Origin of the sequence: Floridaenema aerugineum BLCC-F46, assembly GCF_041929345.1 — a bacterium.
Lineage (GTDB): Bacteria > Cyanobacteriota > Cyanobacteriia > Cyanobacteriales > Aerosakkonemataceae > Floridanema > Floridanema aerugineum.
In genome coordinates this window covers 57,672-173,014 of record NZ_JBHFNQ010000206.1, presented here as the reverse complement: position 1 = coordinate 173,014, position 115,343 = coordinate 57,672, and the positions used below count along the sequence as shown (strand labels likewise).

Here is a 115,343-nt window from a genome sequence, read left to right as displayed (position 1 = left end):
CCTGATTTTATGAGCTTCTTGCACGGTTTATCGGAAAAAATGTTTGTCAGACCAGGCTGGGGAGTATGTGCCAGTATTACTCAAAGAGAATACTACAGTAAAATTGTTGAAGAAGCTGGTCAACTCCAAGAAGGTCGGTTTGATTTTCATATTATTGAGCCTTTATCACCACTCGAAGTTCGAGAATATATAGAGAAAAAAAATAGTAGTTTAACTAACCGAGTAAAAGAGCGTGGATATCCTTTTGATGAAGAAGTGATAGGTTTCATTACCACTGTTTCAGGTGGAATTCCCAGATATATAGAAACTGTTTGTGAATTAATTTGGTCTGAAGCTGAAGCAAAGCATGAACCAGAGCAATTGATTAAAATAGAAACAGCCAGAAGAATCTTTAGTAATAAGTATTTGTCTAGGGCTAATAAATATTTTGCTGAGTTATGTAGAAGCTTTTCTGTTTCTGACCAAGCTGAGGCTTTCCTCAAATTATTGTTTTATAGTGGAGGTTGGAGAAAGACAACTCAAGACCTTTTAGCCTTAAAAGATTCTAGTCCCATTTCCTATTTTCATGGCTTATCAGAATCTCAAGCTAAATATCGCTTAGATGAAGCAGGGCGAGAACTTAGAAATAATCAAGAGTTGACCACATTCTTGGAAGTATTTGGAAAAAGACCCTTTAAATATACTCTAAAAAATCTGGTCTTTAAAAGTATTTTCGATTTTCGCTAACACCATACTCAATGATTATCTATGGAAGATGATAGAAAAAAAGCCAACCACTCCTCTCAATCAAAAAGCGATCGTATCAAAAAGTATATTCATTCTTTGCAGATATCTTTGTCGGATATAACTCAGCCTTATAGCCGTCCTCTTTCTTCGATTTTGCCAGAAGAAAGACAGGTAGAAACTTCTTTGTTATTTGACGATATAGAAATTGAGGGTTGCCGTGAAAGGTTTTCTAGTTGGACGAGTCTTATATCCACGAAAAAAATTCGCGATTGGCTGAATCAGTTTGAAACGATTCTAGAACAAAATATCGCCTATTTACTCCTGAGTAAGTTACAGTTTTTCTCGAAAAGCGATATTGAATCAGCCGCTCGCAGCTTACAAATAAAATTACTTAATTTACTTGTTGAACAGGAAAACCTACGACAAGCATTTCGTTCCGACCCAAAAGCTACTATCAAAGATGAAGCGGAAATGCAAAAATGGCTGCGTAACAAAGTTATTTACTACGCCAGATTACCCGAACCTCCAGATACATCCATTGAAAGTCAGGACATTCTATGGAGCGTTTATGAAAGGTCGGCTCTTACTAAAACTAGCGTTCCTAACGCAAAAAAGTTCAAACCCTTGGAAGAACACTTTAAAGGTAGTTCAAACCAACCTGAAACCTCTGTTTTCGTGTTTATGGACTATACTAACGGTTCTGGTAATCAACTGGCGAAATGTATTCGGGAAATCAATAAGTTACTCGAACAATATCCTGCATATCAACAGTCATTATTTATCTTTATGTATGTGGTTCAGGCTACATCATTTAACTTAGCTAGTATAGAATTTGCTCCTGAGAACAGCGAAACTATCTATTATGAACCGATGCTTGGCTATAAAAGTCAAGAAATTATGGATATTCTCGCTAGCCACCAAATATCTGAATCAGAATATGATGATTTTATAGAAAAATATTGTCTGCGTGCTTCTGGAAAGAGTGCTGCTGGATATCGAGACTCTGGTGCTTTAACCTGTCATCACTATAGTTGTCCCAACAATACATTACCTTTTTTCCATAAACCTGGTGAACACTGGGAAGAGCTTTTTAGAAACAGCCAAACGCCAAGCGCCACTCGCTATAGGCAAAAATGATTTTTTAGATCAAAATCTACAGACAATCCCCCGGTCGTCGCAGCACCATAAACGGGTTGGCAGACTCGACCTGATAATTAGGATACTGCGTTTGTGCATTTGCTACCGCCGCCATCCACTCTGGATGGTCATCGTTCCATAAAGGATGGCGCAAAATGCGGATAGTCCGGCGCTGCTGATTTTGGTGAACGTAACCAGAGAGGGTTCCAAACCGCACCGGGGAGCCATAGCCTAAGCGGTTAAGTGCGGCTGCAATTGGGTTTTGGACTAAGTTTAGCCAAGGATTTTGGAAATTTCCCCAAGAAGTGTTGAGATCGACTACAGATGAAGAATTAGATACTAACCGTGCCATATCTAGAGCCAATCGCCAGTCTAATAACCCGTGATAGGCAAGGTTTTGATAGTCGCGCAAACAAATATTGCAGGAAGCGTCGCACTCACTTCCATGTCCGTGCGGATTTATCCACCGACTGGCAATGCTGTTTGGAATTGTTGGATCTGTTTGAGTTATTAGTTGTTGAAACTCGTTCGACCGAGCCAAAAAGCGACAGTATCCTGCTCCATTTTCCAGTTGGTCGCACAAAAAAGCTTGACCGATTATGGCTCCATTTTGTTCTAGCGATCGAAAACCTGCCTGCAACTCCTGTGCATCCACATCAAGGTGAGCCGCTGCTGCTATCCGCAGCCAAAATGCAAAGGAATACCAAGCGGCACGACCTTCAACTGTTCTGGGGTCTGCAAATACGCCACTAGGCCATTGCTCGATATTTACCAGCAAAATATCAGTTTTTCGGCGAGACAATAACGCCACTCGGTAAGCTGCCCCAGATGTACCTACTTGACTATTACCATCTGGAGATACAGCATACGCACCAGGTCTTGGTCTTCCAAAAACAGTTGCGTGTCGGAAATCAAATCCTCCGTTACCGCCATTATCATTAACTGAAACGATGCTGTCATTAAATGCAGAGACAGAAACATTGAGAATAGATGAAGGCGTGCCAATATTTGCACCGATACTCAAAGAAGGTCGAGTCGATCGTGGTTGCCATTCAAACTGTCCATCAAAATCTTCTGGCTGTAAATCTGTAAAGAATCCTTTGGGTTCCCTGGCATCTACAGTACGCATCGCATCGACCGCGCAAACTGGGCATTGAACGGTTGGTGGGGCTTGACCCCCAGGTAATGGTTGATTTAATACTGTGTGGGGGTAAACAACTGCTTGACAGTTACTACAAAGTCCAAGAGATTGGTTACTATTTGGAAGTGCCGGAAACAAACCTGGATGAGAAGTAATTGTGTTACCTTGAGGACGCAATTCAACTACACCACAAGCTGTATGAACTGCTTTATCTTTAACAGTTTGTGACCCAGGAGCAAATTGACTGATAGCGACATCCAGATTACGGTCTACAATCCCTGTTTCTGGGGGCCATTGAGGGCCTGGTGAAGGCCAGCGCGTATAAAGCAACCGCACCCGCGTGGGAAAACCAAACATCGGCAATAAACCCGCATTAGCCAAACGTTCGCTCAGTTTATCTTGGGTGTAGGTGGGGTCATTCACAATCTTTTGAATGTCGGGTATCAGAGTATTGCGGAGATAACTCAATATTGCGGAATTGTTGGCATTAGATAATGTTGTTTGTTCCCGCAAAATATCCAAAACTGATAAAATCGCTGGTTCATTTGCTGGGTCATTCAACCAATCTGCAATTAACGGTTCGCAATTCCCCCAATTTTCAACATCACCGAATTCGCCGTGTACGTTATCAGTTCCACCTAATGATGCACTGATGCCTGTGTCTACAAAGGCTTGCCGTAAAACTTCCTTGATGAGGACGCGCTGAAAAATTTCTTGACTTCTCATATCAACATAAGGTGATGGCGGTGGATCGCCCGTGATGCTCTCTGGACGTTGGAAGTAAAAATCATCGTGACTTCTACCGCGACAGAAAGTAACGGCCAATGAAACTCCTGCCGAACGTCTGCCTGCACGACCTACTCGCTGTTGATAATTGAAGCGTCGGGGTGGCATATTTGCCATCATTACTGCTAGCAATGCACCGATATCAACCCCTGCTTCCATTGTTGTTGTGACACTCAGTAAATCGATACCTTGGACTCTAGCAATTTCATTTGGGATAAAGATATCTTGGAACCATCGCTGGCGTTTAGTACGATCGCCTTTATCAGTTTGACCCGTCAATTCTTCAGCATTCAGGCGGAAAGGCTGACCCGATTGTTCTGATAGATAGAGATAGTAATCAAAGTCAGGAGTTGTCTGCCCTGGTATCAGTTGAATTGTGGTAAAATTCGGATTGTCAGAACGGCGATCGCTGTTACATTCTGGACAAACCCCAGCAGCAGGTTGAAGAAAAAAAGCGTTGCATTGCGGACAACGGTATCCTGGGCGAGAGCCATTGATGGAGTTGGGCGGCAAAACGAGATAAAGTCGATCTGGATCGAGTGCAAGTCCGCTACTACTTGATATGCAAGCTTGCGATTGGATTAACTGCTGCTGTACGTCAGCTGGTGCTAAACCTGTTCTATTAATGTACCTTTCAGCAAATTTAAGTAAATTTGAATCACTCCCAAGACGGAAATAAGGGAAATAGCGATGTAATTTCCGAGTCCCTAATTGCCGAATAACCCCTTCTGTTGCTTCTATTAGCCTTGGTGATGGATTCCCTTGCGGTTGATAACTAACCCAACCCTGTGCAAGTCCTTCAAGCGTTCGGGCAATGTGGGGAAAAAGGGCATACATTAATTCATCAGTTAAAAACGCTTCCAGTAGATCGGCATGATTTCTCTGTGTTTGTGATCCCGGAATAACTCGTGCGATTGGGTTGCTATTCCAGTTGTAGCAATCAAACCAAGGAAACCTTTGTAGTCCACTTCCTTGACCTACTTTATAGTTTTTAGCTTCAAAACTCGACCCCCCTGGACAAATGCCATAAGTTAATAAAGCATCTTGTACCTTATCCCGTAAATTTAACAGGGGAATTCGCTCTGGGTAACGTTGAAGTAAGCCAAGCCATTCATCACGAGCCTGCTGATTACTTGAGGGCAAATCATCAATCCAGTCTCGCGCTTCATTGCTTAAAGCTTGATTGGCGTTGCGAAATCTGTTACGCCGAACCATATCGTCAGGCTGCTGACTTGCAATAACAGCATCGTGAAGATTGAGATTCAAGGCTTGCAACCTAGCTAGTGCTACTTGATTATTCCCACAACTAATGCGAAGGAAGGCTACCAAGTCATTCCAGTAATCTTGGAATGACTGGATCAGCAGCATCCGCGCCATGTCACGATAATGATCGCGCTCCATCCCTGCTGCTAACTTGGCAGCATCCTGTCGGCTGTCGGAAAATATGACCAGCTTGCGAGATGATCGACTTGTAGGAGTTGGTGGCGCTGGCATTTCTCTTAACAGTCCACTGGCTAGCACTTGACAAGCTTTCTGAAATCCCGTGCGGTGGAAGCGCAGAGGCGTGGGAAATTTATCTCGCCTGCCGTAGTCGGCATCGCATCGAGCACATTTACTAGGCAGCGCTCGTTGACTGTCGGCAGAGTTGCCTACAACCTGATATAGCCACCCCGGTACTTCACCTGGTTGAGGTTGAGCGTTATTCTGTATTAGTGCTCCTGTAGTCCGGTTGAGCTTGGCGCGAACCCATTTGCGTTTTATTTTGTCAAGTTCCCATTCCAAGTCTTGAGGCTGCGTACTCCAAGCTTGTATGTCGTTAGGCAAAGGCCAAAATACACGGTAGTTTCCATAGCTTTGATTGAGAACTATTAGGTCAGGAATTCCTTCTAAATTGGGTTGATCGGGTGTCAAAATATCGACGTTGGTGTTACCTATCTTACGAGTTGTTTTGTAGCCACCAAGAAACACATCTCCACAAACTTCACACACTAGCAAGTCAAGAACGCGGGAGCCACAAGAGCAGGTTAAGCTGTGAGTAGCATGGATAGCACCAACGGTTGGCGGAGTTGGATCGCTTTGGCGACCCTGAGGATTTACGGCTGAGTCAGTACAAGCAGGATTGCAGCAAGCCCAAAGATTTTGTAGGTTGTGGAAGAATAAATGACCGCGCACGGGTTGGGGCGATCGCCCTGCTCGTTGAGACATTCCTACTGCTAACAGCAGTCCCCGCATGGCATCAGATACAAAATTGCTACCCCTTGCACCTGGAAAAAGTTGATTATCCAAATCTTGCACGTTGGTTGCACGAATGCTGCCATTGACAGCTTGACAAGCATCCCGTAAGGCATTAGCTACAACAATGTCTTGTGGGTTATTGGTAGCACTACCTAAAGTAGCTAAAGCTTCTCCTAGATGTTGCTCTGCACTTAACCCAGATGTGGCAGGCTGCCCCAGTTGTAAAGCCAAATCAGACATTGCATTCCGCACCTGGTTTGAGTTTGGTTCGGGCGGTTGCATTGGCTGGAAAGGATCTGCCTGCACTGTCTGGGTGAACTGAGCAAATACACTTTGATAGGCAGAAAGATTGAACCGCGCACCTGAAGTGGGTGGTGTTTGTTGCCCAGAGATAAATTCAAAATTATCCCGCCCAAAAAATTGCCGCAGAAAGTCTCTACCTTGTTGATTTGGTTCGAGACTGGCTGTAGTCGTCAAAATTCTTAACTGCGGTGAATTTGGTGTCAACCCTAGACGCGAGTACAGCAACCGCAAAATATAAGCTACTTCTGTCCCAGGCGTGCCGCGATAGGCGTGCAGTTCGTCAATAATTAGGAAAAATTGATTTTTGGGATTTTCAGCCAGCCAGTCACGAGTAGCATCAAAAATACTGTTTTCGATGCTCCGCATCATCATAATGTTGAGCATCGAGTAGTTGCTAATTAAAATATCCGGCGGACTTTCTTGCATATCCCAGCGAGACCACATTTCACCACCATCAAGTCGGGGGAAATAGTAAGGCAAATCTGGCATATCCTGAAGTAGGGACGGATTAATTTGGATAATCGTATTTATTTGCTGTTGCTGCTGTTCGAGTTCCCTTAATTCATTTTTCAGTCGTCTGATACTATCGTCTTTTTGTATGCCTGAAACTGGCGTTTGTCCGGTGTAGCGTCCAAAGGTAATTCGGTTTCCGCCTCTAGTTTGATTTAACCACTGGTGTACCGATGCTGCTTCTAGTGCTTTTCTCAGCCGTCGCAACTGGTCTTCAACTAAAGCGTTTAGGGGATACAGAATCAAGGCGCGGAGGGCTTTTGGTCGGGATGCGTGATCCCATTGCGATACGCGATCGCCATTAGGATTTACATTTGTATCCCACCAGCGATGATTGGTAGGTGGTGGCGGACAGGCAGGCCAATTTTGGGGGCGCGAATCTCGCGCTAACTGTGCGAGGAGCGGCAGGAGAAAGCATTCAGTTTTACCAGAACCAGTACCAGTAGTGACAACTATATCGCGGTGATTAACTACAACTTCCCGCAAGCTTTCCCACTGGTGTTGGTAAAGTTGAATTCCTGGCTCAAATATCATTTGCCCCAATTGTGCCAAATCCTGATATTCAGCAGGCAGTTGATTGGCGGCAGCTGATAAATTCATTCCCGATGAAGGATAAATTGGAACTGGTTCAATTAATGGAGGCTGACTCAAGATGCCTGGTTGTCGTAGCAGAATATCCCGTTCATCAGCTAAAGCTCGGTAACGTAATGGAAAAGCACTTTTGATATATAGCTGATAGATTCTATTAAGTCTTTGATAAGCTCCAACTAGATCATGCACGAGTAGATACCTCCTCGCATTTAATGTTAAGTTTATCACTTAGTTGAGCCACTAATTCTAGTCCTACGTTTTCATATAACAGCCATGAGTCTTGGTACTTTGGGAGGAGTCCAGAAGCCAGCACTAAGGCACGTTCGTAAATTTCCGGCCATCGTTGACACACAGGTATTGCTAAACGTTTTGTAGCGGTGCTATAACGTGCAATACACTCTTTTTCATTGTGTTGCAACGCAAGAAATCGCAAACCATACCAGTCACCTTGTAACCAGCGATCGCTCTCTTTGTCATAAAAGATCGTGTAGTTATAAGCAGTCATTTCCTTAGACTGCATCCGGTACATCCCTGTCTCTTTAGGAAAGATACAGCTAACGAAGTCATTAACATTACAGTCAAAATGTTGCCATTCGTATAAACTTGGTACAATTCCCTGTAAGCTCCTGAGAGTATACTTCCAGTTTGCCAAGTTAGGTAGGATGGTAGCCAGTTGCAGCGATACTTCACCAACATTAGCGATCGCAAATTGACAACCTATTTGTTTAATTAGCTCAAACAGTTGTTCAGAATTAGTTGTGCTTACACGAGTACGAGGTGGAGCCTCTCCGCTCGTCTGGTTTATCACATCTACCTGTGCATAATTTTTCAGTTCGCTAATCAAATTCAAGCTGCGTTGACCGCATAATATAAACTCTTGAGAATTAAATTGTGAATCAACTTTGACAAGAGTAGTAGGAGCAGTAGACCATCGTGAACCATTCTGAGAAGACTCAATATGTCCCAGCAATTTCAACCGTCGTAAAATGCGTTTTGGTTCTTCAAGTTTCAGAGCGTCACAAGCTTTTTTGAAAGATTCCCAAGTGCCACAAGCTTGAGCAGATAGCCAGTATAAAAGTTGTTCATAGCGACCGGAAAAAACCTCAATATTCAGTGATGAATGATTAATAAATGGCAAATTTATAAAATCAAATGCGTTATCATAGCCTTTTTTATATACGGGTTGATCGGGAATACGGTGCGTAAACTCGTAAATATCAAGTTCAGAGCCAATCCAATCTCGAACTTGGTCATAGTAGCTGAAGTTTTCTGGTACTTCTTCCATGATTAAACGACGATTCCGAAGAGGTACTATCAAATTAAAGTCAACTTCTTTCGGCACATAATTCAATCTTTCACTCTGGATTGCGAAAAAAAGATAAAATTCATCTTTAGTAGATATTTCTTTTATGTATATTAATGGCAAAAATTTAGATAAAGCATATTTATGGATTATAGAGATAATCAAATTCCCAATTTTTTGGCGATTACCCTTGCAACGAAATCCTTTATACCACCGTAGTATCAGGCGTTGATCTTCACGTCTTACTTCTAGAATAACTGGTTTCAACATAAGTTAAAATTACTTAAAAAAGTTACATAATACTCCAACTAAACTCTGTTATTTAATCTCATTAACTGGCTGGATTACACTACCACAAATATAATGCCTAGAACCGATAGGAATTTTTTCGTAATGTGAATGTTTTTTTAGAGGCAGTTTTATCCAATCAACAATCTTGACAAAACCCTGGCTTAATTCCCCTCCACAAGTAGTTTTTGCCTCTACGAGGTACTCGCCAGGACTGGGAAAGTTTACTGAAATTGCAGTATTTGTATCCTCCGTCCTATCTAAAATTTTGGAATCATTCGATAATCTAGTATTCGATAATCTAGTAATTTGTAACTGTACTTTTGGAAAGAAACCAATGACAGTAACTTGAGGACTGTGACCAACTAGCCACGCGCCTAGTTGGGGGATTCTTAAACCACCAGAAAAGCTAATTGATAAGCCGACACTGGGTTGTAAAGCATCTTTAAGTTCTTTATTTTCGATAACAACTCCATCCCAAGCTGGAGAAACAACCCTACACTGGTAAAGTTCTACCCAGTTGGAATTATTAAAAACTGGCTGTGGTTCTCCGTACCACTCTAATAAACGCTCATCTCGCAAACGTTGGATGTCTGGGAGTAATTGTTTTTTACACAGCAGGATAAACTGAGAGCCAAGTGATGGCTGTCCCCAAGAAGCATAAGCTCCTGCATCGGGGTTATCGGGATCGGGAATCAATATCCAAAAGTCGCGATTGGGTAAAATTAAGAAATCGAGGTCAGCAGGGGAAATAATCTGGTATCTAGCACCGCGATCTAATTCACTTAGGTTGATCGGACAATCTAAATGAACATACCATCCACGGCGTTCATCCCAAAGCTTATATACATTGTTTTTGTACTGAACTTGTACCGATTCTAGCTGCCGTCCCCGTAGCTGTTTTGGGTAGAGATAGTAATCAATCTGACCCAGGAATGGGTCTTCAGTGCGATATAATCCAGCAAATATGTGACGAACAAATGTGCTTACTCCTACCTTGAGTCCTGCTGGCTTTCCGTCATCTTGCCACTGTTCATAAACTTCGTGAATCGCTTCCGCAACAGCTTCATACCGTTGCCTGTTCTTAGTGACTAACTCTTTTAAATGTTTAGGAAGTCCATACACTTGGAGTCGAATCCGAGCAAACAGAGTCATAGCATCCCACTGCGCTGTCCATTGCTGCTCGTAAAACAACTGTTGAAGTTTCTCTTTATCAGTGCGTCGGAGTAAGGATTGCGAAATTGGATAATTAATATAAGTTATTGGTCCCCCAGAACCTCGCTGTGCTGTCCAGAGAAAACCTTGTTGCATTAGCCACTGATTCCAGTCCTTCCAAAGAGGTTCTTCAGCTTCGTGACCACAATTCATTCCTATTGGACGACCAGATCCAGATAGACCTAAAATTTCCCGCAAACGTTTGAAATAATCCCTTTCTGATATTCTGTCTTCATCTGCCATCTGATATGCTGCCAGAACAGTTGCACCGAGAAAGGCAACACCTTGGGGTAATTTAGAACCATACCAACGCAAGTTGTCCAAATTAACCTGTCCGTCAACAATCACTTTTTCCCTCACAGCGGCACGGAAGTCGTTGCCCCAGTTATCTCCTGTCGGCTTTCCGTTAAAGTCTCGGCCAATACGCTCCAATACATCATCGTCAACGCTTAAATAGATCTTGGTACCTCGTGGTACACCACTAGTAAAGTAAGACACTAACGCTTGGTTCCAATCTTTGTAACTTGCCATCTGAGCCGTTTTTATAAACTCTTTTTAGTATGTACGCCTCTAGTAGCTAATATGACCTACGTTTAATCTAAATCGCTACTAACCTATAACCTGGCATCAGGTTAACAGCTTTTGTGATAGGTACAAATGTACTAACATAAAGGTTTTGTAAAAGCTTTGAACTAATAGTTCAAAGCTAACACTCCTTAATGTTTTCTTCCTATAGTGTTTTTACGGGTATTAGTACACACTTACAGTCGAAAATTTTTAACGTAAAAACAACTCCTTTATTGTTGACAACTTCATGCAGACTCATCACTGTCAACATACTGATGCTGACTATTGTTAACTCTTGAGAAAGAAGCTCTTGCAGTGATGATATCCTTCATTGGTATTGACAGAGTTATTTACATCGTTTAATGTAAACAATCAAGAATGTAAATCTCTAGCCGATTAAATTCATGCACTTCGAGGATGTTCGTCAATGGCAGGGAACTGCTGATGACCTAGCAAGAGAGCTAAAACGACAAATTGAGCAGCTTGGGTTATCTGTAGAACCTCCATCTGTGCGAACTGTCCGGTTGTGGAGATCGAAACAGCTTTTATCGCAACCCAAAGGGCAAGAATTTAAGTTTCGTCAGATTTTAGAAGGATTAGCAACAGCCGTACTGTTGAAGCGAGGTTGGACATTGGCAGCAATTGGTCAAGTATTGCCTTCTTTCTCAGATACTGACCTAGAAAGGCAAATTATTGCAGAAAGCGATGGTCAAGACTCTACATGGGCAACAGTAATTCAAACAAATTCTTTGCCATTACCCGTAGGACATCGCCACGCACTCGATCTAGCAGAAGATGCTGCGATGCTATTAGCACAAGGAATTATTCGCCAATATAATCGAGTGTTACCGGGTCAAGAGATTGTTCGCCAAGATGATAGTATGCCACCCGAACTTTATCGGGCAATGTGCAAATTAGGTCGCTTATATATCGAAGAAGGGTTAGCAGATTCAGCTGCTTGCGTTCATACTATTTTGGAGCGATCGCGCTATCCGTTAAGTAGTGAAGAATGGAATTTAAAGATTTTTCGCCAAACTGAGTTTCCTTTCTCTGGAGTGACTTTAATCGAGCCAGATTTGCGCGTACCGACTTCAGACTGTTCAGTAATTGCTAATAAAAGTGGTGCTTTTGGCGAGGACAATGTAATAGAACATCGCCTGTACAGTCAGCTACGAGAAGCTACAGAGCGTTTAGGTGCTCGCCGTAAACACAAAGCGTATACTGCTGTGAGAAAGTTAGTTGGTAAATACTCCCTAATTGGAGAACGTCAATTACTTGATTACCTAATTGAAAACGACCTTACTCCTTTACAAAGGACAGTTGTAGATTTCTTTGATCGAGTTTCAGATACTTGGTTAATTGAGGGATTTGTTCATCGCTGCACTCACTGTGGTACATTGATGCGACCCCATCCTAACAAAAACCGTTTTCCTGATGGCTGTTGTCCGATTCGCCAGTGCTACAGCCATAATTCGGGTCAGTTATGTGAAAAGCTTAATCCAGATGGCTTACTAATTGCTAAACCGCAAATTTTAACTTTTTGGACAGGACCAGCTATTGATGAATTAGCAATTTTTGAAGCAGCACAACAGAAAGGACTAAATGCAGAATTATACCCGGAATCTGATTTGTGTGACATATCAATTAACAACCGTGCTATTGGTATTGATGCCAAATCTTACACCAGTCCTGTTACCTTAGCTTTGCGACTGAATCGCCGTATTGGTGGATTGGCACACTATCGTCGTCGCATTATTGCTATTAGCGATCGACTTATTGAAGAAAACCCCAACTATCTTTCTAGTCTCAGATCTACACTCGATAAAAAAGGCGACCCTGCCACATTAGAAGTTTTATCAGTGACCTCAGTAATTGAATTAATAAAGAGTATGTAATATGCGAAGCAAACCTGACTTTTGGAAAGGCCCAGACAGAATTTGCTGGCTGTGCGTGTTAATGGAAGAATTTATCGGAACTAATTCACTGAAGAATGCACCAGTGGTCATGTCAGGTATGGCTAGCGTTGTGAATGCGCCTAATTTCGGTTCAGCACGCCAAGCTATTTTTAATCTACGACAGATGTCATTGGAATATGTTACTGAACCATTAGTTAAGCACGCAGTAGCAATTTACAACGACCATCACTATCGCCACCAAACTCAAGGAACTTATGAAATTGACTCAGAAACTCTGGAATTTAAAAGAAAAGATCGTCTTGAAGATTCATTAATTGCTAAGGCGCGTCAAATTTTAAGTGCGCCAATCGCATACAAATCTCACACTATTTCGGTTGCAGATTCACATCAACCAATGGTGGTTTCTCTAGGTGAAGAAAGCAACGCTGAAAAAATCCAAATTAATTTGCGAGACCTCCCCTTAGCAGAACGTCGGAGGCATTCACTTTCACGTTTACCAAGAGGTACTATTCGCATTCCTTTAAAAGAATTAAGGAGTTTAGCTGAACAAATGGATATTCGTGAAGCTCAACATCCAGAAAAACGACCTGGTAACTGGTTAAAACGTTTTGAACGTTTCTCCCTGATGATGCCAGAGATGGGTAAGGGGCTTCGAGAAGAAACAGAAATACTTGAATTAGAGGGAATTAAACACCTAATTGGGCTGCCAGGATCTGGCAAAACAACTATTTTAATTTTGATAGCTGTCTGGCTAGGAAAAAACGGTTATAAAGGGATGTTTGTATTTCCTTCCATTGAAGTTGCCAGACAGTACATGGTTGAACTGGAATTTCATCAAATTAAGGTAGGAATGTTAGTTGGTCAAAGCAAGGAAACTCGCCGACGACACGCAGATAATATTGCTGAAGCAATCGCCGCAGCTGGTGGTAATGGTGGCTTTGCTCATACTTTACCAGGTGCCGATCTTTTTGCGCTCAATTGTGTTCTGCCAGCTTTTTCATCAGCCGATACCTCAATGTGGGGTTTTGCTGATGCTCCCTGTCAAGAGATTTGGCAAAGCGGAGGTAAAAAAGGGAAGATGAAAAAATGCCTTTGTCCGTTGTGGACAATGTGTGGACGAAACAAAGCAGCACGAGATTTAGTAGAAGCTGATATTTGGGTAGGGCACGTATACTCAATGGACACTCAAATATCACCTCATGCAATACAAGAAGAAATTCGGTATTTTGAATTGATTGCCCGTACTTTTGATGTGGTTGTTTTCGATGAAGCAGATATGGTGCAATCTGTTTTGGATAAATATGGAGCAGCTACGCTCAGTATTTCTGGTTCAGAAGAATCTATTCATCGCGTCATTCAAGAGCAAATTCATAACCGTTTTGCTCGTGGTGAAAACCATCGACTATTAGACAGAGATGTAGAACTTTATAGTCGGGAACTATCAGAATTTGGTAATCACAATACTTCTTTAATGACTGCTGTACAAAATATGCCTTCGTCACGGGTAGGGGAGCGATATCAAAATCAGTTACTAACTCCTTTAAGAATTATCAGCGATCTATTGGATGGTTTAGAAAAGAAATCATTACGCGATGAACTAGACGAGCGAGAAGTTAAATTAGGTTTTAAAAGAAGCCGAGTTTTAAAGAATTTTTGGGAAAGAGCAGCTTATCAAGCTTTTTACGATCGCACAGGTATGGAAGCAATTGATTTATCTCAAACCGAGCATTGGGCTGAAACTTTATGTATAGACTGTGGCAAACTAAAGCAAGATTGGCAGACTCTAATTAAGCATTTCCGTCGCTATTTAGCTGAGAATTTAACTCAGCGTCGAGACAATATTGTAAGAGAGATTGGAGAATTATTTCTCCAACTTTGCTTCCCAGACCGTCTGCTACCAAAAGATGCAGATGACATTATCACATTGCTTGTCTGTATTACATTTGTGATGCTTGGCTATCAACGAATTGTACCCGGAACAAGGTCAATGGTAGCAGAAGGATTGATTCGAGAACCAATAGTTGAATCTACTAACTCACCAGCACTTCGTAGGGTTATACCAGAAAATATTTTAGGCTCATTTTCTGGAGTGAAATACAGTTTTTCTCAAGCACTAACAACTCGTACTAGCGCACGCAATGTAGAGTTATCTTACATTACTTTTATTGGTGCCCCTCGAATGCTAATGCACCGTTTCGATCGTTTATTTGAAGCTGATAACGAGCACCCCGGGCCAGCTATTCTAATGACTTCAGCAACTTCATTTCTAGAGGCGAGTCCAGCTTATCATATTAACGCTGGCCCTCACTATTTACTCAAACCACGTCAAGCTGAACACGATCCGAGCCAGAGTATATATTCTTTCAAATGGTTGCCCGATCGTCAACGTGGAGATGAACCTTTACGATATAGCGGTGCTGGCGATCTTCGGGAACGTAATCTAAAGCTAATGGTAGATGCTTTAGCCCGAGGAGGAGCTAATTCTGAGATTTACAAGTCGATTCGCAATTTCGATGTTAAACATGGTATCCATCGCAAAGCAGCATTAATTGTTAATAGTTACGAACAAGCTCGTACTATTAAAAAATACATCAATGATTACTATCCAGAAGTTGGTCGCCGTACCAAAGCAGTTGTTCACTCTCTAAGAGATGGAGAACAACCATCTGATTTTGTTACTACTGCTCAATGCGAAGCATTAGGAGATGATGAAAACTGCGACATTATCCTTTTTCCCATGCTGGCGATCGGTCGAGGAGTGAATATTGTTTTTACTAAAGGATTGAGGGAACTTGATGCTGCTATTGGTTCAATTTATTTTCTCACTCGCCCCCATCCTTCAACGGATGATATGCAGCTTTTGTATAGTTTAGCTGGACGAAAAACTCAAGAATTCGACAGTACAGTTTTTACTCAAACAGATAATTTAAATGTAATTGCTGAGAGTTTAAAGCAATCTAGAAAAGAACTTTGGCGGACGGCGAATCGGTTATTACGAGAACCTTTAATGGCCAGTCGTTTAGGTGCAGATTTATTTCAACCATTTACAGCCAATCAAATGGTAGCTATTTTACAAACAATTGGGAGAGGAATGCGGAATGGTTGCCCAGTGAAAGTTTACTTTATCGATGCAGCTTGGGCTACTCAGTCAACTAAAGATAAACCTGACTCTGTACGAGACAGTATGTTAGTGCAGATGCGAGTCATTTTGGAGGAGTGTATCAACCATTCCGAGCCTGTGATTCGAGAAATTAATCAAGAACTTTACGGGGCATTTCTGGCACCATTACAGCGTATTCAAGGAGTAATTTACCCCGAAGAGCTACGATTTACCAACGAGTTGGATGAAGAAGATTTTGATGATTTTTCACCATTATTGGAGATGTAACCATGAGTAACTATTTTGATGAAGATTGCGAATTCAATGAAGATTCATCCGAAGTGGAAGAAGAATTTATTGAAGCAAATCTGGCTTCAGAAGACCTTTATATTCCAATAGGTCAACGTAAAATTCTCAAACCTGTACCTCTAGTCTTTACCATTCCAGATAATTTGGAGCCACTGATAGTAGAAGGTTATACACTAGCTTGGACAAAGACAGCATTGGATATTTTATCTACAATTCAAAAAGCTAGTGGTAGTAATGAAAAATCGTCTGTTAAAAATTTACCTTATGCTTCATTACGCGGATCTCTAGAAGTAGCATTAAAAAATATAGCTCGAATTAAATCGAATTTAGGACTTAGTAAATTCGACTTAAATAATAATGCAGATGAGTCAGAACCGTTTGCATATTTAACTGATGGTAGTCAAGAAGAGATCGATAAAGCTATTTATACAATTCTTGACGACTGGATGACTAATGTTGTCAAACCTTGGGTTAATGTAGATAAGATTTCACTAGAAGATTTTGACCGTTGGGAAGAGCTTAGAGAAAGAAGAGAGTTATTAAAAATGTCTTCTTTCAAATCCCATATTTTACCTTGGAAGCATTCTGAAGAAACAGGAACGACTCAAGCAAGAGATAAATATGCTTTTCCAATGCTAGCAGATTACTTGGCTCGTCAAATTGCTGGATATGAGATTTTTAAAGATTTAGGTTCAATCAAACGAATTATTTCTAGCAGTGGAACATTTACTTCTGGTGTAGCAGAATTAATTACTAATCCGATTAATTTGGACAATGCCAAAGGAAAATTCAGTTTAGTGGTGCGGATAGAAGTTGTAACTTATCCTTCTCTACATCAGCCTTTAGTGAAAATAGATGTTTCTAAGCGGCGTTGGCTAAGTCAATTAAAATCTCCTCAGTTCGATCGCTACAATATTAGTGGTTTTGTGTTTTCTCAGAAGTATTCAGATCGTGCTTTTAGTTACAAAGTTATCTGCCAGTCAGAGCAAAAGAATAGTCAGGATAAAAAGAGAATTTGGCGTTGGCTTCCAGATAAAGATTTTGCCGTTCTTCAACGAGAATTAAGCTTACCTTTACAACCATTCGATGGGCAACAAATTGCATTAGGTCAAGCATCAACTGAGCAATGTCAAGTAATTCTAACTTACCGGAATGGATTGCAAGATAATTTAGAAGATGAGAATAGTTGGGAAGAATTTGGCATTGAAACAGGTGTACCCGAAATTGATAAGTTGGAAGCTTTTGAAGCGATCGCTAAAATACTTGAACCCAAAGGAATAAAAGCATTCGATAGTTACACACAAGTAAAACATAGGCGAAATGAAGGTCATAAAGTGGATGATACAGCCTCACGAGAAATTAATATCTTTACCCTACTTGGAGCCTATTTTGAGATGAGTAACACTGAAGTTTGCTCGGATTTTACTCCAAAATACTTAAACCAATTAATGGATGATGAACTGGAAACCTTACTGAATCAAAACTTCAATATTGGTTTAAAAGATATTAATCGAGGTAGGAAAGGTCTTGAATTTAATGAAAAAGGTAAGCGGTTGTTAGAGCAAACAAAAGAACTAAAAGCGTTAATTCATGCTAACCAAACGGCTATGCGGAGACTATACCCCAACGAGCGTCCCGCACTGTGGATATTTTATGAAGATGTATTGCAAAAAGAGGTGAAACTATTACAAGCAATCGTTCGCGTTTTGTGGGGGAATGCAATCAAACTTGAAGTTAACCGTCTGCCAACAAATACTCACGGAGCAAGAGAGTTTTTACCTGGTAAAGAGTTAAAAGCTAAAGAGCGAACCAGCGAACGAATAAAAGCATGGGAACACACAGCAAAACAAATTGCAGATCTTAAACAGCCAACCTTCTGTCTAATTTTAGCCCGAAGATTTTACTCAGATTCTAACGATAAGAGAACTGTTTTACTTGATGATAAAGTGAACAAACCTTCAACTCGTAAAGCGTTAGCTACAAAAGCTCGTGCTTGCGTACAGTTTCTTGAGCCAATTAAAACTAATCAGACAACAAACTGTCTCAAATTAGATGAATTTTTCCATCGAATGCAATCTGCTCTCAAAGATTTACTTTCTGCTCATGCTGGTCGTATTGATGATGTGCAAGAGAAAGTTAACAAGTACCTCAAAGATACTCCGCCGGAAGCTAGACCTAAAGAAATTTTGGCATTTACTATCGTTCGTAAACAAAAGGGACGCGCACGCGGTCGAATTGAAAATACATTTTTACCAGTAGCAATGCGTCTAAAAGTGGATACAGGAAAGTGCGAGCTTTGCTGCGCTTACCAGAACAAGGAAGTTAATCGTTTAGAAATTAGTCGATGGAGTAACTTTCCTGATGCCCTTGCTTTCATTGCTGAACTTTCTCCGATAAAACTAGCAGATAACCAGGTTACTAAATTAGATCGCTTCATGGAATTTGTGAAGCAAATCATCTCCAACGCAGTGGACGAAGGAGTAAATCCTTTAGTAATTATTGATTCTTCTAACTGTGTCCAACTGTGGTCTTGGCTTGCAGATGTCAGAATGAATGCAACCAAAATAACTTTTGAGCGACGGTCTGGTTCTCCCCTGTACGAACCAATAGATAAAGAGTGGGATGGCGCACGTCTGATTCGTATTCGTCAAGACCTTGCCCCTGGAATTATCGATAAAAAAATCAGACAATTAGTTAAAACTTCTTTAGAAGATACAAGGACTAAAAAGGAACTAAAGAAATTAACTCCTACTATTGAAATTCCTTCGGCATCCAGTTCAACAGGGATGTTTAAACTTACTGCAAGTCACTCAACTGGATGTGTTGCTTATTTGTCTGTAGGCCATAAAACACTTCATCAAAAATCACGGGGTCAAAGTTGCTATCACCCAACCCAAACGAATACACCTGTTAAAGTTAAAAAGGATGATGGTTCTCAGGAAAAACTTTATAACAAAGCTGGATTACAGATGGATAAACTCCTAGAACGTCCCCCTTTTGTAGATCGGTGGCCTACTCCAAATCCTCTTGAGATTGTAGTCACTTTAAAACAAGAGAAGGATAATCCGGATCAATTAGCTACTCTGGTAGAATCGTTGCGCTACAGTTTTGGTCACTATAGCGAATGGACATCATTACCTGCTCCTCTCTTTTTTGAACGAGTTGTACGTGACTATATTAGTGAGTTTGCAATTGAGGATGAGGATAGTGAAACAGAACAAGATTTAGAGGAAAGGTAGATATTGAAGTTCGTTCATTGATTAGGACAACGCTACGTCAAAAGTAAATTACTACTGGCATAGCGTTATCCAAAAATCCAATGGAAAATTTTCCATTGACAAACAAGCACCTAACCAAATACTAAGGCGCACGCCAACACCGCCGTCAACATCAAATCCCCCTTCCGTCCCCCTTTAAGCGCCACCTCCAACTCCAACAACATCGACATCGCTTGAATTAAAGACCTCAAACCCACACCAGCCACCTCTTGTTTCAAAAAATACACCCGCTTGGGATTAGCAACTTGACAAACTCTGGCAATTTCAGCATCCTGCTTCACCCCACCCACCAGCGCCGCCTTCACCCACATCCAAGTTCTAAACTGAGTAATCAACGTGGCACAAATAGCCAATGGAAAAGTCTCCTTATCTAGCAACTCTTGCAATAAATTGACAGCTTTTGTTGCATTACTTTCTCGAATTGCAGAAGCTAATTGCAGACTATTCTGAGTAGTTGAAGGAACCAGCACTCGCACTTCCTCAACACTAAGCTTTTTCCCATTACTGTAACTCGCCAGCTTTTGTAGTTCCACTTCAGCACGCGCCGAATCATTACCAATAGCATCCGCCAAATACTCAATAATCTTTCTATCAAGCGACAAACCCATTGCTTTTGCTTCAGTTCCTATCGACCGAGCAATTAAATCCGTTCTCCAAGGCGCAATTAAATTGAATTCAAACAGTTTACCTTGAGAAAGCAGAAACTTTACCACTTTCAATCGCTTATCAATCGCTGGTGCGACAAATACCAAATGTGTTGTTTCCGGCACTTGCGATAACAACTGAAGACTTTTCATTGTTTCTTCCGTAAACTGTTTAAAATTGCACTCCTCAACCACCACTAACTTTCCTTTTCCTTTCCCTAATGCACGAGTTAAAGCACAATCAATAGCCTCCTCAATTACACCAGCCGAAAATCGATGATAGTTGAAACTTATCCAATCCGGGTCAAGACATTTTTTGAACTCCAAAAGCTTCTTGTTAATCGCGTACACATCATCACCAACTAACAAACTAATCATCAACCCTTCTCCTGAATCAACAATTGATAGTTAACACCAGTCACTCCAAACAGCATCTTTTGTACCTTAGCCGTATTCCGATTAAACCTATCTAAATACTTAGCAGGCACAGCCAATACAGCTTTTTTCCCTTTAAGTTCTACTAAAGAAGCAACCTCAAGCAAAACTCGATTATTTTCGGAAGTTTTGTCCAGCACCTTTTCCCAAATAGCTGTTAGTTGAACAGGCTGCTTTTCTTTAGAACATTGACTCGACTTCGAGGAATCATTACCCTGCACTAATCCCAGCAAACAAACCTCTAACCACAAACTCGGTTGTACGCTTTTACTTAACTGCCATTCCGAAGCACGTAGCTGTTCAATACCAGCATTAATTACCCTGTAATCCCAATCTGCCACAATCTTCAGCAATGTCGAATGCGAAATCCCGCTAGTTAATAAATGCGAACTATCGCGTACATTCGCTACTAACAGTAAATCTCGATAACAAGCAAGTAGCGACATCAATAACACTTTTGCTGTCTTCCCGCTATCAATCAACTCACGCGATAATTGCAACAACTTCAACGTATCGCCACTACGAATTGATTGCAGAATTGTTATCAAATCAGACTCCGATATTCGACCCGATAATTCCAAAACGTGAGAACTAGTAATTTCCTCCCCTAACAAACTTAACTGGTCAAGTAACTGCAAAGCATCCCTAAGTCCACCTTCTGCAATTCGAGCAATAGCCACCTTCGCCTCATCCGAAATGGCGATAGATTCGCTATCAGCTATCATCGTTAACTGCTGCACGATTGCATGAATAGCTAACACCCGAAAATGGAATACTTGACACCTACTACTAATCGTCGCTAATAGCTTATGTGCTTCTGTTGTACAAAGAATAAAAACCACATTAGCCGGAGGTTCTTCGATACATTTGAGCAGTGCATTTTGCGCCTGAGAAGTTAATTGATGACATTCATCTAAAACGAAAATCCGATAACGACTCATCGCTGGTGCAAAATGCGCTCGTTCGATTAATGTTCGAGCATCTTCTACTCCATTATGAGAAGCCGCATCAATTTCAACTACATCTAAACTATTCCCTTTTTCAATGGAACGACAGGACTGACATTTACCACATGGCGTAACAGTTGGTTTATCTGTAGCATTACAATTAAGCGATTTAGCAAAAATACGAGCCGTTGAAGTTTTACCAACACCTCGTTCCCCTGCAAATAGATAAGCAGGAGCTATTTTATTTGCCTTAATTGCATTAGCCAGCGTTCTTTGAATATATTCCTGTCCGGCTAATTCTGATAGCGTGCGCGGACGATATTTTTGAGGTAATGCTGCGTACATAATTTATTTCCTTTCATTACTCTTTGAAAATTGGCATTAACAAGTATTGAGCATCCATCAGAATATTTGGTTGCTCTCGATTGCCAAACGGTACTAAAATAGCAGGGCCATCTTTTTGAGTAAGTTGCATCTGAATTTCCGCACTAGCAATAACTTTTACTCCTTCCAACAAGTATTTAATGTTAAAAGAAACTGACATATCGCTATCCGAATTAATGCAAGCCGTCATCTCTTCCCGACCATTTCCAAATTCCCTAAACAATGACAAACAAACTTGTTGAGCTTCACTATTAAGACGAATGCTGACACTCTTTTCCTTCTTATCAGCCAACACCGCAATTCTCTCTAAAGCCTTAATCAAAGGTGCTTTCTCCAACGTTACCTGTTGTTTAAAATCCTGCTTCAATAACTCTTGATACGCTGGATATGCACCTTCTAAACAACGGCTAACTAATCGTTGCGTTCCCCAGCGAAATTCTATAAGTCCCTTTGATTCCTCATAGAATAATTCCACTGGCTCGACTGATGTTCGACTAGATAAAATTCGCTCTAATTCCACCAAAGCCTTAGCTGGTACTGTAAATTCTAAAGGCTCTGTAATTTCAGTTTGTTTCTTCTTTTTGAACCCGGAAAGCGAAGTATTAATAACAGCTAATCGATGTCCATCCGTCGCAGCAAATTCGATGCCATTTGACTCTATTTTGAAGTGAATGCCTGTTAAAATGCGCTTAGTTTCATCACTAGTTGTAGCGATTAAGGTTCCTTTAATTCCGGCTTGCAAAGCTTCCACTGGCACCCGAACTTTTAGCATTGAATTAACTTCAGGAATTGGCGGAAATTCCTCAGTTGGTAATCCCCGCACTTGATAGCGTCCAGTAGTAGCGATTAATGTCATAATTTGATTTTGACCTGCCTCTACTTTTTCTGGATGATTATCTTCAGTTTCCTCCGTATTCAAAGGCGATTGATTGACCAAAGTAATATCCCCGCGAGACAGTTTCGCTACAATATCACTCAAGATTCCCACGGGAATAGTCAGTTCGCCAGACGCTTGAACTTTAGCATCAAATGATGTTTGAATACCTAAATTAAGGTCAAAAACACTCAGTTGAACCTTTTGAGTTTCGTGATTAGCAATCAACAAAACATTTCCTAATATTGGATGTGTAGGTTTAGTAGGTACGGCATGACTAACTAAATCGAGGTGAGTTGCTAAGTTCTCCTGCGTGCAAATTAATCGCATTCCGCTCGCTAAACTAGGAGTTTCTTCATCAGTTTGTGCAGGCGTAACATCAACTTTAGCTTTAGACGAGTTGTTTTGTTTAACTCGATTCTTGGTTTTACTAGGACGAGTTTTTGTAAGCATATTCCAATTGAAAATAGCTGTCATGCCGAGGCAGCGTTAGCTGCGTAGAGAATATAAGTCTTCAATCATGAATAATAAGCAGATAAAAAAACAGCCTTTATCGTATTACTTGAATCTTCACTATTCAGTCACACTTTACCTTTCTCTAAAAGAGCGACATTTGGCACAAAAAATCCCCTGGTTAAGATACCAGGGGTTATTTTTTGAATAATTTAATGTTTATAGTTCCAAGTTTTCCCTGAACTCTTCCCAAGTTACTTCTGCCTGTTTTAGGATACGGCGAAGGGTCACACTTGTTAGCTCAGGATGGAGTAGCACCACACAACCTACCTTTCCTTTTCTTGTCCACCTTGTAAGTAGAACATGATTTTCCTCAGAGTCAACTTCTGTAAAGCCTAGACGTTTCAATGAAGACACAACTTTAGCTCCTGAGATCCGATCTAACTGAGGCTTTAGAAAGTTAGTCATTTGGCTGTTCCAAAGATTACTTCTTTATCTTAGTTTATACTGAGATGAACAGCTACAAGTCTCAGAGTTCCAACCCCTGATTACGTGAGAAGTATTCTGTATTAGTATTAATTGCCGCGAAAACTAAGGGATTGGGTAGATAGCGGAAATTCTTTTAGATAAATTTCTGTAGCTTCTCGTAAGTTAGCTAAAGCCTCTTCACGAGTACTTCCTTGACTGACTGTACCCACCTCACGGCATTCAGCAATGTAAATGTTTTCCTCTTGTTCGACAAGAGCATTTAGTTGATGTCCTTGTACAATAAAGCGTTCACCAGTCATTGGACAACCTCCTTGAGTTTCCTTGACTTGAGCAAATCGATCTTCTTCTTCTTCTAGAAGCAATTCATCCTCTTCAAACTCATCATCTCCTGTATTTTCAAAGTAAAGACGATCCTCCAATTCTATATCGCTAATACCGAGCATTTCTGCAACTGTTCGCAAAGATAGCTTGTCTTCCTCAACAGCGCGGTAGGCAAGTTCAATAAAAATTCGAGGGAATCGTTCTTCTATTGAATGAAAACGTTGCTGAAGCTCATAATGAACAGGACTGTAACCAAGTTGGCGTGCTAAAACCGCAGCTTGTACATTCGGAAAATTATCTTTATAACCAACTATTTTGTTTTCCTGTTCCAATCGATATAGCATTGTTTCATAGCTGACTCCAAAGTAGCGAGATAAATGCACAACTTCTATCGGACGGGTAACAACTCTCACCTTCAAACTGAGCAAACGCTCTTGTAATGCTTCAGAGGGAATCAGAAAATAACAGGCAAATTTTTCTGCAAAAATTTGTGAAGAAGTTCGCTCTCCTTGACGGTAAACTATTGCCATTCGCTCGTGCAGGAAAAGGCTGTATGCTAAACCCTGAGTCAAACTAAATGAGCGACAAGTATCTGCATTATCCTGATTAATAGCAATAATTTGTCCTAATTGTGGATGCAGGAAAAACAACCCAGAAATTGCATTTTCCTCCTGACCAAAGGGAATCGCAAAGATGAGTAAACCTTGCGCTTGTAAGAAGCTTTGTAAATCACCAAGAGGTGCTATTCCTAAATTGTAGTGGCTTCTCGCTCTTTGGGCTGCCAATATCGCCGTTCCATCTTCCTTTAAAACGCGATCGCTAAACGGTGCAAAAGGTGGATGAGGAAGCTCAGGAAAAGGAGTATCAGTCTGCTTATAAAGCTCTAATAGAGCATCAACCTTTTCAATTAAGCGTCCTATCCCGACTTTACTAGAAGCTGAAATATTTGCTGCACAAAGACGTAAGGCTTCTTCCCAGTCTGTTTTGACTGTTTCTTCGCCAAACAGGAACCGTAGTGGCACTCCATAAAGCCGAGCTAGACGCTCCAAACTCAAAGCATCCACTCGCCGCTTACCGCTCTCATACTGATTTAGAGCCGCCGAAGTGACATCAATAAATTGTGCAGCTTCAGTTTGGGTCATGCCAGCTCGCTCGCGGGCAACTCGCAAGCGCTGACCTAAGATTTCGTAGTTCATCACACTCAGGCCAATCAAGAACCTTACGTTTATAGTGATATATTAACATTGCGTTAAAATTACTGCAAATAAAAACTATATTTAACAGAGAACAGTGTCAATCAAAATACTGGATACGGTAGTTTTGCGGGTAATGAGCTTTGCTCATCCACGCGGAATAGATATATTGCTAGAAACTCTTGACATCTCTTCGGCGCGGTTTCCGGCTGAGATTTATAATCGGGACGAGAACAGTCGTCCTCTGGAAGAAGATGACGAGGGGTTGAGCGAACTGGGCAAGGGACTGCGATACGCTCAACGTCAGATTCAGCAGTTACCGAACACCGATGTTGAAGCTTTGCGTTGTCGCAAATGGCTAAGGAATGCACAGCAGCTACCTCGCCACTTTCAGAACGGAAGTTTGGTTGTGGAAACTTTAACAGTGGAAGAACTTAACGAGCGCGAAATCCTCCAGAAACAGTACCCTAAATGCCATAAAGGGGAAGCTGCCTGTTTAGTGCTGGCAAAGCGTTACCAAGGACAGGCAGTTTTTCTTTCCTCAGATGGAGGAGGTTGTAAGGTAGCTGAAGACCTGGGTATACCTTATTTAACTCTGAAAGATATTCTTCAAGTGTGGGTTGAACAGAAACAACCAACATTGGAAGAATTCGATCGACTAGTCAGTGGTATGAAAAATGCTAAAAAAGGTCTGAAAAAAGCCTTTGTAGACGAACTACGACAAAAGTTACAGAACTCCGGTTCCTGAAAAATTATCCTGCTCTTCAAGCAAAATCCGACAAATCAAACAAAGTCATTTGCTGACCTGAAGCTGGATTCTTTTTCGGTTTGCGTTTACCCTGCACTACTTCTTGAACTACTATTTCTGGGAGTATTGTTGGTTCAATATTTTCTTCTACTTCCCTATTTTCAACACTTTCAAACCATTCTTCATACCAATAAACCGCATTCATTGACTTAGGTTTTTCGGCTGATAAACTATTACCAAGTAATAAATCAGTTTGACCCAACCACCAAATCGGTATTGCCAACCAAGGTGCATAGAGAAAAAATTGAAATAAAGCGCACTTTAACAAAACCTGGTCGATATCTTGACCAATACCAGACAAACAATTATTAGATTGTGCCAACATCAAAGCACCCGTCCCACAAGCAGGTTCATTAAAACTAGCAGTTCGGTCAATTTCTTCATGACTAATTACTTGAGACATGAAACTAGCAACCACTAACGGTGTCGGATAAAACCCAGCATTTCTTTGTGCTTTCTTGCCACAAATATCAGGCAGAATTCTACCTAAATAATCTTCAGGATAAAGTAGGAGAGCAGACAAATCGAAAACCTGATACAGACGCATTGATGCACCTTCGCAACCTGCTGGTTCCTTTGGTAAACTTTTGTAAGCTGGATGACCGAAACCAAACAAAGCCCAATGCAAGAAATATTCCAAATATTCCCAAGCACTCCAAGTTCGCCATTCCCCATGTTTGGGAATACAATTAAGCGTATTGTTTAGCATACTTTCTGCTAGGCTAGAATACTGCCATTCAATTTGAGGTATTGGTTCATTCGGTAGCGTTTCTTGAATTACAAATTTGGGTAATCGTTCGGGTTTTCGATTTTCTAAAAGAGCTAACATTGGTTCCATTTGCCATCTAGTCCAAGCATGAGCCCCAACTGCTTGACATCTAGCCCAATAATCCCATCTTCCCCAAAGACAACGGTCTACTTGCGCTAAAATTGGTAAAAGCCAGCCATGTTTCAAATTCCGGTTGAGGTGAGGAATTAAATCTTTCTTGCTCTTAATTTGGTAGGGTTCTTTTCGTAAGTGCTGCCGAACTTCAATGCGAATTTTTGAATCAATTATGGGAATTTCAAGTAACCTTTTCATGGGTAACAATAACAACGAAGTTTTGCTACCCATTGACCGCAATCGCGGTTAAGTTATTCAAGATAAAAAGGCGGTTGCTTGTCAATATCTTCTGGCAAATTAGATGGTTCGCAAAAACGCTGCGTTTCCAATAAACTGACAGCAGCCGGATATTCGTTGGAACCAGAAATCATCGTTGTTGGCAGTGCCAAAATCGTCACGAAATAACGACTATAATTTAGTGCAGGGTTTAATGCAGGAGCCAACCAAGTGACGTACAATCTCCGATGAATTCCTATTACTAATCCTGCACTAGAAGTAACAGCAGCAACGCCTTCGATAAAATCCCCATTAGCAGGACTAGTGCCAAATCTTTGATAACGAATAATTGTTTGAAGTTGTTCGCCATCACTAATTGTTCCCAACAATTCTGACTCAATAGCAATTCTCAACCTTAATCCTTCATGTGGGCAAATAATCCAAATAGGTGGGATAAATGTATAATTGGACATATTTAATCTCTAAGTCGATAAAGTGAATTTCATAAAAAAACCCGCATTAGCGGGTTGGTAAAAACTTCAATTTCCTCACTTTCTCATTTCAGAAATGCTCAACCTAGCTGGGTATATAAAGCCGAATTAACAAATTAATCTAGCTCCCGTTCGATTCAGTAGTGCAAATAGTTTGGCTAGTGCAAGTTTTGTGATTTTTTTAGCTACCGCTATCGCGGGCGAGCAAACAAAGAGCCAGTTCCTCATCAAATCAAGTATCAGGTAAAATCAAGATGAAACAATCTTCAACCAAAAACCAACAGCTACAACAATGTGTCATGAAACTAAGTTTACTACTGGAAGAGTACGGAGAAGATACATTTTGTGATGCAGTGCAAAACTTATTAGATAATCATCCTCATACTCAACCTTTAGCTAACTACAATTATCAAGTGATTATGTTACCGAGTGATTATGATATTGAAGCGGTTTTGCAGACAGCTACATTAACTGCTAAGTAACTAATTCTACGGTATGCTGAAAAAGCCTTTAATCGCCGTCAAAATTTACGCTAGAAACAGGTGTTATCTCAGAAAAAGCCTGAAACTCGAAACCTGTTTTCTAACTTTGATATCTAATAGTTTCAAGTGTTAATGAAAACTCGGTTTCTCGCCCGACTTGCTCCTACATAAAAAAGCTGATTACAAGCTCGAACGCTGTCCCGATATTCCTTGAGATAGTCAGCTTTTCTATCGGGATTAATTCGAGCTAAATATAACAATTTAGTCGCTACTTTCCGGCGAATATCTTTGCTATCAATTCCCACTTCTGTAAAAGTAGAACCCTGCGAATTATGCACCGTAATCGCCCAACAATTACGCATATCTGCGAAAGTTTCACAATGATCGTACCATGCTTTCCACAAGCTAGGATTTCTCTTAGCATTCCGTAGCAATCTGTTATTATCACGCTTGAATTTGCGAGCATCATCTTCATGCAAAATGTAAATTTGACGAAGTTCTCCCGCTTCTGTCTTTACCTTAACATTCCAAGCTTTGTAACCTGAATATCTATCCTCTACAAATTCAACAACTTCCACTTCTGTTGAAGTCGCTAAAATAATTGTTTTCCCATCTGGTGCTATAACTGGTGCTTTACTAATCAATCTTTCCCCTATCACAAATTTTGGCGCATCTTTCCCGTAGATTTTGGCTCGGATTTTCTGATTCCAGTATGCAACTCGTTCGTTAGTGTAGCAAAGGATGCGGAAGCAATCAGGGTCTTGATTAAACTTGACAGAGAACTTCTTTAAAGCATATTTCAACAAAGTTTGTTCTTTGACTAAAAATGCTCCATTCTTCTTATCTGGATTGAATTTTGAAAATGGCTCGAATACTTTTTTGCTTTTCACAGCTAGGCGACAAGCAGTGACAAATTCCAACAACGGACTACCTGTACCTTGCCTGACTACCTCGGTTAAAACAGCTTTATCAGGTACACTAAAAGATTGAGATTTTCTCTCGTTTATCTCTTCATTTACAGGTGGTAATTGAGCCGGGTCGCCCATCACAATAAGTTGCCGATTACTGCCCAATATTAGCGAATTATTGATTCTCTCTACAATGATATTCCACAGTTCTTCTGTCACCATACTGCACTCATCTAAAAAGATAATATCGTACATATAAAGCAGCGATGGTGAAACTTGTTTCAAGATTTTCTGCTGTCCCTGTTTAACAGGAGCTAATCCTAGTAGCTGATGAATAGTCATCAAATCTACTCCTTGTACTCTTTTTTCAGCAGCCATTCGTCGCAGTACTCCCACTGCTTTATTAGTTGGTGCTGTAAATACAACCCTTTTTCCAGCATTTACTAATTGTTCCGCTACTAAATTGACGATGGTTGATTTTCCTGTTCCCGCATATCCAAATAATCCGAACATCCGTTTGGAACTAGTTAGGAATTGGGTAATCTTTTTGAGGGCTTCCTCTTGCTGGGAAGTTAGTTTAAAATTTAGCCCGATAAGTGTTTGAATCATTTGAGTTAGGTTTCTTTGGCAAGATTTCCCACACCTATCAGCGTTAGCTGTTTTTTGAGGTCGAGAGCAAACCTAATTACTCAAATTAGGAACAGTTCCATGCCCACGTAACAATTTTCACAGGCTATTTAGGAGCAGGTAAAACTACCCTACTCAACCGAATTCTGATATATTAATATGGCAAAAGAGTCGCAGCGATCGTCAATCAATTTGAGGAAATTGGTTAAGCTTGGTGAGAAGTTAGAGCTTTTACCGAAAAAGAAATAACCTCAGCAATATCAGCAGGTTCTAACATTGGAATGGCAGCTAAAATTTGAGCCTTGATTTGTTCGCTGTTATGATGGCTGCTTGCAAAAGTCGCATTCTCCACACCAACTCCTCGACGATACTCATTTAAAGAAATCTGCCCATCTAGATACAGTTGTAAAGAGCGAGCATCGCCACCACTCACTTTAGCTAATGCTCGAAAGTTGTTCGAGTTAACTTCAGGCAAATTCTTTTGAGCTAACCAACGATTGATTGTCGGTTGAGAAACGCCTATAGCACCAGCCAAAGTCGTCTGGTTCCAACCCTCGCTTAATAATTGCTCTAATAAGCAAACCAGTCGTGAGGCATGAGTAAAAAAGTCTGGCGCTCTCACCTTTTATTTTCCTAACTCTGCATCCTTATTTTGCCATCTACTTCGATAGTTGAAGAAATTCTACCCTAACGAGGCAGCTAAAGTACTCCTTGAATGCCATTGGCTCTAACCCAGCTTTATACACTTGTATAATAGCTTATTAAAGTGTATAAAATAAGAGACCATCAGTAGGTTATGCAATGCGATGAGTACAGTAATGATGAATACCCAATCCCACTATCAACAAAGCTAATCAGTCCCCTGAAATTAAGCCCTCATCCAATGAATGCTGATATTTATGGAGCGGATGAAGATGTTTCTGACTTAGTGGAATTAATCAAAGTCGGGGGGGAAATTCGTCCCTTAATTGTTAATCCCTCTGGGATTATTATCAGCGGACATCGCCGAAACCGTGCTGCCACAATCTTGGGCTGGTCAGTAGTGCCAGTAGAAGTAAGAGAATTTGATTCTCCCATTGAAGAAATAGGGTTGCTATTGCGAGAAAATACTTACAGAAATCGAACGCTAGAGCAACGCATACGGGAGGGTTGGTGCTGGGAAATGGTCGAAGCTGCTTTTGCCAAGCAAAGACAAGTCGCTGCACTCAAGCAAAATCAAGTCAACTCTGACGACACCGTTCGGGTAAATTTACCCGAACGGCAAGAGTTAAGTACCGACCCAGAAGCGAGGCGTACCCGCAATCGGGTAGCAGCGCGGGTAGGAGTAGGTGGTAGCAGTTATGCTCGAGCTTCCAAAGTGTTGAAGGCGATTGATTTAATGGAACAAGAGTACGCCCAGTTAGCCGTTGCTTGGAAACGAGTGTTAAACAACCAATCTATCGATGCGGCATACAAATTACTCAAATCACCACCGCTTTGGCGAGAGCGTGTTTTGCAGGTGATTTCTACAGGACAAGCGGATACAACAATAAAAGCGATCGCACACCTGAAAACCAACACTTGTACCTTAAATTCCCAACTTGAGCAAGAGAATCAACAAACAATCGAGCCAGAAAAATTTAGAGTAGGCGATTTAGTTAGGGTAAATTTAAATTACATGAAAGATAGTTCTGATTTGTTGAAATGGAATGGGTATTGGGGAGAAGTATTGAACTTATCTTTAATAGGCAGCTTGAAAGTAGACATGGGAGCCAGTATTCTTAATTTAATGCCTAAAGATGTGCTGAAAGTCGATGAAATTGAACTTGAACAAGCACGTCGAATTCTAAATTTAAAAAAACAACAAGATAAACTAAACGATTTAGAGCAAATTATTCTTAATTTTCTGCAAAAACAGTCCTCTATTAGCCAGGACGAGCTAATTCATTTACAAGCGATCGAACAAAGGATGTATGCACGACAGACGTGATGTAGTTATAGGATAGTAAAATGTTAAAAAAAATGCACCTCAAGCGAGTCGGCCCAGCACCGCAACTTGATGTAGAATTTACCGATAGGCTGAATATCTTTACAGGCGATAACGGACTAGGAAAAACGTTTTTATTAGACATTATTTGGTGTTCCCTCACCGGAACTTGGGCAGATAATCCCGCATGGCCTCAACTAACAGAAGAAACTCCCCAAATCTCTGGCAGCTTCAACAATCAAACAAATGGTGAAACTAAAACCTTTCACAGTTATTTCGATTTTGAACAACAACAATGGCGCGACCTCAGTTTCCCTGCTTTACTAAACAGTTTAGTTATTTACGTCCGCGTTGATGGTGGCTTCTGTGTTTTCGATCCCGCTCGTAGTCTTTCCACCGCATATCATTTCAGTCATTACACACTTTGGAACGGTTTAAAAGATAACAACGATAAAGTTTTATCCAACGGGTTAATTCAAGATTGGGTCAAATGGCAAAATCAACCAGATAAAACAACCTTTCAACTGTTATCTCGCGTCATCAAACAACTTTCACCCCATCCTAATGAATCGATAGAACCTGGAGAACCCATACGAATTTCTGTAGAAGATGTGCGCGATATTCCGACAATTAAAATGCCCTACGGAACTGTACCAATTATCCACACATCAGCCGGAATGAAGCGCATTTTGGGACTAGCTTATTTACTTGTTTGGACTTGGTACGAACACCTGCAAGCATCTAAACTACGAAAAAAACCACCAGTAGAGCAAATTACACTACTCATGGATGAAGTAGAATCTCACCTGCATCCCCAATGGCAAAGGTCAATTCTGCCAGCCGTTTTAGAAGTCGCAGCAGGCTTACAACAACAGATAAAAATACAAGCATTCGCTACTACCCATTCGCCTTTAGTTTTAGCCTCATTAGAACCTATTTTTAATGAAGAAATAGATAGATTATTTTTATTTGAATTACAGCGTCAACAAGTGACATTAAATGAATTTCCTTGGACAAAACAAGGTGATACAGTAGGCTGGTTAACTTCAGAAATTTTTGGACTAAAACAAGCCCGTTCCCAACAAGCAGAAATCACCATTGAAGCCGCCGAAGCTTGGATGCGCCACGATAACATGAATGCCTTTCCCGAACACTTAAGAACCCCCGCACAAATTCAACTTGAACTCGAACGACTACTTCCCGGACATGACCCATTTTGGCCGCGCTGGATTGTCAAAACAGAGGCACATCGGACATGATGCGATTAGAAAACAACAACAAAATAGCTCATCTGAATCAGCTTAAATCCAACTTTTGTTTGACCTACTCCCCTGTAAAAGACTATCGTTTTAGGTATCTTCCCCTTCTGTGACAGGGAGGAAACTGGGGTTTAGTAAAGATGAAAATCAATCGCTATGGACAATCGAAAATTCTCACGCCCCAAGAAATCGATTTGTTATTTAATCAGGGGCTAACCAATGAGCGAGACCGCACCTTATTTGCTGTTTGTTTGTTTAGTGCTTGTCGCATCGCCGAAGCTTGTACCTTACTCACCGAAGACGTTTATAACCGTGCTGGCGAAGTGCGTGCAGTTTTAATTGTCCGCAAAAATCATACCAAAGGTAAACTCGCCACCCGCAACATCCCCGTGCTAGAAGACCTGCGAATTATCCTCAAAGCTTACCGACCGCAAGCAGGCAGAATTTACCTATTCCCCGGTCGCTATTGCGGCTATCTTAACCCCGACACCGCCGCCCGCTTTTTAAGAGAAGCCTGCGCCCGTATTGGCATTGAAGGTGTTTCCACCCATTCTTTTCGCCGCACCGCCCTGACGCAGATGAGCAACGCTGGAATTCCTTTAAGGATCATTCAAGAAATCTCCGGTCATCGTAACCTAGAACAATTGCAGAGGTATTTAGAAGTACATCCCAACCAAGTCACCGGAGCGATCGCGTCCTTGTCGATGCTATCCCCGATCGGTAAACGGCAATTTACCGATCCCCCTGACCAAAACCTCGATTTATCGTCCATCACTGACGAAATCCCCAAAAAAACCGTTCGCGATTATGACTTGTAGTATGGAAGGAAAGGGTAGGCTAGAAAATTCTTGCTCCTCACTGAAGGAGGAGAGTCAGCTATGTCTAGATTTTGTCTAGCACAACAAATTAAAGTTATAGCTGGTAAGTTAAAAAATTTACTGCGGGCTGGAAAAAGTGGGATTGAAAAAGGCGATTACTGATGCGATAAAAACCTTGGCAGATGCAGAAACCCACTTTCACTTCCGGCGCAAGAATACTTTTCATGGGTTGGTATGAAAGTTTGCTAGAGATTATAGATACGGAAAAAACCGAGCTAGATTTAATTAGACGGCGGTATATACACATCTAGCAGAAGTAATGCTAACCAACTTTTCGGTTGTGGGTGTTGTCACGAGAAACCTTTGTAGACTTGGGCTGTGAACTGGATGCAGTTGGAGCAAGTTCAAGAATAATCGGAGTTACCAGTTCTGGGGCTTGTTCCAAACGATTTTTGATTTGAATTCGCAGCCATTGGACGCTAGCATCAGAACCATTTACTTTCTGCTGAATACCAAGTGAAGGGTTGGCTTTTTTGATGGCACTGGCGATCGCTCGAGCTTGTCGAAGTGTAATCAATTGAGTATTGATAGTAACTGCTTCTGGCATCAATTGCTTGGATTCAACAATTAGTTGTTGTTGTTGAATTAATGGTGACGACGTTTCAATTGGAAGCGAAGAAAGGTATGCGATTTCAGCAGGATTATAGAGAAAGCAGCAAGCACTACTAAAGAAAACGATAAACAAAAATACGGGGAAAAATGTGTCGTTGATAGCTTCAATGCTCATTGTTTTAATCTCCTATTCGAGATATTCACCGAAATTTTTGTGGCGCATATCGGTGAATTGAATGGCAATTTTTTCTGGCTCCGCGACGGTAGGCGCGGAGTTTATTTGATGTTTCGTTTTTTTGAACAAAATAGTACTAGAAAAACTCTTAGATTTCTGTTAAAATTTGTAGAAATTCTTCTACAGAAGCTATAGTAACTGATGATACTAGTTGTTTAAAGATGATTCTAATTATTCGCGAACCTGCCACCTCAGAACAAATTGAGCAAATGGCAGAAACCTATTTTGGATTAAGAATTAAACTAGCAGTAGATATAGCGCGAGAAATTATTGCCGGAGGAGGAGAACTTCATGCTGATTGCGAACAGATTTTATTAGAGGATGGCAGTCAACAGCAAGATATTTGGGGTGCAGATTGGTTTACTCAAAACAAGTCAGTTGGGGAAAGAATCTTTAATTAATATCCGTCCCCGTCAGCAAAATCGGTCAATGGAAATCCAAAATCCGATACTGCGAGAGATAATAGAAAAAATTGTACGTCATTTATTAGAGGTCAGCTAATGGAACGCCAAAAATTATACGAACGGTTCACTACTTTAGATTGGCAACAACAGTTGGGTAATTTAGCCTCAACTCTTGCTACTATATCGCAGCAATCAATCAATCCCAAACAGGATTCATTAACCAATCATCTTTTACGAGAAGCTGCTTTAATGATTGAATGGTCTGCTAGCAATGTTCCCCAAGAATTTTTATTGGAATTAGCCGGAATGCAAAGAGAACTGTTAGCTTGGAGAAAAGATTTTCCGATTGAATCAGCCCGAAATATTTTATCGTTATATGCCCGCAATCGAGCGGATTGTTTATTACAAATGTCCGGTTGGTTAGAAGATGATGAAAAGGTTGAGCTAAATTCTGATTTAGCCTCTGTCTTTTCTTATTCTCCTTGAGTTTCTGTTAACATTTGTACGAAATCTTCTAATGAAAGTACAGTGATAGTTTGTTTATGCAGTTGTTTTAGGAGTGCTAGATCGTTGAGAGAATTTATCCTTTGGGACAAGGCATCTGGCACTACTGAAAACCGTGTTTCTAGAACTTCAATTACATTTTCACGAGCAATTTCTAATTTGGCATCTCGTTCAAAACTGGTGATGTATGGCATTTGTTTTTCCTCCTCTATTCGCCTGATTTGGAACTTAAACTCTTGTTGAATTGCATCCGGTAAAATCATCATCCATTCAATAAACCGGAACAACTCCAAAATCTGATTTTTAGTATAGCCACGCTCATATAGTCGTCGCACTAAACTTAATTTTGACTGAAAACGGCGCTGTAAATCATTGCGTGTTGCTTGGGTTTCTAAGTGAGCCGCGATAATAATGGCAAAAGGATTGGTGCTTTCTTCTAGTGTATCTATTCGATAGTCTAGTAGTTTTATTATTGGGAATTGCAAACTACTATGAAATCCCCATCGATGATAACTATAGCTTGTTGGCCGCCAATTGCTATTTTCGTCTCCTAATACGGCAAAACTAAATACTTTTTGTCGATAGCGGTCAAACAGTCGATGATTGTAGACATACATTCGCTCGGCAAAGTCTGTTTGCACTTGTCCTTGGATTTCGACATGAATTAAAACCAGAGCATCTTCGCCGGAGTTCAGCCATACTTTTACCAGTTTATCTGCTAAACGCCTTCCGATTTCGGCATCACGAATTACTTCTTGCAATTCCGTGTCTAAGGTTTCATAACCTCTTTCCCAATTAATGTCGGCGTGAGCATCTGCGAAGCAAAAGGCCATAAATGGCTCAAAATAAACGGTGAGTGCTTCTTTCCAAGCACTATCGTAATCCGATCTCAGGTCATTAACCATTCAGAAATCCCGACTAGGTTACTTTTGATTTTTCCAGTCAGTTCCGATGGAAAATTTTCCATCGGGCCATGTTGCTAAGACTAAACTCAGCAGTTTCGAGTGCGACTGATTTGAGCAGGACAGAGAATGCGCGAACCATCTTTATATCCGATAAACTTGACAAACACCAATTCTCCCTCAATTAGATCGTTCGTGTCTGGTTGATGCAGTTGCGGATTATAAGGCACTTGTTCCCAAACTTTTCCAATTGGTTCGATACCCCAGCTTCTGAGCAGATTATCTAACGGCGCAAACAAGGAAACGATACTCTCGGCAGGCATTTCTGGACTAGCTTCTGCAAGGGCTTTCGCACTCGAATAGCAAGCCAGCAGAGTTTGCAATTGCTCAAGAGTTAAATGACGTTCTTCTGCTTGATTTTGCGATCGCAAATTCACCTCCTCGGAATTTTCGCCGTCCCCCCGTGCTGGTGTTTCCGGTGTCGCAACGTTACTAGATGGAATGTTTTCGGAATATACGACATCGTTAGGACAATTTTCCGGCGCGGTAATTTCGTCGGGAATTGGCTCTGCCTCTACTTTTGAGGGTACAACATCGTCATAATTCCGATAATTCTGACCATTTGTAGAATTATTGGAATTGTCCTGTGAGTCGCCATTACTAGATGGAGTTGTCCAAGAATTGTCGGGAAAGTCGTAAATTCGGGTAACGGGAGGCTGAGTGCCTCTTGAAGTCTGCGTTCGGAAGTTTTGAGTTATATCGTAATAGGGTTCGGAACTTTTCGGATTTCCGATGCGAGCTTCGTTTACCGGAATTGCTCTAATCCGAAGGTCTTTTCCTTTGCCAGATAAAACAGCGTATCCATTTTCTGTGAGGATGGCGAAGTCCTGACGGATTTCTGCTAAGGTGGGCTTTGGTTTAGCCCGTTTGAAAACGCTATTTTGGACTTGGACTGCGGATACTTCTGTCCCTTTTCGCAGGGCGTAAGCGTGAATGAGGGAGAGGCGACCAGGCATTTCGTCAGTGGCGTGATTGTTAGTTTGGAGAATGCGGAACTGTCCGATGCTAAATTTAGCGGCGAGGATGGCTTTTTCTAGGGTATCAATACCGACTTGGAATGGGTCGTTTTTTTGTTCGTACTTCAACTCCATGCAGTGGAGCAATAGGGCTAATCTCAGGGTTTGACTGAGCATTTTGCCCAAATAAGCAAAAAACGCGGGATTTTCAAATTCTACAGTTTGTTGATTGCGTCTGACTTCTTCCCACCAGTGTTTCCAGCGAAGTTGTGCTTCTTTAGTAAAGGACAAGAAAAGCGGGGATAGTTCCTGTTCCTCGTCTTCTTGTGTTCCTGACAACCGTTTATGTAGTAAGCGCAGGTGGTCGTACAATTCTTGTAATTCTTGGTCGATAGAGACTTTTAAATCTGACCAAACGGCGAAGTTACTGGGTGTTGTTGGTAGTGCGACTAAAAATCGACTAATCAATCCATCTCCATCATCGGGGTCGCTAAATAACTGTTTGACTTTGGATAATTGAGTAGCTCCTGTTAAATTTAAACAGATATCTTTAAGATGAAAAGCGTTTTCTTCCTTAGAACGTTCAAACTCAATATCAGCCGGAGCATTCCAGGTTTGGAGTAAGATTTGTCGAGTATCGCCTCCTCTATCTTTATATTGATCTAATTTCAACAAGCGCAGCAATTCATCAAAAACCCAGGTACAACCAGTTCTGGGTGTTAGTTCGCTCATCCGACGTATGGCACCTTCAGGACTTCCAGCTTCAATGATTTTTTTGGGAGGAGGAGCAGGCATTGTGGCTTTGAATATCCGGGGATTTTCCGAGCTCTCTAGAAGTTTTTCCTTTTGTTGTTGAGACTTTTCTTCCCATTTTTCTTTTAAGTTTTCTAGTTGCTGTTGGACTTTTCGATATTCGGTTTTGGCTTGTTTATAGCGTTGTTTGATGGGGCTAAATACAGAGCGCATTGTCTGACTTTTACCCGCCGATGGTAAAGCAACAACCATTGTCCAAAAGATGGGATACTCTATCCAACTGTCTGCTAAGGTTGCACCTTCTTTACCAATAATGCCAATGTGTCCGCCCATTTCGCTTCCACAAGCTGCTAGGAGATATTGGTAAAGATAAACCGGGTCAATGGAGTCGGAATTGGCTTTACTTAAAAGTGCTGAGGCTAAGGGTGTAGGCAAAATTTGGCTCATATTTAGCTGTTCGCGTCGATAATTGAGAAGCTTCTTAAGTTCTAAGACATTTTCGGTTTTGCTGTCTGTTTGATTAATATAAGTTTCAATTTCAACTGCTAAATCTTTGACTCCTTTTAAGGAATAGCCATTGTCAGAGGATAATTCGACAATAGCTGCTGTCTGTTGAGGTGGGTTTAGGTCGCTAGTAACGATGGTTGTTACTTGGTTGTACAAGGAATGATGATTACCATTGCCATTTGAGTTACTGCTATCTGTTTGGTAATTTTTTCGGTTATTGATGACATTTTGGTTTTTGAATGGTGAAGTCCATCCGTCAAGTTTAGCCCAGTGTGCGAGGGTACCAATACCAACACCATTTTTATTAAAGGTTTTCCATTTTTTCTCGCATTCCCCTGGTTGGTATTTGGAGGATAGGCGACTCCATTTATCCCATTCATAAAGTAGAGAATCGTCAATGGATTTGAGACTCATCCCTACATTACACCATTGGTTATAGTCATCGGCTCGGCTGGGAGATAAGGCGGCGAGATAGGATAATGCCCAATCAATATCAGTCAATTTTGGTTCTTGGTAATGTGTATGAGGTGTGGAGTTTGTTACTTCATTTTCGATGAGCATGGCTTCGATGAGCCAGATGGGTGCGAGTGCTATGGGAATTTCATCGGGAGCACAACCGGGAACCCAAATGTATTCGCCAGTGGTAGGGTGAATGCTGGGAGGTAGGCAAGATTGTAGTCCAGTCCAGCGCAGTTCTAGTTGTTCGCTTTTTCCATCATCTCCAGTTACGTCGGTGAGGAATTTCTTGGTACGAAGCGATGGGGCGTATTGTTCTGGAATGAGGAATAGGTATTGACAGCGCCCTGGACGACGGGAGGTAAAGGCGACTGTTTTGGGCAGTTCTTCGCCACCTGAGAGTTGCAGAATTTTTTCTCTAGCAGAAGCTCCATCTTGGTCTAATGCCATCAGGTAAAAGGTTTCGCGGTTGATGGTGACTGGTGTGCCTGTAATCAGCCCGTAGCCTTTGGGGTAACAGCGGTATTGAGTGCCATCGGCTTTGTCCACTAGAAAGCCGTTGGTTACAGCTTCTTCCATTTGGGCGGGAGTTAGTGGCTTTTCTTGCCAGCCTAAGCCTTGTGGAACTTTTTTGTTATCCAGCAGGCAGAGTTGCCAGTCTGAAGGGATGCAGGATAAGCCTTGAACAAGACGGGTTTTCAGGTTGTTATGGGATGAAGAATTGTTGTGCATTTTGGCTCCATTTTGAAGGGTTTGTGGGAGCCGGAGTTAGAACACAAAAATGTCCGAGCGTGGAAGTACTACAACATACCTATTGATTCAGAGCTTCCAATGTTTTAATATGGAAGCACTGACAATAGCTTGTCTGGGCTCCTAGACTCCGGCTTTTAAACTCCGGCTACTAGACTCCGGCTATATGAAAGTAAGTTGGGCTCCAGCTATATGACAGTAAGTTAGCCTCCGGCTACATGAAACTACGTTGGCCTAGACTCCGGTAAGCTCCGGCAGACTATGGCTTTTGGAAGAAGCGATCTAGTTCAGGAAAGAAAAACTGACAGAATGGGCATTCTATATGGGTTTTTCTGACTAACTGTTCGCGTTGGTTTAAGTAATAGCCTCACTTGAGACTCGGCTAGAGTTAAGAGTGGGGCACTACTATCTTAGAGAGTATACTCTCAGAAAGGTCTTTATCAGTGAATTGTATCAGATTGATGTTCTTCATAAGATTGACCATACAATATAATATAATTGAGCATAAATTTGATCAAGTAAAGAATTGTAAAAGTCAGGATTAAGGCATCACTCGGGGTAATCGAACCAGGGATCTGCAACAGCAGTTAATTAGGTTATCCTGTTATGATGTAGGCCGCCCTACCACCCCTGCTGTTACTTCTTGGCTAGTTGGAAACTGGAATGTCAGCAAAAGTAGAAGAAAATGTCGTAGTAGATAGCCGAGTCCATCAACGCATTGGTCAGTTAATTAGGGCGTTGATGGAAGATGAGCGAATTGGTAGTTCTAGGGAGTTAGGAAGATTAACAGGAATTGCATTTAATACTCTGGCTAATTGGTGTGAAGGAAAAGCCGACCCCAGATTGCAAAAGTTAATGCAGTTTGCTTATGCGATAGGTTGGTCGCTGACAGAGTTGATGCAATATGCGGAAGGGGATGAAGATCCTTATGAAGCGATCGCTCGTAAAAAAAAAGCGCAGCAACAGAAGTATCGCAAAGCGTCGTAACAAGTGAAGAAGATCCATTAATTGATTATTTAAATACTACGTTAAGTCCCGAACAAATTCAGAAGCGGGATTTATTTTTACAACGGATTAAAGCTGATTTATTACCGGAGGTTTTATCCCGGAAGAGGCTTTATGTTTTGTTAATAGACAGTATGGCAATTAAGGGAATTTCGGAAATGGAAATTTGTGAGAAAATTTCTATTTCTGAGAAAGTGTTGTCGAAGATACGAAATATTGATATGGAATTTGAGTTTGGTCGTTCTTATTTAGAACAGTTAGCACCAAATCTTTTTCAAGTGAAAGATTGGGAAGAATTAAGACCTGTTTTTAAAGTACCCTATATTTCTTATGAGGGATGTGTTGATAGTTTGATTGAAGATTTACAATGAAATCAAGCCAAAAAAAGTAGATATTAGCTGCTGTTTCTCCTGCCTTTAGAGACTTCCCAAATGAAAGTTCAATCTGTTGAGCTAAAGTATTTCAAGAAATTTCGGAATCCTCCGGTATTTGATTTTACCGATCCAGAAACTGGATTAGCACGAGATCTAATTGTTCTAATTGGGATGAACGGATCTGGGAAAACGAGCCTTTTACAAGCGATCGCGGCAACATTAGGCACGGCTACGGGAAGGTTACAGAAATTATCTGATTTAGATTGGGCAGGATTTAACTATGAATTGCTAGGAAACAACTGGAAAAAATGCGAGCCGGAGGTCACTTTAGAGGTACAGTTTTCGTCACAAGAACTCAAAGCAGTTGAAGAGTTCTACCAACAACTACACCAGATGGGACGTGATTTAACAGTTCCTCCTGGACAAGAACATAGTGTGACACTTAAATGGCGCTTCCCAGATGAGCGTGTTCAAGCGAGTACTGCTGCTGAGTTATTTCAATTTAAAGGACGATTATACGCTAAACAATTGCTTCGTTCTGAAGGCTTTGGGGTGTTTGAGCGAGTAGGCACTGTTCTTTGGTACACAGAGCAAAGAACTGCTACCAGCTTAACGACTGAAGACCCGGAACGGCGACAAGAAATTACTGAGGATACTTTGCGCGATCGGCTTTCCAAATGGCGGCAGTTTCATCAAGATATTGAGAGAGGTAGAATTAGGCAACTCAGACCAGGACAAAAAGACTTATATGCCGAAATTGAACGAGCTTACAAAGCAGTTTTTCCCGAACGTAGCTTTGAAGGCCCTGTTTTGCGAGAGAATATAGATGATATTTTGAGTGAACCCTGGTTTTATCTTCACGACGGCAGAAATCAGTATGAAATTTCTGAGATGTCTGGAGGCGAACGTGCGGTCTTTCCAATGTTAATGGACTTTGCCAATTGGAATATTCATAATTCAGTCATCTTAATTGATGAGATTGAATTGCACCTCCACCCACCAATGCAACAAGCATTGCTGAGAGCTTTACCTAAGTTAGGCAATAATAATCAGTTTATTATTACGACTCACTCTGATTATGTGGAGCAATTGGTGCCTGAAGCACAGATTATCAGGCTAGAGGTGTAATTGTGAGCGTTGTTAGTAGCAGCAAAATTATTTTCTGTGAAGGAAAGCAGAGCAGTTTGGATATTCAACTGCTGGAGCGAGTTTTAGAAACCCTACCAACAGAGCGTCCTACAATTGTTTCCTCTGGTAGTAAATTTACCTTTTCTGTATTCGCACAGGGTTATTTTTTTCCTCAAGAGATTGGCAATCAAAGGTATCTTGTTTTCCGAGACCGCGACTTTGATGCCCAGCCAAGTGAAGAGGTACGATTGATTCAATTAGGCGGTCAACGAATTTGGTTAACTCATCGGGCTTGCATTGAGAACTATTTGCTAGAGCCTGACTTGATTGATGCTTATTGGCGAGAAAAATATATCGAGAAACTGGAAAATCCCAATTCAAAATGGGGTCATGGCGATTCTCCAGGTATTGACAGAATTACACAATGGATTGAAACTGCGGCAAGAAGTTTGCAAGAGTACCAATCTGTACGATGGGCTTTAGGTGAGCTATTGCTTTCAAGCGCAACGCGAGCGCAACTCAAGACAACTTGGACAGGGGGTAGCGGTCAACTTCCCTTGTCCCTGGCAGTGCAAGATTGTCGAACTGAAGCTATAACATTAATTAACCAATTTAGACAAGCTGTTGAAACAGTTACGCTAAATAATTTTGAAGCAAATCTAGCTACCTATCAGCAGCAATTTAATCAAGTAGAATTTTGGTCGCAGAAGCAGTATATGATCTGGTTTCACGGCAAAGATATTCAAAAAGAAATGCAAAGGCAAGAACCTCAATATATATCTCTAAAAACATTTTTTAATTGGGCTGTAGCTCGGATTGACATCGAGCGACATTCCGATTTAATCGAGTTAAGAACTAGAATTTCTCAGCTTTGAGGCTGAGATTGAAGAGTGTCAATCAGTCCTAACTTTGCTAGGGAAATAACAACAGAAATTGACAAGTTAGTTCTTTCAACCGCTTGAGCAACAGTTGTACCATTTCGCACTAAATCAAGAAACTCTCGAACTTTAAATACCACCGGGTCATTAACAGTAGTATAACCTCTTCTAATAGCAACTTCCAAACCACGTTCAACATCAGCAATTGATAAAGTTTGATTATTAGCTAAAAATACATTCTGTTCCCGATTAGGTGTAACTGAAGAAATAGCAATACCGTTATTGGTAGCTTTTCCCGAACAGTGAACAATATTAAATGTATAAAGACGTTCAACACCTTCAGAAGAACGAGTTTTCACAAATAAATTAGTAATAGGAGTTGTAATAGCGCCGGGAAATCGTAGTGTTTGAATCGATTGAACAAATATCATTCGAGCTTGGTTAGTTTTTAATTCAGCATCAGTATTCAACACAACTTTAGACGGGTCTGCTAAACGAATATAAGTAACAACTTCACCTGTTTGAGTAAAGTCAATAACGCTGGCTCGACCACGCCATACTTGGAGATTAGTAGTCGTATTTATGGCGGCATTTCTTTCAACTATTCTCAATGCCGATGTTTGAGCTTTTCCAACTTTTACAGCACCCAAAAAAGTGAAACTTACCAAAGCTGGAAGAACTAAAATTAAACAGATTTTTTTCATTTTATTTTAGCTTATCGACGGACAAAAACAAAGGAATTAACAAATACAGAAACTTCAGTTCCCTCTGGAACAATAGCCACATTACCTCGTTTTAAAAGTTCTTGCGTACTGCGGTCAGAACGCTCGCGCAAACGTTGTGCTGTAGGTGTAAAAAACCCCTCTAAAGCAGCTGCTAATATATTAGGTTGTGACCTGTTGCTAGTTTGTGTGGTAGTACTTCCAAAAACACCACTTTGCTGACTAAAAACTTCTTGAGTAGGTCGATTAACGATTTCTCCTACCCGTCCCAAACTACTGAGAACTCCAACTAAAACATCAGTCCTAGCAATTTCAGAACCTCTATCAAATAAACCTTGTGCAATCAGAGGTTGGTTATTTTCACCACGAATTACCAAGTGTCCAGCAGGTATCGGTACTTGATGGATGCGTCCGCTGGAGTCAGGATAGACAAGTGCTACCACACTTTGAGATACCAGCCGATTTGAGCGAGTTACATTATTTACTTCAGTAATCAGGATAGTACCAGATGGTAAAGCGATTCCTCCATTAGCAGCCTTCATATCCTCAGTTAATTGCACGGCGAATCTTCCACCTGTGGGACTTTGACCAGCTTCATCCCAAATCATCGGTACAATTACCTTTGCTTTAGCGGATGACCCGATGGCTATTTGGACATCGCTGTTTTGGTTAACTGGGGTACGGTTAAGAATTCCGATTTCCCCTGGACTCATGGTGCTCTTGTTGGTATCACCAATAGTGACGGTAGCTATCTGGGAATCAACTTTTGGCTGCGAGTTTACTTGTTTTTGTTGTTGGTTTTGCGTACTGGGGGGTATTTCAGTAGTAGGAACCTCAGCAACTTCTCCTCTGATTTGTCCTAAAGCAGCTAACTGCGTCCAACGTTCGTAGGGGTCTACTTTTTCAGCAGGAATTGATGGTTTGGAAGTCGAAGGTGGAGGCGATGTTATTAAACGCGGTGGTGGTTGTATCGGACGAGAGACTGGAGGAATAGTCTGTACAACTCTAGGTGATGGATTAAAGTTTTGCACTCGTCTAGGAGGTTCAGGAGTTCTAGCAACTGGTACGGTTTTTGATGTAGGTTTTGGTGTCAGTGTAGGTTGAGGAGTAGGAGTTACAGTTGAACGTTCTTTTGGTGTAAGTGGTTGAGCTTCTATTGTCCGTTGTTGGTCTTGAAAAGCCAACCGACTTTTGAGTTCTGCTGACTCATCATGAGAAGCAGATGAAGTAACTTCAGGAGTTGAAGTTTTTGCTGGTTGGCGAACGGGTTTAGGAGCAAAAAAGGTAAACCAAAGAAAGCCAAAAATGCCGAAAACTATACCAGTACCAACCAATACGGAAAACATTCGCACCGATGGTTTTTCGGAAACCGGAAGAGTTTCTGTTGGCTCATTTTCCTGTTTGATTCTATATTCAGATGCGAGTAATTCGTCTGCTTCTTCGTCGTATCCCGCAAATTCTAGTTCATCATTTCGACTGATTTCTGGCTCAAGTCGATGATTGTTATTACTAGAATAGGTTTCTTCAATCCCATCTGGTTCGTCATCAAATTCGTAGTTAGTTTGTGGTTTAGTTGAGTTCATATTTTTCCTTAACTTTAGTTTGGTTTAAATTCAGTGATGCGATTAATTTCTAATCCGGCGGAACGAAGTTCGTAGACTTTCTGTTCAAATGCAGAAGCTTGATTTCCTAAAGGAGAGGTTTGAATTTCTACCGCCTTTATCCTGAAAGTGCGATTGAAAGGAATCCTTTCATCTCTTCCCAATGTGCGGTCAACCAGCAGTCGGGTTGCTATCATGTCTATTTCCCATTCACCTGGACGAATTTCTCTAGGTTCTGAGATGAATGAGATAATGACTGTAGAGCGTAATTGACCGGAAAATACTGTACTGGGAACGAGTTCGGCTATTTGAGCTAGGGAGGCTTTGCCAAATTCTGGTTCCATTAATAAGGAAGCAAAATAGCTACTGGTTGTCACTCGTTTAGAATTAACTTTAATACCTGGGTCGGTTTCGTTACTACCGGGGATTTTGTTATCCCAGTTAAAGGTTAATTCTGTCCAATTTTTGACGAAGTTTTGAATAACGGATGAATACCGGAAAAGTCTATCGCGTTCCGAAACGTAGTAAGTTTGACCGTTGATTAATTGAACTTGGGTTGTTTTCATCGCAGCTACCGAGTTGATTCGGTAAGCTACGAATAAGTGTAAAATGAGGGTAATAATATTAACTCCCGTTAAAATTAGGAAGCACAAAGCGAGTAAATTCTTGGCTTCTGGCAACAATGCGGGTTGTTGAAATCGTTGAAGTTTCATGTTATCTAAATCCCTTGTGAATTGCCAGAGTTGTTGCGGCTCCGATGGCGTTACTAAACACATCAATTATTTGTTTGGCATTACCAGCGATACCGTTATATAAGGCGATTCCACCTCCACCAGCAATTAAAAGAGCTAGTCCAGGTGCGAATATACTGATGAAGAATAAAAAGGCGACATCGCTGGCTAATTCGGCTCCAGAGTTGACTAAAACAACGGCTGCGATTCCGACGATAATGTTGTAACCTAGTTGTGTTCCAAATAAACTTAAAAAACCTGTCGCCCAAGCCCAAATCGGTCTACCTTGTAAGGGAAGTAGGGATAAACCCATTGCAATGGGGGAAAATAATGCTGTTAGTAAAAGTGCGGCTTCTAGCATATTTACGAATGCCCATTGTAGGCTGTACAGAATAAATCGAATGATGGGGATGGCTTTTTCTCTAAATACTGAACCTGGGTCGTTTATTAAGGTAATGGCATCTTGAGCAGCACCGGGTAAACTATTATTCCAAAGCATTTCGGCGAAAATTCGTAAGGCTCTTAAAGGGGTGGAACCAGCAGCTTGTTTTTCAGCTTCATCAACAATTCTTTGTGCGGCTTCTCGTTTGGAGTTCCAGCAAGTTACTAGTTCTTCACCAACTTTATTACGACAATCGCTGTAGAGGTTTTCTAGTTGTTGTTTACCGATATTACTGATAGTAACGTTAGCGATTGCGTCTCTGAATGTGAGTTCTCCGAGTTGCGCTACGAGAACGCTTTGTACTTGTTTGTAGGCGAAGTTTCTGGTAAAAATAACGGTGTTGGCGAGCAATTTACCGTTAGCACCTAAGAATAGCATAATCACAATAGGCCAGATGAATAATGCAGCTAATTCTGACCAAGATTGTTTTTCAATAATGTCTTTTCCACTGGTTAAAGTTAGGAAGAGAATGCTAATGGCAGCTAAGATAATACCAAGGGATACTAGACCTACCCAAAGTCCAGAAGCAATGGGGTCGATGGTGCTAATCCAAACTTTATTCCAAGCTTCTGATGTGGCTTTAGCTAGGTTAATTGATTCGTTAACAATGTCTAAGGCTGACCCTTCACCACCTGTTGTGGGTGGCGTGATTTGTGCGAAAAGTTGCATGATTTTTTAATGGGAAATATTGAGGGGTAAAATCCTCTTTATAAATGAACCGCAGAGACGCAGAGGACGCAGAGGAAAGAGAGAGAAGATATCGGGGGTATAAGGAGGCGGTGGAGTTGATTCCACGCGCCGATTAAAGATTAATTATTGGTTGGTTGTCCTAAATAACCGCCGCCGGGGAGCATGAGCATTCCGGCTTGCAGGCTGGCTTGGTTTCCAGATGCTATGCTACTTCTGCGTTCGCTGGTGTTGAGAGCAGATATCTCCTTTGCTGCTTGGGAGAGCAGAACGTTGTTAATGGCTCGGTCTGTCCGACTTTGTTGAGCTTCAAGGAGAATCCGTTCGTTTACTTGAGCGTTAAGTGCGGTTTGTTGGGAAAGGTTTTGCAGGATTTGTTGGGTAACGTCGAGTGTTTGCGATTCTTCACCCAACTGAACGTTTTGCTGAGTGTTTTGTTTAGTTGCTTCTAGAATTTGGCGGCTATTTGTTTGAGCTTGTTGGCTAAGAGTAGAACCATTAGCTATACCAATAGCTGCATTTCTTTGCGCTTGTCCGTCAAGTTCGGACATGATAGTGTAGGAACCTTTACCATCTAATTTACTCGACTTGGTTTCGAGTAAATCTGATAATTGAGTTCCGGCGGTGCTAGATGTGGTTGCTTTGATGATTTGGCTGCTAACTTGATTCAAATCGGGAATTTTGATGGCTCCTAAAGAGGAGGAAAGTATCTGGTTTAAAGTACCAAATAGTTCGTTTTGAACGAAGCCACCGATGTCACCAATAAAGTCATTAACTTGTTTGACGACACTTTCGATAGGAGTGAAGAAACTACCAGAAGAAACGGGAGTGTTAACTCCTGTTGTTTGAGCAAGGCTTGGGTTAATTTGGGTAACTAATCCCAGTCCAAGTAATAGAGCAATTAGAGTTAATTTGGAATTCATTTGCTATTTGTTACTAGTGGTTAGGATGCTTTTTCAAGCATCTGGGAATTTCGACCAATATGGTCGAAGCCTTTTCCTTCTTTCACCGCTCTTATATATTCTTGGGTGAAATGTTTTAGCCCTTGAAGTTGTCCTTTGAGGGTTGAAGGGTATTGGGACATGATGCGCTCGCGGGCTGCTTTTTCATTTTGATTATTGGCAATTGATGCTAACATCATTTCTCCGGGATAGAACCTTGTCCGCCAAAATCTTCCGCCTTTTTCAATTAACCAGCAGGAGTAAAGGTCGGCAATTTTAGGAAAGAAGGCTTCGGTGGCATTTCGACTGATAATTTGGGGGTCGTAACCTAAATGTTTTTGTGCGGCTGCTACGCCAGAATTGGTGATTCTTCCGGTGATTTTGTAGGTCATGTTTTGCATGATTTGAGCACCAGCCGCACATTCACAAATGGCATCAAAGTCTTGGCTTAAAAGTAGGACGGCTATGCCATCTTTTCTGCCAGTTGCACAAAGTTCTCCAACAACTGATGCAAATCCATCTTTCTTTAAAAGGACGCTTAGTTCATCGCCAATAAATAGGCTTTTGGGGTGAGAAAGAGCGTTACGAATGCAAGCGGTATGGGCGTTAATTGCCATCAAATAAGCGTCTTGTTCGTTGGATAATCCTGATAAGGCGAAGAATTTAATTGCAGGTTCTGGTGAAAATGTGCTAGGTCTACCTATTGCTTTTCCAATACGTGAGGTGAGTAAGGCATTTCCTTGACTGAGGATTTGGTTAATTGCCAGTTTGTCTAATTCTTCAAAGGATTTGAGGTTTAATCTTTCTTTACTACAAAATCTCAATAAGTCTTGAAGAGTTGGCATTTGTTGCCATTCGGGGGATTGCCAACCTTTTTCAAATGCTCTATTATATCGAGCAATAATTTCTGGGTCTCTCAGGTAAATATCGAGCATTCTGAGGATAATGGAATCGACTCTTTGTGCTAGGTGAGGATGGTGGATTTTTCCCATTGCGATCGCTAAGAGTGCTTTTCGGATAAAATCTTTCCAAGATTCCATTCTGCGTTCTTTTTCTGCTTTATCGAATTGGCGTAAGTCTGGCGGTTCTAATAAGTTGCTGGAACCTTGGCTGATGTCGTAATATGCACCTTGGTTGCCTAAAAGTTCGATGGCTGTTTTGAAGGTGCTGTTACCCCCACTGCTAATATCCATTCCGACAACTGGGATGTTATTGGCTAAGGCTTCTACAGCAAAACGCCATCCTAAAACGCTTTTACCTGAACCTGATTCTCCGGTGATTAAAGCGCGGTTAATCTGTTCGTAAAATAAGTCGATGAAAATCGGTTTTCCACCCCGTTCTGTGATAAATTCGACTCCTTTTTTATCGATGTCGCGGGGAACGGTTAGTGGGAGAACTCCGGCGACAGTTTCTGTGTCTAAAGTGAGGCGACGTTCGCTAAAAAATGAGCCGCTATGTAGCAACCATTTCCAAGTAATGGGAAGACATTGCAACCAAATATCCCAGGCGATATTGCGTTCGCGAATGACTTTTGCAGTTCCGAAGCTATTAGATAAAATATTACAGGCTTGGTTGAGTTCTTCGGAGGTGTTTCGATAAACTAGAAAGGCAACTGCTGTATTTAAGGGTATGGCTCCTTTATAAAGTCTACGTTGTGCGTCAAAAGATTCTTCTTGTTTAATTTCTGCACCAATATCGCGTCCTTGTCCTTTAGTTATGGCTCTGGTAGAAGCAGTTTTTGCTCCTTTAGCTTGTCGTGCTAAGTTATCATTAATGAGAACTTTGTTTCCGGCGCTAATTTCTACCCAAGCTTCGGTATTGTGGACGTAGGTTGAGGACATGACTTCCCAAATCCATTTCAATTGTTGTCGGGTATTTGTCCAGCCTGTGGGTGCGTCGTACATGGTTAAAACGCCGCATTCTTTGCCTTTTCCTGCTAAGTAAACACGGTTGTTACTTTGGCGATGTTCGGGACAAGAAGATATACCATTTATTCCTGCAATTAAGACGGTACAAATGTGTTTGTCGGTGGTTTTTTTCTCGCTAAGTTTGTAGCCTGTGGATGTTTCTGTTAATTTGACAATTTGGGGTACTGCGGGAGGTGTACCATTGTTAAATCTTTGCCAAAGCCATTCCCAAAGTTGTGTGGTGTTCATGGGAGTGATTTCTAATCCCATTTTGGTGTTTAAAAGGATTTCCCAACGAATAAATCCTTGTTCAAAAGCGTTAAGCAGGAGTTTAGTGTAAAACTGTTCTTTATAGATGCGGGTGTTACCAGTAATTGTTCCCATAAGTGCATCCCACAAATTTTTTGCGCCATCAATAGTTTTGCCAATCAAATCTCTCGATGTTTGTTCGCCTTCAGCATCGGCTGTCCATGTACAAAAAGCGATTTGTTCCCAGTTCTGTCTGCTACCTTTATGGGTAAGTTGTTGAAGGCGGCGTTGTTCGTTTCTAATGAGTACGGAAATGGGCTTGAGGTTAGCAGTATTGGCTAAGTTTTCTAATTGTTTGCGTCTGGAAGTATCGTCGCTATAGCAACCAGTGCAGAAGGTGATTCTTTCACCGGGAATAATGTCTTTCATTCCTTCTTCTATGGAAGTAGCTAAACTGGATACTTCGTTTTTGAAGAGTAAGTTATGCAGTCCGTGAGTGCGAAATCCAAATATTAGTTGATAGCTAGAACCATTATTGAGGAGCATTCCCGATATTTGTCTACCGTCTTTATCAATTTCGACTAAACAACAAAGGTTAATTTCGTTTTGAAATGGCATAAATCGGTTATTTCCTCCAAATTGACTGGGGACGATTTTGGGTTTTAGTTTGATGCGGATTTGGGAATTGTTGGCTTTACTTTGAAGATGGGGAGGACGTAAGGAAGGGATGGGAGAAATGTAGAGATTGTCACCGTTGCACCATTCGTCACCTGGAGGTTTGCGGAATTTATCGGTGAATAAATGGGGTTGATTTCCTGTGAGCAGCCACCAGCTTGCGATTAACCAAAGTGAGACTGTAAAAAACCAGCCTAATCCCAAGTTGAAAAACCCCATTGTCAAGATGTATGAAATGATGGTTATTAAAAACCAAGGGGCGATTTGATTGGCAGGAATGAAGCCGATACTTGCTTGTTTTCCCAGGATTTTGTTGACTCTAATTAAGTCTTTTTCTGGGTCTTTAAAACTCATTGATGACTCCTTTTAGTAGGGTTTAGGAATTAGGGGTTATACCAAATCTGGGTTAGCTACCCCCGCTATCTTCTTAGGTTTCTTTCTTCTTCTTCCTTCGTGTTCTTCGTGTCTTTGTGGTTCAAAAAATTAATTAACTCGGATTTGATATTAGGGGTTAAAAGCCTACCCCATTCCCCAACACTTAACACCTAATTAAGAACCCTTTTATAATGAACCGCTCCAGACGCAGAGGACGCATAGGAAAGAGGGAGGAGATATAGGGGGTAAATAACCCTTGGTATAACCCCTAAACTAGACTGTAGTACCGTTACCAACGAATAAGAAGGTGATAACATCGATGGCGATAACGATGCCAAATGCTAGGGCAATTTGAGTTACAATTGGTCGCCAATCATTACCTTGTTGTGCTTGGTTATAGGCGAATAAAGCGGCGGCGGCTACTAATAGGAGAAATATGCCTCGGATGGCATTGAAAATTAGAGCAATTGTTGTCGCATCAATCGCTGTTCCACCTCCAGCAGCACCCGCTTGAGTTGCTAAGTTGGTCATAAATTGTTGCAGACCACTTAAGAAAAGTGCTTGGGCTGGAGTTTGAAAGTTATTGAGTAAAGCTGTGACTGTAATTATGGCGGTAGCTAAATGCCAATAGCGAATTTTACTACCTAATAGTTTTTCCAGAATGGGAACAGTTTGGCTAATCTGCCAAAGGGCAAAAAATAGTAGAGTAGCGCAGCCGAATACGCTGATAAATAAGGGTTGAACGAGGGTTAAGTAAATGGTTGCGATTAGGCAAATTGTGATGAAGATTAAGTCAGCACTATTTAGTTGAAATTTCCGCATTAATTGGTTGAATGGATGGCGGCGTTTGTGGGTGTTGTGCATTGGTTTTCTCCTCAATTAAGTTAAGCTTGTAGTTCGTTTTCGTCTTCTTTTGACCGTTCTGGTGAGTTATGTTTGTGGTGGTGTTTTTCTTTTTCTGGGGAACCGACTAGAGATTCCATTTCTGCGATAGAAATGTGGCATTCTCGAATGTCTGGTGGTTTTCCTTTGATTAGAATGGCATCGAAGACTTGGGCATCGTTTTGGCGGGGGTTGGTTCCAATTAGTTGTTGGGAACCATCGGGCAAATCTAAGATTTCAAATTCGTATTTGACTGCCCCAGGCGTACCGTCTTCCCGGCGCGGTTCTCGCCAGGGAAATACAGGGTCTTTTTCGCCACTGAAGCGTTTGGGAAAGGTGTTTTGAAATTTATCAACTAGTGCTTGAGCAGTTGCTAATGTGTCGTATTCTGGTTCGGATTGAGGTAATTTGAAGATGGCTTCTCGTTCTTCTGGTGTTAATTTATCTTGGGCGATTTTCCAGCGTTCGCCTTCTTTGGTTGCAGAGAAAATTTCGTTACCATCGCTAGCTTTTATAGCAACATTAACTTTGTTATTTTCGGCAGTTACATAGAGGATGCCGCCATCATCAAACATGATGCCTGATTGTGGGGATTGTCCGGTGGCGAAGGCATAGTTAACTAAGCAATCTGCAACTGCTTCTTGTTGTTGTTGAACTTTGGTTTGAGTCACGATTTTGGTCAGCAGGTCTTCTGGTTCTTCAGGTACGTTGATAGCGTTTTTTTGTTCTAGTTGGTCAACGATTGTTTCTAGGCGGTCTAGTCTTTTTGAGAGATTACCTAAATATTTTTGAATTTGGTCTAGCTGTTCGCTGATGTTGGCTTCTTTATCTATTTGTAAAGGTGGTGATTGTTTGTATTCTGGGTCAAGTTTGTGACCCAAGTTATCGATTTTTTCTCCTATTTGAACTGCGTTGGATTGGGTGTGAGTAATAATGTGGTGCGAACCGTTTCTTTTCGCTTGTTCTTCTATTTCAAGGTTTGTAGTTGGGGTTTCTAATATTTGTTTAGTGCGTTCGGCAAGTTTTTCGGTACGATTGTCTATTGCTTTGATGTCTGCAATAACATCGGCTTGTTGTACGCGAACAGAAACGTTATCGGTTCTTTGATTTAATGAGTCAATTTGTTCGAGAATTTCTTCTAGTTTTTGAGCTTGTTCTTTCTCTCTCGCTTGTTGGATATAATCGATTAAGTCACTAACAGTTTTCGCGCCAATTAGACCGATTAAAGTGGCGCTTTGAACGGTTAAACCAGTTACGGTGATGCCGTTGATTTCGCTGCCTCTAGTAGTGGCGATTTCTCCCTGATGTTCGGTTTCTTTGAGGAAGGTTTCTAGTGAGTCAAGTAGGGGATATTTGGGTTCGGTGTTGTTAATACTGCGGTTTTTAGCAATTTTACCCAATACTCCTGTTGTTATGGGAGTAGTTTCGTCATCGGATAGGAGTTGGTCAATATCATCTTCTTCCTGCTTTGGCGATTGTTTCGATTTAGATAGTTTGCTGGTTGGTTTATTTGGTTTTGGCAGTTCTTCATCTTCTTCTAAATCAGTTAAATCATCGTCAAAATCTTGGTCAATTTCGTTATTTTCTAACCCGATTAATTCTGTTACATGAGATGGAGTGTAGTAGTTGTTATTTTCTTTGGTTTCTACTCCTGCTTGTTTGAGATTTTTTACTAAGTAAACACCACTGGTTCTCAGGCTGGGGTCTTTAGTTAAGTAGAATACGAAGCCGGAAATTTCATCGCCTTTTCCTTCGGCAACTAAGTCTACGCTGATACTGGCTTTTTGATTTCCAGATTCGTTGATTCTATCAGGACGTTTGTTGAAGGATTCAACGAAGTTTTTGAAGTCTTCCCAGTCTTCTATACCGCCTTCTTCTTGGATTGATTCGATGGCAGCATCGAGTGTTTCTTGAATATGTTCTAGTCTTTTGACGTGCTTGGTTTCTGTGGCTGTTAGGACAGACCAATCGCGTTTTTGGGTGGAAAATTGTTTGGGTTTATTTGTGGATTTGGTAGGCATTGATTAGTTGATTACGAGTTGTTATGTAGTGCGATTGATTGCTTTTATTTTCGGTAATAGTGGTGGAAATAAGGCTGTTTCTTTCGGTTTATGTTTTGCTCGGTCAGAAGTTGGATAAGTTGTAGGCAGGCAGAATGGATATATCATCCACTTGGTCAATTTGACTTTTTTATTAATTTGTTATAAAATATCTGCCGTATTAAAAGTGAAAAATCTTTGTTTTACTAATAGCTTTTTGAAAAAATTGATCTGAAGCTATGAATTTATAAGAGTTCTACAAAAAATAAGCTTGGCATATTATCACAAATAAGAGAGAGCCGTTTTCAATACTGCTCGGTTAAGGGTAGGGGCGAAGCATTTGGGCGACAAAATATCACCTCAAACCCTAGATTTTCTGCCCAAATGCTTCGCCCCTCCATGCCAAAAAATGCTTAACCGAGCAGTATTGGAGCCGTTTTTTATTAGAGAAATCAGAAACCTTAAAAACAGGACAACAGATAAGTTTTGCTTATCTGTTGTCCCACTCCAAAGTTAGCGATTGCTAAAAAAGATTCTGTAAAAAGTTAGCTCTCTAAATCCTTACGGCATAGCAAATATAGTGTTTAATTTTTAGTTTTTGCCAATCCTCCCCTAAGTTTTCTAAGAGATTTATAAGCCACTTTTTACCAGGGATACCTACCACTTGTCGGGCAGTTGCAACTGCACTGGCAAAATGATTTGAATCAATCTAACCCACATTCCGCACCCTCAACTAGCACAACGGTTTTCACGTAATTTGGGACTAGTGACTGGTAACTTAAATTACTTAAAACACTTAAATTTATCTGACCAGCTACTAGTCCCAAATCGTCAATTGACCAAAATTCGTAGTGTGACACTTTAGGGTGCGGAATGTGGGATCTAAAGCTCGTCGTTGCCTTTTGCACCTTTGACAAGGTGCATAGTGTTCCACAGCCCTGTTGTCGCCCCGTGAAGTTGATCGCACACATACATCTATTCTTTGCCATCCACGATCTGGCGCAACTTCTCAGTGGCTTGTTCTTTTGTGATTTCCGTCCAATCATAAGGTATGTCAGGTTCTTGCGCACAATATTCTCGCGCAAGCTCAGTGCGATACTTGTACATAAACCACTTCCAGTAATCTTCGGCTTTTACTGAGAAATCGCCTTTTATATCCCAATTGGGATACACATCTCGATATTGCTTGTAGGGTTTCCTATTATAATTGGTATCGTTATTTTGGAATGTAGCCTCTCCCGCAACAAGTTCAGAACAGGTTTCGGTTACGAGTTTGCGTGTATCTATGAATCTAAATCCTTTTACCCCCTGTGGACGATGTATATGTTTCAAAGTAGTATGGGAAGTACTGTCGTGATTTTTGGCTGCGAGAGAACAAATTTCTCCACAGAATGGGCAGGCTTCAACACAACCTAAAATGTCATCAATAATTTTCTCAACTACTTGATTTCGTAATTTTTGGTATTGCTGAGTTTTCGCTTGTGAAAAATCATTCAACTCGGCTGTATTAAGTAGGTTTTGCTTCACTTTCTGCAATTCTTTGCTAATATCATCATCGGGGAAGGTGAAATCCTGATGCGGAAATTGACTGCACAGCCGTTCGACTTGCTGTAGGTTGTCAATAATTAAACTGTCTCCTTTTACCTGAAAAAATTTATTAGTCCAATCCAAAATAGAACGGGAATTTGCTGGGCTAGTTTGAATTGATATATTTGTATGTTTAATAACCTGTTCTGCTGTCTTAACTAAGGTGTTAATGCTGTCTTCGATTATCCCTCGAATACCTCCTACTTTACCCTTGTTATAGTCATCAATATTGCGCCCAATCCAATTTTCTAGAGCAGTTTTAGGATAGCGAATATATTCAATGTAATCGGGAAAATTTTCGCGCTCGGCTAAGTTAATCATTATGCTGGCGATGATTGATTGCTTGGAAATGAAAAATTTGCTGTATTGGGGTAAATGGCGTATATCAGCGACTTTATCTGGTAAGTCATTCTCTATTTTTTTGACAATTCCTTGTTGGATAATATTTAGTAGCGTTCCCACAACTGCATTTTTTAAGTTAGCACTATGGAACACGGTCAGAAAAAACTGCCAAAAGCTTTCTTGCTCCTTATTCATCGCGCTAATTGGATCTTGTGCTTCCCGCCACTGCCGATCTATTTGTTCAAGTCGGCGGATCGCCTCCCCACAAATAATCATAAATAGATCGGCTTTACACTGACGAGTCAGACTAAAACCCATTTGTTTGAACAAGCCCTTGTCACTTAAATCCTTAGATTTTTCCTCAAACTGTTTGTCAACTTGGGCGAGAAACTGGCTCAAATAATTTGGGTCATATGGAACTAATTGCTGCTGTCTGTGGTCAAGTTCTAGTTTTAAACAGTTCAAAAAATTAGTTTTTATATTTTCAATTACTCGCTTGATTTCCAAAATGTCATTTTCATTGAACTGATTTTTAACTTTTTGCAAGAACTGTGCATTATAATATTCCTCGGTAATTCGAAAATCTTTTTCTTGGAAGTTTCTGAGTGGTTTCTGGCTGTTAGGTTGGGTAATTGGATTGTAAATATCTCGATAGCTGGTTAAGAGAATATTTTCAGTATCTTTTAGTACTTGTGCTGGAATCAAATTGGTATGCGGGATTTCGTTGAGCAAATCTGCCCATAGTCTTTCAAACTCTTTGTGTAATTCCGGCTCTGGTATGGCAAGTAACTCTGCTTCACTTTTGCCCTGCTTCTTCTCTCTGACATAGTTAGTTATGCGTGTAGTAAACTTTTCTCCATAGCTACTAGAACTTTCTCTGCGTTTCAATTCAGCTAAACGACTATCTCGGTAATCTTGAATCCTTTGTTGGGCATTTATTTGGTGTTGCCGCTGCAAAATATCAAGTTCGTTAGCAGTGCTTTTTACCCATTTTTTCATAGCGTTTTCGTGCTGACCATCTGGCTCTGCAAAAAACTTATCAATCTTCTGTTGCTGAGCTTGCCAAGTTTGGTTAACTAAGAATGACAAATCATCTTCGTACCGTTTTACAACTGTCAATAAATTTTGTTCTGAAGCACAGCTACTAATTTCGGTATAAGCGCGACTAACCAAACCAGCAACTTGTTCGCCGAATTCTCGAACGATTTCACCCCAGAACGTGTTGAGTTTATTGCGGGCTTGAATCTCAATTGTATTCTTAAATTCGTAGACAAAATTCTCTCTCTTGACTGCATCCCATAAAGCCTCAAGATGCGCTACAAATTTATCTATCGATGATATATTATTGGGAGTGATTCTGTAGATAATTTCGCTAGTCAGTTCCTTGACACCCTTGCTATAATCGGGATCTACGGGATTGCGGGCAGCCGCTCCTCTGTATAATGTTCCCAAGTATTCCACATCTTTCTTTAGGTCAAATTCGATAATGTCACGAAAAGGCCGAACAGGTTGACGCTCTTCTTGACAAGCAAGTGCGGTATATTTATCGAGAGTATTATTGAGATTTACGTTTTGTTTGTCTAGTTTTTCTGGAGATGAAGTGTCAACATTGCGGTGAACAATTTTAGTTTTGGGCTTTAAGTTTACCTGATTCATCCTTAAAAATGCCTGCACAGATATGGGCAAAATATCTTTCAGATATTCGGAGTTTTCCCCAGATACTTTAATCAGCGATAAATCGCTTAAACCAATCACAAAAGTCGATAGTTCGTTATCATGTCCTGTTTCTGACTCTAAGGATTGCTCCGGTGATTTTATCCCTTCTGTATCGACCACAAAAATATAGTCAACCTGTAACTCTTCTCGCAGTTCCAGGGCTAGTTTCACTGGTTGCAAGTAAATTCCCTTTGTGCAACGCCCAGCACTGACAGCAAATTGTAGCCCAAACATTACATTCAGTAGGGTGGACTTCCCAGAACTCTGAATACCCATTGCTGATAAAGCAAAGATACGAGGGTTTGCTGTTCCCTGCTGCACCAGTAGGGTGAATTCTTTTAGGACTGCTTGCACCCACCCCAATGGAACGGAACTCACCTCCCCATCCATAATTTCTAATGGATAACCGCTCAAGAGTAAGTCCGCCGCAATCCGGGGCAGTTCTTGATATAGTTTTTCTTGTTTTTGGCTACGGGGTTCTATCCCCTTGACAGCTAAATACACCTGTCCGATTTCTCGTAGTAAATGCTCTAAACCAAAAGACTGGGCTGTAATTTGATCGTCAATTGCTTTCAGTTCCTCATTGATTTTATTTCTTGCTTGGAGTTCTTGCTTTCTTTGAGCATCAGTTTTAGTTGTTTCTGACTCTGATTTAGCTGATTCTGGTGAAGTTTGATATTGCCCTAGTTGTTTCATTTTTTCGCCATAGGCAGCATATAAATTGGGGAGTTCGGCTCGTGACAGCGCATCCAATCCCAGTTTTAACTGTCTGACAAAGTATTCACTTACCTGTGGCTGGTTCTGTTTATTCTGGAATAGTGCTTTGAGGAAGAGTTGTGTAACGCTTGGTAGCCGCCCCTGCTGAATCATCTCAATCTGCTGTCGTCGGCTATGGGCTTTGCGTTCATTTTGTTTCCTTGCGTATTCACTCGAAGAGGCTCCAGGATCTTTCTGCTTTTGCCGCACGGCTTCCTTATCTGCTTGTGCCCATTCTTTCCACCATTTGCTTTGTAGGGGGAGTAATTCAGCCTTCCGTGTTTCTTTCGGATGCTGACGCACGAGTTTTAAAATCTCTGCGGCTTGCTTAATGCCTTGCTGACATAAGCTTTCTTCTTCATCAACTTCCATTCCTTGTTGCTGCATGGCTTTTGCCAAGTCTGCTAGGCTGATTTTTGAGTTAGCAGTCGGTTTCAAGGTTCTTAACTTATTCCGCACTTCATCCCTAATTTCTGGCTGGGATTTATCAGCAATACTGATCAGGGTGATTTGGTTGCGCTCGTTCTGGAAATTCGCCATCAACTGACGAACTATTGCCCTATCTTTTTCTTGAATATTTTTATTGGTCAATAACAAAATGACTACTTTGCCAGCAGCTAATAATTCACGAACAACTTGGACGGCTGTGTCTTCTAGTTGCTTACAGGAAGTGAAAATGACGACGTGTGAGGAAATCTGCTTGATTAACTCTAATTGTCGGGGATACTTGCGTGCATCTCCTCGCAGATTGGCAAAAGCGGTAATATCGTCAAGCTCAAAATCGTTTTGGTTATTGCCATCATCTTGCGACGATGCGTCATTTTTATTTTTCTTAATTCCTTCAGGTAAATGCCATGCCAATTCTACCGTACCTTCAGCGAGTTGGCGATTTTGGTTAGAGCCTTCTGAGTCTTTGTGGAAGAAGATATCGTGCGGATTATTGCCAAAAATCACCGCATTAAGGAGGGCTGATTTGGATATTTCAGCACTATCAAAGCGAATAAAACTCATCGTCTCCATTGGATAATCGGCGATGGTACGCTCTTCTGAGCGAACTTGTGGCCCTTGTGTTTTCTTCCACCTCATCACTAGGGCACGCATTGCCCACAAAAAGAATTTCGGGGCATGGTTTTCACTTTCTTGAATCACTAAGGGAATAGCTAATTTACACTCCCATAGTTTCACCACCAAATCCTGGCGAATAATAGGGTGACAACAGAGGAATGTTGCTGCCATTACATCCAACGGATGAATATCTTTCTTGGTTAACTCATCACCATCGCTATTTCCAAGCCACCATTCTTCTTCATTCTCTGAAGATTTTGCCTCTTTGTTGTCAGTTTTCAGCCATCTTGCCTGGTGATTTAAAGCTAGTAAATTAGTCAGGAAATAGAGTGATAGTTCCTCCGGCTTGCGTGAAGGATTTTCAGCTAAAGAATACTTCGTAATTGTATAGACTTCTTCCTGTCTCAGCTTGTTGGGATAATACTGACTCAATCCCAAATCCTTGAGGAGGCTATCCAACATGGGGGCAGGGGATTCTAGTGCAGGTGGACTGCTTGTTTGCTCTCCCGGTGATGGAATCTCTTCCGGCTTATTAAAAATCTCTGAGAAATCATTGTTCAGATTTGAGGGAATTTCTTTAAGATTGATGATTGCTTCTATTTCTTCACGAGCATCCACACATTCATAGGAAATTCCGACATTGTATCTTGTAAGAATGCTTTGAAGAGATGGCGATTTTAATTTGGGCTGTAAGATTGTATTAATAAACTCTAGCGTCTTTTCTTTCTCAAAATTCAAAGCTATCGAATCTAGCACCTTTAGCAGTAGATAAGCTTCTCGTTTTTCTCGAAGCTCTTCTTGAGACATAATCCCCAAGCTCTGCCCTTTATATTCATTCAAAATATCATCTAATTTCTGATAGTCTTCGTACTTCAAATCTTTCTGGAAAATATTCCGACTGGGAATATAACCAAGCGATAGCAGCAAGACTAAGAAAGCAAGTTCGCTCAATTCATCTTGTTTTCTCAAATCAGAACGCAAACTTAAAATGGCTAACACCAAATATTTGTTAGACTTAGCCATCATTTCTTCAGAGACTTGAGTCAAATCTCTGTGTAACTTATCTTCTATCATCAATCTTTTAAGTCGCTTGATTAATTCAATCAGTGCGTCAACATCATGAATATCTGGAACGACGATTTTTTCGTTATTCTCTGATTTATTGAGCCAATCAAATACATCTTTATATTGTGTATAGTCATTCATGACAATCGCGTCATCCGATGTCAGCAATTGACGCATCAAATTCTTTGCTTCTTGATTAGACTCGTTGTTATGTCTTACACGGTTGAGATAATTGCAAACAACTACATTGGATAAAAACTCTTGTGCCCAATAAGTTTTATTATTGACCGTTACTTCTACTTCTTGCCGCAATTTAACTAGCTCTTTTAAATGTTCACTAGCGGATACTTCTTGAGCAGTCAACCATTGAGGTATTTGATTTTGTAACAGATTATTAATACGATTACGAACTTTCCCGATTTCATTCACAAAGTACCGAAAATCAGTCTTCAAACCACTAATTTGCATCCATTCTGCGTGGAGCAATTCCGCCAGTTTGTGCGAAGAATCAAATTCATGTGCATGGTGGCGACATATAATTTCCCATACCCCTAATAATCGCAGATCGTCTCTGCCAATTACTGCCCAGCTGTTGGCATTTTCAAGTAAACTGCGCTTCCAATCTTGCAGATTTTCAGCTTGTGGCGAACCCCCAAATCGAGTAGTTTCTAAGCGCACTTGCGATGCAATATTACTTTGTTGATTAGTTGTCTGTTCGTCAGTGCTAGAGGTTTGCTCCAGTGCTGCATTGCCCTTAGCAATAATAGATACAGCCAGTTTGAATTCAGTTGCGATCTTATCGTTCACAGCTTTTTTAGCTTCTGCTTTTTGAGACTCTGAAAAATCACTCAAAAAAGCAGACATTAAATAAATGCCACCAAATGTAACTTTTCCCAAGAGGGCATGGGAGCCATAAGTTCTTAAAAATCGCCGACAAGTATTGCTTACTTCTGATTCATAACCAATCTGATTTAACTGCATATCGATAATTTTTAAGTCCTCTAAAGCAGCGCCATCGATACGGATTTGGTTGTCAGTTAAAATGCAAGTTATTGTAGGCACAACCGCGTATTGAACTCGCGAGTAGTAAGAAGTTTCTTTACTATCTGTTACTTCCGCATTAGCATCTCTGCCCTCATTTTTGGTAAACTTGAAACCCCCACCTATTTGTAGGCAGTTGATTAAAGCATTTCCTTTAGCAGAAGCACTTATATTGGAGCCAAATTTTTCGGCAACCTTTTTAAAGCGACTTTCTTTTGTTTGCGATTTAAATTCCTCAGTACGATCAATACCTTGATGGGATGGATTGACAAACTGAGCATCACCTTCAATAGTGATGAGTTTCGCTCGTGGTTGCAATGTAATTTCTTCATTGATATCGATGAAAACCCCTTGCAATGCCAGTCCTGTTGAACCCCTTTCTATAAGCTGGTTATCCGCATATCGATAATAAGTAAGTGCATTGCTCTCATTGGTTTTTGCTACGCTAGAGTCAGTATTATCCGAAGTTGGTTGCGACATAGTTTGTCTTCTCTTGAGTGTCATGAATATCAGTGGATTTCAATCCAATCATGGTAGGATTGCACTATTTGAAAGCGCTCTACGACGAGAGTGATGAATTAGTGGTAACCATCTACCTGATGTAAAAGTTCTGGTTGCAGGCAAGCAAAAACTGATCCAAGGCTCTCAAGTGTCTCTTCAAACGACGTAATGCCATTGAACCTATAATTGTTCTAACTCAGGGCACCCTTAATCTCGAAAGGAAGTTGTTTAGCTATCTAGCTGCCAGCTAGAAAACCAAAATCTGCCGACCTCAACTAAATTTTCATAAGGCTTCTTTTTAAATCAGGAAGTTTTGAACACAAAATTTATTATTTTTTCTTATAAATATAACCTTCTGATTATATTTTTATATATATAAGAATTTTATGAGAAATAATGCTAATTGCCTCAAAAAAAGCATCGAGTTTGGGTTTTTAAGTTGATGGGGCAGAGGTAGCTGCCTTTAAAGCTGTTATCAGTCGCTTGCGTAGCAACAGATGAGTGACCAGCCCTAATGGAAAATTTTCCATTAAGGCTTGTGCGTCAATCGTTCTCAAATTTCCAACCCCTGTACTCGACTAAACCATTTCCAACTCCCTCGGTTTCGACTCAGGCGCAGGTGCGAGAGTAGTTCGGGACTGGGACAAAGCTTTCTCTCGTTCCACAATCATCTCTTGGAAACGAGCCGCTGCTTGCTCTGTCAGGGGAATTTGGACTTCCCCGGTGTGGACGTTGGCTTTAAACACAGTGCGCTTGGATTCGTTTCTGACAAAGCAATCCCCGTTCGGCTGCACGTAAGCCGTCCATTGATTATCGCCAAACTTGAAGTGCTGGGTGCTATGGGAAGGAAGCTGAGATCCACGTTTTTTGTAGGTTTCCGAAACGACACTAAAGAGTGTGTCTTGTAGAGAAAGCCGCCAGTTATCAGCTTTAGCGCTGGTGATGTCGCGTTTTTGGTTATTAACTGTTGTTTCTGAAAGTTGGGACGTGGTATCGCTTTGAGCAATAGCAGAAGGTGAATCAATTTGTGGCAATTGAGTTTCAGGCAATCGAATCGATTCGCGATCGCCCTTGGCGCTGCGCTCCGCGCGATCGATCTTCAGCATAACCGACCTACCGCCCTTATCAGAAGAAAGCGTCGCCTCAAAAGTAGTTCCAGGGGGCAATTTAGGACTGTCGGGGGAAAATGTACCCAAATTTTTTCCGTCAAGCTGGATAATGGGAGTGCCTTGAAATCGGTAATACTTCTCGTGAGTGGGAGGTAAATCGATCGTCCCCACTTGCAAAGTAACTTTTCGCTGCCATTTAGCGTTAGAGAAATCTTCTTCTGAGTAATCATTATCGGGATGTTTGACATTAACAACTTCTATTTGATTGACCCGATAATTTGACAAAGCATCGCAGATTTCATCCATGAATAATTTGTAGACAAGTGCGCCTCTACCTGCTTTATCTTGAGATTCAATCCAGCGACAATCGACGGGAGGAACGATGAGGAGTCGGGTTTCATTACCGGAGTAGTTGGTTACTTTCAAAGAGTCGGTATCGATATGGTCGTTGGAATTATCTCCGTATTTGGCATCGAGTTTCGCTATCATGCTTTGGGGTAAGTTTTTGAAGGCGAATTCAACAAGTGGTAATTCGGGATGAGCAGTAGCTTCGTAGGCAATTCCTTTGCTATCGAGTGCGTCTTTCCATTGGTTAGGCAGGTCAATGGTTCTACCGTCTTTGGTTTTCACTTTTTGGAAAGGAACTTGCAGAACATAGACATCTTGTGGCAAAGCTTCGTGCAGTAATTCGTAATCTTCTTGTAGTGAAAAGGTAATTTCTAATTCCTCTGCTACCTTCTGGCAAATTGTCCGATGTTTGCTTAAATTATCGGAAGTGTGGGTCGCTTGAAATAAGGCATGAGCAGCCCTAGTTTTTCGGTCTGGAGTATCCCAAATTTCGTCAATTTCGGCTCGATAACTGTCATAAAGTTTGCCCATTTCCTCTTTTCGGGCTTTGATATCGTTGCCAGTGCGCTCGTAGATAATACTTTTGTCCTCTTGAAAGCGTTGCACCAAGTCTTTCGCCCATTGTAATTCGTTTTCTGACCATAATATTTCAATTTCTTTGCTGTGGCGATACTCAATTTCTCTTTCTACTAAGGCATCTTTGTACTGATAAGAAACGTGCAATTCCTTACCTTCTTTTTCGTATTCAATACCTGCTGCATCCAGTTGTTTGCGCTCGTCTTTCGACACGATGAGATAAGCGGGAATTGGGGGTAGAATATGCTGAAATTCATCTCGGTTGCGGTGAATTAGTCGCGTTTGTTCCCAATAGGGATTAACGGCTTCTTTGGCTAGTACGTAAATAGGATTGGGGAAGTCAGCAGGCATGGAAAATTGTTTGTAGAGTCGGTCGTCTCCTTTGTACTGGAAAAAGTAAGTGCAGCTTTCATGTTTCTCGCACCATTCATCTACTTTTTCTAGTAAAGTATCGGGATTTAAACCAGTTTTCTCTTTCACTTCTTTGGCATCTTTACCCCGCAGCGAGTTTTTCTGGTAGTCAACTTCGTACTGTTCCATAATGCTAAGAGCGGTGATAAATCGCTTCTGCTGCTTGAGAAATAGCTTTTGATCTTCGCGGGGGTTGGGAATAGCGGCGGCTACTTTACCGATGGCTAAAGCAACGATTCCGACTTCGTTTTGAGAACTGGCAACTCCGATTTGTTCTAGGGTGTTGAATTTGCGTTGACCTGCTTTAACTTTACCTTCTCTAACTTCGGGGTCGTCTTCTCGATACTTAGCTTTAGTATAGGGAATTTTCTCAGCTTGTGTTACTTCCCCGAACTCAAATAATCCGTTTTTTGCTGGTAAGATTTGTTGGGCAATATGAGGGATTTTTTGAGATTCAATGCCAAAGGGTTCGTCACCATCAAAATCACCTTGATGGAACTTTTCTAAGTCTTTGGGATGGAACCAAATTACACCTTTAATTTTGGTCATCACTGTGCGAATTTCTTGTGGAATATCCAGATTATTTGCGTGGATATTCTGGTATTTCCTCAGACCATCTTTGTTGAGAATGGGGAATCGACCTTGAACGCATTCTCCTGCTTTTAAATGGTGAGCGCAAACCGTTCCTCTGGGTAAATCTTCGCAGGGTAAAGCCATTGCTGAGGTCATTGATAAAGCACCCCTAGTTGCTAGATTTCGCCATTTGGATGCCAGCCATCCTTCTGCCATATTGGTGAATTCGGGACTGCCGATCATTAGTCCAAATTTATCGGCTTTTAGCATTTGAATGTCTTGTCTTTCCCGCTTTTTATCTTCGGTACTTTCTTCACTATCAATGTTGATTTCGTCGGCAATTGTAGTTGATAGTTTGTCCTGCTGTTCTTTGAGTTTTCTTTCGTTCAAACGGGCTAAATATGCTTCGCGTTTGTCGTAATCTTCAATCATGGCTTGACGCAATTTCATCGGGTCGCGTTGCAGTGCTGCTAATCTTTGAGCTTCGGCTTTAGCTGCTGGTACTAGGTCTTGTTTTTGGGCTTGTTCATCGAACCAAATTCCGGTGGATTGCCAGCTTGTTTGAGTGATGCCGATTTGACTATTTTTGCGATTGCCAAGGATGGCTTTGGGTAATTCGTAATCGCCGCAAGGAATGAGTTCTTTGAGTTGTTTTTTATTGATGCCTTTGATGCTGGAGCGGTCTAAAATTAGTTGCGGTTTGTTACCTTGGGAGTCGGTGTCGGAGTCGAGTAAATTGTCATCGGGACGCAGGGTTCCTTTAGCCAAAAAGCTGACTTGGGGTGTGGATTCTGTATTTTCTGAATTCCAACTGTGTAGCCAAGCGAAACGGAATTGGCTGGCTCTATTTTTCTCGCCGCCGATGCTTTTGAGTAATTCGGAACTGATGGCACCGTGACAGTCTCCGGTACGATATTTAGCATATTGCGGGTCGGTGAAATCAACAATTTTTACTCGCAGATGGTCGCATTCTGATACGCCGGACATACAAGTGCTGACGAGAAGGGAACCGTAGCGACAGGCGGTGTCTTTTTCGGTTACGAATAAGTCTCCTATCTTTTTGGCTAGGGTTTCGTCACCGAAGTAATAACTGTTGCCTGATTGAAAGATCATGCGTCGCTTAATTCCGTCTTCTGGGTCGTGGATGCTGGCGCGTAGTTGGCGAGAATCGGGATTGGATTTGTCAAGTTTGACTATCATTAACGATTGCAGTTCTTCTGGTTGAAACATTGCTTGCAGAATGGAGTGGCGCAGGATTTCTGGGTTGTTGAAGAACTTGCCTACATTGCGACCTTTGGCATCGGTGTAAGCAGCATCGAAAACGGGAATTTTGAGTCCTTCTTCGGTAGCAATTGTGGCGACCATGAGTTGATTTCTCCTATTATTTGAGTTGAAAAGGTATGGCGGGACTATCTAAGCGTTAGCAGGTTGAAACTCGGTCAAGTGTTGACCGTTGGAAGTGTTTTTGAGGTGGTTGAAATGGGACTAATGGTTGATGCGATCGTTAGTTCGGTTCTGTTTGAAGAGGAAGATACCGGGCTGGTGGAGTTGGCGATCGCTCAAAGCTAACACAGTATCGTTTACTTTTGTCCGACTACTTAGCGCTCTTTCATTACTATCATTAAATAAAAAAATGCTTAAGTCGTGAAAAGCTTCAGGTTGGGGTTTTTAGTTTGATGGGGCGGCGGTAGCTGCCCTTTATAGTTCATTAGGCTATTGGCAATCAAGCGGGACAATTTGGAGAGGGAAGGGAACAAGGAATAGATTTTTCTTTTCATTTGTCTCGGCGATAGTTAGTAGCCGTTTATTGGTTTAGGCATGATCTGCTTGGCTGTATTAAATGTAAAACTTCTACTTTTTTGTAAACTTATGTAAATTTTGGACTTATATGCAAGTTTTTTTGCTATGTTGGGTAGAAATTAAATCAGTTAACGAGCGAGTAGATCATTACTTAAGTTTTAGCTAATTACTCACAAGGGTAAAGATGTTTACGGGTGTTAATTTTACCGATAGAACTTAAGAGACTCGCAGATAATTTTTAGGGCAGATTCTACCAAGAAGTCAGGGAAGATTTTTACCACGCACTTGTAATAAGTGTTACTAACTGTTTTTGATATGAGGTGTTCATTCTTGCACCTTAGTGTCGGATGGAAATCTTTTTTAGTTAATTTGTGGGCGCTGTTTTGAGCGTTTTATAAGCAAACGATTCACTGTTTGTGCGGTTGGGATTATGTGTTTTGATTGTCCCTGAAAAATTAGCGCCAGGGAAATGTAGGTTTTGTCTGCATATCCCTTTAAGGATTGTAAAAATCTAAGTCAGCCGCGAAAATTTTGAATTTTGAACCGATATCTGAAATAGAAGCAAGAGGAAATAAGTTCTATGAAGACTTGACTTAGCGATCGCATCCCGTTGCTGAACGTTCTGGAACTGCTCGTGACAGATAAATTCTTGTGGCAATTGCACGATTCATTGAGGTAAGAGATGGTACATCTAGGTAAGCGATTGCCGGATTTTAGGATTCTTGTAGGAATTAGCAAAGAGGCTTATTGAGTTTAGGTATGAAACGGCTGGTGAAGTTTTTGCAACTTAGGTGGAGCGATCGCTTTCTTCTAGTCATAACTGCATTCCTACTTGGAATGATCAGATTAGCATTGTGGTTGTTGCCATTTCAGACTGTGCATCGTCTGCTGGCAAGAATCACACCGAGAACCACTGAGTTACAGCAAGTAGACCAAGATTACATAAATAAAGTTGTTTGGGCTGTTGTAATAGCAAGTCCGTACATACCTGGAGTCAAATGTCTCGCTCAAGCTTTGGCTACACAAGTAATGGTTGAATGGCGTGGTTATCCAACACAAGTCCGTATCGGTATTACCAGAAATAAGAAAGGGCAGTTATTAGCTCATGCCTGGGTGGAAAGTCAGGGAAAAGTTGTGATTGGTGGTGCTGGTAATATGGCTTGTTATATACCCGTTTCACTGCCAGAAGTAAAAAGTGATGAGAGTGATAGTTGGCATTTATTGACTTAATTAAACTCACGCTAGTAATACAAAAACAAGAAAATTTCAATAACTCTTGAGGCTGTAGCATGAATAATATAAACAAAACTACTAAAGCTATAACACCATTATTACCTTTATGGTCTTATCAACTCCAAATGGATTCAAAGCTAGCTATTAGAACCAGAAAAGATTTGGAAGTACATTTAATTACTCGTGCTTTAAAAGATGAGGCATTTAGGCATAAATTAGTGGCTAATCCTAAAGCTGTAATAGAAGAAGAGTTAGGTAAAAAATTGCCAGCAACTTTTGAGATTATAACTGTTGAAGAAACCGAAACTACTCTTTATATGGTGCTACCCTGTAATCCTTATGAAGGGGTTTCAGAGGAGGAACTCAAGAGTTTAGTAGGAATGGCTTATGAAGATATTGCACAGTGGGTATTGGAGCAACAAAGGAATACTTTGCTGGATGAAGTGAGCAGCGTACCAATGTTTATACGTGTTTGGAAAGATAAAGATTTCAAGCATAAACTACTTTATAGCCCCAAAATGGTGATTGAAGAAGAATGTGGGGTAGAAATTCCAGAAAATATTGAGATAAAGATTTTAGAAGAAACCGTTCACATCCTTTATATAGTTCTACCCAGACTTGATAATGAATTAGTACCCAAAATGATTGAATGGTTTGATGATATAAAGTCTGCTCGGAAGCCACAGCCTTTATTTGCCAAGATTCCAGTGGGATACTGTAGTAGTTTTCAGTATGGATCTAGTTGCTCGTCCTAGACAACTGAGTTAATAACCTCACATCTTGCACCAGGGCTAGAAACCGGGTTTCTTGCAAATAAATAAAGCTGAAAGTCTGATTTTCCGTTAAGAAACCCGGTTACTCAGGTCTTGTTGAGAATGGTGCAAGATGTGAGTAACCTTACTTGCCCCGCTATAAGCTAATGTGCATGGAGGTGTTCAGCACTTTCAATTGGGGTTAAAGGAGTAGAAGGCAGAACAGTAAAACTTTTCCTCTTCACCTTTGAGTTCCCAAAACTAATGAAAACCTTCTTGCAGCTTAGTATTATATATTCCGAAATATTTTCAATAAAACTTAAGTGTGTGTATTATGAATTTTTCAGAAAATGATTTAATTAAAATTGTAGAACTGGCAAGCACAATTACTGAACGTTTGAGTACTGAATTCATTTTAGATGAGTCTCAAGATAACGATTATATAATCATTTCTAGAATTCAGCAGTGGTGTGAGGTTGCGGCTCAAGGAAACTGGGAAAATTTTGAGGCACATCTTGCTTGTTATGGTCTTGATATAAAAACAGCCCACCGTGCCATTGGTGCTGTACGCATGACCAACGATAATGATCTCCCCAATTGGGTAAAAACATTAAATGAATATCTTAAAGCTATTGCTTTAGTTGATATAGATGCTGTAAAAACAGGAGATTTTAGGAATTATTGTTATTTAGATACCCAAGAACCAATTCCTTTTCAAGAAGTTTTAGTACCATTCATTTATATAGCTAAGCAAAAAGTGATTACTCAGGTTGGCAGTCACTATAATTTGCTGACAGGAAAAGCCCATGCCAGCTTAGAGCGAAATCTTTTAAAGCGCCTATCTAGTCTTTGCTTGCCGTCGATGCAACTGGAATTCTCAGTTTTTCGGGCTTGTAAGCAATCTCCGATTGATCGTCTGATTAAGCAATCTTTTGGAGAGTATTCTAGGAAGCAATACCAAGATTTTATTCAGGATTTACTCGAGAGTCAAGTATTATTTTTTATCCAAAAATATCCTGTATTAGCTCGATTGATGTCAACTGTAACAAATTTTTGGATCGATTCTACTGGGGAATTTATTACACGTTTAGCCTTGGACAGGTCTGAAATTCAGAGAGAGTTCAATTGCAAAATTGAACTGGGACAGGTTGTAGCTATAAAACCTGATTTATCTGACTACCATTACAATGGGCGTTCTGTCATGGCAGTAACGTTTGCATCGGGGCTAAAACTGATCTATAAGCCCAAGGAAATAAGCTTAGAACAAGCTTATTTTAAGCTATTATCATGGTTAAATGAGCAAGGATTTTTTTTACATTTCAAGCTAGTGAGAATATTAAATCGCTCTACTTATGGTTGGGTAGAGTTTATTGAAAATTTACCCTGTAGAGATAAAGAAGAAGGCAAACGTTACTATCAACGTTCTGGCGCATTGCTGTGTTTAGCACATCTTTTGAAAACGACAGATTTGCATAGAGAAAATATTATTGCCTGTGGCGAACACCCAGTGCTAATTGATTTAGAAACGCTGATGCATCCATGGCCACATAATTTTAAAAATTTAGAGTCTGTAAAAAATGCAGAATATATTGCTAAGTATAAACTAGGTCATTCAGTGATTCGTACTGGACTTTTACCAAGGTGGGAGTTAAGTTTAGAAAAACAAGAATATGACATAAGTGGATGGGGAGGATTTGGTCAACAAAAAACATTTTTTCCCATAGCGAAAGTACATAATATTAATACAGACGCGATGGTGGTTAAATATGAAAATGAAGAAATGTACAAAGGACACAACACTCCCTTCTTAGGTCAAATTTATTTAGAAATTAATGATTATATTGAATATATTATTGATGGCTTTAAAAAAATGTACTATTTTTTAATAGAAAAAAGGCAAGAAATTTTATGTACGCAAAGTCCATTAGAATGGTTAGATAATCATAAAATTCGGTATATTTTTCGTTCCACTAAAATTTATAAATTAATCTTACAGACGGTAATAGATCCAAAGTTTATGCAAGACGGTGTTCTGTGGAGCATTCAGATGGATATTATTAGTAGAGTAATGTTTTTACCAGGTAATTCACCTAGATTAGCCCCTCTCGTTCAAGAGGAAAAAAAAGGATTGGAAAAAATGGATATTCCTTTATTCTTTACAGCTTCAAATAGTACGAGCTTGATGCTTTCAAATGATCGAAAACTTGATTATTTCACTGAAGATGGTAAAAGTTTAGTTATTTCTTATTTAAAAAATCTAAATTGCGAAGATTTAGGACAACAACTTGATTTCATTAAAGGTTCACTTTATTCCCGAATTACTAATGATGTTCATAACTCATTGCAAATTTATAATAGTCAGTCTAACATAGATACGATTAACGCTATAACTCAGCAAGAATTAGTACAGGAAGCTACTATGCTTGCAGCAGATATTCATAAGCGAGCTATTCATTCAAATAACGGCAGTATTACTTGGATTGCACCCCAATATAGTCTTGATATCCAACGCTTTCAACTTGCTCCTTTGAGTTATGGACTATACGATGGACTTGGTGGGGTAGCGTTATTTTTAACAGCCATAGAAAGAATTACTGAAAAATCTGGCTTTTGTACTCTTGCGCCAGCAGCTTTCCACTATTTACGCGAAAATTTTAAAGTCGCTATAGCTACCCAAATAGCCGAAGGAATTGGTATTGGTGGTAGTTTTGGATGTGGATCAATTATCTATGTACTGGTTCGTATTAGCCAATTTATAGATTTACCATCACTCTTAGAAGATGCTCAAAAAATAGCTTCCTTAATTACATTTGAGTTAATTGTAAAGGAGGATAAAAAAAATATTTTTTCAGGTTATGCAAGTACGATTTTAGGATTATTAGCCTTATATAGTAAATCTGTCCAACAAGAATTTATAGAATTAGCCATTGGTTGTGGAAATCATTTATTAAGTAATCGTGTAACAAGTAAATCCGGTTACAGAACTTGGGCAACATCAGATGGAAAATTACTAACTGGGTTTTCTCACGGTGCTGCTGGAATCGCCTACGCTTTGTTGCGTTTATATCAAACGACAGGTGAAACTGAATTTTTAGAGGCTGCTGAAGAAGCAATCACATACGAACGCAGTGTTTTTATCCCTGAAGTGAGCAATTGGCCAGATTTCAGACAATCATCCACCAAAGACAGTCCTACTTGTATGTGTTCTTGGTGTCATGGCGCTCCAGGAATTGGTCTAGCGAGGGTTGCTGGGCTAGATATCTTGGATACGCCAGAGATTCGGCAAGATATTGAGGCAGCTATAAACACTACAAAACAGCATGGACTCTCAAATATAGACCACCTTTGCTGCGGTAATCTAGGTCGAATCGAATTTCTATTTACCGCAGGTCGCAAACTTAACCGACCAGAATTAATAGAAACGGCAAAGCAACAAGCAGCACAGGTTGTGGCTCGTGCCAAACAAAGGGGTCATTTCGGTTATGGTTCTTGTCTAACTTTCCATCCAGGTTTCTTTCAAGGAGCATCTGGCATTGGCTACGAACTGTTGAGATTGGCTTATCCAGACATCCTGCCATCGGTGCTGCTATGGGAGTAAAGTTTGAGAGTTTCTGGCGATCGCTCAAACACAAAATCCACCATACCTTACGCCTGGAGAGTGCATTGTGCCTCGTTTGGCAAAGTAGGCTGGGTTGGACGAATCGCTAGTTTAACGTTGCTCATTATGCAGGGACTACTGTTTGACACCCAAGCCTAATCATAACGATGATACCACCATAACTACCTGGTATTCGGGTGGAGGAATAATATGCTTACACCATCTACAACTACAAAAGCCTTAAAAATCGGCACTCGCCCGGAAGTTGAACTGCTTCTACGCTCTATCCGAACCCATATCAATGCAGAAGATGCCCAGCTGCTCAAAATCCTGCTCCAAGAAAACCTCGACTGGATATACCTACTCCAAACAGCTGCTAGTCACGGGGTAATGCCGCTGCTGTACTGGAATCTGAGCGCTACCTGTCCAGAAGCTTTTCCCAAGGCTATCCTCAATCAATTGCGGGATTATTTCCATGCTAACGCCTTACGCAATGTTTACCTAACCCAGGAACTACCCAAAATCTTGAGTTTGCTTAAAGCCAACGAAATTCTTGCTATTCCATTCAAAGGCCCCGTCTTAGCTGCTTTGGCTTACAACAACCTAGCACTCCGTCAGTTTAGTGACTTAGATATTTTAGTTCACAAGCGAGATTTTTTGAAAGCAAAGGAACTGCTCATTGGTCAGGGATACCAACATATATGTAGTTTTCAGAGCATATATTCCACGGAACAAGAAGTAGCCCATTTCCAACCCTGCCACCTTTCAGGCGAAGGTGGCAGGGTTGGTGTGGATCTGCACTACGAAATCACATCAAAGGACTTCTTTTTGTTACTTGATGTGGAAATGATGTGGGAACGCCTTAAAACAGTATCTCTTTTTGGTATAACGGTACTTACGTTCTCGCCAGAAGATTTGCTTTTGATCCTCTGCTTGAACGGCACTAAAGAATATTGGCGATCTCTCGAGCGGATCTGCGACATTGCTGCACTGATCCACGCTCACCAAGAATTAGATTGGGAATACCTCATGGAACAAGCTAGCAGACAGAGCAATGAGGTAACTCTCTTTACTGGCCTTTTTTTAGCAAATACTCTCTTAGGAACAGCCCTGCCGGATTCAGTCTGGCAAACGATACAGGCCACTCCAGGTTTTTCCTCACCCGTGTGGCAAGTGCGTGAGTGGTTGTTCAATGAAATTCATCGTCCAAGAGAAGTAATAAATTTCTACTTATTTAATATGCAGTTAATCAAGCGTCTACAAGATAAAATGCGATATTTTCTTTACCTTATATCCCCCAATCTATCAGATATTTTAATGTTGCCACTACCTCCCCTATTACGGTTTTTTTATTACCCAATTAGATTACTACGAATAACTGGCAAGTATTTAATAAACCCAGCCTATACAAATTTATTGCAGTTCTTTAAAATGCTTAAAAAGCAGGTACTCATTAATTAATAAAATTTTCAAGCTCAAAGCTTCAACAAGCTCAATAATCTTTTGATTAATTGTAAGCGTAGAAATTATACATTTTTTTCAGGTTATGATTGCTAAATCATCTCAATTTAATCTAAGCATAGCGTTAGTAACGCAAAATCGCCCAGAGAGTTTAAAACGCTGTTTAAAAAGCTGGCGCTCACAAACTATATCCCCTTTTGAAATTGTAGTTTCAGATGATTCGGATGAAGCTTATACAGCACAAATCCAAGCAATAGCCAAGCAGTTTTACTGTTTTTATACGCGAGGGCCTCGTCGAGGGTTATACGCCAATCGTAATCATGCAAGCTTGACTTGTCGCGGTACCCATATTCTCTCAGGAGATGACGATCACACTCATCCTCAAGATTATGTGGAAAAGATTTTAGAAGTTATCGTAACTGACCCCCAACGAGTATGGATTTTCCCCGAACGCAAACCCGGTCAGTCGATTGACACTCCGCTTCTTTGTCCACCTGAACTACACCGCAGTGGCTGTGGTTGTTTGCCTAAAGATCCATCAGATTGTGCCGCGATTGCAGATGGTTCTTCAGTTTATCCACGACAGATTTTTGACCAAGGTTTACGATATGACGAAACTTACCCGTTTGGCCCAATGTGGTATCTTTGGGGGAAAGTCCTCCGCAAGTACGGGTGGCGAATATCCTTCTCGGATGCTACTTTTATTTGGCATCATAGACAATTTGAACAGAGATACCTCGATACCAAACATCTTGAGAGTTTCTGGGAATGTACTACCTATGTTCAGTTTGCTCGTGCTTGGTGGGTTGAACCTTCCCTACAGAACATGATATGGTCAATTCTTTATTTGTTGCGACGAATAATTTTTACATCTACTATGTTGGGATACACCGTCAAAACTCGCATTAAATTAGCCAATGCCATAAATTTGCTTAAATTTGCTTGGAGATCTAAAGAAAAATATGTATTAAAGGAAGTTTCGCCACCGGGACAATGCTGTAAGGAGAAAAATCCTTACCCTTTCTGATTTTTGCCTAGCTCAAATGAAAAATATTGATGTCCGGCTACTTAGCATAAACTACAAGAACATTCTAAAACCGCACAAATTACCCAAACTTTTTATAATTACCTAGTTTTATCCCCTTGACTACGCAGCATCGGGTCAGTTAATTGAAAAACTCGCAACTCAATTTGCACATCTTGGCCATGTCAGTGCAAATTTTTACCACTAAGCCATAGAGAATTTCAACTTGAGTGATGGTTGTAGTAAAAAGATTCGTTATGGGTTGTGCTGCTACCCATTGGCGAACCACTAACGAGCCTCTGGGGTGCATTAATTCAGATACTACATTGGTATCAAGTACAATCATTATAAATCTTCAAAATTAGGTGGTTCGCGTAAAGGTTCTCTAGGGATAGTCGGAAGTTCAAAATCACCAAAATGAGCAAAACGTCTCTCGATAGCTAAGGCTAAGTTTGAGGGTTCGATAATGTTTTCTGTCAAAACAGCGCGGAGGATTTCTTTGGCTTCTTCTTCGAGAGAACGCCCGTAATATTCTGCTCGCTTTTGCAGGCGATTTTTCAGGTTATCATCAAAGTTTTTAAGCGTGATATTGTTCATACTAGATTTAATTGCTAAAGCTACATTTTTTTGAAGCTTAATATCAGATTAACATGGTGTTACTATTGTAGTTGCGATAGATTTCAACACCGCGCACGCCGACTACTGAGTAATGTGGAGCGCTCGCGCTAGAATATCCCGAAAGCCTAATCTACCATAATTCCTACTATACTTAATGCCACTGTCACCGACACCGGAAAAATTACCTTTCATTAGGAGAAACTCCAATGGCAACCAACACCTCTTTAGAAGAGCGAATAGCAGCAGTAGAAGCAGCAATTACCGAATTGCAGAAACAAGTGGCAAATACTCAACCGACAAATTGGCTACAACAAATTACAGGGTCTTTCAAAGATGAACCAGCTTTTGAGGAAGTACTAGCATTAGGACGAGCAATTCGCCAAGGAGATGAGTCTGTACTAGAAGCGCAAGATGAGCTATGAAATATTTATTGGACACAGACCATCTGAGTATTCTTCAACGTCAAACTGGGAAGGATTATAGCAACCTTTCGACACGCATGGCTCAATACCCACTATCAGATTTTGCGGTGTCAATTGTCACCTTTCACGAACAAATGCTTGGCTGTCACGCCTATATTAATCGCGAGCGTACCCTAAATGATGTAGTGAAAGGATATGAGATGATGGCGCGGCTGGTTAATGACTTTAAAGTGTTACCCATCCTACCATTTGATGCGGGTGCTGCTACAACATTTGAGCAATTAAAAACTCAGCGGATTCAACTGGCAAAGATGGATGCAAGAATTGCGGCAATTGCGCTATCTCGTGGATTGATTCTGTTAACTCGCAATCATCGAGATTTCGGGAAAGTGGCAGGGTTGGCAATCGAAGATTGGACAATTTGAGGCATCAAAAATATCTTTTGGAGTAAGGTTAGCATGGTGTTATTGCTTCAGTTACGATCGCTTTTACTGCCGCGCACACTGACTGCTGAGTAATGTAGATCGATCGCGCCGTCCCACTCTCCAGGTCAAAATAAGTAGCAAACCGTTTGAGATTCCCCGATGTCATCCGGTACAGGTAATCCACCGCCTCAGCCGCCACCCGGACATTCACGCTCTCGCTCTGCAAGTTCAGCACCGCCATCTCAGCACAAGATAGGTTATTTGTCAACTCTTCTGGCTTCGGCTTCAAAAGGTCGGGAGCTTGCAACATTGGAGATGGCAACCTCGCACATCCCAACCCCCCAAAATTATAGAACTCCGGGTCAGTTTCCAAAGAACTACCGAGCAAAATTTGTCCGGCTGCGGCATGATTTCCGCAATCCAAATACCAGATGCGGGGGATTTCGGAACGGCTGTAGTATTGGTTGAACTCTAGAGCCTGGTTAATAGCCGCTCTCCCGGCTGCCGTATCCACGCACCCCACCAGGATAGTCAGCTTGTCGTAGGCGTAGCGAATCAACTTGGGGTCAAATTCCTGCACGAAAGCCGTCGCGTCCACTCCCCAAGCGATAGAGTATCGCAATGCTAGAGCCTGCGCCTTGGGTAGTCCGATTTCCTTGTCGCAGAAAGCCTGCCTGCTGATGTTGGCTTCTTCAACTATATCGGGATCTGCGATCGCCAATTGCACCTTCTTACCCAACTTACCCAAACTCCGTGCCAGCCGTGCAATATGGTACGATAGCCAAGAACCAGTTCCTCCCGCCCCAACTAGCCAAAAGTCGATCGAATCGGCTTGTTTGATAATTAAAGACGAAGCTTGTAAATAATCATAATTGAACATCAGGTAAATCTCCAATAGGGTCATCAAACAAACATGGCGCAACAGAACTGGAATAGAATTTAGAAACCAAATTGTCTTTTGTCACATCTACAATGAAACTCGGCAATTCAAAAATCCAGTCTGCCGGAACGTGCCAAAACTGCCGATAAACTCCCACTCGACAAATAATTTGGGCGCTCGATTCAGTTACTTTTCCTAAAATTGCAAAAACGCGAAAACCCCCTTCATCCGCATCATCAGCACCAGAAAAGAATGCACCCATTCGATTGTGGGAATGTACTTCTACAGTGGCATTAATGTAAGAGGAATCTAAACCATATTCAATCGCTCTACATTTACCAGAACTTTGCATCTGCTCTGGAATTATTAACTGCCATTGTTCTAGAAAGTGACGAACGTGGAAAACAATTTCTAACGGTGGTTCTGCTAGCGCCGCAATGCAACTTTCCTTCCACATTTGGATAAGTATTTGTTGAGGAATTCGTCCGGGAGTTAATCGCACAAAAGGTTCAATCCGTTCTAATCCTCTAATTGAAGCAGTAAAAAGTTGCACCGGAATTATTACCTCTAATCCCGGTCTAACTGCTCTCACAAAGATGCCATTACTGCCAATCAAATACTCGAACATACTGCTAGAGTGAAACGGCAGATTTTCTCCGGCTTTGACGAACTTATAATCGACCAATTCTTGGTGGTAAATCATCACTTATGACTGCAACTAATTTAGCAATTGTTTGGTTGGTACTAATTAAATCTTTAACTGGGTAAGATGAATGTTTAACCACTTTTTTTATCTGCCTCCGCACATCATTCGGTTGCGTCTTAGATTTGCTATCACTCAAATGTCCGTTAAAGGGACTAGAAATGAACAATTCCCAAGCAGTTGTAATCGTATTGGGCGAAGCAACAGGCGGTTTATTGTCTCCCCAACAAATACGTCCACAAGATGGATAAGAATGCAAATAAACATTAGGCAAAGGAACGTGAAAAGCTTCGGCTTCTGGGTCAAATTTCGTACCTTTAATTGCCCAAATCCAGTAATCAGATTTCAGTCCCAAAAACACCATTCCTGGTAAAGGAATTAAGTGCTTAGATTCCAACAAATTTATTTCGTGTTTTTGAGGCGGTATGAATTTAATTGTCCATTCCCCGACACTACCAGTTCCCCAACGTACTATTCCCGATTCAGGGTTTATCCAACCCGAATCAATCGGTGTATTTGCAAAAGCTGCTCTAAGAGTAGTTGGAGACAAACATTTGTACTTGGAACTATCCCCAGATTGATAATGAAAAATGTAAGTACCGCCTTCAATAAAGAGAAGTTCAGCTTGAATAACCGACAATTTTCGAGGGGCAATTTCCAGTAACTCCCGAATTATTTCAGCTGCAATGTCAGATTCCATAATGCTAAGATGTGCGAAAAATTGGTGTGCGGGTCAGATTCAAGCCAATCAATTAATTCGTCAGCTTTATCTAGTAATTGAGTAGCTTTTTTCCAATCAGTTGTTAGAGAATTAATTGCTTCAATCGTCCAAGGTCTTGACTCAAAATTACGACTCCAGTAACTTTCGTAATAAACAACTTGGTCTAACCAAATATTACCTGTTTCTAAGTCAAGAATTGCTAAAGCTATAGGTAAAGCGTTGATGGGAGATGCAGCACGAACAGCTAATCTTTTGAGAAGTTTGAAATCAGCTTGTTCGGGAGGTGCAATATCTTTAAAACTATATCCAAAAGTACCTTCATACCAAGATTCTCCATCATCACCTGCTACCGATTCCAACCACCATCGACCGGAGTGAGAAAGTGGAAGTAATATCTGCCATCCACTACGCAATGAATCAATTCCTTCTTCATGGTCTTGCCAATCTACACCTTGGGGGGAGACAGGAATTTGATATAGGCGTTCCTCATAAGCACCCTCTACAATCATGTCATCAATGGGAAATAAATGTTCGCTAACTAGCGAAATAAACTCCAACTCTTTTGGACTGTGATTTCCATCTTCCGAGTAGAGTTCAGATTGGCTTTTTTCCCATTCCAAAGGAAACAATTCTTGGTAAAGACTGAGTAACTGATAGGTGTTGAGATGCGCTAACAAATAATCGGTTGCTGATTTAAAATCAGTGATTGGTTGACATTGTTGTAAGATTTTCAGAGCCGATTTAGCATTCCAAATTGCAGCCATATCAAAACCCCATTGGAACTGCAATAGCTACAGAACGACTATTAAATAATCGTTCCTTAGTTTGCTCAACTGCTTTTACATCATCTGTTCCTTGTGCAATAGCTAATTCAATAACTTTTATCATTTTTTTCATAGTCGCACTATCGAGTTCTCCCGCAACTTCTAGACGTTGCAGTTTGCGACACATAGATAGTGCTGGATTAACTTCTTCTGGCGCATTGATGAGGAATTCTAAAGGAGTAATTGTCATAATTTTATCGCTCCTTTAGAACCGTTACGTTTGGCTATTGTAATCAATTCTCCTGGTTTTCTAATGATGTCGGCGTTAGCACAATCTGGGTAATAAGTTGTTAACAGTTTACGTAGTTCGTTATCGTTATTTGCGATGTCCTCATCCACAGAATGTTGTTGTCCTTCAAAGGAAATTAGCACTTTCTTTTTTCCAGTCATTCTCTATCTCCCAAAGTGTGATTATTCAAATTCCAAATAATGTTAGTTGCGTTCCAGTAGATTTTGACTCAGTAGAAGTTGTAGCAGTAGTGGTGTTACTTGCTTCGTTTCTCGGTTTATTTCTCTTTTGACTACGAGTATTAGCAATCTGTCGCCGCACTTGGCGATTGGGAAAATCTGCGACTAGTTCTTCAAGCAATTCTTTTAGAGGAGATGGTAGTTCTTCCAAAGACGATTCTCTAATTTGTTCGCTAACTGGAAAGTCACCGTGACTACTTGCTGAAATGATAACAATTCGACCATCAGGATGACCGTCATCTGGTTTAAATGTTAGATGCAGTTCAACGGTACATTTATCGAAGATATACGGTTCTTCTTGTTGTTCGGATTGTAAATTGCTAGATTCTTCAATGTTGGAAAAAGTATTTTCATCATCTATTGAGTCGGAATCACTTGCAGAAGTTGGTAATTCAGTAACGGTTGTTTTTTTAGTTTTAACTGGCGAGAGTAGAGCTAAATAAGGTTTTTTTGCTTGCCAACGAGTGCGGTCAAATAGGAGTCCAACTTTTTGAAATCTCTCTTCTATTGTTTCTTGATTTTCTGCTTTAAGAGTATAGTCAATTAATTCCTCACTCGTTACTGATAAATTAGCATTTGTTACGATTTCTTCTGGTGTAAACCATTTCATTTGTGCTATATTGTTTAATAGCTTGTCATAGCTCTTATGGGCGTTAGCCCCCATTATTACTGTTAATTCAACTTATTTTTGTTCAAAGCTCAACTGATTAGTAGAAGTGGGTCATCCTTGTATGCTTCTAGTTCCAAGTAATCGGTCATTGCTTCAGCTACAGCGGCTCTGATAGAACCAAGGATGACGAATAATTGCCCATCTTTTATGGGGAACGATATATCGAGGCGATTGTCTCCATACTCAATTAAAATGACAAGTTTCCCTCGATAAATCCGGTAGGTAATCGTGTCAAATGTTGAAATATCAAACGAATGATTGTTTTGTTTGTTCATGGATAAAATTGTACTAAATTAATTCAAAAAATATGGCTAGCAGATAGCCATATAAAAGCTATCTGCTGTTAGCGAAACCTCCTATAGTTTTATCAAGATTTACTACTAGTAGCTCGTGCTTTCACTTTCTTCTTAGAACTATCAACACTTTTAGCGATCGCCTTTTCTTTTCGACCAGTACTTTGTTTTATAGTTGAGTAGTTCTCCTGAGTATTTGATGCAGTTTGACGCTGAGAAATTACCTCAGTAGCAGCAGTCAGATTTGATGGTACTATTCGGTATTCAACTCTAAGTTTACGTTCAATTCGAGTACCATCAACGGGAATGCCACGTTTCCAATCAGCTACAATTTTGCGTTTGTTTGGTGTAACAACTAACTTTTCTGTGCGGTATTCAACTGGCAAATCACAAGGGTTAATTAACACTTCACAACTTGGCGGATTTTCCTTGAGTTGAATGTGACGCGAACGCCCTATAATCTCTGTAGAAATTACTCCTTTTGAGTGAAACTCTAGCAAAGTTTTATCTAAATTGTTGCGCCACCGTTCTAGTTTTTCAATTGCCTGATTATGCAGTTTTACTAAATGTTCTAAACGTGCTTTAACGGCACAAATTTCCGCATCTAGTTGGTCTGCAAGTTCCGCTTGTGTGTCAGCAGCAATTTCTTGGTCTGTTTGATTTTCCCAGATTTTCTTCAGGATAGCCTCTTCTTCTTCGGGAGTTTCAGCCGTTTCTAATTGACTCCATAATTGAACGGCTTGAATCGAATATCTGGCTAACGAATCTTTGGCTAAATACATTATTCACCATCTTCCACAAGAATGAAAATAGTCATCGAAAGTTTCAATTCGATTGAGGATATCTAGCGTTCCTGGCGTAGGCTCTTCTAAACTTTCGAGGTTAATTTCCTCATCGTTTCCGTCCCAAATTAGTTCTAGGGAGTTTAAATCGAAGTTATCTACTTCAACGGGCGGATTTGTGGTATCGTCAGTTTCAGATTTTGGTTGGGACATGGCTAATTCAATGTTTTCCATTTCTTGTTGAAGCCCTTAATTTTTCAACTTTTTTCAATGCCGAAACTTGTTGTTTAGGAACTGGTAATTCTTCGGAAAGGTCATCTTCGTCATCAACATCTTCGTCATCAACAAAAGTATCGTTGTCTTCATCTAAGTCGTTTGTTTCACTTTCGTCTGACGAGGTAGTAATAATGTCATAACCTAGTTCTAGGATGAGCGACTTTACTACAGTTTCTATCTGTTGTGTAGATAAATTTGGGGTGGTTCTTTTGAGTTCTTGCTGTTTCGTTAGCATCCACACTTCTAGGATTTCTTCTGGTGTGGCAGTTTTCAAGGTTGCTTTGATTTTCCTAATCAGTTTATCCCGCGTGGATTTGAGACGGTCTGCGGTACTTTTTTGGGTATTATTAGACTGATTTGTTGGCATAAGTAGTAGCTTACGAATTTATTATTTTCACCCAAATTATTGGGCGTTAGCCCATTGATGATTTGATGAAATCGGCAATTAGTTAGAGAGGTTAGTAATTCTTTTAGATGATGGGTTATAGCTACCTTTTTTGTAGTTTAGCAATTGGTAATTATGTTTGATTTAAATTATGAATTCCATACGAGGATTTTATCCGGTTATACTTATCCCTGATTCAATTAGTCAATTCTGTATAAATAATCCAATACCAGTTGTGGAAGAAAACGCTACTCCTACAATAAAACAGCCTTTCCCTCCGCGCACTCCAGTTTTTTATCATTCCCGTTACTATTTTGTAATTCAGCTTTGGATATTCAGTGTTGTAATATTAATATTAATTAACTGGCTATTTGCTATGAATGTTATAGCTTTTTGGTCATCAATAGTATGTGCTTCAATTAGTGCAGTAGCAGCTTTTTCTTATCTGCGTTTTGTGGATTTTCAACGGCAGAATCGCTATCACCAACGACTGGCTGAATATCAACAACAATTAGCTAAATACGAAAATTATCAATTGCATCGTGTGCAGTCAAAAAGTAAGGAAAATGAACAATATAATTCTCTGTTACAGAAGCGTTCTAAGTTGCTTAAGAAATTGTTGAGAGAGATTGTTCAAGCGCCAGCAAGCCAGGGAAAAATAGAAGTACAACAAGGAGTAAGTGAAAAGCAGTTTTTTGTTTATTTATGCCGTTATTTTTCTGATTTATGTGATTTCTGTATGGGTGGTGAGTTTGCTGTTCCTGGTAAATCTTTTTCTTACACTGCTGATTTTATTTTGGTTCATCGAGCAACAGGTTTAGCTATAGATATTGAGATTGATGAACCTTATGATGGAAAAACAGGGAAACCTCATCATTGTGTGGATAGGAATAAAGATAATCAACGAAATCGGTTTTTCCTAGAAAGAAATTGGGTAGTGATTCGGTTTTCTGAATTGCAAGTTGTTAAATACCCTGATGCTTGTTGTAAAGTTATTGCTAAAGTCGTCTTTCAAATTACGGGTGATTATAGAAGTTTAGTTAAACTACAAAATGTTAAAGAATTACTGCCTCACAAACAATGGAAAGTTAAGGAAGCTGTTTATATGTCAAAAACTAAATTTCGTAACTCTTATTTGAGAAGACGCTTACCAAATTGAATATCTGGCGGTTGAGTTGGAGTCGCCCAGAAAACACCATTGGTAATTACTTGAAGAACTTCCGGTTGATGATAGGTGGGAAATGCTTGATCGCCAGGACGAAAGTAGAAAATTTTGCCTTTTCCCCGGTGGAAACAGCAACCACTACGAAACACTTCTCCACCCTCAAACCAACTGATGAATACTAAGGCATCAGGGTGGGGAATATCAAAAAATTCGCCGTACATTTCTTCAGAGGGAATTTCAAAGCATTCGTTCAATCCACTGGCGATCGGATGTGCTGGATCGACTACCCAAATGCGCTCTTTTTCTCCTGTGGCGCGGTATTTGAGATTGCAAGATGTACCCATCAATCGCTTAAAAATTTTGGAGAAATGACTAGAATGAAGTGCAATTAGTCCCATCCCAGACAGAATACGCTGATGAATTTTATCTACAATGTCATCTCGTACTTTGTCATGTGCGATGTGTCCCCACCAAATCAGCACATCTGTCCGTTCTAACACATCATTAGTTAAGCCATGTTCTGGCTGGTCTAATGTCGCTGTCTGCACCGAAATTCCTACAGATTGGAGATGTTGAGCGATCGCTCCATGAATACCATCGGGGTAAGTTTTGGCAACTTCGGAGTTAATTTGTTCGTGTTGATATTCATTCCAGACTGTGACAACAGGGGTAGAAGACATAGCCATTTCTCCAAGTACTTCTGAGCATTAAACTGTAAATATAGTAGATGGCAATTAAACAATTGTTTCATCTACCAAGGCTCAGAAATAGATTTCAGTACATAATCAGTAATAACAACATTACATGAATTTTCAATGAAGTAAATGATGAATCCCGATTCAATTACTGGAACGATTTCGTTAACCGTGTTGCCACAGGCTAATGGACAATATGCCTGCCAGTTATCAACAGATTTGAGCGACTGTCCTACTTCAGATATCCGTTGCTATGGTCAAACCAAGGAACATACAATTGCGATCGCATTAGAACAGTTAGCCAATTGTTATCGTCAGCTTGCTGAAGAACGTCAGAATCGAGATTGGGATGCAGTGGAACGAACACAGTCTGGAGAGCCAATTGTCAAACACTATCATGTAATTTTGCATTACGAACGCATTGCTGAAGCTGCTTCAAAATTTGAGGCTATGCAACACACAATTATGGGGAATACAGTGGTTGAGAACGCAAAAATTACTCTAGTGGAAATTGGGGCAGATTTGCCGATCGAGCCACTAACTTAATCTGAAATACTACCTTAATAGAATTTGTTAATTGAGAGCACAATTCCAACTGCTCAGTCCCCGTCTTTTGAGTTCTGCAACCATCAAAGGATGTTGCTCTAAATTCGGGTTAGTTTTGACGATCGCTACTGCCATAGAACGGGCTAAATTCAGCAAATCCTCATCATCCAGTATATTCGCTAGAGCAAATTCGGAAATTCCCGACTGCCGATAGCCCATCACAACACCAGGCCCACGCAGCCGCAAATCCATCTCGGAAATAAAGAACCCATCAGTTGACTTTTCTAACACCTCAAGACGTGCCTTAGCTTCTGCTGTTTTACTGGTATTGAGCAGCAGACAATAGGAACGGTGGGAACCTCGACCGACGCGACCTCTTAACTGATGCAGTTGAGCCAAGCCAAAGCGATCGGCATGGTCGATGAAAATGACTGTAGCATTCGGAACATCTACGCCCACTTCAACTACTGTAGTGGAAACGAGTATTTGGGTTTTATTGTCACGGAAGGAGTTGAGGGCTTCATCTTTCTCGGCTGATGTCATTCGACCGTGCAGCAAGTCTACGTTAAATTCGGGGAAGATTTCTGTTGATAATCGCTCGTATTCAACTACTGCTGCTCTTAAATCTAGCTTGTCTGATTCTTCGACCAGGGGAAGGATGATGTACGCCTGACGACCTTGGAGTACTTGATGGCGGATAAAATCATAAGCTGGAGCGCCTTGATTAATGACTTTGGTATGAATCTTTTGTCGCCCCGGTGGTAGCTCGTCAATTTGGCTGACATCCAAATCGCCGTGTAATGTCAGTGCTAAAGTACGGGGGATGGGAGTCGCGGTCATCGTCAGTACGTGAGGTCTGTTCCCCTTGTTGAGTAAATTTTGCCGCTGCTGCACCCCGAATCTATGCTGTTCGTCAATAACTACCAAACCGAGTTGATGGAAGTTAACCTTCTCTTGTAGCAGCGCGTGAGTTCCGACCAACACAGACAGTTCGCCCGTCTCCAGTTGAGCGTGGATTTCTCGGCGTTTGACAGTTCTGGTAGAACCTGTCAGCAATTGGACAGAAACGCCAAGTGGTTCAAACCAAGTGGCAATTTTCCTGTAATGTTGTTGTGCTAGCACTTCTGTAGGAGCCATGATTGCTGCTTGGTAGCCGGACTGAATAGCAGCCAGAACCGCAACGACTGCAACAACCGTTTTACCAGAACCGACATCCCCTTGTACCAAACGGTTCATCGGGGTTTTGGAAGTCATGTCGTTGAGAATATCGTTGATAACTCGATGTTGAGCCGAGGTAAGCGAGAAGGGAAGTTGAGAATAAAACTGTTCTAGTAGTGAGCCAACAAGAGCGATGTTTGTAACAGCCTCACTTGCCAAAAGTTGATGGCGACGCAAGAGAAACGATAGCTGAAGATAGAAAAATTCATCAAATACTAGACGACGGCGGGCAGCTTCTAGTTGGGGTGAGGTTTGAGGTTGGTGGATAAAAGCGATCGCTTCCGGTAATTCCATCAAACCATGTTTTCGTCTGAGATCCTGTGGCAAGGGGTCAATGAGTAACTCAAGAAGTTCCAAAGCTGAGGATACTGCATCTTGAACGACTTCGTTGCTCACTCCTTTTGTTAATGGATAAATTGGGATAATTGAGTTTTTTGTGTTTCTGGCTTCATCCAAATCAATTAACCGAATTTCAGGGGAAGTTAAAACCATTCCGTAATAGCGATCTTCCTTGACTACACCAGATACAGCAACAATGCTTCCATGAAGGTACAGCGAAATTTGCTCGTTTTTCCACTTTTGTGTTTGGTAATAAGGATGATTGAAGAAACGTTTGCAAGGTATTCTCCCAGTTTTATCATTAACAATAATTTTCTGAATTGTTAGTCGGGAATTTTTAGGTGGACTGATAATTTCGTGTTTCTTGATTTTGCCTACTATGGTGACAGAATCGCCTATTTGTAAACTCGATATTTTGACTCGTTGATACTTGATATAGTCGCGGGGGAAGTAAAGCAGCAGGTCGAGAATTGTAATAATGCCAAGTTGTTCGAGCAGTCGGCAATTGTTTCTGCTTAAACCCGGTAGCTGATGAATGGGTGAATGCAGGTTCATGAGATTTAATAATCAGTAGTGAAAGCATTCGTTGGGCTGCGGTAGCAGCGAGAAAATAAAAAATAGTTTGTGTTTTTATTCAATAATTAATCAAGCGATTAGTGAGCCGAAAATCGCTTTCATTAATGCAATATCAGAATTTATTTGTTAGTCCAAGCTCAAGCCAGAACTGCTATTTTGTGATCGGCCTGTAAACCAAGTGACTGATTTCTAAGGAGACGAAAGCAGCATCGTATGTTAAGTCTTTTTGCAAAATACTGGTTTAGGTTTTACAAATTGTAAAAATGTAGCGCAGTAATGCAGCGAAACCTAGTAAAATCAAATTTATTTAGTATATTTAGTAATTGTGTAGTTATGTATGAAGCATATTTAGTGATTAGTGAAACTGAGAGAAAGTTAGTTAACGCGGATGAAGTAGATTACTCAAACTACCGAAGAATATTCCAATGTCCTCGCTGTTATGCAAATTTAACCTTACGAAAAGGATATTCGAGAAATAACCGTTTCGTTCGTGCTACATTTGTACATCCTGAAGGAGATTTAATTGACTGCGAATTACGAGTATCTTTCAACATTGACTCATTCAGTCAAAATGTTTTTAACATTCTTGAAAAAGGACAAAGTAATAAGAAGCTAGAAAAAGCATTCATTAACTGTTATGATTCATTTAGATTAAAGTGTAATCCATCAATTTTAGAGAATTACACACCGGGAATACCTTTGCTCTACAATAGCAAATTACACCTGAAAAGACAAATTGAATATAATGAGAAACCGGGAGAAGTATATCCAAACCCTAAACTATTTGTTGATGCGGCTTCTGCCATCTTAAACTCCTTGCAATGTCAGAAATATTTTGAGCAAAAAATACAAGAATTAGAAAATTATTTAAACTTAGATGTTGGAATTTTAGAGTATATACAAAAAGTAAAAAAAAGTAGTATAAAAACTGAAATTTTTATTAAGTATCACTGTAAGTACCTTAAAGGAATTAGTCGATTTATATCTAGAGGTGTATCTGATGAATGCAGACAAGAATTTCTTAGACGGATAATTTGGGGCGATAAAAAATTACCAGTTTCAAAAAAATACCTGTGGACTCAGCAAGAAAAGAAGATAGCTACAGAGACATTTAAAATTTTTACTAAGAATTCTAAAGATGAGGAGATAGAAATTAAGCAAATGCGAGAACCTCAAGTTAAAAATATACAAGCATTCGATACTCTATTTGTCAGAAAAATCTCTGAAAAAGAAACTCAGTATTTGCGTGAGGCATTTTTAGCCTTCTATCAAGGCGGTAATACACCTCAAAGTGAATTTATTCGATTTATTTTATCTCAAACTGTAGAGTCAATTCAATTCTATGATTGGTCAATATTGCCCGATTTTTATCAAGTATAAATCTTTGCTTAATGCTATATTATATTTATAAAGTAAAAATTAGCTTGCCAAGGATAATAACTATGATTTCAACTCAATACATTGCGGATTTTGAAGATATTACTTCAGAAAATCCTATAGAAGAAGTTTGGAAGTTACTTCGTTTTTTCTGTGATACTGAGTATAGTTTAGACAAGATTTGCCAGATTAATAAAATTACAAAAAAAGATAAACAATTTACCAATGCCAAGAAACAAGCAATACAAATAGGTTACTGTATTCGTCAAGCAGAAGAATATTTCCAAGCTTCATCAAAAGTTGGTTTAACTACTCGCCCCAATCTTCTTTACTATGGTGCATCTAGTTTATCTAGAGCTTTAATTTTATTAAAAAATAATGGTGATTATTCTATTGATGCTCTTCGCAAAAATAATAAACATAATCATCATGGTCTAGACATAAATCATTCGTGACAGGTTAAGAAAAAAGAACGAATGTCAATGAGTGAATATGCTTAATAAAACTGGAGCGTCAAAGGTAATTTCTTGCCTGTCATACAGAGAGGTATAAGGCAATCAGAGATTGCCTTATACCTCTCTGTATGACAATGATTCTCGCCCGTTCAACATCAGCCGAATTTTTTCAGAGTTCAGGGGACTAAAGATGTCAAACTAGCTTTTATGAAAGTTCTGCTCATCTCACCATGAAAAAGCGAATAAATCGCCACCCTGACCATACGAAGCGACACAACACACCCAGTCCAAATAATCAAATTATTGCCGCACATCTAGAAGAATTACTCACACCAGCAATTTTTTACCAACAAGCTTATTACCGCCAGTTGGGATTAAGAAACAGGCTATTAAATTTATCATTAATGGTCGCAGCAGTTTTAACATTAATATGGCGACAAGTACCGTCAGTACAAGAGTTAACTCGACTGTTAGAAAGAGAAGATTTACTGTGGTGTCGCGCTACAAAAGTAGCTCAACAGTCACTTTCAGAAAGATTTTTAGAATTTCCCGCTTCCCTATTTGAGAGAGTATTTAAAGATTTACTACCAAGATTACAATCAAATTGGCAACAGCGTCAAAAACGTCCCTTACCGGAAAGTATTCAATTTGCCAGTCGATGTTTTGACAAAATTTGGGTAGCAGATGGTTCCACATTAGAAGCATTATTTCGTAAACTGAAAAGTTTAGAAGATGTAAAACCGGGAAAATTGGCTGGGAAAATTTGTGTTGTAGTTGATTTGATAACTCGCTTACCTGTCGAAGTTTGGTTTCATGATAATCCCTTGGCATCAGAAACGAAATTTGAAGAAAGTTTACTATCCTTAGCTTCCGCCAAAACCTTACTCTTGCTTGACCGGGGGTTTTATCACTTCCAGTTTTTTGAGCAACTAATGAGTCAAAAAGTAGACTTTATCACTCGACTCAAAGCCAAAACTTCGGTGAAAGTTATTCAGGTTTTCACATCTAATAATTTCGTTAAAGACCAACTGATTAAACTAGGTACAGGACGCAATGGTACTCCGATTTTGACATTACGTTTAGTATCCATCCGCGCCGGAAAAACTTGGTATTCTTATCTGACTTCTGTAACTGATCCGAAAGTATTACCTCCTTATGTAGTCGCAGATTTATATCAACGTCGATGGCGAATTGAAGAAGCTTTTAATACAGTGAAACGACTCTTGGGATTATCCTATTTATGGACAGGTTCGATTAATGGAGTAAAATTACAAGTGTGGGCAACTTGGCTATTTTATGCGGTTTTGGTTATATTGAAACACCTTGGGGAAACTTTCCTTTATTTTATGAAAGCCTGATTCCAGGGGGGTATCTAATAGAAAGCAAAATTTATGAAGGTAATCAAAACTCTTCTTTTTTAAAAAGTTATACTTGTCAACCCAGCCCTGACATTCAGCCAATCAGCGAAATAACCAAAAAAAAGTTTAATGGATTAGAATTAATTAAAACTTTACCAGATATGTATTTTATACTTGAAAAATTAGGTATAGAAACAAATTTATGCAGAGGAAACATAGAAATAATACAAACAAGGCATTACAAAACAGATAGCACAGGCCAACAATATATCGATACAATACAAGAAATTCATAATTTTGGGATAAATGCTAAGTCTGAGCTACGAAAAAGTAAGTTATTAAATAGGTATATGACAAATTCTAAAAATCCTTTAATGCTTATAGTTTCCGAAACCGATACATTGGCTCATACCCAACTAATAACGCAATTTGATCCTAAATCCGAGATTCAAAAGATTGAGTATTATCCAGAAATTGTTGATGATATTAATGGAATAAACTTTTTTATAGTTAATCCAGGGTCTTATTTGCCAGAAATAATCGCTCAGTTTATTTTACTTTTTTGCTTTGGTATGATTTGTAGGTATGCTCCTGATATATGGATTAGAACAATTGATGAAAATGTAATAGCTGCTGAATTAATTGATTCAATACTTAGAATAGTTTATAGAAAATTTCCGAATTTAATTCTAGATCAAATGACTCAATCAAAGCATTATATTCCTTTGTAAATAGCAAGATAAGTACTGAGGCAAAATTATTTGTATATCTTATTTGTCTGTAACCCTTATCCAATCAAGGATAGAGAACTGAAAAATACACAATTAATTTTGCTCAGGGACTTACACTCAATCAAAGCAAGCAATGGGCAAGAGCTAGTCCTAATGGAAAATTTTCCATTGCGAGGCAGCATGACTGGGTGGCGATCGCCCTACCTCATAAGTTCTATTTTACAGGTTGTGGGATTCGGACAATCGGTTGAGGGAGACGAGGTTTGAGTAGGGGTAATAAGTAATAAGTATGTTCGGATTCTCAATTATGGTATGGCGAAATGGCGATTAGGGCTAGGAAAACTAAAGTGGCAGATTCAGCGAACGAAGCAACTGAAAAAACAGGAGAATCATCAATGACAGCAATAATAAAAACTTCCAGTCATTTGAGTCTAAATGGGTTGGAGAGTGTTGATAAACACGCAACAAAAATTCATTTAATTGATGGGGAAAAGGGAGGTGTGGGGAAGAGTTTATTTGCTAGGGTTTTGATTCAGTATTTCCTAGATAAGAAATATCCTTTTTTGGCTGTAGATGCGGATAGGTCTAACCCGGATGTGTCTCGGATTTATGAAAGTGTCTGTCGCTCGGCTCTTTTTAGTGAGGATGAGAAGAAGTTTTTTGAGGCTGATAAAATTTTTGAATGGGCGTTTGAGAATAGCGTGATTGTGAATTTACCCGCTCAGGTTTATCCGTTAGTCACGAATTGGATTGAAAAGAATAATTTGATTGCGTTGGGTAAACAATCAAAAATCAGTTTTTGTAAATGGTTTATTTGCACAGGCGGTTACGATAGCGTGCAGTTATTTTTAAAATCGGTACAGCATTTTGAGAAGAGGATTACTCATGTTTTAGTGCGTAATTGTGGGTTAGAGGATGATTGGAGTTCGATAGAAGAAATGGAGTCAGTGCAGAATGCAATTAAAAAATATGAGGTGAAGGTGATTGATTTTCCTAAGTTCTATTCGCGGGAAAGGAATGCGATCGATGCTAAGGGAATCACGTTTGAATTAGCTAGAAATAGTCAAGAATTTGGCGTGTTGGGAAGGCAACGAATTAAGTCATTTATTCTATCAGCTTTCGAGGCGTTTGAAACTACGGGGATGTTACCGTGAGCTATGGTGCTGTTGATACTAAATCTTTGCTGGATATTGCTCTAGAGGGTCAATCTGAGGAATATAAGCGAAAGGTTTTGGAGTTAGCGTTTAAAGGGAAAATTGAGCCGACTGACCCGATATTCCTGATTTTATTGGCAACGGGGCGATTGGAAGTGCTGATTCGAGAAAGTCCGAAACCAAAGGATTTTGAGTTGGCGTTCGATCGCTTTTTGGTACAAATTAATAAGACGTTAGCAACTCATGAACAAGTAGTAGTTGAGAAGCAAGAGCAGCAAATTGCTGAGGTTATTAATTCGTTGGTGCGTCAGACCAAATTGACAAAAGTAGTGACTTCTGTGCGTTCTTTGGTAGTGGCGGCAGGTGTGCTATTGACGACGTTAGGTATCGGTGCTTTGATGGGATGGATGGGTTTGCTTTGGTCGCAAGGAGGGTTTGCGCCGGGGGAGGCAGTTCATCTGACTCAGGAGCAGGCGGAGGCTTTGCGGTGGGCAACTAGCAATGAGGGGAAGTTTGCTCGGAATTTGATGAGGTGGAATTCGGATAGTCTGACTAATTTAGAATGTAAAAAAGATGTAAAACGTTTGGGGGTGACTCTGGAAGTGGCAGGGAGGCCAGCCACAGAAGGATTTTGTACAATTTGGGTGGAAAGTTTGGAGAAGCGAAAGTTTAGGGAATGAGCAAAGGGAATAAACTTCTTAAGTGGGGAATAAAGTTCTTAAGTATTAAATTTTTATCTGCCTTTGGGAAGTTTTATCTCACTTTGGTATTGCCTCTCTAACCTCATCAGTACCCCATCGCCAACTCTGTAAACTTACGCATATAAGGCGACCTATATCCTAGCACGATGTCAGACTTAGGCACTCCAGCTGCAATTAACTGATTAGCTATCCCCACCTCAGTTCCATCTCGTTGAATCCAAATTTTTCCCTCTTTAATCTCAATGTGAATAACACATCCAAACACTCGTTTTTCTCCACGCCACCCGACATGAAACATCAGATAGCGATCGCGATCGACATCGAAAGCAATTTGAGTTTCCACTTCGCGTTCGCGTAGCGTTGCCGCAGGCAAATCGTCGCTATGGCACTGTCCATGTTTTTCGACAATTGATTTAATTAATTCTCTATATTTCTCTATTTCCATAGTACAATCTCCTCTCTAATCGGATTGAATAGACTCTTGAGAGCTAAAAGTAGCGATCGCTGTTCAAAATCAAATAAATAAGTTAGGCGAAACTTTGAAATATTCGCCAAGAGCTTTAGCTTGTGCCTTGCTAATCGAACGTTTGCCATTAACAACTTCAGATACTACTCCACTCGAACCAATTATTCCAACTAAATCTGCTTGCCTAGTGCCGCTCGTTTCCATGACATATTGCAGCATTTCAGATGGAGTAGATTTCTCGAATGGATAGTTTTTAGTTTCGTATACTTCAATCAGCGTTACTAATAAATCGAGTAAAGCTAGCTCCTCCGGTGTACGATTTTTGGCAAAAATTAACTGTTCTACAACTTTCAATAAACGTTCGTATTCTGCTTCTGTCTCAATTGCCTGTGGAGCAACTTCAGCTAGCAAGGCTTGATAAGCACTTCGATCAAAAGTAAGGGTCATTTTTCCATCCATCTTTGTCGTATTCGCTATGGGTTAAAAAATATTTGTAATAAACCTTCTGCGTTTGATAATCAATCCCAACAATCAGACGGTAATCGTTGCCTTTAATGTTAAATACCGTGAAGTTTCCTACTGCTTCAGCATCTCGATAAACCTTACGGACATCTTCTAAATTTTGCCATTCTGCGTTTTTTACAATCTCGTACCATTTGTCAATCTGCGTCTTGACATCAGGATACTTAGCTGCATCATTACGAAGATTGCGAATTGAAATTAGGTGCATTTTGATTGAGATAAGTAGGAAACCTTTTTCGCACAATCATAAGTCCATCAAGATTATTTAAATTCTTGGCTATCTTGTCACTCTCTCAAAATGAGAGCAAAATGTCAAGGGGGTTAAACCTTTTCCTGAGCATACCAGAGAGAACGATGCTTGCAGAGGTAACGATCGCCAAATTTTTATTGAACTTGTCCAATCATTTTTTGACTTTGTTGGCGTTGAGAACGCTGATTTGAAGAAAGCAATTCTTCTTTAGTAACTGGCGTTCTTCTGAGGGTATCCAAAGGAACAAGAAACTCACCTTTTTGAATTTTGATATCTAGCGCATCAATTACAAATCTTACATCCAGAAAGCTAGCATCTTCATAGTCATTATCTTCATAACGTTTGATTTGTGCTTCTGTCAATCCAGCCAATTCTGCCAATTCTTTTTGGCTTAGTTTAGCTGCCATTCTTGCTCTAATCAAGATTTGAGGTAAATAATCAATATCATCAAGTGTTAATACTATTGGCGTGTGGCTATCATGGGATGTTAGCCTATCATATTCAGCAATTTCTGCTTGCAATTTCTCTAAATGACATTGTAATGTCTCTCGGTTCATTTTCCATCGCTCATAGTCATTTTTTTTACTATCTTCATCCTTTTCTATTGCGGCTATAGATTTTTCAAACTTCTCTAACCATTCTTGACTAACTTGGTACTCTAATTCATTTTTAATCATCATTCCCACCGCATTGCGACCCTTGGAAGGCAAATTGCGATCGCTATGCGTGCGCGAATTTGCCTTGGCGCATTCGCATAGCGTGGGTTATTTTACCGCAACTCTAGTTAATCAAGCCAGCACGGAGAGCACGAACAGCAGCGGAAGTACGATCGTCACAAGATAACTTAGTCAAAACATTCCGCACATGAGTTTTCACCGTCCCTAGAGAAATGAAAAGTTCCTGGCAAATTTCCTCATTAGTACAGCCATCCACAATTAACCTAAGTACCTCCCTCTCTCGTTGAGTAAGTGGATTAGCCGAAAGCAATTCATTCTCCTCCGGCTGAAGAGCATGAATAGAAACGGTAGGAACGCCTGCGGGAACAGCAGCAACTAAGTAAGGATTATTGATTCTCTCCAAAACAATACGAGCAATAGAAGAATCAATCCAGTTAGCACCTGCATGAGTTTCCACAATTGCTTGCAATAACTTCTCAAACATCACATTTTTCATGCAATAAGAATCAGCCCCAGCTGCAAAAGCCGCCAGCACCGAATCCTCATTCTCGTGCATCGTCAAAATCAGAACTTTCGGCTGGTTGTCAAGGCTACCATTTTGAGCTTTGACAAACTTTTTAAACCGCTTGGTTAATTCGATACCATCTACCAACCCCGGTAATCCTAAATCGATTATGGCTACATCAGGCGGGGTTTTCTCTAAAAGAGTAATCCCTTGCAAACCGTTACTAGCCTCGTCAATAAAATCAATCTGAGGACAATCGTTTAAGGCAGCTTTGATTCCGGCTCTAGTTAGGTGATGGTCTTCAATTAAACTAACACTAATTTGGTTCATAAAAGATGCAAAATTTTTAAATTGAATTGGGAAGACGGACAGTAAATATACTGCCCATCCCTACCTTTGATGCAACGGTAATACAACCCTGGTGCGCTTCAATAATTCGATGTGATAGATGCAATCCTAAACCACTTCCTGCTCCAACATGATTTCCAGTACGAAATCTTTCAAACAGTGTGGCTTGTTCTGATAATTCAATCCCGATTCCAGTGTCTTCTACAATAATGCTGACAAATTCAGCATCTTGCTCAACCACTATTTTTACGTAACCACTATCAGTGAATTTTAGAGCATTACCGACTAAATTGGTGACAACTCGACGCAGTTCGAGGCGGTCTCCCACAATCTTAATTGGAGTTGATTCCGGTTGAGAGTATGTTAAACTCAGACCTTTACCCAACGCTAAAGGTTCCAATTCCATTACCACTTCTTGAATCATTTTGGTGAGATTGAAACGAGCAGTTGTCAATCTTTTACACCCAGCCTCAAATCGATGTACTTCCAGTAAAGTATCGACTAGACACATGAGATTTTGGTTACTTCCAGAAATTGTAGATATTGCTTTTTTGGCATTTGGTGTCAGTTCGCCAAACGTTCCTTTATGGAGTAAAGACAACATTCTATCAGCCGCTACCAATGGCGTTCGCAAATCGTGAGTCAGACGAGACACAAAATCTTCTTGGGCTTTGGACATTTCCTGCATATTATCAATACTATGTTTGAGTCGCAGGAGATTCCGCACCCGACCTAACAATTCGTTAATTTTGAGTGGTTTATACACAAAATCGTCTGCACCTAAATCCAGTCCATCAGCTAAATCTTGGGACTCGTCAGCAGCCACAAGTAAAATCGGAATAAAAGGTAAGTAAGGTAGAGAGCGAATTTTAAAAGTGATTTCGTAGCCGTCTAAATCAGGCATCATCACATCCAATAAAATTAAGTCGGGTGGCGATGCAATAATACTAGCTATGGCATCAATTCCGTTGTTATAAGTGCTGACACGGTAGCCTTCTTCGGAAAGAATAGCCCGCATAATCAATAAGTTATCGGCTACGTCGTCAACTACGAGAATTCGGCTAGGTTTACTGTTCATCATGTAGATTTCTTGGCGTGCATTGAACCAAAACTTAAAAATGAATCAGCTAGTTGTTGATGGCGAATTAGGTCAAGGAACAGCTGATAATCTTGAATTTGTTGCGCTTGTTCTAGTTTTCGCTGTTTCCTGATGCGGAGTAAGTAATCTTTAAGTCGTGCATAACGCCATCCAACTTGCACTCCTAAGTCATAGACTTTTTGTGTTTTATCGTTGGTGAAGATACCCAGTAGAATTTGTCCTAGCGATTGGGAATTCTCGTCTGATAAAGTTCTGCGGCTGGATTTACCATCGATGCAACCTTGCCAAAATTTCCGACTCTTGGATGAGGTGTGAATATTCAGGCGATAGTCCCGCAGAGTTAGTTTGAGCCACTCTAAGTCTTGTTTTCTTTCCTCTGCTAGCGAATCATCCGGCTGGTACTTGTTCCAAGCTTGCACGACAGAGTTCAACGCTCGCTCGAAAGCCGCTAAGTTTTCTGTAGGCGTTTTGGCATAGTCGGTTTTTGGGGCTAGGTTATGGCTTAAGGAATTGTTGGTTTTCGACATATACTCAACCTGTTTGATAGTTTGGGATGTTTTCGTTTAGCGATTCTAATCTCTCAAAATACCAACTGTCTAGATGCAGTAAATTCAGCCGAAAAGATGATTTTTTATTCTCTGGGATTATTGATTTAGAATTGTAAAAAGTTGAATAATTGTAAAAAAAGTAGCAGTTCTACTTCGTTAAATGTTGTAGAACTACCAAGCTATTAGTTAATACCAAATCCGGGTTAGCTACTTGATCGGCATATCTTCTTCCTCTTCTCTTTGCGCTCTATAGCGCTATCGCGCATGGCTTCGCTAGTGCGCTCTTTGCGGTTCAAATAAAAAGGGGGTAATCAACCTGGATTGAGTATGAGCTATTCTTTAAGTTGTTAAGAGTGTTTGTAGTTCGGCAAGAATCTTTTGCAGACGTTTCTGTTTCTTTGGGTCAGTCCAAACTTTTGACTTGTTTACTTGAGTCAAAACTGTCTTCACTTGCGTTTTTAAACTTTCTTCTGGTTTCTCTTCCGATGTACCTGTTTTCAGAGCAGCGATTCTTTCTCTAATCTGAGTCAAGGAAAGGTTTTCGGTAATGGCAGCTTCTAGCAATTCATTTCTAATTTCTTTGTCTTTGATTTTGGCGATCGCTTTAGCCTTAGTGTACTCAATTTTGCCCTTTTCAAGTTCGTCTAGTACATCTTTAGGCAGGTTCAAAAGAGGGAGCCGATTGCTCACAAATGACTCCCAGCCCATTTTGCCTAATTCGTTGAAAACCTTAACAATTATTTCAGCTTCCGGGTGAATGATAACGTTATCATTCATCCTCTGAACGTCGTTTTGCATCCGATAAAGTAGTTTACTAACCTCATCTTTAGAACGGGATAAATGATGAGCTAATAGTTGCAGAATACCGTCAGTTTCTTCTATTGGGTTGAGGTCTTCTCTTTGCAGGTTTTCCACCAAAGCTATATTTAAAGCTTGTTGTTCGTTAAGTTCTCTAATCGTCACCGGAACTTGTTTTAAGCCCAGTTCTACTGCTGCTTTATAGCGTCTTTCCCCAGCAACTAATTCGTACTTGTTATCACCGATTGGTCGAACTAACAAAGGTTGGAGAATCCCTTCAGCTTTAACTGATTCAACCAAAGCCTGCATTGCTTCCGGGTCGAAGTAGCGGCGAGGTTGAGAAGATGGAAGTTGAATTGCCTCAATACTTAATTGTTTATCTGGTGCATCAGTAGTTTCTTCATCTCCGAATAAAACACTTAAATCGGCTTTACCTTTGTAAGGTTGATTGCTTTTACTTGGCATTGAGTTTCTCCATTTGAATAGCTAGGTTATTTAGGATTTTGACAACTGGGTTTTTCGGTTCGTAAATAGCAAGGGGAACTTGTTTTTCCGAGGCATCGACAAAAGCAGTAGCGCGAGGGATGGGTTTGTATACGGGAGCAACCGGAGAAAATTGTTCGCCAATAGCTTGCAGCGTGCGTTTATCTTGGGAGTTAGTCGCTGCATAACGAGAAGGAACGAATCCAGCTATTTGTAAAGAACGGTTTCCTTTCTTTCTGACTCTGGCTACAGTTTGTAAAAGTAGGTTAGTTCCTTCAAAGGCTTTATAGTGTGTTTCGATTGGTACTAACACATGAGTAGCAGCTACTAAACTGAGGTAACTTAATAGTCCTAAACTAGGTGGACAGTCGATGAGGATGAAGTCGTAGTTGTCTTTAATGGGAGCAATTGCATCTTGCAGACGGACTTCTCGGAAATCCATGTTTACTAGTTGAATTTCTGCGGCACTGAGAGTAATATTGGTCGGAGCTAAATCCATGCCGTGAATGTTAGGTTGGATATAAAGTGGCTCTTCATTGACGATCGCATCGAATACCGTTTTTTCTAGTAAGTGAGTGTCAACACCCATGAATAAAGTCAAAGAAGCTTGAGGATCGATATCGATGAGGAGAACTTTATGACCCCGTAAGGATAGTTGATATCCCAGGTTGAGTGTAATCGTGGTCTTGCCGACTCCGCCCGCTTGATTGAAGAGCGAAATTATTTTTGTAGTCATTTTTTTCTCCTTTGGCACACAACTCGAATGGGTGTGAAGGAGGAAGTTACGGTTGAGACTATCAGTGCGTTAGCACTAGAAAACTGCTGGCTGATGCTTTCACTTTCAGAGTAGATCACTTTGTCCTGACCGTACAAGGGAACTATAAATATAGTCTCATATTTTCCCGGATTTCTGAAGGTGATTTGTGAGTTTTTTTCAGTTAAATGCTGTAATCCCCCAATCCATCATAAGAGAAAAAAAGTTGTTTTGTTCTGTACAATTTGGATGAAAGTCAGTTAGTCCATTAGTCGGAGCAATAGCAAGATAATTGCATGGTAAGTTTGGGTGCTAAGGTACGCGCAGTGCAGGTAAATACACGCTTATGGGATTAGCTGTCATCCAAAGGGTTCCTTCTGAGTATATCTGGAGGCTAAAACAAATAGGGCTGGTATTTTTTGAGAAGATAGCAACTAACGAAGCAATAGCTGGAGAGACTCAAGATTTTTATCAGGGATTGTTGGTAGGATTTGACCGAGCAGTTAAACTCATAGATGAAGAGGATGGTGTACAAGCGTTGGGTTTGTTAAAGGCTAAAATAGCTAAGTTGATCGACAACGATTCAGCTGCGAGTTCGGAGGCGGAAACTTTAGAGGATAAATCATCTATTAGTCGATTATCTCCCAGTTACATTGCTCAACTTCAACAAAGTGACGCAGATACAGAGGATGAAATTTGTCCAACCGAAACACAAGACTTTTATCATGGTTGTATTGCTGCACTTGATTTTGCTGTTTCTTTAGCAGGCGAGAAATATGCTTATGCTCAGATTAGTTTATTAAAGACTAATGCAGCTTATTTTATAGATTTAAACAAAGATCAAGCTCGTCAGGTTCATATTCCTGAATTGAAAAGTTCGGTTTCTGTAAGTCGGGAAGATTTAGAGCAAAATTCAGGTTTTACTGGTGATTGGGTACAACTAAAACCAGAAACTTTAGTTGATGATTCAGACTCGTTCAGTATAGAAGAATTTGTGGATGTTCAAAGATTAGAACCAGAGGAAAGGGAAATAGAAAACTCTACTGTCGAAACGGAAAACCAGCTAGTTAATATTCTATTGGATAACAGTGAAAACTCGAAGCAAGTTAAACCAAATATTTCTAATGCGTTAGCAGGTGGAAACACGGATATAAATTCATCAACAGCAATAGATATTGAGCAAATCAAGTTAGCCCAATCTATTTTACCAACTGCTCAAAAAGCTTTTGAATATGTATTAACCTATTTTCCTGAACGCGTGGAAGAAACTGATGAATATACTCGCGTTAGAGTTGTGAATTTGTATGATTTGATTGTTAAAGAGTCTGAAGGTATTTCTATTTCTTCTTTAATTGCTTCCAGAAGAGGTGAATTAATCAGAGTACAGGGAGAAGAGTTGATTGTAGCGCAGGGTATTTTGTCTGAAGATGTGGAATTTTGGACAACAATAGCACAGCAATTAGATGAAATGTCGCCAAAGCAAGCTATTTTGTTAGAGAAACCTGACTTGGAAATATAATGTCTAGACGAGGGAGCCATGTTAGCAGTAATCTGAGAAAAACTGCTCATAGCTTATGGTTTCTCCCGAACAGATTAGTGCTGCTATTTCTACAATCGATCAGTTATCCAATTGGTTAGAAAATGCTGGGTTGGATCAAGTAGCGATCGCGCAATTTAAGTTTAACTCTTTAGCTGCTATGTATCCAGAATTAAAAGAAGTGGCAGAAATTGCTAAGTCTTTGATTGGAACAGCTTTTCCCTTGACTGAAGAAGGGATGACAGTTACACAACTAGCGACTATTGTTACAGAAAACTTAGGTAAGAAGATTAAACCAGAGCAAGTTAATCAAGCATTAGTAGAACTTGGTTATCAAGAACGAAATGAGGAAAAAAGAACCTGGAGTTTAACTGAAACTGGTAAAGAACATGGGATTTCTTTATTGGCAACATCAGCGACAAATTCTTGGAGTGGGGTTCAAGTAAAATGGTATCGTTCGGTGATTCCTATTTTAGTAGATTATTTCCCAGAACAAGGCGATTCATCAGCTGCTCAAGAGTCAACTACTAAAAGTAGTTCCAAAGGCAAAAAAGCTTGGACGATAGCGGAGCGAATTAAAGAGCAAAAATTGACATCTAACCCGGAACAAATTCAACTGATTCAAAGTTTTGCTGATGAATTTTACTTGGAACAGTATGGAACAAAACCACCTAGATTATCGGGGAGAAAAACGCCTACTTCGAGTTATCCATCAGAAGCAATAGAAATTGTCGATCGGGCTATTGAAAAGGTGTTTAATCCTAAGAAGAAGTCTGAGTTTTAGGTTAGAGTAATTATACCAATTTTTCGATTAACCATTGCATTAGTGAGCTAACAGTAATTGGCCTAAGTTATGTGCTGCTCTAGCTAAATTTGCTAAACGATTACCGCTAGCTCTAGCTTCAATTCCGATTTGGCGCATTTGCGTACAAGTACTACAATAACACAGAGGAATTGTAATTTTGGAATTAGGTAAAGCGGCTGTATATTTGGTTATTTGACTTCCTTTTGCTTGATAAAATTGGCCTCTAAATGCTTGTAATAAGTAGCTAGCTCCATCAAATGAATCAACACCAATTTCAGACCAAGCTTTTGCATAAACTGGAGAGGATAAACCGAATACATGAATATAACAATGAGGTAAACTATTACGAATTGCTGCTACAGATGCGATGTTTCTTTTAATATCGCTGGCGTTGATTACCATTCCACCAATACCTATAGCACAATATCCGATTTCGTAAAGTTTCAGGGCTGTTTCTATTTTTTCCTGTGTGGTTATTCCATGTGTAACAGCAATGGGGATACATTGAGGTAGTTCTTGTCGTGATAAATAAAGAAATTCTTTGGCACTATGCAAGTTAAATCTTCGCCGAAACCGCAAGTTTGAGCCAGGAATTAAGATATGATCTGGTGCGGTAATTAGGTCGTTATATGCGGGTGAATTTTTCTTGTACTGTGCAATTGCATACGCTGGGGTAACGAGTGTTTGTCCTAGAATTGGGATCTCTGCATTCTTGTATTTTACCGCTCCGCAATCCCAAAAAATCGGTAAATCTCTTGGGATTATAGTTCGGTTTACGGCTACCGAACATAACCAACCTGATGGTTGTCTTTCAAGGTATTCCCAAATTCCTCGTCTTTTCCCATTAATAGTGAAATAATCTCCTTTGCCAATTACAGCATAGTATTTTGGCAAGTGCATAGCTAATTTTTTTCTGGTTTTAGTTCAATAAATTGGTGGTGTTAACCACATCTTTCTTGAAGAAATTGACCAGTCTGGCCAACTTTACGTTCCAAAAAAGGCTGATAAATAACAGCAAGGAAAAGTTGATTAGGAGAAATATTTAAGTTAACGACAGAATCAGTATTTTAGCTTTTAAGTTGGCCAATTTCTTTTTCCAAAACCTGGCCAACATCTTCTTCTAAATACACCACCCCTAGCTAAACAGGTTGAACGATCGCTAATATCTCACTCCACACAATACTCAGCAATACAGGTGGCACTTCAGCTAACGGTACTTTGCACTTTTGCCAAAAGTACACTTCTCCCAGCTGCACTGCAAAATCTTCGGCGCTCACGGGTGGATCTCCCGCTCCTTCTAAATCAATTACCACTTCTAAATTCATTGACTCAAATTGTTTGCGATAATCAACTGTCGAACCATGTTCAAATTCTGCCGTTTTTGGTAGATAACCATGCTGCATCGCTCGTTGGCGTAACTGATGCCGACTTATGGAACGTCCAGCAAAATCCCTGATTTCAGTTACTTCCCGGCTAACTGTGGGTAAGGAATAGATGGCTGTCCAATTGTCAAATAATGGTGTAATTTGAAAGTTATTTAAGTGTTTTTGCCACGCCTGGGTTAATTCATGAGAAAGCAGAGTTGCTTGAGCAAGACGCACGATCGCTGTAGGTGAGACAGTAACAACATTATTTTCAGCATCAATCAAACTACCATTTTCTTGAGGGCGAAAAGTTTGTATGGGATAAACTGAATTCTCGGCAAAAACTGCCCAAATCAAACGTTGACACAATCTTCTAACAATTGGATGTTGATGCAGAAAGATTTCCCAATCCGAAAAAGTCCAACTGCGTTGAGTGCAAAGAGCTTCATATAGCCGAGTTTGCTGTTGCGATCGTACTAACTCCAGCTGCTTTTTAGTTGCTGTCCACTGTTGCTTAGCAGTTTTCACCAGTTCTGCATCATCGTCTTTACGTGCAGTAGGGAGAGACTTGAGAACTTTGCCGCTATCATCAGTCAAAACCAGCTTGCATTCTGCATCTAAATGAGCCGTAAACTGACGAGAGCCATAATCTAGCAAGAGCGTACCATTTTCTGCCAATCCACACCAGGGAATAGTACGATCGCCTAGTTCTGCTAATGTCCAACCTTGACGTTGAGCCAATTGTTGAACGCATTGCTGTGCGGCTTCTTGAATTTTGGCAGTACGAAAGCGGTTAGCAACAGATAACAACAACTGAATAGCAGCAAAATCATCGCTCCAAGTCAGCATTTGCAACAAAGCAAGACATTGCGCTAATCGATTGCCAAAATAAGTTTTTAGATAGCGATTAATAATGGGAACCATCGACGCACCGCCGCAGGCTCCTGCTACTGCCAAAATCCCCTTTTCCTTCACCGCACTCGTTACTTGTGTATCCTGGTTAATCCAGCTTTCCAGAACAAACTGCCCAAACTGCTGACGCTCCTCTACATTCCAGAGTTTGACATATTGCCGCAACACCGGACTCGGTTCTGGATTTTTCTGCTGGTAGCTTTGCACAATGAACCAAGTGAGAATTTCAGTAGCCACAGGTTCTTCTGTATCCTGCCAGTGAACTAAGGGTAATGCGCCAAAAGGGAACCAGGACAAGGCTTTAGGAATTCCTTTTCGCAGTCCGGCTTGTGACTCTTGCAGGAGTTGAGAGCGATCGAGAAACTCATCAATCGAAGCACCCAGCTTTTCGAGCGATCGCAGCAGCGCATCTCGCACCGTTTGGGTAGGTTGGCGGCGTAGGGCTGTCTGAAGTTGGGGAATGGCAGTGCGATCTAAAAGGCGAGTCAACCATTGAATTGCGATAATTTGAATTGCTGGCTCGCTATGATTAACCAATTGATGCAACCGTTCTTGAGTTCCGGGGCGATTAGCTAGGCAGCGTTGTGCTAAGGGCATTTCCGCTTGCACTCCGTTCAAGGCGATATCCCAAAGTTGAGGAATGAAGCGGGCAGGTAGTTGGGGAAACAATTCTAAAATTCGGAAAAGCTGGCGACGGGCAGTTTGTTCATGAGTGTAGTAAATCTGTGGAAAAGGGCCTAACTCAAACAAAACATCTAAAATTGACAACCGTTCCGCGAAATACTCCCAAATCGCTTGCTCATCCCAAGACCAAAACGGCGATTCCTCCCAAGTTAACATCTTCTTTGCGATCGTATCCCCTGAAATGCCCAAAGCTTCAAAGCCAGATACTAGATAACGCAGACTACTATTGGGTTGACGGCGTTGACACCAGGGTTGCAAAACGCTACTCGTGCTAATTTCCGATTCTGCCCAGTGCAAACATTGAGGAATCGTTGGAGTTGGAACTAAAGTCTGGGATTGGGTAGGTATTCGTTGCATTAACAAGAGCAGACGAGTCACATGAATTAGGTCTAACTCCGGGATTTCCAGCAGTTGCCGAAACTGAGGATGAACCAGCGAATGAATTAGGTAATGATATATAGGTTGGAGCGCGAAACATTCTGCTGCTGTACCAAACTGAAGACATTCAAATACGCGATCGACAAAATCGGATGACGGCGGTTGGGGCAGAGGAATGCTGGGATATTGATGGCACTGCTGTTCTTCATATTTCGCTTGGGCTAGTTCGTAGAATTGATTGAGCACCCTATTGATTTCCTCGCACACCGATGTTGGTAAGGGAGCTTCTAGCACAACCCCCGGCAAAGGTGATAAGAGGATTCCTACTTCAGGCGCATTCAGGATTGCTAAGTAGTACAAGGCTTGCTCAATGGCATCCTTAACTGTTGCAGTCTGTTCAATTTCTAGCCTTTCTTCCAGAAACAAACGGGCTTCGATTCCGATTAAATCCATCAGTAATCTAGCAGCATGAGTACGTTCTAAGGCTGTTCCGGTTTGAGCTTTGGCTCTTACGAAAGGAACCATTGCGCTAGCTTCTCGCTGTAGTACCATTAAGGCGGCGGCGCGTTCAGTTTTAGAATTAGCAGTAGCGCGATCAACCAACAACGCTGCGAACGGAATCGGCGACATCTGACAGACTGCAAGCATATCCAAAGCATGAATTCGTGCTTCTACCGCCGCATGACACAAGGCTTCTCGAATTACGGACTCGTGCTTGAGACTGTAGGCACTAAACTCAGGTACACTTGCCCCAATCCAAGCGAAACGCAACACCTCACTAGGTTCTGCTTGTCGAATATCTGCTAGAAATACTAATTGTGCTAGTGTGTCGGTGCGATCGCCAAACCGCACCAAGAGAGACTCAATTAAATGAGCAGTAATGGCTCTAGGTGGAGTCAGCGGCTGTTCCAAAATGTGCCAATTATCCGCCAAAAACAGGAGAAATAGGCGCAACCAACCGATAGAAAGCCATCGCAAGTTCTCTGCTTCAACGGTATATATTCGAGTCAGTCGATAGTAAAACTCGATGTCTTGCGTCGTCAAAGTATGCAGCATCTGATAGCGAAGTGCAGGGGACGGATTAGGGTTCCAGTTCCGAAACTCTACACTACGCTCATCTGGCATCAGCATGAAACGTTCCTGTAACTGCTGCAAAATAGCATCATCCCCACCTTCAACTAGATACTGAAGAATTGCTTGAGGAATTGGTTCTCGATACCGCCCAAAATCTTGCAAAATCAGTTGAACGGACTCTGCCGATAAAGCTCGCGCGTTGCTTTTGGGTTGATCTCGATCCATCTGTTGCACCAGTCCACTGTGTTCCACCATAACGACTGGATCGCATGACTGTCTGTAATTGTTTCTAACTCGTTATGCTGAAGTTCAGCCGTTAACCTTGGTAATCAATCACATGATTGGCTTTATCCTGGCTTTCATTCTATTTATCAGCCCAACTTTGATTATTTTGTCGATCGCATTGAGTCAGTTTGGCTTGGTTTGGAATTTACTTTGGATATTGGCAGGCTCAATAATTGGTGGTTTGCTATTTGCCATCGCAGGTGCAGTGTTCTACACGCTACAGATTCAAGAGGAGGATTGCCGAACAGGACCACCAGAGTCAGGTGCGATCGGTGCAGGTCTTGGTAGAAGCATTGTCACGTTGGTTTTTATGGTGATATTTGGTTGGATTGGCTCTGGCGGAGGAGCTTTTCTTGCATTCAAATATTTGTCTTCTCGATAATACAAGCAGTGTTCAGTTTAGATAACTTCATCTTTCTATGCTTATATTTGCATAAAGTTACAATACATACAGTTTTGTTGAGAGTTATCGGAGTTAATAACCTTAGTACCTTTCCACTGCCTAACTCATGTTTGACTTAACTGCTGCCGACTACTCCCTTTTGTCTTGGATTCATCAGTCTGGGATAGCTGCTCACTCTCTGTCCCTCCGCTTCCATCTGGCGAGTTTAATCGTTTGTTGTCAAACTATAGAGGATGCAACTAATTTATGGGAACTCCGCTCCATCCTTCAACTTTCTGACATCGAGTTGTGCTTTCGAGTCAATGGCGTTTTTTATATGGCTACCGCCATTAGATAATTGCAGAATTAATCAAAACCAAACCCAGAATGAGCTTTTGGCTTTGTCACATCATCTCGGATCGATCGCGAATAATCACGCTGGCGCGATCGTATAGCGTGCCGTTAGGCACATCATTAATATAGACAAAGCCTAATTTCAGTAATTGTGGCTATTGTGGGTTCTCGACTTGAGTTTTAATCGTTTGCCAAGCAGATAATACTCCATCCATCCATCCCTGTGCGAAGGTAATGCGGCAAGGGGGATCTACTTCTAGTAAGTAAGCAAAATCTGCATCCAATTGGCGTGCTTGTTGGGGACAATCTTTTTGATCCAAGTAAGAAAATAGATAGTCGAGCACATCTTCATCGAGGGCAGTTGCGAGAGACTGAACTCGTTCAAAATGACGAAAATCTTTGTAGGACAATTTAGCACTGGAACGAATTCCTAATTCAAAACCTTCTTGACGAACTTTGTTGAGGAGTACTTTTTTTTCTGACTGAAGGCGTTGGACTAGATTTTCGTCTTCGGCAACTTGGGTTTTGAGTTCTTCGATTGTAATAGCCATCTCTAATGCCTCCTGGCAAACTGCGGAAATATTGAAGCGTTGTTTAACGGGTTGAAGTCGAGCAAATAGTGACTCTGGAACTGCTATGGTGACTCTTTGACTCACAACTCCCTCCCGCGTTTTGTGTACATTTATACAGTATCAGGATTAATTGCATAATTGCTGGCAATTAAATAAATTGTTACATAACATACAGTTTCCTATGAGAAAGTATGCAACAAAGGGGCGCTAGCATAAGGCAGAGGTGTTCTCATCCTCCGGTTTTAAGTGTCCACTCAATAACCGACAATTCTGCAAACAGTCTACAAATCAACTTACCTTTGAATTCATAGAGTAAGTCTTGAGGACTCAGAAAATGCTTTGTCAGAATATAGATTTAATCCGAACTCTCTTCCAAAGCCGCTTAGCGACTCTTGAACATCTCTTGAAGTCAGCGACAACTCATTTTGGTGATGACGAGTCGTTCCTAAATAAGCGCATTGCGGCTGATATGTTGCCCTTCGGTACACAGGTTGCTTTCACCTGTAATCAACCACGTAACTTTGCTCTCTGGTGTGATGGCAAACCAGCGAATAATCTAGATCCAGATGTGACATCGCTCGCGCAGGCATACGAACACATAGCAAACACTCTTGAACTTCTTGTGGGTATTAACGCTGTTGATGCAAAGCTAGCTGAGGTAACGCGCATTGACTTAGGCCAGAGCCTCTACATCGAGTTATCTGGGAATGCTTATGTAAATGAATTTCTAATTCCAAACTTTTACTTCCATCTGGTTACGGCTTACGACATTCTTCGCATGGCAGGAGTGCCAATTGGAAAACGAGATTACATGATGCACTTGGTACCATTAATAAGAAAAGAATGAAGCCTAACAATCGTGGTGCAACAGATTATTTATTGTTGTCGCCCCTTAAAATCATAAGACCACGCTCTGTACTCAGGGCATGGTCTTCATTAAATATATTGAAAATTTAAGTGTTTCTCATACAATTTAATAGTAAACCAGGCCGTTTACGAATACAGCCGTAAAATTACGGATTACACAAGTTTATTTACTAGGTTTATCGCCGCAACTCCTCAACTGTACTCAAGGCTCTAACTGAAAACCACGTTGCTCCTGCTTTCGTTCCCGTTGCAATTGCTCTGTTTCTTGTGCTTCTATTAACAACTGCTGCCATCGTTGAAAGAATTGTATATCAGCTTCAGTCAACCGCCCTCGTTCTACAGCTTGCCAACTATTATCCTTATATATAGCCCTCATCAACTGCCTCGAATCGCTATTCCTTACCAATACCAATTCATCTTCATCCCAACCAGCCGTATACTGCTTACTTTGATGTTCGTTTTCACCAATATGATGCAGGTAATTACTAACAATTTGCGCCACAATTCTAGTCCGCTTTAACTGTACTTCTTCAACATCTGCTGGTAAGCGATCGCTACCTCTTTGAATAGCCCGATCGTGTCCGCTACAATAGTTGACACCTTTATACTTTTGAAGTCCGGGAAAAGTGTACTCCCTACCCAAATGAGTACCGCTAATTGCAATGCCATCTAACTGATAGGAAATACCGTGATTGCCAGTGTGCGTGTAACCAACCCTAACATCAATTCCTTCATTTTTAAGTCGATTAATTAATTGTGGCATCGTCGGACAATCAGTTGCCGCTTCATCAATATAATTCTGCAACTTCTCGCGTACGCTGTCTTCTCCAGTCCTCTGTCTCTGTCGCCATTCTCCAGTTGTGGGACTTCTTCTATCTTTTTCCCAACTAGAATGCGCTGCTTCCAGTTGATAATCTCGTTCTAGTTGGCGAATCAGTTGTTCGGAACGTCTGTAGTCCCAACCGTCATGTACACATTCTCCAGTTAACTTGATTCTACTGGCAACTATGTGGATGTGGTCGTGAGAGCGATCGACATGACGAACTATCACATATTGATTATCATTAAAGCCCATTCCGTTGAGATAATCTTGGGCAATGGCAATCCATTTTTCATTATCCAACTTTTCTCTAGCTGGTACTGATAAAGAGGCATGATAAACCACTCTTTCTACTCTGGGATTCAATGCCTTTAAAAAGCGAAATTCAGCAGCTAATTCGCGTGGGTTTTCACCAACCATGTTACCGCCAATCAATTGTGCTCCTTCTTTATCGAACAGGTAGTTGAGCAATCCCCGAAATCCCCTACCTTTAACTTGCTTCCCAATCATCGCCATCCTCTAAGTCTGCTATTACATCAATTTCAACTAGTTCTCTTCTGACTTGTTTGAGCAGGATTTCCAAATTTTCCAGCAGTTTGGGATTGGCAGGTGGAGTTTGACCCAACTTAATAGCGGCGTTAGCAGCTAGAGTTAGTTGGTTTAAATTGATGCTGATTTTGGTTAATTCTCTGTAAGTGTCGGCTGCGATGTGCGTTACCTTGCGCGGTAATTGTTGTTTGAGCGTACTAGCTCGAAATAATTCACTCAAAGAAAGTCCAGTTTCTTGAGCTTTTACTTCAGCTAATTCTCGCTCTTTCTGTGTTAGCCGAATGATAATTCTCTTGGAACGTTGCTGCTTGCTCAATTAACCATACCCAAATTGTGCTACGAGTGTCTTCCTGTTGGCAAGCTTGCTGCCCCGACAATGCTGTTAGAAGTGCAAATGTATAAACATTGGCATGGCTTGCTCTCCAATACGACCATAGCGACGCTCTCGACAAACCAGTATCATCCAAATGGTCGAAATGGGTAGGAATTCGGAAAAAAACACCGCAAATACTGAATTTGGCACAGTAAAAAATGGAATTAAGTGGGTTTAAGGCGACTAAACCTCGCTAATCGAATCTGGCTTGGCACAGATATTGGCTAATATCTGTGCCAAATTATGTAGTTTCTAAGCTGAGTACAATTACTATTTTTTTATTTGGAGGAAGTGTGAGGAAGTAATTGGGCTACCAACTATCGCCGTGAGTTGGTGCTTTCTCGCGTCATTGCTGCCATCTTGAGTCCCGCTCTAGCAAGCGCTGCCGTTCAGCTAGACGTTCATCGCTATTTAACTGAAGTAAATTCACAGTCGTGCGCCCTTCTGGAGTCAGTCCCACAATCGTTACTTCCTCAAGCCGGAAGTGTTCGTTCCATTCCTGTGTACGTGGGTTGAAGAGAAAACTAAAAGCTTTTGTCTGTGGGTCGAACGAACCGAGGTCACTACCTTTGTGACGATTGCAGCGCCAGCAGGCGAGGGCTAGATTATCGGCATCGGTGGCACCGCCGTGTTTTTCTGCGATCACATGGTCAACTTCGTGGGGGAAGAAAGCCACGCTCGCTGGAAGTAGGCAATACTCGCATCTATAGTTGGCTCGCTCTTCGACGAGGCGGCGCAGTGCAGCAGAAATATAGGTCATGCTGAAGACCTGGTTATATAAGGCAGGCTACCAGTTTTGAGCATGATGACCAAATGTTCGATCCGTTCGTACTCATCGAGTTCCATACGCTCTGCTTCTGTGAGTTCGTCTGCGCGGAGGCGGGCTAGCAGGGTACGCAGGCGTTCCTGCATCTCCGGTGTGGGGCCAAAGGCGGCAATTTGTTCGGGGGTGGGGTTACTGGCTAGAAAGTTGAGGATGTAGCGGTAGATGTGGGCTGGTAGTGCAGGTTGTTGAAGGCTCAGGGCAAGTAGCTCCGGGAGGCGATCGCCAAGGAGCTCCAGTTGGTCAGAAAGTTCGGACGGTACTTCTAGAGTAATTCGAGCCACAGTCTCACTCCGCGTTAATCAAATCGTTGCAGCTTTTTTCTTGCCATCATTACGATAGCAACAAAATTAAGGAATTTAAGACACTTAATTCTGTCAGCTTTCAATCAGGCTTTTACAGAAAAATGCTGACTCAAGGCAGCGATCGCTGCCCATTAAACTTTGACTAAATCACCTGTACAGTGAATCGGTAAACGTTCCTGATAAGCTTTAATAGCTAAGATATAATCACGATCGGTTAGTTCGGTTTTTATTTCTTGCAATTCTTCAAAAATTGTACATAGTAAAGTAATTTCTCCACTTAATTTATCAATTAATGGAGTAGCAATTTGTATGACTACACCTTGCACGGTGAAGTTGGGACAATTGGTAATGAATTCGCTTAGTATATCAACTTGGTCACGATTTTCTACTGTCGATAATGTTTTTAATATATCGCTGATTCTTTCGGCATAATGTCCTAAATCATGTTGCAGAGGTAGCAAAATTTCATATTCAGGAGCAGCATCTTTTTTTAGTCGCCAAATTGCCCCAGCATCATTATAAATCCGCCCGGTTTCATGCCAACCTGTTGCTTGCAAGTGTGCTTGGATTACGTTAGGGTTAACGGTTTTGAGAATTTGACTATCTTTAATAGTGACTTTCATGGCAAACTTCCAAAACTTATGCGTTGAATGATGCCTTGGAGTGCATCAGGCGTAAATTGATGACTATCTTCGTCATAATCCAATTCTGGAGGAGATTGAGTCAGAACTTGAACGCGATCGCCTACCAAACCATAACCCAAACTTCTATAATTCGTGCCCAGCCCAGAACGCAGTGTAATGCGATTTGGGTTAATCATACGCTGCTCGTTGCGTTTATTTCGATTCGTTGCGTTGGCTTCGATTATCGTCTATAGTGGGGATGACATGGAGCGAGTGAGAGTGAGCAATTTCAATAGATAAAAATAGAGAGAACTGTATGGCAATTTCTACTGCTTATAACAAACCTACAATTCCCACAGAAGAAGATGCCAAGCTTTCTGAACAGAGTAGCCGGATTTTGGCTCCTTTGATTCGGTTAGCGCAATCTAAGCCCACTCAGCAACTTAAAGTAGTTGAAGAAAATGGCACTGAGCAGGTAGTTGAGATTCCGGCAACAGCTTTTCACTTACTAGTGGATATTCTTTCACAGATGGCTCAAGGTAATGCAGTAACACTGATTCCTATTCACGCAGAACTGACAACTCAAGAAGCCGCAGATATTTTAAATGTTTCACGTCCGTTTCTGATTAAGCTGATTGAATCGGGTGAATTACCTTATCGGAAAGTTGGACGGCATCGCCGTATTTTCTTTAAAGATGTCATGAAATACAAGCAACAAATTGACAATCAACGGATGCAAGTTTTAGATGAACTTGTCGCTCAAGCCCAAGAGTTAAACATGGGTTATGACTGATGTATCCTTCAAGTTTTACGGCACTTTATGATGCTTGTGTTTTATATCCCGCACCGTTACGAGATTTTCTTGTCCAGTTGGCATTGACTGATTTATTTAGAGCAAAATGGACAGACCAGATACATGAAGAATGGATCAGGAATGTGCTAAAAAATCGCCAAGATTTGACGATAGAACAATTAACTCGGACTAAGGAGTTGATGAATAGTTATGTGCGTGATTGTTTGGTTATAGACTACGAATACCTAATAGAATCAGTTGAATTACCCGATCCAGATGACCGTCATGTTTTAGCAGCAGCAATTAAAGCGGGTGCGGATGTAATTGTTACATTCAATCTTTCAGATTTTCCCGAAAACATTTTGCAGAAGTACGATATAGAACCGCAACATCCCGATGAGTTTATTTCTGATTTGGTCGATCTGAAACCAGGTAAAATAGTTGCAGTAGCAGAAATTTGCCGACAGCGATTAAAAAATCCTCCCAAATCTATTGATGATTATTTAGAAACTTTATTGCAGCAAGGGTTGAGTATTTCTGTGTCAATGCTTCGGGAAATTTACAATGATTTTTAATACTTTATTGTTTAGTTGCGAGTAGAATAACTAAGAAGTGATTGGCACTTTCTCAAAGGAGACAACTATGGCAGTAGCAGGAAAATTGGAACTTACCATTAAAATCAACGACTTTCCCACCAATGTCGAAACGGTGGACAACGGTTGGAAAAAGTTTGAAGTTGATTGTGATGGTCGAATTGCTAGTATTACAGTCAAACCAAAAGTATTTAAGAAACTAGAAGAAGCACAAGCGAATTATCCGATGTGGGTAGCAGCGATCGCAGGAAAAATGGGCGAACTAACTGATAAAGGATTTGTGCTGAACGAGCCAAATATTCAAGTTTTTGAACGTAAGCCGAAAGCTCCTAAAGAGCCAGTTGCTACACCATCTGCTGAATAAATATTATGAGGAAATCAGGGAATTTTTAACTACTTGGGACAGCAAAGATTACTGCTGACATCGCAGGTTTGGGGAACATAATCACCAGAACTCGTCCACTGTGGACATTGGTTATTAACGCAGGAACCAGTTGGCACGCTGCCGTTGGAACATTTCAAACTGCTTAACAGTTGGCAAGAACCTTCCACACAGGTATAGCCTGTTGGACAAGGGTTTGCCGAGTCGCACGTAGGAGAAAGCGCATTACGCGCACAACATCTACCTCGACCATCATTTCCTGCTTTTGGATCGCAGGCGTAACCACTATGGCAATAAAGACCGTCAGTGCCATCAGTATCTCTCAAGCAAGGTGAGATGGCGGGTTCCCCCCAACTGCAATATCCTAGAGTTTGCGCTTTAGCAGGAGTTGGGAGTAACAACAATAAAGCCACGATTACAACCACACAAACACGAAAGAATGCTGGGTTTTTCATGAGTATAGGTCAACAAATATTGACTTGAGGATACTATTTTTCTAAAGCCAACAGTTTGTATTAAATTTCGTAGTTATCTTTCAAAAAAGAATCTATAACACTTTCCATCAAATCAAATTGATTGGCATTCTTATTATCCTGCCAATGCTGAAGTGCCTCGATATTTCTAAAAGTTAATGCCGCCTTTAAGCGACCTATTCCTTCCTCATAAATGTAGAGTGGAATTTCTTCTATTTCTGGTAGCGGTTGTTTCGCTTTTTCTGACCAGCAAGCCTGCAACGCAGCTAATCTACCTTCCAAGTCAGAGTGTTGACTGCTAATTTCAGCCATCAACTTAGCCGTTTCATTCGGGTCAGGAATTAATATATCATCTCGGTCAAAAAAGTAGTCGTAAGGAGGTTGTAATAACTCTTTATTTGATGGATCGTTACCATCAAATAATCTATTAACTATTCTAATTTTAGTAACTTTAGCTGCTCGTCTATTAATTCTTTTATCGAAAAACTCAATAGCTTTTACTGCCCGCTCAAAAGAACGAACCTCTAACAACATTTCGTTATCTCGAAAGAAAAAATCTCCGATTACGATCGGGCGATGTTCTTTAGAAAGTTGATTATATGAAATTTCAAATCTTAGTTTTTTGGCTTCATGTTCGTACTCCCATCGCCACCGATTTAGTTGAGATTCAAAATATACACATTTCAGCTTTTGGAAAGCTCCTATCACAGTTTTCTGGTTGAACACCTGATAATATATTCTGACTGGCTGCTGTGCTTCTCCAGTCAACGTGGTAATTAAATATCGATCGGATTTCATAAATAAACGCTAATCAGTGTGGGAAATTT

97 protein-coding genes and 4 pseudogenes (1 of these 101 only partly in view) are annotated in these 115,343 nt (G+C 40.7%); 41 read left to right on the top strand and 60 right to left on the bottom strand.

Going from position 1 to position 115,343, the window contains the following annotated elements; translation table 11 throughout:
* Both ACE1CC_RS27860 and ACE1CC_RS27855 read left to right on the top strand, forming a co-directional pair.
* Positions 1-726, top strand: partial view of a hypothetical protein gene (locus ACE1CC_RS27860; RefSeq protein WP_413273688.1) — the 3' portion only. 543 nt of this gene lie to the left of the window's left edge; 726 of the gene's 1,269 nt are visible here — the last part of the coding sequence; its start codon lies beyond the left edge, outside the window; its stop codon occupies positions 724-726.
* A gap of 21 nt (positions 727-747) precedes the next feature.
* A complete protein-coding gene (locus tag ACE1CC_RS27855; RefSeq protein ID WP_413273687.1) occupies positions 748-1,863 on the top strand; it encodes a phosphoribosyltransferase-like protein in 1,116 nt (371 codons plus the stop codon).
* Positions 1,864-1,879: 16 nt separating this feature from the next.
* Here the strand turns inward: ACE1CC_RS27855 and ACE1CC_RS27850 are convergent, their stop codons facing one another.
* The 3 genes from ACE1CC_RS27850 to ACE1CC_RS27840 are packed head-to-tail and all read right to left on the bottom strand — an operon-like array spanning position 1,880 to position 10,766.
* The gene (locus ACE1CC_RS27850) at positions 1,880-7,618 is read right to left on the bottom strand and encodes a DEAD/DEAH box helicase (RefSeq protein ID WP_413273686.1); all 5,739 of its coding nucleotides are present in this window, start codon (positions 7,616-7,618) and stop codon (positions 1,880-1,882) included.
* Positions 7,611-9,002, bottom strand: coding sequence for a hypothetical protein (locus tag ACE1CC_RS27845; RefSeq protein ID WP_413273685.1), 1,392 nt, complete (start codon positions 9,000-9,002; stop codon positions 7,611-7,613). Before ACE1CC_RS27845 ends, ACE1CC_RS27850 begins: the two co-directional genes overlap by 8 nt.
* A gap of 48 nt (positions 9,003-9,050) precedes the next feature.
* A complete protein-coding gene (locus ACE1CC_RS27840; protein ID WP_413273684.1) occupies positions 9,051-10,766 on the bottom strand; it encodes a hypothetical protein in 1,716 nt (571 codons plus the stop codon).
* Positions 10,767-11,206: 440 nt separating this feature from the next.
* On the opposite strand from ACE1CC_RS27840, the gene ACE1CC_RS27835 reads away from it, so the two are divergent.
* From ACE1CC_RS27835 to ACE1CC_RS27825, 3 genes are read left to right on the top strand one after another with little or no spacing between them, the layout of a single operon-like run.
* Complete coding sequence (locus ACE1CC_RS27835) at positions 11,207-12,697, top strand: restriction endonuclease-related protein (protein WP_413273683.1); 1,491 nt, start codon at positions 11,207-11,209, stop codon at positions 12,695-12,697.
* Between the two features lies 1 nt (position 12,698).
* Positions 12,699-16,106: a pPIWI_RE_Z domain-containing protein gene (locus tag ACE1CC_RS27830; protein ID WP_413273682.1), complete on the top strand. Its 3,408-nt coding sequence runs from the start codon at positions 12,699-12,701 to the stop codon at positions 16,104-16,106.
* Positions 16,107-16,108: 2 nt separating this feature from the next.
* Positions 16,109-19,366 carry an RNaseH domain-containing protein gene (locus ACE1CC_RS27825; RefSeq protein WP_413273681.1) on the top strand — a complete coding sequence of 1,086 codons (3,258 nt, stop codon included), beginning with the start codon at positions 16,109-16,111 and terminating at the stop codon, positions 19,364-19,366.
* A 110-nt stretch (positions 19,367-19,476) separates the two neighbouring features.
* Here ACE1CC_RS27825 and holA read toward each other — a convergent pair whose 3' ends face one another.
* The 6 genes and pseudogenes from holA to ACE1CC_RS36960 all read right to left on the bottom strand — a co-directional run.
* A complete protein-coding gene (holA, locus tag ACE1CC_RS27820) occupies positions 19,477-20,427 on the bottom strand; it encodes a DNA polymerase III subunit delta (RefSeq protein ID WP_413273680.1) in 951 nt (316 codons plus the stop codon).
* Positions 20,427-21,776: a DNA polymerase III subunit gamma/tau gene (dnaX, locus tag ACE1CC_RS27815; RefSeq protein WP_413273679.1), complete on the bottom strand. Its 1,350-nt coding sequence runs from the start codon at positions 21,774-21,776 to the stop codon at positions 20,427-20,429. Before dnaX ends, holA begins: the two co-directional genes overlap by 1 nt.
* Before the next feature lie 16 nt (positions 21,777-21,792).
* Positions 21,793-23,142 carry a DNA polymerase III subunit beta gene (dnaN, locus tag ACE1CC_RS27810; protein WP_413273678.1) on the bottom strand — a complete coding sequence of 450 codons (1,350 nt, stop codon included), beginning with the start codon at positions 23,140-23,142 and terminating at the stop codon, positions 21,793-21,795.
* A 219-nt stretch (positions 23,143-23,361) separates the two neighbouring features.
* On the bottom strand, positions 23,362-23,610 hold the full coding sequence (locus tag ACE1CC_RS27805; protein WP_413273677.1) for a type II toxin-antitoxin system HicA family toxin: 249 nt from the start codon (positions 23,608-23,610) through the stop codon (positions 23,362-23,364).
* Between the two features lie 107 nt (positions 23,611-23,717).
* Positions 23,718-23,930 (bottom strand): type II toxin-antitoxin system HicB family antitoxin, encoded by a 213-nt coding sequence (locus ACE1CC_RS36965; RefSeq protein ID WP_459563927.1) that lies wholly within the window; start codon positions 23,928-23,930, stop codon positions 23,718-23,720.
* 360 nt (positions 23,931-24,290) lie between these two features.
* A pseudogene (locus tag ACE1CC_RS36960) lies at positions 24,291-25,148 on the bottom strand (helix-turn-helix domain-containing protein); the annotation flags it as partial.
* A 94-nt stretch (positions 25,149-25,242) separates the two neighbouring features.
* On the opposite strand from ACE1CC_RS36960, the gene ACE1CC_RS27795 reads away from it, so the two are divergent.
* Entirely contained in the window at positions 25,243-25,893 is a 651-nt protein-coding gene (locus tag ACE1CC_RS27795) for a hypothetical protein (protein WP_413273675.1), read from the top strand.
* Between the two features lie 16 nt (positions 25,894-25,909).
* Here ACE1CC_RS27795 and ACE1CC_RS27790 read toward each other — a convergent pair whose 3' ends face one another.
* Positions 25,910-27,034, bottom strand: a complete 1,125-nt coding sequence (locus ACE1CC_RS27790) for a class I SAM-dependent methyltransferase (protein ID WP_413273674.1) — start codon at positions 27,032-27,034, stop codon at positions 25,910-25,912.
* Positions 27,035-27,087: 53 nt separating this feature from the next.
* Positions 27,088-27,525, bottom strand: a complete 438-nt coding sequence (locus ACE1CC_RS27785; RefSeq protein ID WP_413273673.1) for a hypothetical protein — start codon at positions 27,523-27,525, stop codon at positions 27,088-27,090.
* A gap of 272 nt (positions 27,526-27,797) precedes the next feature.
* On the opposite strand from ACE1CC_RS27785, the gene ACE1CC_RS27780 reads away from it, so the two are divergent.
* Positions 27,798-28,025 (top strand): hypothetical protein, encoded by a 228-nt coding sequence (locus ACE1CC_RS27780; protein ID WP_413273672.1) that lies wholly within the window; start codon positions 27,798-27,800, stop codon positions 28,023-28,025.
* 122 nt (positions 28,026-28,147) lie between these two features.
* Here ACE1CC_RS27780 and ACE1CC_RS27775 read toward each other — a convergent pair whose 3' ends face one another.
* Entirely contained in the window at positions 28,148-29,542 is a 1,395-nt protein-coding gene (locus ACE1CC_RS27775; RefSeq protein ID WP_413273671.1) for an ATP-dependent DNA helicase, read from the bottom strand.
* A 113-nt stretch (positions 29,543-29,655) separates the two neighbouring features.
* Between ACE1CC_RS27775 and ACE1CC_RS27770 the strand changes: the two are divergent.
* Positions 29,656-29,715, top strand: a pseudogene (locus tag ACE1CC_RS27770) (GTP-binding protein); the annotation flags it as partial.
* 50 nt (positions 29,716-29,765) lie between these two features.
* Here ACE1CC_RS27770 and ACE1CC_RS27765 read toward each other — a convergent pair.
* Positions 29,766-30,182: an XRE family transcriptional regulator gene (locus ACE1CC_RS27765; RefSeq protein WP_413264713.1), complete on the bottom strand. Its 417-nt coding sequence runs from the start codon at positions 30,180-30,182 to the stop codon at positions 29,766-29,768.
* A gap of 261 nt (positions 30,183-30,443) precedes the next feature.
* On the opposite strand from ACE1CC_RS27765, the gene ACE1CC_RS27760 reads away from it, so the two are divergent.
* The 3 genes from ACE1CC_RS27760 (at position 30,444) to ACE1CC_RS27750 (ending at position 33,603) form a co-directional block, all read left to right on the top strand.
* Positions 30,444-31,529, top strand: a complete 1,086-nt coding sequence (locus ACE1CC_RS27760; RefSeq protein ID WP_459563925.1) for a ParB N-terminal domain-containing protein — start codon at positions 30,444-30,446, stop codon at positions 31,527-31,529.
* Positions 31,530-31,549: 20 nt separating this feature from the next.
* Positions 31,550-32,785 (top strand): AAA family ATPase, encoded by a 1,236-nt coding sequence (locus ACE1CC_RS27755; RefSeq protein WP_413273669.1) that lies wholly within the window; start codon positions 31,550-31,552, stop codon positions 32,783-32,785.
* A 140-nt stretch (positions 32,786-32,925) separates the two neighbouring features.
* Positions 32,926-33,603, top strand: a complete 678-nt coding sequence (locus tag ACE1CC_RS27750) for a tyrosine-type recombinase/integrase (protein ID WP_413273668.1) — start codon at positions 32,926-32,928, stop codon at positions 33,601-33,603.
* A gap of 322 nt (positions 33,604-33,925) precedes the next feature.
* Here ACE1CC_RS27750 and ACE1CC_RS27745 read toward each other — a convergent pair whose 3' ends face one another.
* Positions 33,926-34,390 (bottom strand): hypothetical protein, encoded by a 465-nt coding sequence (locus ACE1CC_RS27745; RefSeq protein ID WP_413273667.1) that lies wholly within the window; start codon positions 34,388-34,390, stop codon positions 33,926-33,928.
* Between the two features lie 221 nt (positions 34,391-34,611).
* Between ACE1CC_RS27745 and ACE1CC_RS27740 the strand changes: the two are divergent.
* Together ACE1CC_RS27740 and ACE1CC_RS27735 are read left to right on the top strand one after the other, a co-directional pair.
* Positions 34,612-34,951 (top strand): annotated as a pseudogene (locus ACE1CC_RS27740) (DUF5674 family protein).
* The gene (locus ACE1CC_RS27735) at positions 34,951-35,340 is read left to right on the top strand and encodes a hypothetical protein (protein WP_413273666.1); all 390 of its coding nucleotides are present in this window, start codon (positions 34,951-34,953) and stop codon (positions 35,338-35,340) included. Before ACE1CC_RS27740 ends, ACE1CC_RS27735 begins: the two are co-directional and overlap by 1 nt.
* On the opposite strand, the gene ACE1CC_RS27730 is transcribed toward ACE1CC_RS27735, so the two are convergent.
* Both ACE1CC_RS27730 and ACE1CC_RS27725 read right to left on the bottom strand, forming a co-directional pair.
* Positions 35,328-36,263, bottom strand: a complete 936-nt coding sequence (locus ACE1CC_RS27730) for an RpnC/YadD family protein (protein WP_413273665.1) — start codon at positions 36,261-36,263, stop codon at positions 35,328-35,330. The genes ACE1CC_RS27735 and ACE1CC_RS27730 overlap by 13 nt on opposite strands.
* Positions 36,264-36,349: 86 nt before the next feature.
* The gene (locus ACE1CC_RS27725; protein ID WP_413273664.1) at positions 36,350-39,724 is read right to left on the bottom strand and encodes a DUF3987 domain-containing protein; all 3,375 of its coding nucleotides are present in this window, start codon (positions 39,722-39,724) and stop codon (positions 36,350-36,352) included.
* 681 nt (positions 39,725-40,405) lie between these two features.
* Here ACE1CC_RS27725 and ACE1CC_RS27720 point away from each other — a divergent pair.
* The 4 genes from ACE1CC_RS27720 (at position 40,406) to ACE1CC_RS27705 (ending at position 43,124) form a co-directional block, all read left to right on the top strand.
* Positions 40,406-40,729 carry a helix-turn-helix domain-containing protein gene (locus ACE1CC_RS27720; RefSeq protein WP_413273663.1) on the top strand — a complete coding sequence of 108 codons (324 nt, stop codon included), beginning with the start codon at positions 40,406-40,408 and terminating at the stop codon, positions 40,727-40,729.
* Between the two features lie 152 nt (positions 40,730-40,881).
* Complete coding sequence (locus ACE1CC_RS27715) at positions 40,882-41,118, top strand: lipase (protein WP_413273662.1); 237 nt, start codon at positions 40,882-40,884, stop codon at positions 41,116-41,118.
* A gap of 60 nt (positions 41,119-41,178) precedes the next feature.
* Positions 41,179-42,249 carry an AAA family ATPase gene (locus tag ACE1CC_RS27710; protein ID WP_413273661.1) on the top strand — a complete coding sequence of 357 codons (1,071 nt, stop codon included), beginning with the start codon at positions 41,179-41,181 and terminating at the stop codon, positions 42,247-42,249.
* Positions 42,250-42,251: 2 nt separating this feature from the next.
* Positions 42,252-43,124, top strand: a complete 873-nt coding sequence (locus ACE1CC_RS27705; RefSeq protein ID WP_413273660.1) for a hypothetical protein — start codon at positions 42,252-42,254, stop codon at positions 43,122-43,124.
* Here ACE1CC_RS27705 and ACE1CC_RS27700 read toward each other — a convergent pair.
* The 10 genes from ACE1CC_RS27700 to ACE1CC_RS27655 all read right to left on the bottom strand — a co-directional run bounded on the left by ACE1CC_RS27700 (position 43,115) and on the right by ACE1CC_RS27655 (position 66,833).
* Positions 43,115-43,831, bottom strand: coding sequence for a hypothetical protein (locus tag ACE1CC_RS27700; RefSeq protein ID WP_413273659.1), 717 nt, complete (start codon positions 43,829-43,831; stop codon positions 43,115-43,117). The two genes, ACE1CC_RS27705 and ACE1CC_RS27700, sit on opposite strands and share 10 nt — an antisense overlap.
* 11 nt (positions 43,832-43,842) lie before the next feature.
* Entirely contained in the window at positions 43,843-45,432 is a 1,590-nt protein-coding gene (locus tag ACE1CC_RS27695; RefSeq protein WP_413273658.1) for a hypothetical protein, read from the bottom strand.
* Positions 45,433-45,446: 14 nt separating this feature from the next.
* Complete coding sequence (locus ACE1CC_RS27690) at positions 45,447-46,163, bottom strand: hypothetical protein (RefSeq protein WP_413264737.1); 717 nt, start codon at positions 46,161-46,163, stop codon at positions 45,447-45,449.
* A 1-nt stretch (position 46,164) separates the two neighbouring features.
* Positions 46,165-47,292, bottom strand: coding sequence for a hypothetical protein (locus tag ACE1CC_RS27685; protein WP_413273657.1), 1,128 nt, complete (start codon positions 47,290-47,292; stop codon positions 46,165-46,167).
* A 140-nt stretch (positions 47,293-47,432) separates the two neighbouring features.
* The gene (locus tag ACE1CC_RS27680) at positions 47,433-48,233 is read right to left on the bottom strand and encodes a hypothetical protein (protein WP_413273656.1); all 801 of its coding nucleotides are present in this window, start codon (positions 48,231-48,233) and stop codon (positions 47,433-47,435) included.
* Between the two features lie 20 nt (positions 48,234-48,253).
* The gene (locus ACE1CC_RS27675; RefSeq protein ID WP_413273655.1) at positions 48,254-51,436 is read right to left on the bottom strand and encodes a hypothetical protein; all 3,183 of its coding nucleotides are present in this window, start codon (positions 51,434-51,436) and stop codon (positions 48,254-48,256) included.
* Between the two features lie 294 nt (positions 51,437-51,730).
* Positions 51,731-52,321, bottom strand: a complete 591-nt coding sequence (locus tag ACE1CC_RS27670; protein WP_413273654.1) for a hypothetical protein — start codon at positions 52,319-52,321, stop codon at positions 51,731-51,733.
* A gap of 20 nt (positions 52,322-52,341) precedes the next feature.
* Complete coding sequence (locus tag ACE1CC_RS27665) at positions 52,342-54,360, bottom strand: hypothetical protein (protein WP_413273653.1); 2,019 nt, start codon at positions 54,358-54,360, stop codon at positions 52,342-52,344.
* Between the two features lie 993 nt (positions 54,361-55,353).
* A complete protein-coding gene (locus tag ACE1CC_RS27660) occupies positions 55,354-62,430 on the bottom strand; it encodes an MAC/perforin domain-containing protein (protein ID WP_413273652.1) in 7,077 nt (2,358 codons plus the stop codon).
* Between the two features lie 599 nt (positions 62,431-63,029).
* Positions 63,030-66,833 carry a hypothetical protein gene (locus ACE1CC_RS27655; protein ID WP_413273651.1) on the bottom strand — a complete coding sequence of 1,268 codons (3,804 nt, stop codon included), beginning with the start codon at positions 66,831-66,833 and terminating at the stop codon, positions 63,030-63,032.
* 1,194 nt (positions 66,834-68,027) lie between these two features.
* Between ACE1CC_RS27655 and ACE1CC_RS27650 the strand changes: the two genes are divergently transcribed.
* From ACE1CC_RS27650 to ACE1CC_RS27630, 5 genes are all read left to right on the top strand, one after another.
* On the top strand, positions 68,028-68,498 hold the full coding sequence (locus ACE1CC_RS27650) for a lasso peptide biosynthesis B2 protein (RefSeq protein ID WP_413273650.1): 471 nt from the start codon (positions 68,028-68,030) through the stop codon (positions 68,496-68,498).
* Positions 68,499-68,557: 59 nt separating this feature from the next.
* Entirely contained in the window at positions 68,558-69,256 is a 699-nt protein-coding gene (locus tag ACE1CC_RS27645; protein WP_413273649.1) for an NHLP leader peptide family RiPP precursor, read from the top strand.
* Between the two features lie 331 nt (positions 69,257-69,587).
* Positions 69,588-72,851 carry a type 2 lanthipeptide synthetase LanM family protein gene (locus ACE1CC_RS27640; protein WP_413273648.1) on the top strand — a complete coding sequence of 1,088 codons (3,264 nt, stop codon included), beginning with the start codon at positions 69,588-69,590 and terminating at the stop codon, positions 72,849-72,851.
* A gap of 210 nt (positions 72,852-73,061) precedes the next feature.
* A complete protein-coding gene (locus ACE1CC_RS27635; RefSeq protein ID WP_413273647.1) occupies positions 73,062-74,312 on the top strand; it encodes a nucleotidyltransferase domain-containing protein in 1,251 nt (416 codons plus the stop codon).
* 85 nt (positions 74,313-74,397) lie between these two features.
* Positions 74,398-75,339 (top strand): glycosyltransferase family 2 protein, encoded by a 942-nt coding sequence (locus ACE1CC_RS27630; RefSeq protein ID WP_413273646.1) that lies wholly within the window; start codon positions 74,398-74,400, stop codon positions 75,337-75,339.
* A 342-nt stretch (positions 75,340-75,681) separates the two neighbouring features.
* Here the strand turns inward: ACE1CC_RS27630 and ACE1CC_RS27625 are convergent, their stop codons facing one another.
* Complete coding sequence (locus ACE1CC_RS27625) at positions 75,682-75,933, bottom strand: FitA-like ribbon-helix-helix domain-containing protein (protein ID WP_413273645.1); 252 nt, start codon at positions 75,931-75,933, stop codon at positions 75,682-75,684.
* Between the two features lie 227 nt (positions 75,934-76,160).
* On the opposite strand from ACE1CC_RS27625, the gene ACE1CC_RS27620 reads away from it, so the two are divergent.
* On the top strand, positions 76,161-76,376 hold the full coding sequence (locus ACE1CC_RS27620) for a hypothetical protein (protein WP_413273644.1): 216 nt from the start codon (positions 76,161-76,163) through the stop codon (positions 76,374-76,376).
* Positions 76,373-76,801 carry a type II toxin-antitoxin system VapC family toxin gene (locus ACE1CC_RS27615; RefSeq protein ID WP_413273643.1) on the top strand — a complete coding sequence of 143 codons (429 nt, stop codon included), beginning with the start codon at positions 76,373-76,375 and terminating at the stop codon, positions 76,799-76,801. Before ACE1CC_RS27620 ends, ACE1CC_RS27615 begins: the two co-directional genes overlap by 4 nt.
* A gap of 28 nt (positions 76,802-76,829) precedes the next feature.
* Here ACE1CC_RS27615 and ACE1CC_RS27610 read toward each other — a convergent pair whose 3' ends face one another.
* Positions 76,830-77,561, bottom strand: a complete 732-nt coding sequence (locus tag ACE1CC_RS27610; RefSeq protein ID WP_413273705.1) for a ThiF family adenylyltransferase — start codon at positions 77,559-77,561, stop codon at positions 76,830-76,832.
* Between ACE1CC_RS27610 and ACE1CC_RS27605 the strand changes: the two genes are divergently transcribed.
* The gene (locus ACE1CC_RS27605) at positions 77,482-77,667 is read left to right on the top strand and encodes a hypothetical protein (protein ID WP_413273708.1); all 186 of its coding nucleotides are present in this window, start codon (positions 77,482-77,484) and stop codon (positions 77,665-77,667) included. The two genes, ACE1CC_RS27610 and ACE1CC_RS27605, sit on opposite strands and share 80 nt — an antisense overlap.
* Here the strand turns inward: ACE1CC_RS27605 and ACE1CC_RS27600 are convergent, their stop codons facing one another.
* From ACE1CC_RS27600 to ACE1CC_RS27555, 10 genes are all read right to left on the bottom strand, one after another.
* On the bottom strand, positions 77,668-78,384 hold the full coding sequence (locus ACE1CC_RS27600) for a hypothetical protein (RefSeq protein WP_413273642.1): 717 nt from the start codon (positions 78,382-78,384) through the stop codon (positions 77,668-77,670). It abuts the gene before it with no gap.
* On the bottom strand, positions 78,353-79,084 hold the full coding sequence (locus ACE1CC_RS27595) for a hypothetical protein (protein WP_413273641.1): 732 nt from the start codon (positions 79,082-79,084) through the stop codon (positions 78,353-78,355). Before ACE1CC_RS27595 ends, ACE1CC_RS27600 begins: the two co-directional genes overlap by 32 nt.
* Positions 79,057-79,869 (bottom strand): hypothetical protein, encoded by an 813-nt coding sequence (locus ACE1CC_RS27590; RefSeq protein ID WP_413273640.1) that lies wholly within the window; start codon positions 79,867-79,869, stop codon positions 79,057-79,059. Before ACE1CC_RS27590 ends, ACE1CC_RS27595 begins: the two co-directional genes overlap by 28 nt.
* Before the next feature lies 1 nt (position 79,870).
* A complete protein-coding gene (locus ACE1CC_RS27585; RefSeq protein WP_413273639.1) occupies positions 79,871-80,119 on the bottom strand; it encodes a hypothetical protein in 249 nt (82 codons plus the stop codon).
* Complete coding sequence (locus ACE1CC_RS27580) at positions 80,116-80,319, bottom strand: hypothetical protein (RefSeq protein WP_413273638.1); 204 nt, start codon at positions 80,317-80,319, stop codon at positions 80,116-80,118. Before ACE1CC_RS27580 ends, ACE1CC_RS27585 begins: the two co-directional genes overlap by 4 nt.
* A gap of 25 nt (positions 80,320-80,344) precedes the next feature.
* On the bottom strand, positions 80,345-81,007 hold the full coding sequence (locus ACE1CC_RS27575; RefSeq protein ID WP_413273637.1) for a hypothetical protein: 663 nt from the start codon (positions 81,005-81,007) through the stop codon (positions 80,345-80,347).
* A gap of 89 nt (positions 81,008-81,096) precedes the next feature.
* Positions 81,097-81,342, bottom strand: a complete 246-nt coding sequence (locus tag ACE1CC_RS27570) for a hypothetical protein (protein WP_413273636.1) — start codon at positions 81,340-81,342, stop codon at positions 81,097-81,099.
* Between the two features lie 92 nt (positions 81,343-81,434).
* Positions 81,435-82,142, bottom strand: coding sequence for a siphovirus Gp157 family protein (locus ACE1CC_RS27565; RefSeq protein WP_413273635.1), 708 nt, complete (start codon positions 82,140-82,142; stop codon positions 81,435-81,437).
* A 3-nt stretch (positions 82,143-82,145) separates the two neighbouring features.
* Positions 82,146-82,355: a hypothetical protein gene (locus ACE1CC_RS27560; RefSeq protein ID WP_413273634.1), complete on the bottom strand. Its 210-nt coding sequence runs from the start codon at positions 82,353-82,355 to the stop codon at positions 82,146-82,148.
* 7 nt (positions 82,356-82,362) lie between these two features.
* Positions 82,363-82,785, bottom strand: coding sequence for a hypothetical protein (locus tag ACE1CC_RS27555; protein WP_413273633.1), 423 nt, complete (start codon positions 82,783-82,785; stop codon positions 82,363-82,365).
* 169 nt (positions 82,786-82,954) lie between these two features.
* Here ACE1CC_RS27555 and ACE1CC_RS27550 point away from each other — a divergent pair, with 169 nt between their 5' ends.
* Positions 82,955-83,962, top strand: a complete 1,008-nt coding sequence (locus ACE1CC_RS27550; RefSeq protein WP_413273632.1) for a hypothetical protein — start codon at positions 82,955-82,957, stop codon at positions 83,960-83,962.
* Here the strand turns inward: ACE1CC_RS27550 and ACE1CC_RS27545 are convergent.
* Entirely contained in the window at positions 83,935-84,648 is a 714-nt protein-coding gene (locus ACE1CC_RS27545) for a ThuA domain-containing protein (protein WP_413273631.1), read from the bottom strand. The two genes, ACE1CC_RS27550 and ACE1CC_RS27545, sit on opposite strands and share 28 nt — an antisense overlap.
* 144 nt (positions 84,649-84,792) lie before the next feature.
* Between ACE1CC_RS27545 and ACE1CC_RS27540 the strand changes: the two genes are divergently transcribed.
* Positions 84,793-85,209 (top strand): hypothetical protein, encoded by a 417-nt coding sequence (locus ACE1CC_RS27540; RefSeq protein ID WP_413273630.1) that lies wholly within the window; start codon positions 84,793-84,795, stop codon positions 85,207-85,209.
* Between the two features lie 27 nt (positions 85,210-85,236).
* Here ACE1CC_RS27540 and recG read toward each other — a convergent pair whose 3' ends face one another.
* Positions 85,237-87,321, bottom strand: a complete 2,085-nt coding sequence (recG, locus tag ACE1CC_RS27535; protein ID WP_413273629.1) for an ATP-dependent DNA helicase RecG — start codon at positions 87,319-87,321, stop codon at positions 85,237-85,239.
* A 354-nt stretch (positions 87,322-87,675) separates the two neighbouring features.
* Here recG and ACE1CC_RS27530 point away from each other — a divergent pair, with 354 nt between their 5' ends.
* From ACE1CC_RS27530 to ACE1CC_RS27505, 6 genes and pseudogenes are all read left to right on the top strand, one after another.
* On the top strand, positions 87,676-88,722 hold the full coding sequence (locus tag ACE1CC_RS27530; RefSeq protein ID WP_413273628.1) for a hypothetical protein: 1,047 nt from the start codon (positions 87,676-87,678) through the stop codon (positions 88,720-88,722).
* A 62-nt stretch (positions 88,723-88,784) separates the two neighbouring features.
* Positions 88,785-89,174: a YaaC family protein gene (locus tag ACE1CC_RS27525; RefSeq protein WP_413273627.1), complete on the top strand. Its 390-nt coding sequence runs from the start codon at positions 88,785-88,787 to the stop codon at positions 89,172-89,174.
* A 230-nt stretch (positions 89,175-89,404) separates the two neighbouring features.
* Positions 89,405-90,490: pseudogene (locus ACE1CC_RS27520) on the top strand (IS4 family transposase); the annotation flags it as partial.
* The gene (locus ACE1CC_RS27515; RefSeq protein WP_413273626.1) at positions 90,451-91,263 is read left to right on the top strand and encodes a YaaC family protein; all 813 of its coding nucleotides are present in this window, start codon (positions 90,451-90,453) and stop codon (positions 91,261-91,263) included. The pseudogene ACE1CC_RS27520 and the gene ACE1CC_RS27515, both read left to right, overlap by 40 nt.
* 347 nt (positions 91,264-91,610) lie before the next feature.
* Entirely contained in the window at positions 91,611-92,417 is an 807-nt protein-coding gene (locus ACE1CC_RS27510) for a P-loop NTPase family protein (protein WP_413273625.1), read from the top strand.
* Complete coding sequence (locus tag ACE1CC_RS27505) at positions 92,414-93,097, top strand: DUF6753 family protein (RefSeq protein WP_413273624.1); 684 nt, start codon at positions 92,414-92,416, stop codon at positions 93,095-93,097. The genes ACE1CC_RS27510 and ACE1CC_RS27505 overlap by 4 nt, the downstream gene beginning before the upstream one ends.
* A gap of 106 nt (positions 93,098-93,203) precedes the next feature.
* Here ACE1CC_RS27505 and ACE1CC_RS27500 read toward each other — a convergent pair whose 3' ends face one another.
* The 9 genes from ACE1CC_RS27500 to ACE1CC_RS27460 all read right to left on the bottom strand — a co-directional run bounded on the left by ACE1CC_RS27500 (position 93,204) and on the right by ACE1CC_RS27460 (position 99,550).
* The gene (locus tag ACE1CC_RS27500; protein WP_413273623.1) at positions 93,204-93,563 is read right to left on the bottom strand and encodes a XisI protein; all 360 of its coding nucleotides are present in this window, start codon (positions 93,561-93,563) and stop codon (positions 93,204-93,206) included.
* A gap of 69 nt (positions 93,564-93,632) precedes the next feature.
* Positions 93,633-94,031 (bottom strand): helix-turn-helix domain-containing protein, encoded by a 399-nt coding sequence (locus tag ACE1CC_RS27495; protein WP_413266194.1) that lies wholly within the window; start codon positions 94,029-94,031, stop codon positions 93,633-93,635.
* The gene (locus tag ACE1CC_RS27490; RefSeq protein ID WP_413273622.1) at positions 94,015-94,314 is read right to left on the bottom strand and encodes a type II toxin-antitoxin system HigB family toxin; all 300 of its coding nucleotides are present in this window, start codon (positions 94,312-94,314) and stop codon (positions 94,015-94,017) included. Before ACE1CC_RS27490 ends, ACE1CC_RS27495 begins: the two co-directional genes overlap by 17 nt.
* Positions 94,315-94,490: 176 nt before the next feature.
* The gene (locus ACE1CC_RS27485; RefSeq protein ID WP_413273621.1) at positions 94,491-95,066 is read right to left on the bottom strand and encodes a helix-turn-helix domain-containing protein; all 576 of its coding nucleotides are present in this window, start codon (positions 95,064-95,066) and stop codon (positions 94,491-94,493) included.
* Between the two features lie 70 nt (positions 95,067-95,136).
* Positions 95,137-95,868, bottom strand: coding sequence for a response regulator (locus ACE1CC_RS27480; protein ID WP_413273620.1), 732 nt, complete (start codon positions 95,866-95,868; stop codon positions 95,137-95,139).
* Between the two features lie 16 nt (positions 95,869-95,884).
* Positions 95,885-96,964 (bottom strand): ATP-binding response regulator, encoded by a 1,080-nt coding sequence (locus ACE1CC_RS27475; protein ID WP_413273704.1) that lies wholly within the window; start codon positions 96,962-96,964, stop codon positions 95,885-95,887.
* Positions 96,964-97,512, bottom strand: coding sequence for a hypothetical protein (locus ACE1CC_RS27470; protein WP_413273619.1), 549 nt, complete (start codon positions 97,510-97,512; stop codon positions 96,964-96,966). Before ACE1CC_RS27470 ends, ACE1CC_RS27475 begins: the two co-directional genes overlap by 1 nt.
* 360 nt (positions 97,513-97,872) lie before the next feature.
* Positions 97,873-98,796: a ParB/RepB/Spo0J family partition protein gene (locus ACE1CC_RS27465; protein ID WP_413273618.1), complete on the bottom strand. Its 924-nt coding sequence runs from the start codon at positions 98,794-98,796 to the stop codon at positions 97,873-97,875.
* On the bottom strand, positions 98,786-99,550 hold the full coding sequence (locus ACE1CC_RS27460; RefSeq protein WP_413273617.1) for a ParA family protein: 765 nt from the start codon (positions 99,548-99,550) through the stop codon (positions 98,786-98,788). The genes ACE1CC_RS27465 and ACE1CC_RS27460 overlap by 11 nt, the downstream gene beginning before the upstream one ends.
* A 364-nt stretch (positions 99,551-99,914) precedes the next feature.
* Between ACE1CC_RS27460 and ACE1CC_RS27455 the strand changes: the two genes are divergently transcribed.
* A complete protein-coding gene (locus ACE1CC_RS27455; RefSeq protein WP_413273616.1) occupies positions 99,915-101,087 on the top strand; it encodes a hypothetical protein in 1,173 nt (390 codons plus the stop codon).
* Positions 101,088-101,142: 55 nt separating this feature from the next.
* Positions 101,143-101,889 carry a hypothetical protein gene (locus ACE1CC_RS27450; RefSeq protein WP_413273615.1) on the top strand — a complete coding sequence of 249 codons (747 nt, stop codon included), beginning with the start codon at positions 101,143-101,145 and terminating at the stop codon, positions 101,887-101,889.
* 39 nt (positions 101,890-101,928) lie between these two features.
* Here the strand turns inward: ACE1CC_RS27450 and ACE1CC_RS27445 are convergent, their stop codons facing one another.
* Together ACE1CC_RS27445 and ACE1CC_RS27440 are read right to left on the bottom strand one after the other, a co-directional pair.
* Positions 101,929-102,810 carry a hypothetical protein gene (locus tag ACE1CC_RS27445; RefSeq protein ID WP_413273614.1) on the bottom strand — a complete coding sequence of 294 codons (882 nt, stop codon included), beginning with the start codon at positions 102,808-102,810 and terminating at the stop codon, positions 101,929-101,931.
* A gap of 239 nt (positions 102,811-103,049) precedes the next feature.
* The gene (locus ACE1CC_RS27440; protein WP_413273613.1) at positions 103,050-106,577 is read right to left on the bottom strand and encodes a DUF4132 domain-containing protein; all 3,528 of its coding nucleotides are present in this window, start codon (positions 106,575-106,577) and stop codon (positions 103,050-103,052) included.
* Positions 106,578-106,605: 28 nt separating this feature from the next.
* Here ACE1CC_RS27440 and ACE1CC_RS27435 point away from each other — a divergent pair, with 28 nt between their 5' ends.
* The gene (locus tag ACE1CC_RS27435) at positions 106,606-106,989 is read left to right on the top strand and encodes a hypothetical protein (protein WP_413273612.1); all 384 of its coding nucleotides are present in this window, start codon (positions 106,606-106,608) and stop codon (positions 106,987-106,989) included.
* Positions 106,990-107,312: 323 nt separating this feature from the next.
* Positions 107,313-107,444, top strand: a complete 132-nt coding sequence (locus ACE1CC_RS27430; protein ID WP_413273611.1) for a hypothetical protein — start codon at positions 107,313-107,315, stop codon at positions 107,442-107,444.
* 54 nt (positions 107,445-107,498) lie between these two features.
* On the opposite strand, the gene ACE1CC_RS27425 is transcribed toward ACE1CC_RS27430, so the two are convergent.
* Positions 107,499-107,999, bottom strand: a complete 501-nt coding sequence (locus ACE1CC_RS27425; protein ID WP_413273610.1) for a PLP-dependent aminotransferase family protein — start codon at positions 107,997-107,999, stop codon at positions 107,499-107,501.
* Between the two features lie 250 nt (positions 108,000-108,249).
* Between ACE1CC_RS27425 and ACE1CC_RS27420 the strand changes: the two genes are divergently transcribed.
* Positions 108,250-108,762, top strand: coding sequence for a DUF1993 domain-containing protein (locus ACE1CC_RS27420; protein WP_413273609.1), 513 nt, complete (start codon positions 108,250-108,252; stop codon positions 108,760-108,762).
* Positions 108,763-108,984: 222 nt separating this feature from the next.
* Here the strand turns inward: ACE1CC_RS27420 and ACE1CC_RS27415 are convergent, their stop codons facing one another.
* The 6 genes from ACE1CC_RS27415 to ACE1CC_RS27390 all read right to left on the bottom strand — a co-directional run bounded on the left by ACE1CC_RS27415 (position 108,985) and on the right by ACE1CC_RS27390 (position 112,472).
* The gene (locus ACE1CC_RS27415) at positions 108,985-110,112 is read right to left on the bottom strand and encodes a relaxase/mobilization nuclease domain-containing protein (protein ID WP_413273608.1); all 1,128 of its coding nucleotides are present in this window, start codon (positions 110,110-110,112) and stop codon (positions 108,985-108,987) included.
* Complete coding sequence (locus tag ACE1CC_RS27410; protein ID WP_413273607.1) at positions 110,093-110,467, bottom strand: plasmid mobilization protein; 375 nt, start codon at positions 110,465-110,467, stop codon at positions 110,093-110,095. Before ACE1CC_RS27410 ends, ACE1CC_RS27415 begins: the two co-directional genes overlap by 20 nt.
* A gap of 403 nt (positions 110,468-110,870) precedes the next feature.
* Complete coding sequence (locus ACE1CC_RS27405) at positions 110,871-111,284, bottom strand: HNH endonuclease (protein ID WP_413273606.1); 414 nt, start codon at positions 111,282-111,284, stop codon at positions 110,871-110,873.
* Positions 111,281-111,631 carry a hypothetical protein gene (locus tag ACE1CC_RS27400; RefSeq protein WP_413273605.1) on the bottom strand — a complete coding sequence of 117 codons (351 nt, stop codon included), beginning with the start codon at positions 111,629-111,631 and terminating at the stop codon, positions 111,281-111,283. The genes ACE1CC_RS27405 and ACE1CC_RS27400 overlap by 4 nt, the downstream gene beginning before the upstream one ends.
* 152 nt (positions 111,632-111,783) lie before the next feature.
* The gene (locus tag ACE1CC_RS27395; protein ID WP_413273604.1) at positions 111,784-112,275 is read right to left on the bottom strand and encodes a hypothetical protein; all 492 of its coding nucleotides are present in this window, start codon (positions 112,273-112,275) and stop codon (positions 111,784-111,786) included.
* Entirely contained in the window at positions 112,272-112,472 is a 201-nt protein-coding gene (locus tag ACE1CC_RS27390; protein WP_413273603.1) for a hypothetical protein, read from the bottom strand. The genes ACE1CC_RS27395 and ACE1CC_RS27390 overlap by 4 nt, the downstream gene beginning before the upstream one ends.
* 119 nt (positions 112,473-112,591) lie before the next feature.
* Between ACE1CC_RS27390 and ACE1CC_RS27385 the strand changes: the two genes are divergently transcribed.
* The 3 genes from ACE1CC_RS27385 to ACE1CC_RS27375 all read left to right on the top strand — a co-directional run bounded on the left by ACE1CC_RS27385 (position 112,592) and on the right by ACE1CC_RS27375 (position 114,025).
* Complete coding sequence (locus ACE1CC_RS27385; RefSeq protein ID WP_413273602.1) at positions 112,592-113,068, top strand: helix-turn-helix domain-containing protein; 477 nt, start codon at positions 112,592-112,594, stop codon at positions 113,066-113,068.
* Positions 113,068-113,643, top strand: a complete 576-nt coding sequence (locus ACE1CC_RS27380; RefSeq protein ID WP_413273601.1) for a PIN domain-containing protein — start codon at positions 113,068-113,070, stop codon at positions 113,641-113,643. Before ACE1CC_RS27385 ends, ACE1CC_RS27380 begins: the two co-directional genes overlap by 1 nt.
* A 67-nt stretch (positions 113,644-113,710) precedes the next feature.
* Positions 113,711-114,025 (top strand): hypothetical protein, encoded by a 315-nt coding sequence (locus ACE1CC_RS27375; protein WP_413273600.1) that lies wholly within the window; start codon positions 113,711-113,713, stop codon positions 114,023-114,025.
* A gap of 29 nt (positions 114,026-114,054) precedes the next feature.
* On the opposite strand, the gene ACE1CC_RS27370 is transcribed toward ACE1CC_RS27375, so the two are convergent.
* Entirely contained in the window at positions 114,055-114,498 is a 444-nt protein-coding gene (locus tag ACE1CC_RS27370; RefSeq protein WP_413273599.1) for a hypothetical protein, read from the bottom strand.
* Between the two features lie 60 nt (positions 114,499-114,558).
* Positions 114,559-115,314, bottom strand: a complete 756-nt coding sequence (locus ACE1CC_RS27365) for a hypothetical protein (protein WP_413273598.1) — start codon at positions 115,312-115,314, stop codon at positions 114,559-114,561.
* Positions 115,315-115,343: the final 29 nt, after the last annotated feature.

Excerpts from the sequence above, each read along its gene's own strand:
- ACE1CC_RS27855 (WP_413273687.1), top strand. The coding sequence starts at position 748 with ATGGAAGATGATAGAAAAAAAGCCAACCACTCCTCTCAATCAAAAAGC.
- ACE1CC_RS27845 (WP_413273685.1), bottom strand. The coding sequence starts at position 9,002 with ATGTTGAAACCAGTTATTCTAGAAGTAAGACGTGAAGATCAACGCCTG.
- ACE1CC_RS27840 (WP_413273684.1), bottom strand. The coding sequence starts at position 10,766 with ATGGCAAGTTACAAAGATTGGAACCAAGCGTTAGTGTCTTACTTTACT.
- ACE1CC_RS27835 (WP_413273683.1), top strand. The coding sequence starts at position 11,207 with ATGCACTTCGAGGATGTTCGTCAATGGCAGGGAACTGCTGATGACCTA.
- ACE1CC_RS27830 (WP_413273682.1), top strand. The coding sequence starts at position 12,699 with ATGCGAAGCAAACCTGACTTTTGGAAAGGCCCAGACAGAATTTGCTGG.
- ACE1CC_RS27825 (WP_413273681.1), top strand. The coding sequence starts at position 16,109 with ATGAGTAACTATTTTGATGAAGATTGCGAATTCAATGAAGATTCATCC.
- holA (WP_413273680.1), bottom strand. The coding sequence starts at position 20,427 with ATGATTAGTTTGTTAGTTGGTGATGATGTGTACGCGATTAACAAGAAG.
- dnaX (WP_413273679.1), bottom strand. The coding sequence starts at position 21,776 with ATGTACGCAGCATTACCTCAAAAATATCGTCCGCGCACGCTATCAGAA.
- dnaN (WP_413273678.1), bottom strand. The coding sequence starts at position 23,142 with ATGCTTACAAAAACTCGTCCTAGTAAAACCAAGAATCGAGTTAAACAA.
- ACE1CC_RS27805 (WP_413273677.1), bottom strand. The coding sequence starts at position 23,610 with ATGACTAACTTTCTAAAGCCTCAGTTAGATCGGATCTCAGGAGCTAAA.
- ACE1CC_RS36965 (WP_459563927.1), bottom strand. The coding sequence starts at position 23,930 with ATGACTGGTGAACGCTTTATTGTACAAGGACATCAACTAAATGCTCTT.
- ACE1CC_RS27790 (WP_413273674.1), bottom strand. The coding sequence starts at position 27,034 with ATGAAAAGGTTACTTGAAATTCCCATAATTGATTCAAAAATTCGCATT.
- ACE1CC_RS27785 (WP_413273673.1), bottom strand. The coding sequence starts at position 27,525 with ATGTCCAATTATACATTTATCCCACCTATTTGGATTATTTGCCCACAT.
- ACE1CC_RS27780 (WP_413273672.1), top strand. The coding sequence starts at position 27,798 with ATGAAACAATCTTCAACCAAAAACCAACAGCTACAACAATGTGTCATG.
- ACE1CC_RS27775 (WP_413273671.1), bottom strand. The coding sequence starts at position 29,542 with ATGATTCAAACACTTATCGGGCTAAATTTTAAACTAACTTCCCAGCAA.
- ACE1CC_RS27760 (WP_459563925.1), top strand. The coding sequence starts at position 30,444 with ATGAATGCTGATATTTATGGAGCGGATGAAGATGTTTCTGACTTAGTG.
- ACE1CC_RS27755 (WP_413273669.1), top strand. The coding sequence starts at position 31,550 with ATGTTAAAAAAAATGCACCTCAAGCGAGTCGGCCCAGCACCGCAACTT.
- ACE1CC_RS27750 (WP_413273668.1), top strand. The coding sequence starts at position 32,926 with ATGAAAATCAATCGCTATGGACAATCGAAAATTCTCACGCCCCAAGAA.
- ACE1CC_RS27745 (WP_413273667.1), bottom strand. The coding sequence starts at position 34,390 with ATGAGCATTGAAGCTATCAACGACACATTTTTCCCCGTATTTTTGTTT.
- ACE1CC_RS27735 (WP_413273666.1), top strand. The coding sequence starts at position 34,951 with ATGGAACGCCAAAAATTATACGAACGGTTCACTACTTTAGATTGGCAA.
- ACE1CC_RS27730 (WP_413273665.1), bottom strand. The coding sequence starts at position 36,263 with ATGGTTAATGACCTGAGATCGGATTACGATAGTGCTTGGAAAGAAGCA.
- ACE1CC_RS27725 (WP_413273664.1), bottom strand. The coding sequence starts at position 39,724 with ATGCACAACAATTCTTCATCCCATAACAACCTGAAAACCCGTCTTGTT.
- ACE1CC_RS27720 (WP_413273663.1), top strand. The coding sequence starts at position 40,406 with ATGTCAGCAAAAGTAGAAGAAAATGTCGTAGTAGATAGCCGAGTCCAT.
- ACE1CC_RS27715 (WP_413273662.1), top strand. The coding sequence starts at position 40,882 with ATGGCAATTAAGGGAATTTCGGAAATGGAAATTTGTGAGAAAATTTCT.
- ACE1CC_RS27710 (WP_413273661.1), top strand. The coding sequence starts at position 41,179 with ATGAAAGTTCAATCTGTTGAGCTAAAGTATTTCAAGAAATTTCGGAAT.
- ACE1CC_RS27700 (WP_413273659.1), bottom strand. The coding sequence starts at position 43,831 with ATGAAAAAAATCTGTTTAATTTTAGTTCTTCCAGCTTTGGTAAGTTTC.
- ACE1CC_RS27695 (WP_413273658.1), bottom strand. The coding sequence starts at position 45,432 with ATGAACTCAACTAAACCACAAACTAACTACGAATTTGATGACGAACCA.
- ACE1CC_RS27690 (WP_413264737.1), bottom strand. The coding sequence starts at position 46,163 with ATGAAACTTCAACGATTTCAACAACCCGCATTGTTGCCAGAAGCCAAG.
- ACE1CC_RS27685 (WP_413273657.1), bottom strand. The coding sequence starts at position 47,292 with ATGCAACTTTTCGCACAAATCACGCCACCCACAACAGGTGGTGAAGGG.
- ACE1CC_RS27680 (WP_413273656.1), bottom strand. The coding sequence starts at position 48,233 with ATGAATTCCAAATTAACTCTAATTGCTCTATTACTTGGACTGGGATTA.
- ACE1CC_RS27675 (WP_413273655.1), bottom strand. The coding sequence starts at position 51,436 with ATGAGTTTTAAAGACCCAGAAAAAGACTTAATTAGAGTCAACAAAATC.
- ACE1CC_RS27670 (WP_413273654.1), bottom strand. The coding sequence starts at position 52,321 with ATGCACAACACCCACAAACGCCGCCATCCATTCAACCAATTAATGCGG.
- ACE1CC_RS27665 (WP_413273653.1), bottom strand. The coding sequence starts at position 54,360 with ATGCCTACCAAATCCACAAATAAACCCAAACAATTTTCCACCCAAAAA.
- ACE1CC_RS27660 (WP_413273652.1), bottom strand. The coding sequence starts at position 62,430 with ATGTCGCAACCAACTTCGGATAATACTGACTCTAGCGTAGCAAAAACC.
- ACE1CC_RS27655 (WP_413273651.1), bottom strand. The coding sequence starts at position 66,833 with ATGGTCGCCACAATTGCTACCGAAGAAGGACTCAAAATTCCCGTTTTC.
- ACE1CC_RS27650 (WP_413273650.1), top strand. The coding sequence starts at position 68,028 with ATGAAACGGCTGGTGAAGTTTTTGCAACTTAGGTGGAGCGATCGCTTT.
- ACE1CC_RS27645 (WP_413273649.1), top strand. The coding sequence starts at position 68,558 with ATGAATAATATAAACAAAACTACTAAAGCTATAACACCATTATTACCT.
- ACE1CC_RS27640 (WP_413273648.1), top strand. The coding sequence starts at position 69,588 with ATGAATTTTTCAGAAAATGATTTAATTAAAATTGTAGAACTGGCAAGC.
- ACE1CC_RS27635 (WP_413273647.1), top strand. The coding sequence starts at position 73,062 with ATGCTTACACCATCTACAACTACAAAAGCCTTAAAAATCGGCACTCGC.
- ACE1CC_RS27630 (WP_413273646.1), top strand. The coding sequence starts at position 74,398 with ATGATTGCTAAATCATCTCAATTTAATCTAAGCATAGCGTTAGTAACG.
- ACE1CC_RS27625 (WP_413273645.1), bottom strand. The coding sequence starts at position 75,933 with ATGAACAATATCACGCTTAAAAACTTTGATGATAACCTGAAAAATCGC.
- ACE1CC_RS27620 (WP_413273644.1), top strand. The coding sequence starts at position 76,161 with ATGGCAACCAACACCTCTTTAGAAGAGCGAATAGCAGCAGTAGAAGCA.
- ACE1CC_RS27615 (WP_413273643.1), top strand. The coding sequence starts at position 76,373 with ATGAAATATTTATTGGACACAGACCATCTGAGTATTCTTCAACGTCAA.
- ACE1CC_RS27605 (WP_413273708.1), top strand. The coding sequence starts at position 77,482 with ATGTTGGCTTCTTCAACTATATCGGGATCTGCGATCGCCAATTGCACC.
- ACE1CC_RS27600 (WP_413273642.1), bottom strand. The coding sequence starts at position 78,384 with ATGATTTACCACCAAGAATTGGTCGATTATAAGTTCGTCAAAGCCGGA.
- ACE1CC_RS27595 (WP_413273641.1), bottom strand. The coding sequence starts at position 79,084 with ATGGAATCTGACATTGCAGCTGAAATAATTCGGGAGTTACTGGAAATT.
- ACE1CC_RS27590 (WP_413273640.1), bottom strand. The coding sequence starts at position 79,869 with ATGGCTGCAATTTGGAATGCTAAATCGGCTCTGAAAATCTTACAACAA.
- ACE1CC_RS27585 (WP_413273639.1), bottom strand. The coding sequence starts at position 80,119 with ATGACAATTACTCCTTTAGAATTCCTCATCAATGCGCCAGAAGAAGTT.
- ACE1CC_RS27580 (WP_413273638.1), bottom strand. The coding sequence starts at position 80,319 with ATGACTGGAAAAAAGAAAGTGCTAATTTCCTTTGAAGGACAACAACAT.
- ACE1CC_RS27575 (WP_413273637.1), bottom strand. The coding sequence starts at position 81,007 with ATGAAATGGTTTACACCAGAAGAAATCGTAACAAATGCTAATTTATCA.
- ACE1CC_RS27570 (WP_413273636.1), bottom strand. The coding sequence starts at position 81,342 with ATGAACAAACAAAACAATCATTCGTTTGATATTTCAACATTTGACACG.
- ACE1CC_RS27565 (WP_413273635.1), bottom strand. The coding sequence starts at position 82,142 with ATGTATTTAGCCAAAGATTCGTTAGCCAGATATTCGATTCAAGCCGTT.
- ACE1CC_RS27560 (WP_413273634.1), bottom strand. The coding sequence starts at position 82,355 with ATGTCCCAACCAAAATCTGAAACTGACGATACCACAAATCCGCCCGTT.
- ACE1CC_RS27555 (WP_413273633.1), bottom strand. The coding sequence starts at position 82,785 with ATGCCAACAAATCAGTCTAATAATACCCAAAAAAGTACCGCAGACCGT.
- ACE1CC_RS27550 (WP_413273632.1), top strand. The coding sequence starts at position 82,955 with ATGAATTCCATACGAGGATTTTATCCGGTTATACTTATCCCTGATTCA.
- ACE1CC_RS27545 (WP_413273631.1), bottom strand. The coding sequence starts at position 84,648 with ATGTCTTCTACCCCTGTTGTCACAGTCTGGAATGAATATCAACACGAA.
- ACE1CC_RS27540 (WP_413273630.1), top strand. The coding sequence starts at position 84,793 with ATGATGAATCCCGATTCAATTACTGGAACGATTTCGTTAACCGTGTTG.
- recG (WP_413273629.1), bottom strand. The coding sequence starts at position 87,321 with ATGAACCTGCATTCACCCATTCATCAGCTACCGGGTTTAAGCAGAAAC.
- ACE1CC_RS27530 (WP_413273628.1), top strand. The coding sequence starts at position 87,676 with ATGTATGAAGCATATTTAGTGATTAGTGAAACTGAGAGAAAGTTAGTT.
- ACE1CC_RS27525 (WP_413273627.1), top strand. The coding sequence starts at position 88,785 with ATGATTTCAACTCAATACATTGCGGATTTTGAAGATATTACTTCAGAA.
- ACE1CC_RS27500 (WP_413273623.1), bottom strand. The coding sequence starts at position 93,563 with ATGGAAATAGAGAAATATAGAGAATTAATTAAATCAATTGTCGAAAAA.
- ACE1CC_RS27495 (WP_413266194.1), bottom strand. The coding sequence starts at position 94,031 with ATGACCCTTACTTTTGATCGAAGTGCTTATCAAGCCTTGCTAGCTGAA.
- ACE1CC_RS27490 (WP_413273622.1), bottom strand. The coding sequence starts at position 94,314 with ATGCACCTAATTTCAATTCGCAATCTTCGTAATGATGCAGCTAAGTAT.
- ACE1CC_RS27480 (WP_413273620.1), bottom strand. The coding sequence starts at position 95,868 with ATGAACCAAATTAGTGTTAGTTTAATTGAAGACCATCACCTAACTAGA.
- ACE1CC_RS27475 (WP_413273704.1), bottom strand. The coding sequence starts at position 96,964 with ATGAACAGTAAACCTAGCCGAATTCTCGTAGTTGACGACGTAGCCGAT.
- ACE1CC_RS27470 (WP_413273619.1), bottom strand. The coding sequence starts at position 97,512 with ATGTCGAAAACCAACAATTCCTTAAGCCATAACCTAGCCCCAAAAACC.
- ACE1CC_RS27465 (WP_413273618.1), bottom strand. The coding sequence starts at position 98,796 with ATGCCAAGTAAAAGCAATCAACCTTACAAAGGTAAAGCCGATTTAAGT.
- ACE1CC_RS27460 (WP_413273617.1), bottom strand. The coding sequence starts at position 99,550 with ATGACTACAAAAATAATTTCGCTCTTCAATCAAGCGGGCGGAGTCGGC.
- ACE1CC_RS27455 (WP_413273616.1), top strand. The coding sequence starts at position 99,915 with ATGGGATTAGCTGTCATCCAAAGGGTTCCTTCTGAGTATATCTGGAGG.
- ACE1CC_RS27450 (WP_413273615.1), top strand. The coding sequence starts at position 101,143 with ATGGTTTCTCCCGAACAGATTAGTGCTGCTATTTCTACAATCGATCAG.
- ACE1CC_RS27445 (WP_413273614.1), bottom strand. The coding sequence starts at position 102,810 with ATGCACTTGCCAAAATACTATGCTGTAATTGGCAAAGGAGATTATTTC.
- ACE1CC_RS27440 (WP_413273613.1), bottom strand. The coding sequence starts at position 106,577 with ATGGTGGAACACAGTGGACTGGTGCAACAGATGGATCGAGATCAACCC.
- ACE1CC_RS27430 (WP_413273611.1), top strand. The coding sequence starts at position 107,313 with ATGGCGTTTTTTATATGGCTACCGCCATTAGATAATTGCAGAATTAAT.
- ACE1CC_RS27420 (WP_413273609.1), top strand. The coding sequence starts at position 108,250 with ATGCTTTGTCAGAATATAGATTTAATCCGAACTCTCTTCCAAAGCCGC.
- ACE1CC_RS27415 (WP_413273608.1), bottom strand. The coding sequence starts at position 110,112 with ATGATTGGGAAGCAAGTTAAAGGTAGGGGATTTCGGGGATTGCTCAAC.
- ACE1CC_RS27405 (WP_413273606.1), bottom strand. The coding sequence starts at position 111,284 with ATGACCTATATTTCTGCTGCACTGCGCCGCCTCGTCGAAGAGCGAGCC.
- ACE1CC_RS27395 (WP_413273604.1), bottom strand. The coding sequence starts at position 112,275 with ATGAAAGTCACTATTAAAGATAGTCAAATTCTCAAAACCGTTAACCCT.
- ACE1CC_RS27390 (WP_413273603.1), bottom strand. The coding sequence starts at position 112,472 with ATGATTAACCCAAATCGCATTACACTGCGTTCTGGGCTGGGCACGAAT.
- ACE1CC_RS27385 (WP_413273602.1), top strand. The coding sequence starts at position 112,592 with ATGGCAATTTCTACTGCTTATAACAAACCTACAATTCCCACAGAAGAA.
- ACE1CC_RS27380 (WP_413273601.1), top strand. The coding sequence starts at position 113,068 with ATGTATCCTTCAAGTTTTACGGCACTTTATGATGCTTGTGTTTTATAT.
- ACE1CC_RS27375 (WP_413273600.1), top strand. The coding sequence starts at position 113,711 with ATGGCAGTAGCAGGAAAATTGGAACTTACCATTAAAATCAACGACTTT.
- ACE1CC_RS27370 (WP_413273599.1), bottom strand. The coding sequence starts at position 114,498 with ATGAAAAACCCAGCATTCTTTCGTGTTTGTGTGGTTGTAATCGTGGCT.
- ACE1CC_RS27365 (WP_413273598.1), bottom strand. The coding sequence starts at position 115,314 with ATGAAATCCGATCGATATTTAATTACCACGTTGACTGGAGAAGCACAG.